Annotated in this window: 108 protein-coding genes, 1 tRNA gene, 2 pseudogenes and 2 riboswitches (1 of these 113 cut by a window edge); of the genes and pseudogenes, 59 read left to right on the top strand and 52 right to left on the bottom strand. The window is 64.9% G+C overall.

The window, feature by feature from the left end:
• On the top strand, positions 1–39 hold the final stretch of the coding sequence (locus CO675_RS41515; protein WP_097674195.1) for a GDCCVxC domain-containing (seleno)protein. The gene continues 180 nt to the left of window position 1, outside the view; only the last 39 of its 219 coding nucleotides appear in the window; the start codon falls outside the window, past its left edge; it ends in the stop codon at positions 37–39.
• A 185-nt stretch (positions 40–224) separates the two neighbouring features.
• A complete protein-coding gene (locus tag CO675_RS23365) occupies positions 225–1,604 on the top strand; it encodes a M20/M25/M40 family metallo-hydrolase (RefSeq protein WP_097674194.1) in 1,380 nt (459 codons plus the stop codon).
• Positions 1,605–1,895: 291 nt separating this feature from the next.
• Here CO675_RS23365 and CO675_RS23360 read toward each other — a convergent pair whose 3' ends face one another.
• The gene (locus CO675_RS23360) at positions 1,896–3,488 is read right to left on the bottom strand and encodes a S10 family peptidase (RefSeq protein WP_097674299.1); all 1,593 of its coding nucleotides are present in this window, start codon (positions 3,486–3,488) and stop codon (positions 1,896–1,898) included.
• A gap of 162 nt (positions 3,489–3,650) precedes the next feature.
• Here CO675_RS23360 and CO675_RS23355 point away from each other — a divergent pair, with 162 nt between their 5' ends.
• The 3 genes from CO675_RS23355 (at position 3,651) to CO675_RS23345 (ending at position 5,681) form a co-directional block, all read left to right on the top strand.
• Positions 3,651–4,430 (top strand): NAD kinase, encoded by a 780-nt coding sequence (locus CO675_RS23355; protein ID WP_097674193.1) that lies wholly within the window; start codon positions 3,651–3,653, stop codon positions 4,428–4,430.
• 109 nt (positions 4,431–4,539) lie between these two features.
• Positions 4,540–5,085: a response regulator gene (locus CO675_RS23350; RefSeq protein WP_050402868.1), complete on the top strand. Its 546-nt coding sequence runs from the start codon at positions 4,540–4,542 to the stop codon at positions 5,083–5,085.
• An 8-nt stretch (positions 5,086–5,093) separates the two neighbouring features.
• On the top strand, positions 5,094–5,681 hold the full coding sequence (locus CO675_RS23345; RefSeq protein WP_097674192.1) for an Hpt domain-containing protein: 588 nt from the start codon (positions 5,094–5,096) through the stop codon (positions 5,679–5,681).
• A gap of 60 nt (positions 5,682–5,741) precedes the next feature.
• Here the strand turns inward: CO675_RS23345 and CO675_RS23340 are convergent, their stop codons facing one another.
• The 4 genes from CO675_RS23340 to folE form a co-directional block, all read right to left on the bottom strand.
• Positions 5,742–6,923 (bottom strand): DUF2336 domain-containing protein, encoded by a 1,182-nt coding sequence (locus tag CO675_RS23340; protein ID WP_097674191.1) that lies wholly within the window; start codon positions 6,921–6,923, stop codon positions 5,742–5,744.
• 161 nt (positions 6,924–7,084) lie between these two features.
• A complete protein-coding gene (locus CO675_RS23335; RefSeq protein WP_097674190.1) occupies positions 7,085–8,089 on the bottom strand; it encodes a transglycosylase SLT domain-containing protein in 1,005 nt (334 codons plus the stop codon).
• A 108-nt stretch (positions 8,090–8,197) separates the two neighbouring features.
• Positions 8,198–8,626, bottom strand: coding sequence for a phosphoribosyl-AMP cyclohydrolase (gene hisI / locus CO675_RS23330; RefSeq protein WP_097674189.1), 429 nt, complete (start codon positions 8,624–8,626; stop codon positions 8,198–8,200).
• A gap of 28 nt (positions 8,627–8,654) precedes the next feature.
• Positions 8,655–9,335, bottom strand: coding sequence for a GTP cyclohydrolase I FolE (gene folE, locus CO675_RS23325; protein ID WP_097674188.1), 681 nt, complete (start codon positions 9,333–9,335; stop codon positions 8,655–8,657).
• A gap of 239 nt (positions 9,336–9,574) precedes the next feature.
• Between folE and CO675_RS23320 the strand changes: the two genes are divergently transcribed.
• The gene (locus CO675_RS23320) at positions 9,575–10,021 is read left to right on the top strand and encodes an iron-sulfur cluster assembly scaffold protein (protein ID WP_029080129.1); all 447 of its coding nucleotides are present in this window, start codon (positions 9,575–9,577) and stop codon (positions 10,019–10,021) included.
• Between the two features lie 20 nt (positions 10,022–10,041).
• On the opposite strand, the gene CO675_RS23315 is transcribed toward CO675_RS23320, so the two are convergent.
• The gene (locus tag CO675_RS23315) at positions 10,042–10,959 is read right to left on the bottom strand and encodes a COG3904 family protein (RefSeq protein WP_097674298.1); all 918 of its coding nucleotides are present in this window, start codon (positions 10,957–10,959) and stop codon (positions 10,042–10,044) included.
• A 240-nt stretch (positions 10,960–11,199) separates the two neighbouring features.
• Between CO675_RS23315 and yidD the strand changes: the two genes are divergently transcribed.
• The 3 genes from yidD to CO675_RS23305 all read left to right on the top strand — a co-directional run bounded on the left by yidD (position 11,200) and on the right by CO675_RS23305 (position 12,345).
• Entirely contained in the window at positions 11,200–11,553 is a 354-nt protein-coding gene (gene yidD, locus CO675_RS23310) for a membrane protein insertion efficiency factor YidD (protein WP_097674187.1), read from the top strand.
• A gap of 133 nt (positions 11,554–11,686) precedes the next feature.
• Positions 11,687–11,854, top strand: a complete 168-nt coding sequence (locus tag CO675_RS41080; protein ID WP_198964712.1) for a hypothetical protein — start codon at positions 11,687–11,689, stop codon at positions 11,852–11,854.
• A 164-nt stretch (positions 11,855–12,018) separates the two neighbouring features.
• Positions 12,019–12,345, top strand: a complete 327-nt coding sequence (locus tag CO675_RS23305; RefSeq protein WP_097674186.1) for a GrlR family regulatory protein — start codon at positions 12,019–12,021, stop codon at positions 12,343–12,345.
• A 1-nt stretch (position 12,346) separates the two neighbouring features.
• On the opposite strand, the gene CO675_RS23300 is transcribed toward CO675_RS23305, so the two are convergent.
• Positions 12,347–13,483 (bottom strand): MFS transporter, encoded by a 1,137-nt coding sequence (locus CO675_RS23300; protein ID WP_097674297.1) that lies wholly within the window; start codon positions 13,481–13,483, stop codon positions 12,347–12,349.
• A 106-nt stretch (positions 13,484–13,589) separates the two neighbouring features.
• A complete protein-coding gene (locus tag CO675_RS23295) occupies positions 13,590–14,879 on the bottom strand; it encodes a COG3904 family protein (RefSeq protein ID WP_097674185.1) in 1,290 nt (429 codons plus the stop codon).
• A gap of 229 nt (positions 14,880–15,108) precedes the next feature.
• On the opposite strand from CO675_RS23295, the gene thrS reads away from it, so the two are divergent.
• Together thrS and CO675_RS23285 are read left to right on the top strand one after the other, a co-directional pair.
• On the top strand, positions 15,109–17,154 hold the full coding sequence (thrS, locus tag CO675_RS23290) for a threonine--tRNA ligase (protein ID WP_097674184.1): 2,046 nt from the start codon (positions 15,109–15,111) through the stop codon (positions 17,152–17,154).
• Between the two features lie 84 nt (positions 17,155–17,238).
• Positions 17,239–17,802 (top strand): nitroreductase family protein, encoded by a 564-nt coding sequence (locus CO675_RS23285; protein ID WP_198964711.1) that lies wholly within the window; start codon positions 17,239–17,241, stop codon positions 17,800–17,802.
• Positions 17,803–17,910: 108 nt separating this feature from the next.
• On the opposite strand, the gene CO675_RS23280 is transcribed toward CO675_RS23285, so the two are convergent.
• Both CO675_RS23280 and CO675_RS23275 read right to left on the bottom strand, forming a co-directional pair.
• Entirely contained in the window at positions 17,911–20,394 is a 2,484-nt protein-coding gene (locus CO675_RS23280) for a putative bifunctional diguanylate cyclase/phosphodiesterase (protein WP_097674182.1), read from the bottom strand.
• A gap of 282 nt (positions 20,395–20,676) precedes the next feature.
• The gene (locus tag CO675_RS23275) at positions 20,677–21,747 is read right to left on the bottom strand and encodes an RgsD C-terminal domain-containing protein (protein ID WP_097674296.1); all 1,071 of its coding nucleotides are present in this window, start codon (positions 21,745–21,747) and stop codon (positions 20,677–20,679) included.
• A 272-nt stretch (positions 21,748–22,019) separates the two neighbouring features.
• Between CO675_RS23275 and CO675_RS23270 the strand changes: the two genes are divergently transcribed.
• The gene (locus tag CO675_RS23270) at positions 22,020–23,051 is read left to right on the top strand and encodes a patatin-like phospholipase family protein (protein ID WP_502693399.1); all 1,032 of its coding nucleotides are present in this window, start codon (positions 22,020–22,022) and stop codon (positions 23,049–23,051) included.
• A gap of 17 nt (positions 23,052–23,068) precedes the next feature.
• On the opposite strand, the gene CO675_RS23265 is transcribed toward CO675_RS23270, so the two are convergent.
• On the bottom strand, positions 23,069–23,497 hold the full coding sequence (locus tag CO675_RS23265) for a CBS domain-containing protein (protein ID WP_097674180.1): 429 nt from the start codon (positions 23,495–23,497) through the stop codon (positions 23,069–23,071).
• Between the two features lie 188 nt (positions 23,498–23,685).
• The gene (locus CO675_RS23260) at positions 23,686–24,483 is read right to left on the bottom strand and encodes a rhomboid family intramembrane serine protease (RefSeq protein ID WP_097674295.1); all 798 of its coding nucleotides are present in this window, start codon (positions 24,481–24,483) and stop codon (positions 23,686–23,688) included.
• Positions 24,484–24,976: 493 nt separating this feature from the next.
• Here CO675_RS23260 and CO675_RS23255 point away from each other — a divergent pair, with 493 nt between their 5' ends.
• The 4 genes from CO675_RS23255 to CO675_RS23240 all read left to right on the top strand — a co-directional run bounded on the left by CO675_RS23255 (position 24,977) and on the right by CO675_RS23240 (position 28,805).
• Positions 24,977–25,531: a PAS domain-containing protein gene (locus CO675_RS23255; RefSeq protein WP_097674179.1), complete on the top strand. Its 555-nt coding sequence runs from the start codon at positions 24,977–24,979 to the stop codon at positions 25,529–25,531.
• A 135-nt stretch (positions 25,532–25,666) separates the two neighbouring features.
• A complete protein-coding gene (locus tag CO675_RS23250; protein WP_097674178.1) occupies positions 25,667–27,400 on the top strand; it encodes an adenylate/guanylate cyclase domain-containing protein in 1,734 nt (577 codons plus the stop codon).
• 219 nt (positions 27,401–27,619) lie between these two features.
• Positions 27,620–28,234: a tetratricopeptide repeat protein gene (locus tag CO675_RS23245; RefSeq protein ID WP_097674177.1), complete on the top strand. Its 615-nt coding sequence runs from the start codon at positions 27,620–27,622 to the stop codon at positions 28,232–28,234.
• Between the two features lie 148 nt (positions 28,235–28,382).
• A complete protein-coding gene (locus CO675_RS23240; RefSeq protein ID WP_097674176.1) occupies positions 28,383–28,805 on the top strand; it encodes a cupin domain-containing protein in 423 nt (140 codons plus the stop codon).
• Here the strand turns inward: CO675_RS23240 and CO675_RS42010 are convergent.
• Positions 28,708–29,118, bottom strand: a complete 411-nt coding sequence (locus CO675_RS42010; protein WP_502693400.1) for an acyl-CoA dehydrogenase family protein — start codon at positions 29,116–29,118, stop codon at positions 28,708–28,710. The genes CO675_RS23240 and CO675_RS42010 overlap by 98 nt on opposite strands.
• A gap of 213 nt (positions 29,119–29,331) precedes the next feature.
• On the opposite strand from CO675_RS42010, the gene CO675_RS23230 reads away from it, so the two are divergent.
• Both CO675_RS23230 and CO675_RS23225 read left to right on the top strand, forming a co-directional pair.
• Positions 29,332–31,689 (top strand): Orn/Lys/Arg family decarboxylase, encoded by a 2,358-nt coding sequence (locus CO675_RS23230; protein WP_097674174.1) that lies wholly within the window; start codon positions 29,332–29,334, stop codon positions 31,687–31,689.
• 18 nt (positions 31,690–31,707) lie between these two features.
• A complete protein-coding gene (locus CO675_RS23225) occupies positions 31,708–32,268 on the top strand; it encodes a GNAT family N-acetyltransferase (protein ID WP_097674173.1) in 561 nt (186 codons plus the stop codon).
• Positions 32,269–32,518: 250 nt separating this feature from the next.
• Here the strand turns inward: CO675_RS23225 and CO675_RS23220 are convergent, their stop codons facing one another.
• Positions 32,519–32,740 (bottom strand): dodecin, encoded by a 222-nt coding sequence (locus tag CO675_RS23220; RefSeq protein ID WP_097674294.1) that lies wholly within the window; start codon positions 32,738–32,740, stop codon positions 32,519–32,521.
• A gap of 240 nt (positions 32,741–32,980) precedes the next feature.
• Between CO675_RS23220 and CO675_RS23215 the strand changes: the two genes are divergently transcribed.
• Both CO675_RS23215 and CO675_RS23210 read left to right on the top strand, forming a co-directional pair.
• Entirely contained in the window at positions 32,981–33,562 is a 582-nt protein-coding gene (locus CO675_RS23215) for an HdeD family acid-resistance protein (RefSeq protein WP_050625594.1), read from the top strand.
• A gap of 192 nt (positions 33,563–33,754) precedes the next feature.
• Positions 33,755–34,090 (top strand): hypothetical protein, encoded by a 336-nt coding sequence (locus CO675_RS23210; protein WP_245452872.1) that lies wholly within the window; start codon positions 33,755–33,757, stop codon positions 34,088–34,090.
• Positions 34,091–34,173: 83 nt separating this feature from the next.
• Here CO675_RS23210 and CO675_RS23205 read toward each other — a convergent pair whose 3' ends face one another.
• Positions 34,174–34,560, bottom strand: coding sequence for a COG4315 family predicted lipoprotein (locus tag CO675_RS23205; protein WP_198964710.1), 387 nt, complete (start codon positions 34,558–34,560; stop codon positions 34,174–34,176).
• A 145-nt stretch (positions 34,561–34,705) separates the two neighbouring features.
• Positions 34,706–35,446, bottom strand: coding sequence for a bestrophin-like domain (locus CO675_RS23200; protein WP_097674171.1), 741 nt, complete (start codon positions 35,444–35,446; stop codon positions 34,706–34,708).
• Positions 35,447–35,616: 170 nt separating this feature from the next.
• On the opposite strand from CO675_RS23200, the gene CO675_RS23195 reads away from it, so the two are divergent.
• Positions 35,617–36,561: an ornithine cyclodeaminase family protein gene (locus CO675_RS23195; protein ID WP_097674170.1), complete on the top strand. Its 945-nt coding sequence runs from the start codon at positions 35,617–35,619 to the stop codon at positions 36,559–36,561.
• A gap of 95 nt (positions 36,562–36,656) precedes the next feature.
• Here the strand turns inward: CO675_RS23195 and coaA are convergent, their stop codons facing one another.
• The 4 genes from coaA to CO675_RS23175 all read right to left on the bottom strand — a co-directional run bounded on the left by coaA (position 36,657) and on the right by CO675_RS23175 (position 41,332).
• Positions 36,657–37,589 (bottom strand): type I pantothenate kinase, encoded by a 933-nt coding sequence (gene coaA, locus CO675_RS23190; RefSeq protein WP_097674169.1) that lies wholly within the window; start codon positions 37,587–37,589, stop codon positions 36,657–36,659.
• A gap of 140 nt (positions 37,590–37,729) precedes the next feature.
• Positions 37,730–39,988 (bottom strand): xanthine dehydrogenase family protein molybdopterin-binding subunit, encoded by a 2,259-nt coding sequence (locus CO675_RS23185; protein ID WP_097674168.1) that lies wholly within the window; start codon positions 39,986–39,988, stop codon positions 37,730–37,732.
• Positions 39,985–40,467, bottom strand: coding sequence for a (2Fe-2S)-binding protein (locus CO675_RS23180; protein ID WP_097674167.1), 483 nt, complete (start codon positions 40,465–40,467; stop codon positions 39,985–39,987). The genes CO675_RS23185 and CO675_RS23180 overlap by 4 nt, the downstream gene beginning before the upstream one ends.
• Before the next feature lie 4 nt (positions 40,468–40,471).
• A complete protein-coding gene (locus CO675_RS23175; RefSeq protein WP_097674292.1) occupies positions 40,472–41,332 on the bottom strand; it encodes an FAD binding domain-containing protein in 861 nt (286 codons plus the stop codon).
• Positions 41,333–41,699: 367 nt separating this feature from the next.
• Between CO675_RS23175 and CO675_RS23170 the strand changes: the two genes are divergently transcribed.
• Entirely contained in the window at positions 41,700–43,310 is a 1,611-nt protein-coding gene (locus tag CO675_RS23170; RefSeq protein ID WP_097674166.1) for an ABC transporter substrate-binding protein, read from the top strand.
• A gap of 257 nt (positions 43,311–43,567) precedes the next feature.
• Here CO675_RS23170 and CO675_RS23165 read toward each other — a convergent pair whose 3' ends face one another.
• The 7 genes and pseudogenes from CO675_RS23165 to CO675_RS23140 all read right to left on the bottom strand — a co-directional run bounded on the left by CO675_RS23165 (position 43,568) and on the right by CO675_RS23140 (position 52,252).
• Complete coding sequence (locus CO675_RS23165) at positions 43,568–45,577, bottom strand: SPFH domain-containing protein (RefSeq protein ID WP_097674165.1); 2,010 nt, start codon at positions 45,575–45,577, stop codon at positions 43,568–43,570.
• A 342-nt stretch (positions 45,578–45,919) separates the two neighbouring features.
• The gene (locus CO675_RS41075; protein ID WP_198964709.1) at positions 45,920–46,075 is read right to left on the bottom strand and encodes a hypothetical protein; all 156 of its coding nucleotides are present in this window, start codon (positions 46,073–46,075) and stop codon (positions 45,920–45,922) included.
• A gap of 522 nt (positions 46,076–46,597) precedes the next feature.
• A pseudogene (locus tag CO675_RS23160) lies at positions 46,598–46,819 on the bottom strand (amidohydrolase/deacetylase family metallohydrolase); the annotation flags it as partial.
• Positions 46,820–46,851: 32 nt separating this feature from the next.
• A complete protein-coding gene (locus tag CO675_RS23155) occupies positions 46,852–47,706 on the bottom strand; it encodes an SDR family NAD(P)-dependent oxidoreductase (protein WP_245452871.1) in 855 nt (284 codons plus the stop codon).
• Positions 47,707–47,832: 126 nt separating this feature from the next.
• Positions 47,833–48,972, bottom strand: a complete 1,140-nt coding sequence (locus CO675_RS23150; RefSeq protein ID WP_097674290.1) for an amidohydrolase/deacetylase family metallohydrolase — start codon at positions 48,970–48,972, stop codon at positions 47,833–47,835.
• Between the two features lie 59 nt (positions 48,973–49,031).
• A complete protein-coding gene (locus CO675_RS23145; RefSeq protein WP_097674164.1) occupies positions 49,032–50,978 on the bottom strand; it encodes a cyclic nucleotide-binding and patatin-like phospholipase domain-containing protein in 1,947 nt (648 codons plus the stop codon).
• Between the two features lie 122 nt (positions 50,979–51,100).
• Positions 51,101–52,252 (bottom strand): zinc-binding dehydrogenase, encoded by a 1,152-nt coding sequence (locus tag CO675_RS23140; RefSeq protein WP_097674163.1) that lies wholly within the window; start codon positions 52,250–52,252, stop codon positions 51,101–51,103.
• Between the two features lie 223 nt (positions 52,253–52,475).
• On the opposite strand from CO675_RS23140, the gene CO675_RS23135 reads away from it, so the two are divergent.
• From CO675_RS23135 to CO675_RS23115, 5 genes are all read left to right on the top strand, one after another.
• Positions 52,476–53,003, top strand: a complete 528-nt coding sequence (locus CO675_RS23135) for a hypothetical protein (RefSeq protein WP_097674162.1) — start codon at positions 52,476–52,478, stop codon at positions 53,001–53,003.
• A 193-nt stretch (positions 53,004–53,196) separates the two neighbouring features.
• Positions 53,197–54,150, top strand: coding sequence for an acyl-CoA desaturase (locus CO675_RS23130; protein WP_097674161.1), 954 nt, complete (start codon positions 53,197–53,199; stop codon positions 54,148–54,150).
• 254 nt (positions 54,151–54,404) lie between these two features.
• A complete protein-coding gene (locus CO675_RS23125; protein ID WP_097674160.1) occupies positions 54,405–55,952 on the top strand; it encodes an FAD-dependent monooxygenase in 1,548 nt (515 codons plus the stop codon).
• Positions 55,953–56,105: 153 nt separating this feature from the next.
• Entirely contained in the window at positions 56,106–56,723 is a 618-nt protein-coding gene (locus CO675_RS23120; RefSeq protein WP_028336124.1) for a PilZ domain-containing protein, read from the top strand.
• Between the two features lie 333 nt (positions 56,724–57,056).
• On the top strand, positions 57,057–57,671 hold the full coding sequence (locus CO675_RS23115; RefSeq protein WP_097674159.1) for a transglutaminase-like cysteine peptidase: 615 nt from the start codon (positions 57,057–57,059) through the stop codon (positions 57,669–57,671).
• Between the two features lie 31 nt (positions 57,672–57,702).
• Here CO675_RS23115 and CO675_RS40085 read toward each other — a convergent pair whose 3' ends face one another.
• Positions 57,703–57,915 carry a hypothetical protein gene (locus CO675_RS40085; RefSeq protein WP_143279081.1) on the bottom strand — a complete coding sequence of 71 codons (213 nt, stop codon included), beginning with the start codon at positions 57,913–57,915 and terminating at the stop codon, positions 57,703–57,705.
• 145 nt (positions 57,916–58,060) lie between these two features.
• Between CO675_RS40085 and CO675_RS23110 the strand changes: the two genes are divergently transcribed.
• The 4 genes from CO675_RS23110 to CO675_RS23095 all read left to right on the top strand — a co-directional run bounded on the left by CO675_RS23110 (position 58,061) and on the right by CO675_RS23095 (position 62,168).
• Positions 58,061–60,052, top strand: a complete 1,992-nt coding sequence (locus tag CO675_RS23110) for an acyltransferase family protein (protein WP_097674158.1) — start codon at positions 58,061–58,063, stop codon at positions 60,050–60,052.
• Between the two features lie 223 nt (positions 60,053–60,275).
• On the top strand, positions 60,276–60,905 hold the full coding sequence (locus CO675_RS23105; protein ID WP_097674157.1) for a TetR/AcrR family transcriptional regulator: 630 nt from the start codon (positions 60,276–60,278) through the stop codon (positions 60,903–60,905).
• A gap of 24 nt (positions 60,906–60,929) precedes the next feature.
• Complete coding sequence (gene fabA / locus CO675_RS23100; RefSeq protein WP_502693398.1) at positions 60,930–61,469, top strand: bifunctional 3-hydroxydecanoyl-ACP dehydratase/trans-2-decenoyl-ACP isomerase; 540 nt, start codon at positions 60,930–60,932, stop codon at positions 61,467–61,469.
• A gap of 207 nt (positions 61,470–61,676) precedes the next feature.
• Complete coding sequence (locus CO675_RS23095) at positions 61,677–62,168, top strand: hypothetical protein (RefSeq protein ID WP_097674156.1); 492 nt, start codon at positions 61,677–61,679, stop codon at positions 62,166–62,168.
• 394 nt (positions 62,169–62,562) lie between these two features.
• On the opposite strand, the gene CO675_RS40645 is transcribed toward CO675_RS23095, so the two are convergent.
• The 3 genes from CO675_RS40645 to CO675_RS41510 all read right to left on the bottom strand — a co-directional run bounded on the left by CO675_RS40645 (position 62,563) and on the right by CO675_RS41510 (position 63,881).
• Positions 62,563–62,712 carry a hypothetical protein gene (locus CO675_RS40645; protein WP_158231295.1) on the bottom strand — a complete coding sequence of 50 codons (150 nt, stop codon included), beginning with the start codon at positions 62,710–62,712 and terminating at the stop codon, positions 62,563–62,565.
• 201 nt (positions 62,713–62,913) lie between these two features.
• The gene (locus CO675_RS40640) at positions 62,914–63,414 is read right to left on the bottom strand and encodes a hypothetical protein (RefSeq protein ID WP_158231294.1); all 501 of its coding nucleotides are present in this window, start codon (positions 63,412–63,414) and stop codon (positions 62,914–62,916) included.
• Positions 63,415–63,569: 155 nt separating this feature from the next.
• Positions 63,570–63,881, bottom strand: a complete 312-nt coding sequence (locus CO675_RS41510) for a hypothetical protein (protein WP_245452870.1) — start codon at positions 63,879–63,881, stop codon at positions 63,570–63,572.
• 87 nt (positions 63,882–63,968) lie between these two features.
• Between CO675_RS41510 and CO675_RS23080 the strand changes: the two genes are divergently transcribed.
• Positions 63,969–64,223 carry a hypothetical protein gene (locus tag CO675_RS23080; RefSeq protein WP_097674155.1) on the top strand — a complete coding sequence of 85 codons (255 nt, stop codon included), beginning with the start codon at positions 63,969–63,971 and terminating at the stop codon, positions 64,221–64,223.
• A 4-nt stretch (positions 64,224–64,227) separates the two neighbouring features.
• Here CO675_RS23080 and CO675_RS23075 read toward each other — a convergent pair whose 3' ends face one another.
• Entirely contained in the window at positions 64,228–64,758 is a 531-nt protein-coding gene (locus CO675_RS23075; RefSeq protein ID WP_092115174.1) for a gamma carbonic anhydrase family protein, read from the bottom strand.
• Between the two features lie 197 nt (positions 64,759–64,955).
• On the bottom strand, positions 64,956–65,285 hold the full coding sequence (locus CO675_RS23070) for a DUF6949 family protein (protein ID WP_092115175.1): 330 nt from the start codon (positions 65,283–65,285) through the stop codon (positions 64,956–64,958).
• Positions 65,286–65,504: 219 nt separating this feature from the next.
• Between CO675_RS23070 and CO675_RS23065 the strand changes: the two genes are divergently transcribed.
• A complete protein-coding gene (locus CO675_RS23065) occupies positions 65,505–66,215 on the top strand; it encodes a hypothetical protein (RefSeq protein ID WP_198964708.1) in 711 nt (236 codons plus the stop codon).
• 65 nt (positions 66,216–66,280) lie between these two features.
• Here CO675_RS23065 and CO675_RS23060 read toward each other — a convergent pair whose 3' ends face one another.
• Positions 66,281–66,499: a DUF3126 family protein gene (locus CO675_RS23060; RefSeq protein ID WP_050406403.1), complete on the bottom strand. Its 219-nt coding sequence runs from the start codon at positions 66,497–66,499 to the stop codon at positions 66,281–66,283.
• Between the two features lie 138 nt (positions 66,500–66,637).
• Positions 66,638–67,465 carry a serine O-acetyltransferase gene (cysE, locus tag CO675_RS23055; protein WP_097674153.1) on the bottom strand — a complete coding sequence of 276 codons (828 nt, stop codon included), beginning with the start codon at positions 67,463–67,465 and terminating at the stop codon, positions 66,638–66,640.
• 183 nt (positions 67,466–67,648) lie between these two features.
• On the opposite strand from cysE, the pseudogene CO675_RS23050 reads away from it, so the two are divergent.
• A pseudogene (locus CO675_RS23050) lies at positions 67,649–69,031 on the top strand (hypothetical protein); the annotation flags it as partial.
• 15 nt (positions 69,032–69,046) lie between these two features.
• Here CO675_RS23050 and CO675_RS23045 read toward each other — a convergent pair.
• Together CO675_RS23045 and CO675_RS23040 are read right to left on the bottom strand one after the other, a co-directional pair.
• A complete protein-coding gene (locus CO675_RS23045; RefSeq protein WP_097674287.1) occupies positions 69,047–69,799 on the bottom strand; it encodes an alpha/beta fold hydrolase in 753 nt (250 codons plus the stop codon).
• Positions 69,800–69,864: 65 nt separating this feature from the next.
• Positions 69,865–71,010 (bottom strand): hypothetical protein, encoded by a 1,146-nt coding sequence (locus tag CO675_RS23040; protein WP_097674152.1) that lies wholly within the window; start codon positions 71,008–71,010, stop codon positions 69,865–69,867.
• A 249-nt stretch (positions 71,011–71,259) separates the two neighbouring features.
• Between CO675_RS23040 and CO675_RS23035 the strand changes: the two genes are divergently transcribed.
• Entirely contained in the window at positions 71,260–71,505 is a 246-nt protein-coding gene (locus CO675_RS23035) for a zinc-finger domain-containing protein (protein ID WP_018272338.1), read from the top strand.
• A 7-nt stretch (positions 71,506–71,512) separates the two neighbouring features.
• The gene (locus CO675_RS23030) at positions 71,513–72,715 is read left to right on the top strand and encodes an FAD-dependent monooxygenase (RefSeq protein ID WP_097674151.1); all 1,203 of its coding nucleotides are present in this window, start codon (positions 71,513–71,515) and stop codon (positions 72,713–72,715) included.
• A gap of 148 nt (positions 72,716–72,863) precedes the next feature.
• Here CO675_RS23030 and CO675_RS23025 read toward each other — a convergent pair whose 3' ends face one another.
• Positions 72,864–73,298, bottom strand: coding sequence for a twin-arginine translocation pathway signal (locus CO675_RS23025; RefSeq protein ID WP_097674150.1), 435 nt, complete (start codon positions 73,296–73,298; stop codon positions 72,864–72,866).
• 224 nt (positions 73,299–73,522) lie between these two features.
• On the opposite strand from CO675_RS23025, the gene CO675_RS23020 reads away from it, so the two are divergent.
• Positions 73,523–73,609, top strand: a tRNA-Leu gene (locus CO675_RS23020).
• An 18-nt stretch (positions 73,610–73,627) separates the two neighbouring features.
• Here CO675_RS23020 and CO675_RS23015 read toward each other — a convergent pair.
• Complete coding sequence (locus CO675_RS23015) at positions 73,628–75,559, bottom strand: phospholipase D-like domain-containing protein (protein WP_097674149.1); 1,932 nt, start codon at positions 75,557–75,559, stop codon at positions 73,628–73,630.
• Positions 75,560–75,678: 119 nt separating this feature from the next.
• Complete coding sequence (locus tag CO675_RS23010) at positions 75,679–75,966, bottom strand: PilZ domain-containing protein (RefSeq protein ID WP_502693397.1); 288 nt, start codon at positions 75,964–75,966, stop codon at positions 75,679–75,681.
• 280 nt (positions 75,967–76,246) lie between these two features.
• On the opposite strand from CO675_RS23010, the gene CO675_RS23005 reads away from it, so the two are divergent.
• Positions 76,247–76,561, top strand: coding sequence for a hypothetical protein (locus CO675_RS23005; RefSeq protein WP_097674147.1), 315 nt, complete (start codon positions 76,247–76,249; stop codon positions 76,559–76,561).
• Between the two features lie 80 nt (positions 76,562–76,641).
• Here CO675_RS23005 and CO675_RS23000 read toward each other — a convergent pair whose 3' ends face one another.
• Positions 76,642–78,261: an ABC transporter substrate-binding protein gene (locus CO675_RS23000; RefSeq protein WP_097674146.1), complete on the bottom strand. Its 1,620-nt coding sequence runs from the start codon at positions 78,259–78,261 to the stop codon at positions 76,642–76,644.
• 269 nt (positions 78,262–78,530) lie between these two features.
• Between CO675_RS23000 and CO675_RS22995 the strand changes: the two genes are divergently transcribed.
• The 11 genes from CO675_RS22995 (at position 78,531) to CO675_RS22945 (ending at position 92,740) form a co-directional block, all read left to right on the top strand.
• Positions 78,531–79,661: a M20/M25/M40 family metallo-hydrolase gene (locus CO675_RS22995; protein WP_097674145.1), complete on the top strand. Its 1,131-nt coding sequence runs from the start codon at positions 78,531–78,533 to the stop codon at positions 79,659–79,661.
• A 92-nt stretch (positions 79,662–79,753) separates the two neighbouring features.
• A riboswitch (glycine riboswitch) is annotated at positions 79,754–79,859 on the top strand.
• Between the two features lie 3 nt (positions 79,860–79,862).
• Positions 79,863–79,977, top strand: a riboswitch (glycine riboswitch).
• A gap of 68 nt (positions 79,978–80,045) precedes the next feature.
• On the top strand, positions 80,046–81,353 hold the full coding sequence (locus CO675_RS22990) for a D-amino acid dehydrogenase (RefSeq protein WP_097674144.1): 1,308 nt from the start codon (positions 80,046–80,048) through the stop codon (positions 81,351–81,353).
• A gap of 126 nt (positions 81,354–81,479) precedes the next feature.
• Positions 81,480–82,796: an ArgE/DapE family deacylase gene (locus tag CO675_RS22985; RefSeq protein WP_097674143.1), complete on the top strand. Its 1,317-nt coding sequence runs from the start codon at positions 81,480–81,482 to the stop codon at positions 82,794–82,796.
• A gap of 263 nt (positions 82,797–83,059) precedes the next feature.
• Complete coding sequence (locus CO675_RS22980) at positions 83,060–84,001, top strand: ABC transporter permease (RefSeq protein WP_097674142.1); 942 nt, start codon at positions 83,060–83,062, stop codon at positions 83,999–84,001.
• 3 nt (positions 84,002–84,004) lie between these two features.
• Positions 84,005–84,892, top strand: a complete 888-nt coding sequence (locus CO675_RS22975; RefSeq protein WP_097674141.1) for an ABC transporter permease — start codon at positions 84,005–84,007, stop codon at positions 84,890–84,892.
• 147 nt (positions 84,893–85,039) lie between these two features.
• Entirely contained in the window at positions 85,040–86,689 is a 1,650-nt protein-coding gene (locus CO675_RS22970; protein ID WP_097674140.1) for an ABC transporter ATP-binding protein, read from the top strand.
• Positions 86,690–86,929: 240 nt separating this feature from the next.
• Positions 86,930–88,450, top strand: a complete 1,521-nt coding sequence (locus CO675_RS22965; RefSeq protein WP_097674139.1) for a M81 family metallopeptidase — start codon at positions 86,930–86,932, stop codon at positions 88,448–88,450.
• Positions 88,451–88,456: 6 nt separating this feature from the next.
• Positions 88,457–89,629, top strand: coding sequence for a M20 aminoacylase family protein (locus CO675_RS22960; RefSeq protein WP_097674138.1), 1,173 nt, complete (start codon positions 88,457–88,459; stop codon positions 89,627–89,629).
• Complete coding sequence (locus CO675_RS22955) at positions 89,622–91,040, top strand: amidase (RefSeq protein WP_097674137.1); 1,419 nt, start codon at positions 89,622–89,624, stop codon at positions 91,038–91,040. Before CO675_RS22960 ends, CO675_RS22955 begins: the two co-directional genes overlap by 8 nt.
• A 135-nt stretch (positions 91,041–91,175) precedes the next feature.
• Positions 91,176–92,066 (top strand): crotonase/enoyl-CoA hydratase family protein, encoded by an 891-nt coding sequence (locus CO675_RS22950; protein ID WP_097674136.1) that lies wholly within the window; start codon positions 91,176–91,178, stop codon positions 92,064–92,066.
• Positions 92,063–92,740 carry an esterase/lipase family protein gene (locus tag CO675_RS22945; protein WP_097674135.1) on the top strand — a complete coding sequence of 226 codons (678 nt, stop codon included), beginning with the start codon at positions 92,063–92,065 and terminating at the stop codon, positions 92,738–92,740. Before CO675_RS22950 ends, CO675_RS22945 begins: the two co-directional genes overlap by 4 nt.
• Here CO675_RS22945 and CO675_RS22940 read toward each other — a convergent pair whose 3' ends face one another.
• The 4 genes from CO675_RS22940 to CO675_RS22925 all read right to left on the bottom strand — a co-directional run bounded on the left by CO675_RS22940 (position 92,741) and on the right by CO675_RS22925 (position 97,288).
• On the bottom strand, positions 92,741–94,786 hold the full coding sequence (locus CO675_RS22940; RefSeq protein WP_097674134.1) for a methyl-accepting chemotaxis protein: 2,046 nt from the start codon (positions 94,784–94,786) through the stop codon (positions 92,741–92,743).
• Positions 94,787–94,898: 112 nt separating this feature from the next.
• A complete protein-coding gene (locus tag CO675_RS22935) occupies positions 94,899–95,873 on the bottom strand; it encodes an NADPH:quinone oxidoreductase family protein (RefSeq protein ID WP_097674133.1) in 975 nt (324 codons plus the stop codon).
• Positions 95,873–96,484 (bottom strand): 2-hydroxychromene-2-carboxylate isomerase, encoded by a 612-nt coding sequence (locus tag CO675_RS22930; protein WP_097674286.1) that lies wholly within the window; start codon positions 96,482–96,484, stop codon positions 95,873–95,875. Before CO675_RS22930 ends, CO675_RS22935 begins: the two co-directional genes overlap by 1 nt.
• 99 nt (positions 96,485–96,583) lie before the next feature.
• On the bottom strand, positions 96,584–97,288 hold the full coding sequence (locus CO675_RS22925; protein ID WP_097674132.1) for a glutathione binding-like protein: 705 nt from the start codon (positions 97,286–97,288) through the stop codon (positions 96,584–96,586).
• A gap of 99 nt (positions 97,289–97,387) precedes the next feature.
• Between CO675_RS22925 and CO675_RS22920 the strand changes: the two genes are divergently transcribed.
• The gene (locus CO675_RS22920) at positions 97,388–98,410 is read left to right on the top strand and encodes a methionine synthase (protein WP_097674131.1); all 1,023 of its coding nucleotides are present in this window, start codon (positions 97,388–97,390) and stop codon (positions 98,408–98,410) included.
• A 13-nt stretch (positions 98,411–98,423) separates the two neighbouring features.
• On the opposite strand, the gene CO675_RS22915 is transcribed toward CO675_RS22920, so the two are convergent.
• The 3 genes from CO675_RS22915 to CO675_RS22905 form a co-directional block, all read right to left on the bottom strand.
• Entirely contained in the window at positions 98,424–99,047 is a 624-nt protein-coding gene (locus CO675_RS22915) for a hypothetical protein (RefSeq protein WP_097674130.1), read from the bottom strand.
• 186 nt (positions 99,048–99,233) lie between these two features.
• Positions 99,234–99,761 carry a xanthine phosphoribosyltransferase gene (gene gpt, locus CO675_RS22910; protein ID WP_097674129.1) on the bottom strand — a complete coding sequence of 176 codons (528 nt, stop codon included), beginning with the start codon at positions 99,759–99,761 and terminating at the stop codon, positions 99,234–99,236.
• Positions 99,762–99,767: 6 nt separating this feature from the next.
• On the bottom strand, positions 99,768–100,520 hold the full coding sequence (locus CO675_RS22905; RefSeq protein ID WP_097674128.1) for a competence/damage-inducible protein A: 753 nt from the start codon (positions 100,518–100,520) through the stop codon (positions 99,768–99,770).
• A gap of 227 nt (positions 100,521–100,747) precedes the next feature.
• On the opposite strand from CO675_RS22905, the gene CO675_RS22900 reads away from it, so the two are divergent.
• The 4 genes from CO675_RS22900 to CO675_RS22885 all read left to right on the top strand — a co-directional run bounded on the left by CO675_RS22900 (position 100,748) and on the right by CO675_RS22885 (position 104,691).
• On the top strand, positions 100,748–102,166 hold the full coding sequence (locus tag CO675_RS22900) for a circularly permuted type 2 ATP-grasp protein (protein ID WP_097674127.1): 1,419 nt from the start codon (positions 100,748–100,750) through the stop codon (positions 102,164–102,166).
• An 8-nt stretch (positions 102,167–102,174) separates the two neighbouring features.
• Positions 102,175–103,119, top strand: coding sequence for an alpha-E domain-containing protein (locus CO675_RS22895; protein WP_097674126.1), 945 nt, complete (start codon positions 102,175–102,177; stop codon positions 103,117–103,119).
• A 152-nt stretch (positions 103,120–103,271) separates the two neighbouring features.
• Positions 103,272–104,114, top strand: a complete 843-nt coding sequence (locus CO675_RS22890; RefSeq protein ID WP_097674125.1) for a transglutaminase family protein — start codon at positions 103,272–103,274, stop codon at positions 104,112–104,114.
• Positions 104,115–104,265: 151 nt separating this feature from the next.
• Positions 104,266–104,691: a carboxymuconolactone decarboxylase family protein gene (locus CO675_RS22885; protein ID WP_097674124.1), complete on the top strand. Its 426-nt coding sequence runs from the start codon at positions 104,266–104,268 to the stop codon at positions 104,689–104,691.
• 26 nt (positions 104,692–104,717) lie between these two features.
• Here the strand turns inward: CO675_RS22885 and CO675_RS22880 are convergent, their stop codons facing one another.
• Positions 104,718–106,358 (bottom strand): ABC transporter substrate-binding protein, encoded by a 1,641-nt coding sequence (locus CO675_RS22880; RefSeq protein ID WP_097674123.1) that lies wholly within the window; start codon positions 106,356–106,358, stop codon positions 104,718–104,720.
• 284 nt (positions 106,359–106,642) lie between these two features.
• Between CO675_RS22880 and CO675_RS22875 the strand changes: the two genes are divergently transcribed.
• Both CO675_RS22875 and CO675_RS22870 read left to right on the top strand, forming a co-directional pair.
• A complete protein-coding gene (locus CO675_RS22875) occupies positions 106,643–107,404 on the top strand; it encodes a proteasome-type protease (protein ID WP_050406373.1) in 762 nt (253 codons plus the stop codon).
• A 12-nt stretch (positions 107,405–107,416) separates the two neighbouring features.
• Complete coding sequence (locus CO675_RS22870) at positions 107,417–108,178, top strand: SDR family oxidoreductase (RefSeq protein ID WP_021077765.1); 762 nt, start codon at positions 107,417–107,419, stop codon at positions 108,176–108,178.
• Positions 108,179–108,684: 506 nt separating this feature from the next.
• Here the strand turns inward: CO675_RS22870 and CO675_RS22865 are convergent.
• Positions 108,685–109,908 (bottom strand): MFS transporter, encoded by a 1,224-nt coding sequence (locus CO675_RS22865; protein ID WP_097674122.1) that lies wholly within the window; start codon positions 109,906–109,908, stop codon positions 108,685–108,687.
• 116 nt (positions 109,909–110,024) lie between these two features.
• Between CO675_RS22865 and CO675_RS22860 the strand changes: the two genes are divergently transcribed.
• Complete coding sequence (locus tag CO675_RS22860) at positions 110,025–111,275, top strand: NupC/NupG family nucleoside CNT transporter (RefSeq protein WP_097674121.1); 1,251 nt, start codon at positions 110,025–110,027, stop codon at positions 111,273–111,275.
• Positions 111,276–111,340: 65 nt separating this feature from the next.
• On the opposite strand, the gene CO675_RS22855 is transcribed toward CO675_RS22860, so the two are convergent.
• Positions 111,341–111,931 carry a cupin domain-containing protein gene (locus tag CO675_RS22855; protein ID WP_097674120.1) on the bottom strand — a complete coding sequence of 197 codons (591 nt, stop codon included), beginning with the start codon at positions 111,929–111,931 and terminating at the stop codon, positions 111,341–111,343.
• A 112-nt stretch (positions 111,932–112,043) separates the two neighbouring features.
• Positions 112,044–112,334, bottom strand: a complete 291-nt coding sequence (locus CO675_RS22850) for an usg protein (RefSeq protein WP_097674119.1) — start codon at positions 112,332–112,334, stop codon at positions 112,044–112,046.
• 383 nt (positions 112,335–112,717) lie between these two features.
• Here CO675_RS22850 and groES point away from each other — a divergent pair, with 383 nt between their 5' ends.
• Positions 112,718–113,032, top strand: a complete 315-nt coding sequence (groES, locus tag CO675_RS22845) for a co-chaperone GroES (RefSeq protein ID WP_097674118.1) — start codon at positions 112,718–112,720, stop codon at positions 113,030–113,032.
• A 43-nt stretch (positions 113,033–113,075) separates the two neighbouring features.
• The coding region (locus CO675_RS22840; RefSeq protein ID WP_283808120.1) for a TCP-1/cpn60 chaperonin family protein at positions 113,076–113,449 on the top strand (374 nt) is incomplete at its 3' end.

Genomic DNA, 113,449 nt, shown 5'->3' with positions numbered 1-113,449 from the left:
ACACGCGGCGAATGCTGTGGCGGGTCAGGGCCGGCCTGAGCACCCTGCAATTTGATTTGCCCAGACTGGCAAGCCGCGCATTCGTGCCGATCGCCGTCAACGATGGCGATTGACGTCCCGCCGTTGATTGTCTCTCTAGAGAGAGGTAAATCGCTCGCGCAATTCGACGCTGATCGCGCCGGCGTCTTTCGGTGCGACGTCCGCTCCGTTGTCAGGTGCTCATCATGGCTTCTTCCGACGCGTTGGCTGCCGTCTTCACCCATATCGAAGCCAACCGCGACAGCTTCCTGCAACGCCTGATCGCCTATCTGCGCCATCCGAGCATCAGTGCCGAGAACGTCGGCATCGCCGAGGTCGGCGCCCTGCTGGTCGAGATGCTCACAGGGATCGGCCTTGAAGCCGGCCTTGTCGCCACGGAGGGTTATCCGATGGTGGTCGCGCGGTGGGAAAAGGCACCGGGCAAGCCGACCGTCCTGCTCTACGGACACTATGACGTGCAGCCGGCCGACCCGCTCGAGAAATGGATATCGCCGCCCTTCGAGCCGACGATCCGGGACGGCCGGCTCTATGCACGCGGCGTCGGTGACAACAAGGGCCAGCACTTCGCCCAGATCCTGGCGATCGAATCCCATCTCAAGGTGCATGGCGAACTGCCCTGCAACGTCATCCTGCTGCTGGAGGGCGAGGAGGAGATCGGCAGCCCGCACATCGCCGGCTTCGTGCGCGCCAAGGCGCATCTGCTGAAGGCCGACCTCGCCGTCACCGCCGACGGTCCGCGCCATGCCAGCGGCTCGCCGACGATCAAGTTCGGCTCGCGCGGCGTCGTCTCCTTCGAGCTGCGCTGCCGCCTTGCCAGCCGCGACGTCCATTCCGGCAATTTTGGCGGCGTCGTGCCGAACCCGATCTGGACGCTGGTCCACCTTCTCGGCACGATGAAGAACGCGGCCGGGGAGATCACGATCGACGGACTGCACGATGCCATCGAGCCGCCGGCGCCCGAGGAACTGGCGGCGATCGAGCGCCTGCCGCTCGATATCGAGGCCGTCAAAGCGAGCCTTGCACTGAAGCGCCTCGACGCGCCCGCGGACCGCCCCTTCTACGACCGTCTCTGCTTCCAGCCGACGCTGACCATCAACGGCTTCCACGGCGGCTATGGCGGTCCCGGCACCAAGACGGTGCTGCCGAACGAGGCCTTCGTCAAATGCGACATCCGTCTCGTCGAGGCACAGGACGCCGAAGACATCCTGCGCAAGGTCCGCGCTCACGTCGCCAAACACGCGCCCGAGGTCGAGTTCGTCGCTGCGGACATGGGAATGCAGCCCTCGAAGACGCCGATCGCCTCGCCCTACACCGCGCCGCTGCGCCGCGCCTTCGTTGCCGCCCATGGCGAGGAGCCGTTGCTGATACCGGCCGGCTTCGGCAGTCTGCCCAACTACGTCTTCACCAAGCTCCTGGGCATCCCTGCCTTCGTCACGCCCTATGCCAATCCGGACGAAGCCAACCATGCGCCGAACGAGAACATGACACTGGACTGCTTCTACAGTGGCCTGCGAACCGGGGCTGCATTGTTGCACGAGCTCGGCCAGTTCCGGCGCGAGGGCTAGAGCGTTTTCGAGTGAAGTGGATACCGGTGCGCGAGCAGAGAACGCGTCAAGACAAGAACCGAGAGCTCCGGTTCTGATTCAATGCGCCGGTGATGACACCGAACTTGCCCGAGATCGCGCCACCTGCTCGGCGTCCTCCTGGCGAAAGCCAGGACCCATTACCCCAAACGGCAGTTGTTGCGCGATGCTGGGGCCGCAATCCCGTTCATCACCAAATTCGGTGGTTATGGGTCCTGGCTTTCGCCAGGACGACGACGACATTTGCGGCAGGCGATGCAATCCACGCCGCCATCACTTGATCAGCGCCTCGACCTCCTTGCGGAACGCCTGGCGCGAGCCGTCGCGGGAGTAGAACATGTGGCCGCCGGGATAGACCGCAAGCCTGGTGCGGCTCGGACCCGCGAAGGCCGGCAGCTGGTCGAGGATGATCTTCGAGGCGAAGTACGGCGTTGCGAGATCGAACAGGCCGTGACCGATCAGGAGCTTCAGCTTGGGGTCGAGCGCCAGCATCTGGCGCAGCTGCGTCACCGATTCCGGCGGGCTGATGCCGTGGCCGAACTCCCAGCCCTTGTTCACGCTTTCGCTGAGCAGATGATACGAACCATCCGGCCGCCAGTTCAGCCTGCGCGTCGTGAGATCGACGGCGGCGCTGGTCAGCGGCGCCATCAAGGGATCGCCAGACGGATCGTTGAAGCGGAAGGAGCTGGAGTCCGGATAGGGATCGAAGCCTTCGATCGAGGCATCATAGCGGCCGGTCACCTTGCCGTTCTTGCGATCGAACTCGCGGCGGAATTCGCCGATGTCGAAACGGCCGGCGAGCCTGCGGCTCACCGCCGGATCGATGCCGGTCAGGCTTGCGACCTTGTCGGCAAGCCGCACGGTGGCCTCGGTATCAGCCTGCCCCTTGACGAGATCGAGCAGGAAGTCGCCGCGCGCGTAGCTCTCGACGTCGGCAAGGTCCTCGCGCGTCACCGGCCCCTTCGCCTGGCGCGCGACCGCCGTCATGGTCGGCAGGCTCGCGACATATTGCAGGATGCTGGAGCCGGTATAGTCGCGAAAATCCAGCACCGGCGAGATCAGGATCAGGCCACGCACGCCGACCCCTTGCTGCATTTGCAGATTGCGCACCACCTTGGGTCCGCGAATGCCGCCATAGCTTTCGCCGGCGACATATTTCGGCGAGGTCAGGCGATCGTATTTCTCCAGCCAGCGGCGGATCACCAGCGCGACCGAATTCACGTCGCCATCGACGGTGAAGAAGCGCTTGCGCGCATCCTCGGACGTCGTGACGAAACGGCTGTAGCCGGTGCCGACCGGATCGATGAAAACGAGATCGGTGAAATCGAGCCAGGTGTCGCCATTCGGCTGCAGCTCCGGCGAGGCCGACGACACCGCGCCGTCGAATGGCAGTCGCCACGGCCCGACATTGCCGAATTGCAGCCAGGCCGACGCGGAGCCCGGCCCGCCGTTGAACAGGAACGTCACCGGGCGGTTCGCCTTCTCGGCGCCGTCGAGCTGATAGGAGGTGTAGGCGATGTCGGCGAGCGGCTCGCCCTTGTCGTCGAACACGCGGATCGAGCCCGCGGTCGCGGTGAAGGCGAGCGTGCGGCCGGGCAGCGCGACCGATTGCTTGGTCGTGGAATCCGGCGGCAGGCGGTGCTGCTCGGCGGCGGGCGTGTTGGCCGCGGCGCCGGAGCCGGTCTCGCCGCGCCCTGCCCGTCCCTTCTGGCCGTTTGGGTTCTGACCGCTTGGGTTCTGACCGCCTGGGGCCTGCGCGCTCGGCGACGGCGACGGCTGCGGCGCCTCGTCGTCGGCCCGCGCCGCGGTTGCGAGACAGGCCACCAGCAACGCCGCGGTGAGCCGTGTCGCAAAACTGTTAGCCATGCCGTTCACTCCCTGGGCCGACATTTACGCATTTCATTCGCAAACTGCGCTAGCTTGGCGGCACCCGCAAGGCACGCGGTCCGGTCCCGGACCATCTCGACAAGGCCGCCCGGGATGTATAGACGAGCGCGGCGTGTTCCGTGCCAAACGAGTTCGTGAGCGATGGCTAGCACCAAGCGGTATGACAAGATCGCCTTCGTCGCCAGCGCGAGCTCGGAAGCGCAGACGGCGCTCGAGCAGTTGACTGCGATGTACGGCAACCATTCGGCCGCCGATGCCGACGTCGTGGTTGCACTCGGCGGCGACGGATTGATGCTGCAGACGCTGCACGCCAACATGCGCAGCGGCAAGCCGATCTACGGCATGCATCGCGGCACCGTCGGCTTCCTGATGAACGAATATTCCACCCACGATCTGCGCACGCGGCTTGCGGCCTCGCGGGAGTCGCTGATCAATCCGCTCTTGATGCGCGCGACCGACATCCACGGCGCGGTGCATCTGCATCACGCCATCAACGAGGTCGCGCTGTTCCGGCAGACCTACCAGGTCGCCAAGCTGCGCATCCTGATCGACGAGCATGAGCGGATGCCCGAGCTGATGGCCGACGGCATCCTGGTGGCGACGCCGGCCGGATCGACCGCCTACAATCTCTCCGCCCAAGGGCCGATCCTGCCGATCAACGCCGCGCTCTTGGCGCTGACCCCGATCAGCGCGTTCCGGCCGCGGCGCTGGCGCGGCGCGCTGCTGCCGAATTCCGCCTTCGTGGTGATCGAGGTGATCGAGGACGAGAAGCGCCCGGTCGCCGCGGTCGCCGACCATGACGAGGTCCGCGACGTCCGCCGGGTCGAGGTGCTCTCCGACAAGACGATCGCGATGCGGATGCTGTTCGATCCCGGCCATTCGCTCGAAGAGCGCATCCTACGCGAGCAGTTCGGCTACTGACGGCGCGCCCTTGTCCCCTTGCCCGGCAACCAATCATTAACCCCGGGCGGGATATGGTTAACGCTGGGTAATACCGCATTGGCCCGGTATGCCCTATCGGGACCGGACCATGTATCGCATCGATTTCAACAAGCTGCGATTTTTGATTTGCGACGACAATCCGCACATGCGCCGCATCCTGCGGACGCTGCTGCATTCGTTCGGCGCGCGCGAGGTGTATGAGGCCGAGGACGGCGCCACCGCGCTCGAAATGTACACCCATTACGTGCCCGACATCGTGATCACCGACTGGTCGATGCCGATCTTCGACGGGCTCGAGCTCGCGCAGATGATCCGGCAGCCGGAGTCCAAGGGCAATCCCTACGCGCCGATCATCATGCTGACCGGGCATTCCGAGAAACGCCGCGTCACGGTGGCGCGCGATGCCGGCGTCACCGAATTCCTGGCCAAGCCGATTTCGGCCAAGGGCCTCTACCAGCGCATCATGAACGTGGTCGCCAATCCGCGCCCGTTCATCAAGACCAAGACCTATTTCGGCCCCGACCGCCGCCGCAACACCACCAACACCTATATCGGCCCCGAACGCCGCGGCAGCGGCGAGGTCGAAATCCTGCAGCAGCCGTCGCTGCTCGAGAAGGCGCGCTCCGCCATTTAGGAACCGTCATGGCCAAGGACACCAAGGACAAACCAGGCACCATCGAGGTCAAGAGCTTCGGCACGCACCATGTCATCACGCAGCCGAATCCGCTGCGCAAGGTGCTGCTGCGCGTCCCCGAGAGCGATCTCGACGATCCCGTGGGCCGCGCCGAAAAGGCGCTCGCCGGGCTGTCGGGCGAGTTCAAGGAATGGATGACGATCGAGGCCGACCGCCTCTCCGCCGCGCACGCCACCGTGCAGCGCGAGGGCTTCAACGACAAGACGCGCGAGGAGCTGTTCCGCGCCGCGCACGACATCAAAGGCGATGCCGCAACATTCGGTTATCCCTCGGCGGCGGCGGCGGCCGAAAGCCTGTGCCGCATCATCGAGCATGCGCCTGACCTCGCCACGGTGCCACAGCAGCTGATTGCCCACCACATCAATGCCGTGCAGGCGATCGTACGGAACCGCACCAAGCTCGACACCGCGGTCGTGGCCGGCGTGCTGAGCAAGCAACTGCGCGGCATCGCCGATGAATTCCTGACCCACGCCAACCGCGACCGCCCCGAGCATCTCGAGGCCATCCTCGCGCCGAGCATTGTGCCGGGCGAATAACAGCACGCCGCGGCGGCGGCCACGGCTTTCATCTATCGTCAACCTCGGGAAACGCGGCCTTCAGGCCGCGATCAGATCGTCGTCGTAAGGCAGCACCGCGATCGCGTCTTCCGCGGCGAGCTCCTCGCAGAACATGCGCGCATCCTCGCGCGCCGATTCCGTCGCGAAGCGGCGCAGCAGGATCAGCAGCGGCTCGGCGGCAGAATGATCGGTCTCGCAATGGGTCAGCACGCGCTCGACCATGCGGCGATGCAGCCGCGCCGCACCGTCGCCGCTGTCGACATAGCCGACCTCGTGGCTGGCCTCGAGTGCGACGCGGAACGCCGCGTAGGTGGATTCCGGCAGGCCGGCGCGCCGCAGCAGCGCCTGCAGGCCGTTGCCGCCGCGATCGTTCAACAGCGCGGAAACCCGGCCATAGGGCAGCCCGGACAATTCAGCGAGCGCCGCCCCGAACAGATCGAGATTGCCCGACAGCAGCGCGCGAAGGATCAGCCCGGCGGTGAGTTGCCCGGTGGCGCGCAGATGCGTGATCAAATTCTGCATGTCGTCACCGAAGGCACGCGCAGCGATGTTCACCGTGGAGCGCTCCTTCGCCTCGCCGGCGATGCGGTCGGCGCGGTCGGCGCCGAGCCAGTTTCGCGCGACGACGAACTGCGCCAGCGTGTCGGAGAGCTTTGCGACCAGCGCCAGCCGCGTCGCGGACGGCAGGTCCTCCAGCGCCAGCATCGATTCCCTGATCGCAGCGAGATGGCCGTGGCGCTCGACGATGCGGTCCCAGGAGAACGGCGCAAGCCCGGCGTAGGGATTCTCGATCAGCTCGAGCGCGGCCGCCGCCGAGCCGACTTCGGCAATCGCCGCTGCGACCGAGGCCGGCAGATTGACGCGGCGCGCGATCGCGCACTGCATCTCGTCGGAGCCGGTCGCGACGATGTCGACCAGGTCGGCATCGATCAAGAGCGGCGAATGCTCCAGCACCGGCAGCGCGATCGCCGGCTGGTCGGCCGACAGCGCCTGCACGATCGTGGCCGGCGCCTCCGCGCTGTATGCAAACACCTCGGCCATCGCCTGTCGCACCAGCGGCGACGGGTCGTCGAGCAGCATCAGCAGCGCACCCTCGGCTGCGATGCGGTCGTCCTCGGTGAGATCCGAAATGAGCCAGGCCCGGGCCAACGCCCGTGTCGCCTCTGCCCGCTCGCCTGCTGGAGCGGTCCTAATCCAACTAATGAACTGCCGAACGATCATGGTCCTGCCGGCTTACGCAACGAGACGGCATCGACATACGACGCCACTACAAGGAAAAATAAACCATGATGCTTAACAAAGGGTTCACCATAAACGTTTGGGATTATTGACGTTTCGTTAAGACGGCCACGGCGCAAGGCTCCGCGCGCAGCAAGACGGCGCTAGCCGTTGCTGTAGGTGCCGTTCGGGTCGCTGAACAGATCGAGCCGCCCGGGCGCGCGGACCTTTGGCGTCGCCGACGCGGTCAGCGAACCGGAATTCCCCCACAGCTCCTGCACCGCCGGCGAGATCGGCTCCGAACGGTCGCCGCCCTGGTAGAGCGAGCGGAAGGCCGGCGCCGGCTGCGCCGATGCGACGGTCGAGGTCGCACCGGCCGATGAGGCCGCGCGGACATTCGGGAAGGTCGAAAGATAGGACGCGGTGTCCATGGTCAGCGGTTGCGTCGGCGCAGCGCTTGCGATCGCATTCGGGCTCGTGGTGTCACCGCCCGCTGCGGCAAAGGCCGTGCGCGTGTCGTTCGAATTGGCAGCCGCGGCGTAGCGTGTGGTCAACACCGAATAGACCTGGCTGACGCTGCGCGCACTGCCCGATTTGTCGTAGAAGATCGACTGGTTGGCGGCCGCCGCCTTCGGAAACATCGCGGCCGCGTTGGCGCTCGGACTGTCCTCGGCGCTCGAGATCAATTTGCCGGCGCCGCCGACGCCCATGAAGTGGGCCATATAGAGCTCGGCATCGGTCGGACGACGGCCGAGCGTGCCGGTGAGCTTGAAGCTGTTGGATTGCGTCAGCACCGCCGCCATCGAGGATGCCGCATCGGGATCGTCGCGCAGCTTCATGACCGCGCTCCGCGCGGTGGGATCGCTGACCGAATAGCTGCCGTCGGAATTCTTGGTGATGGCGTCGGCATACTGGCCGTAGCCGAGCTGGCTTCCGGCCTCCTTGACGGTGCCGAGCCAGGTCTGGTCGATGAATTGATAAAGCCCGTGCGCCGACGAGGTCGTGGCGCCGGCCCGCGGATTGAAATTGGATTCCATCTTCGCGGTGGTGAGCAGATATTCGAAGCTCGTGCCGGTGGTCGCGGCGGCCTGCTTGATCGAACCGGCAACCTTCAGGCGCGAAGCATCGACACCTGCCGAAGCCGTCGCATTGAAGAGGTCGACCGCCATCTGTCGGGTGCCTTGCCGGGCGCCGGCAATCGGCACCCATGTCCCGTCAAACTGCCGCAATTATGGTTAACGACGCGTTAAGATCCAGACAGAGCCCAGCAGGAGCAGCTATTTGCGATAGACCTGCGCCGGATCGAACAGCCGCTCGCCGTCGACGAATGACAGGCTGACATTGCCGCCCTCGTCCTTCACGGTGCGATAGAAGCAGGAACGCCGTCCGGTGTGGCAGGCGGCGCCGATCTGCTCGACCTTGATCCACACCGCGTCCTGATCGCAATCCATCCGGATCTCGGTCACGCGCTGGGTCTGGCCCGAGCTCTCGCCCTTGCGCCACAGCGCATTGCGCGAGCGGCTGAAGTACCAGCCCTCGCCGGTCGCGATCGTCTTGCGCAGGGCTTCGTCGTTCATGTGCGCGACCATCAGCACGTCGCCGGTCACAGCATCGGTCGCGACGCAGGTCACAAGACCTGCCGCGTCGAATTTGGGCTGGAAGGCCAGCCCTTCTTCGCGGTCGTGATCGTGGGTCGATGCGGACACGGCAAACCTCGCTTGGGAAAATGCGAGGTTACCGGTTCGGTCCTCGCACCAGGGACAGGAAACGTTGCTGCTCCGCCGGATTGTCGCGGAACATGCCGGTGAAGCGGCTGGTGAAGGTCGAGGCGCCATGCTTGGCGACACCGCGCACCGACATGCAGGTATGCTCCGCCTCGATCAGCACCGCAACGCCGCGCGGCTTCAGCACCTCGTCGATCGCGGCTGCGACCTGCGCGGTGAGATGCTCCTGGGTCTGCAGGCGGCGGGCGAAGATATCGGTCAGCCGCGCCAGCTTGGAGAGGCCCACGACGCGCTCGACCGGCGTGTAGGCGATATGCGCCTTGCCGTAGAACGGCATCATGTGATGCTCGCACTGCGAGGTGAATTCGATGTCGCGGACCAGGACGAAATCGTCGTAGCCGGCGGTCTCGCCGAAGGTGCGGTTCAGCACTTCGGCCGGGCACTGATGATAGCCCTGATAGAGCTCGTCATAGGCCTCGACGACGCGACGCGGCGTGTCGAGCAGGCCCTCGCGGCCAGTGTTCTCGCCGATATAGGCGAGCAGCGTCTTCACGGCGTCCTCGGCCTCCGCCCGCGACGGGCGCAGCTGGTCGGCACGGACGGCCGCCGCCATGAATTCTGCAGGGTCGAGCTCGCTGGCCTTCGCATCGGCCGGCTTGTTGGGGCGAATCGGCTTGATCAAGGCGTCCATGTCTTCTCCGTTCGACCGGCCAGGCATTTGCCTTTGGGCCGGATGTGTCACCGGGCAGACGGGGCGGATCGTCGAACCGCCGGGCGCCTGAGTCCCATCTTTGTAGCACCGCCGCGGCGCATGTGGCCCGCGGTGGAAGCATAGCCGGGCTATGTTTCGGACGATGCCGCTCATATATAGGACGGTGAGACCCAGCCGCCAAGAGCGCCCGGCGCCGCCGGAACCAGGCACCTGCCCCCATGCTGAACGACATTTATAACAAGCGGATCATTGAGTTGGCCGGCAATATTCCGCGCCTCGGACGGCTCGCCGAGCCGGACGCCAGTGCCACCGCCCACTCCAAATTGTGCGGTTCGACCGTCAAGGTCGACCTCAAGATGGACGGCCCCGTGGTGACCGACTTCGCCCATGACGTGAAGGCCTGCGCGCTCGGCCAGGCCTCCTCCTCGATCATGGCGAGCCATGTGGTGGGATCGACCGCGGATGAGCTGCGCGAATTGCGCGAGACCGTCCGTAAGATGCTGAAGGAAAATGGCCAGCCTCCGCAAGGCGGCAAATGGGCCGACATCGCGCTGCTCGAGCCGGTGCGCGACTACAAGGCCCGCCACGCTTCCACCCTGCTGACCTTTGATGCCGTGGTCGATGCGATCGGCCAGATCGAGGCCAAGGCAAAACAGCCGGCGTAAGGCCGACCGCTACCTGAGCCTTACTGCGACGGCTGGACCGGCGCCGGCGCGGCAGTGCCGCCGGTCGGCACGACGGCCTCGGCGGTCTTGGTCGCCTTCGCGGCCTGCGGCAGCACTTCACCTTCCATCGCGCTACTGACGAAGCGATCGGCGTTCTTCGGCTTCGCTTCGGCGACCGGGATTGCGTTGTCCTGCCGCGGCAGCACGTCGGCAACCGCATCCGTGGTGACGAGATTGGTCAGCCGCAACTCAGCCGCCGACAATTCGTGTAAATCTTCCCACGGCGGCACGCTCAGTGCGAGCGACAACAGATCACCCGCGCCACCCATATCGAAGGTGTATTTGGCAAGACGGCCGATATCGCGCTCGACGATCATCAGATCCTGCGCGGTGTAGCTGGCGGCCTTGGCGTCGTCGGCGCGGTCGCCCATCCAGATTTGATGCACCCGGATGTGCGCGGCCGGTGGCACATAGCGCGTCTTGCCCGACAACAGCAGGAACACGCACATCGACTCGCAATAGGCATCCGGCAGCACGCTGGCGCGGTCGCCCTGCGCGGCCTGGTTGACGACGCTGGTGCCGACGGTTGTCAAAGCACCGAGACCGCGGAAGCGGCGACCGAGCGCGATCGCGTCGTTGACCGAGCCGCCGCTGGAGTCGAGCACGATGGTGGCGCCGGAGAGCTGGCGGCTGCGCGCGAACTCGTCGAATTCCTTGGGGCTGTCGGCCGTGATGATGCCGACCGCCGACACCCAGCCGCGGCAATTCGGCTGGCATGCGATCCAGCTGAACTTCATCGGCAGCTTGCGTTCTTCGAGGGTCGAGCTGGTCTGCGTGGAGTTACCCGCCCATGTGGCGGTGCCGGAAACCACGAAGCAAAGGGCAACGGCGCCGGTGAGCACCCAACTGCGCAACGAAAGCGAGTTCGCGAGCCTCAATTTGGTTCCTTCCCCCAAGCCCTTGGTGATGCGAGCGGTGGCAATGGCCCCATGGAAATGCGCCACGAATCTGTCATCGGCGCGTAATGGGAACGGTAGCGTTGCTGACCTGGACCGTCCATAGAGCCCTTGCTGCAGCGCCACCGGTGCTGTGCAATAGTGGCGAACTGTGGCGTAAATATCTGCAATTGAACAGTTCCTTCGCTTGGAACCCCCGCAAGATTACGTACATACTTGCGTATGCCACCGACCGATCATTCAACGACACACCATCCGCGTTGCACGGACTGTGCCAACACCATGCGCCGCATGCCGCGCAATTTCGGCCGCGCCTTGATCTGGATCTACCGGCACACGCTGTCGCCGCTGGTCGGCTACAACTGCCGGCATCTGCCGACCTGCTCGGTCTATGGCGATGAGGCGATCGAGCGCTTCGGACTCTGGGCCGGCGGGTGGATGACGCTGGCAAGATTGCTGCGCTGCCAGCCCTGGGGAACTTCCGGCATCGATAATGTCCCGCAGACGAGGCCGCCCGGGGCGCACTGGTATCTGCCCTGGCGCTACGGCCGCTGGCGCGGCGTCAACGAGGGTTGACGCGGCGTCAACGACGCTTGATCTGCTGCGGCGCTCCCAAACGCCACGCGCATAGCTGTTCCGGCGGAACTGTGGCGATAGTTGGCGCATTGTTTCATTGCCCGCATGGGATCCCCTCGGGGAGGAAACAACAATGCGCTGGAAACTCAGCCGCAACGGGCACGATCCCCGGCAGATCGATCTGCTGGCCGTGCTTGCCCTGCTCGTCGTGATCGTTGCCGCCTACGGTTACTTCACCCACAATCCGAACAAGCCGAGCACGTCGGCATTCATCGTACCCAGCCAGAGCGTGAAGTGGTGACGCGCAGCGCGAACAGCCGCAGCGCCGAGCCCCGGACCATGCGCCGACCTCACCCCCATGTGGTGTTGACGACCGAGCGATCCGCACCACGCGGCATTGTCTGCATCCCGTATGCACCATAGGCTGCAACCATTGGGACCAAATACTTTTCTCGGGGGTGGGCATTGCAGGAAGGCTTGTACAAGCTCGAATTTCACATCGTTCACGGCACCGGCACCGGTGTGCTCTACGCGACCGGCGGCAAGCTGCGCGGCGGCAACTCGGCCTTTGCCTTCGTCGGCAACTACACCGACCGCAGTGACGGCATTCATGTCAAAGTTTCGACCCAGCGGCATAATCCCGATCCCGCGTTCCGGCCGCTGTTCGGGACCGACATGATCACGTTGATGCTGAAGGGCACCGCGAACGGCGACATGGTCGATTTCGAGGGCGAGGCGCTGCAGCTGCCGGGCGTAAGCTTCAAGGCGTTCCTGACCCGGATCGCCGATTAACTCACTCGGCTGCGGCGGCGCGCGCGGCCGGCCGCGGTCGCGTCATTATCACGACCGCAAGGGCCGCCGCGACGAAGGCCGTGGCCACGTAGCCCGCGCTAAGCAGCCATTCGCGCGCGAACAGCAGTCCGCCGATCGCGGAGCCGATCGCCTGGCCGACATACAGCACCGAGGTGTTGAGCGAGACCGACGCCGACGCGAGCGTCGGCGCCGCGCCGACCAGGCGCACCTGCTGCATCGAATTGGTCGACGCAAAGCCGAGGCCCCAGACGGCAACCGAGGCGGCCATCAATGCGTAGGCACCGGCGCTCAGCGCCCAGCCGGCGACGCCCGCGAGCAGCAGCACGGTGAACAGCACCGACGTCTTCCAGGCGCCCCAGGAATCCACGATGCGGGTCGCGATCGCAATGCCGACGAACCCGAAGATGCCGTACAGCGCGAACACGATCCCGACGGCGTCCGCGTTGGCGCCGGTCAACTTGCCGAGCAGCGGCCCCATGAAAGTGAACACCACGAACTGGCCGGACATCTGCAATGTCGTGATCGACAGCAGCAGGATGACGGTCGGATTGCGGCCGAGATCGGCCCAGGTCCTCAAATCGACCGGCGCGCCATGCAACCCGCCGGGCAGCCGCCACCACAGCAGCAGGCAGCTCACGAGCCCGGTCAGCGCGATCGCGCCATAGGTCACGCGAAAACCGTAACGGCTTGCGATGAAGGTGATCAACGGCAGCCCGATCGCGGCGGCGAGCGACCAGCCGAGGAAGATATAGGCGATCGCGCTGCCGCGCTTCTCCACCGGCACGATCAGCGCCGCGGTGCCGGCCGCCTGTGGCGTGTAGAGGACACCGACCGCGAGCATCACCATGCGAATGATCAAGAGACTGTCGTAGTCCGGCGCGAAGGCCGATGCGGCGTTGGTCAGCGTCAGCACCAGCAGCGTCGCCGTCAGCAGCGCGCGCCGTTCGAACCGGCTGGTCAGCCACGCCGTCACCGGTGAGCCGACGCACAGCACGATGGCGCCGAAGGTGATCAACAGACCCGCGGTGTGGATCGTGACGCCGAGACCGTTGGACAATTCCGCCAGCATGCCGGCCGGCGCCAGTACCGAGCAGCCGGTGACGATATTGCCGAGCATCAATGCGGTGGGAGCGAAGCGTTTCACGCCGCGTTGATAGCAGACTCCGAAGTCAATGCAACTGCATCTAAATGCATAGCACGTGATCGGCCGGCGCCGCTTGCGCTCACGGCGACGGCGATGCGGCCGGCACCGCGTTGACGCTCGGCGACACCGCGGCCGGCAGCGGGCTCGCCGGCTTCGGTCCAGCGCTCGTCGCCGGGCACGACGCCAATAGCTGCGACCAGCCCTGCTCCAGCCCGGTCGTGTCGACATCGAATGTCGTGAAGCCGGGCTTAAGGTCGGACTTGAGATCGGACTTGCCGTCCGACGACGGCGTGCTTTCGCCGATCTGCAGATGCGGGACCGCCAGCATCGCCTTGACGATGTCCGAGGTCACCGGGTCGCTCCAGACCTCGTATTTGCCGAACCGCGCCGGCAACCTGCCGAACGCGACCGTCCTGGTGGCGCCGGCCATCATCACCACCGTGCTCTTGCCGGCAGCGCCCTCGTCGAACTCGCGCACGAACATCAGCCGCCCGCGATCCTTGTTCTCGCAGAACAGGCGCCACTCCATCATGCGGAACGAGCTGCCGTCGCCCTTCTTCTGCTGCGCGATCTTGCGGACATAGGGCCGGGTTTCCTTCTCCACCGCCCACAGCGTTTCCGGCAACGGCCGCGTATCGATTCCAAATCGATAGAGCTCCGGCCGCGTCAGCACGTGCAGGTTCTCGAACTTCACGGTCCGGATCAGCTCGCTGAGCTCATGGCTGATTCCCATTGCCGCGAGGAACAGATTGCGGTCGCGATCGGCGCTGACCATCTCGCGCCGCCTGAAATCGGCGACGACCTGCGGCGGCGGATGGCCGTGGACCACGAACATCAGCCTGGAGTTATGCACCGCGAGCACCGAGTCGGGCGCCACTTCACGGTTGGTCGCGCCCACGAATAGATAGGCGCAGGCCGAAACGCACATCGCGTTGCGCGTGGTGAGTTCGGCCTCGACCTCGCCTTTCCCAGCCTTGATCTTCTGGCAGGCGGCGTCGATCTGCGTGCCCGCGGAACACGCGCCCACGCTGGTGCGGCCGACCCGGGCAATCGCCTTGCGTGCACGCAGAAACCGCGCGATCGCATAGGACTGCTCGACGTTTCCGCCCGGCGAATGCAGGTAGATCGGAAGCTGTGGTTCCTTGACGGCAAGCAGGAAGCTGCGAATCCGCGCCGCGGCATCCCGATCGATCTCGCCTTCGATCGCGATCCAGCGGTCGCAACCGGCGCCGCAGGCATTCGCCGGTCCCTTGGCGAGGTAGATGGTCAGCCGTTTCGCAAACCCGGCCTTCTCGACCGGTGCTTCTTCCGCCCGCAAGAGGCCCGGGATCAGAAGCAACGCCACGAAAAGCAGGAGACGGGAAAACATGAACCTTGCGGATCGCGCGATGGCAGGAAAGTGGACATTCGACGTTAAACGATGATCGGCAGCGTCGCAACGCTTGGTGCCGTCAAGTGCAGGCGAGCTTCTCTCGAATCGGTGCGGCCGGAGGCCCATTTTCTTGATATTGCCGGATTGCAGGCGTCAAATCCCCTGCTATACCGCTGCTTTCCGCTTACCTGCGCTCGTTCGCAGGAGTGAGCTACAGGAGACATCGATGGCAGAAGCGCCCAAATCCGAGTCCGGATTCCAGTACAGCCTCTCTAACCTCAAACCCGCAGAACCCGTGAACAAAATCGCCCTCACCTTCCCTGATGGAGCGAGGCGCGATTTCCCGAAAGGGACGACCGGCCTCGACATCGCCAAAGGCATTTCGCCCTCGCTCGCCAAGCGCACCGTCGCGATGGCGCTCGACGGCACGCTCGCCGATCTCAACGATCCGATCGAAGCCGACGCCAAGATCGAGTTGATCAGCCGCGAAGACCCGCGCGCGCTGGAACTGATCCGGCATGATGCCGCGCACGTGCTCGCCGAAGCGGTGCAGTCGCTGTGGCCGGGCACCCAGGTCACCATCGGCCCGGTGATCGAGAACGGCTTCTATTACGACTTCTTCCGCAACGAGCCGTTCACCCCGGAAGATTTTGCCGCCATCGAGAAGCGGATGCGCGAAATCGTCGCGCGCGACAAGCCCTTTACGAAAGAGGTTTGGGATCGCGAAAAAACAAAACAGGTGTTCCGCGACAAGGGCGAGGCCTTCAAGGTCGAGCTGGTCGACGCGATTCCCGGCAACGAGCCGATCAAGATCTATTTCCAGGGTGACTGGTTCGATCTCTGCCGTGGCCCGCACATGACCTCGACCGGCAAGATCGGCAACGCCTTCAAGCTGATGAAGGTGGCCGGCGCCTATTGGCGCGGCGATTCCAACAATCCGATGCTGACCCGCATCTACGGCACCGCATTCGCCAAGCAGGAAGACCTCGACGCCTACCTCAGGCAGATCGAGGAAGCGGAGAAGCGCGACCACCGCAAGCTCGGCCGCGAGCTCGACCTGTTCCACTTCCAGGAGGAAGGTCCCGGCGTGGTGTTCTGGCACCCGAAGGGCTGGACCATCTTCCAGCAGCTGATCGCCTATATGCGGCGCCGGCTGCTCGGCGACTACAGTGAGGTCAACGCGCCGCAGATCCTCGACAAGGTGCTGTGGGAGACCTCGGGTCACTGGGACTGGTACCGCGAGAACATGTTCGCGGCACAGTCCGCCGGCGACGAGGCCGAGGACAAGCGCTGGTTCGCGCTGAAGCCGATGAACTGCCCGGGCCATGTGCAGATCTTCAAGCACGGGCTGAAGAGCTACCGCGACCTGCCGCTGCGACTCGCCGAATTCGGCGTCGTGCATCGCTACGAGCCGTCGGGCGCAATGCACGGCCTGATGCGGGTGCGTGGCTTCACCCAGGACGACGCCCATGTGTTCTGCACCGAACAGCAACTCGCCGATGAGTGTCTCAAGATCAACGAGCTGATCCTGTCGACCTATGCCGATTTCGGCTTCGACGGCGAGCTCACGGTCAAGCTCTCGACGCGGCCCGAAAAGCGGGTCGGCACCGACGAGATGTGGGATCACGCCGAGCGCGTGATGGCCACCGTGCTGTCGGAGATCAAGGCCAACGGCAGCAACCGGATCCGCACCGAGATCAACCCGGGCGAAGGCGCGTTCTACGGGCCGAAGTTCGAATATGTGTTGCGCGACGCCATCGGCCGCGACTGGCAGTGCGGCACGACCCAGGTCGACTTCAACCTGCCGGAGCGCTTCGGCGCGTTCTACATCGACCACGACGGCTCGAAGAAGGCGCCGGTGATGGTGCACCGTGCGATCTGCGGATCGATGGAGCGCTTCATCGGCATCCTGATCGAGCACTATGCCGGCAACTTCCCGCTCTGGCTGGCGCCGACCCAGCTCGTCGTCACGACCATCACCTCCGAAGGCGACGAGTACGCCAAGGTGGTGGCGGCGGCAGCGCGCCGTGCCGGCCTGCGCGTCGAGATCGACCTGCGCAACGAGAAGATCAACTACAAGGTCCGCGAGCACTCGCTGGCCAAGATTCCGGCCCTGCTGGTCGTCGGCAAGAAGGAAGCCGAGACGCATTCGGTCTCGGTCCGCCGCCTCGGCAGCGAGCGCCAGACCGTGATGCCGACCGACGAGGCGATCGCAGCGCTGGTGGACGAAGCGACACCGCCGGACGTGAAGCGGGCGCAATCCGTCGCCTGATCTTCACAATCGGTCTAAACTGGCTTTCGTCGGCCTGGTCGTGCCCCCATCTTGGGGGCACGACTCCACTTGAAGGACATTTCCGTGCCCGATGCCATTGAACTCCTGAAGACACGCCGCTCGATGAAACCGCGCGAGATGACCGGCCCCGGCCCGTCCGCGGCCGAGCTCGAGACCATCCTGACCATCGGCGCGCGCGTGCCCGACCACGGCAAGCTGGCGCCGTGGCGCTTCATCGTGTTCGAAGGCGAGGCGCGCGCCCGCGCCGGCGACGTGATCGCCAAGGTGTTTGCCCGCAAGAATCCCGGTGCGCCCGCCTCCGACATCGAGGTCGAGAAGAAGCGCCTGACCGATGCGCCGCTGGTGATCGGCGTGGTCTCCTTCACCAAGCCGCACCCGAAGGTGCCGCCGTGGGAGCAGGAATTGTCGGCCGGCGCCAGCGCGATGAACATCGTCACCGCGGCGACCGCGCTCGGCTACGGCGCCTGCTGGCTGACCGGCTGGTTTGCCTTCGACCGCGACGTGCTCGACGGTCTCGGCCTGAAGCCCGACGAGAAGCTCGCTGGGCTCATTCACATCGGGACCCCGACCAAGCCGAGCGAGGATCGCCCTCGTCCGTCGCTGTCGGATATCGTGACGCGGTTTTGATACCCTAGATCTGTCGTTGCCGGGTTAGACCCGGCAATCCATCCACCGAAAGACTCTTCCGAAGAATGATTGATGGCCGGATCAAGCCCGGCCATGGCGAGCGGAGAATTACGCCGCCTTCGACGCTCGCTCCGCAAAGCCGCGCAGCAACGCTGCGATCTCGTGCCCGGGCCGCGCCGCGCTGAACAGGAAACCCTGCACCTCGTTGCAGCCTTCGGCACGCAGCCAGTCGAGCTGGTCTGTTGTCTCGACCCCTTCCGCGGTCGTGGTGATCTTGAGGCTACGGCCGAGGCCGGAGATTGCGCGCACGATCGCCAGACAATCGGAGCGCCGGGCGAGGTCCTTCACGAACGAGCGGTCGATCTTGATCTTGTCGAACGGGAAGCTGCGCAGATAGCTCAGGCTGGAATAGCCGGTGCCGAAATCGTCCATCGAGATGCTGACGCCGAGCTCGCGCAGCTGATGCAGGAGCGCGAGATTGGCCTCGGTCTCGGCCAAAAACACCGACTCGGTGATCTCGAGCTCGAGCCGGCGCGCCGACAGGCCGGAATGCGCCAGTGCCGAGATCACGGCCTGGACCAGGTTGCGGCTGCGGAACTGCACCGGCGACAGATTGACCGCGACCTTGACGTCGGCGGGCCACTTCATCGCCTCGGCGCAGGCTTCGCGCAGCACCCATTCGCCGAGCGCGACGATCAGGCCGATGTCTTCCGCAACCGGAATGAACTCCGCCGGCGAGACCATGCCCTTCTGCGGGTGCTGCCACCGCAGCAGCGACTCGAAGCCACTGATGCGGTCGGCGGCGATATCGACCAGCGGCTGGTAGTGCAGCTCGAACTCGCCATTGCTGAAGGCCGCGCGCAGATCGCGCTCCATGTCGCGGCGCTTCTGCGCCTGCTGATCCATCTCGGGCTCGAAGAAATGATGCACGCCGCCGCCCTCGGACTTGGCGCGATACAGCGCCATGTCGGCGTTGCGCATCAATTCTTCCGACGTCGTGCCGTCACCGGGCGACAGCGCGATCCCGACGCTGGCGCCGACCACAACTTCGAGCCCGTCGATCTTGTAGGGCGCGCTCAGGGCATCGATCAGCCGCTCGGCAAAAGCGCTCGCTTCGTTCGGCGAGACATCCGCGGCAAGCACGACCGCGAACTCGTCGCCACCGAGACGGGCTGCGACATTGTCGTCGCGGACCACGTCGCGCAGCCGCTCCGCCACCAGCTTGAGCAGCCGGTCGCCCATCGGATGCCCGAAGGAATCGTTGACGTTCTTGAACAAATCGAGATCGATGCACATCACCGCGACGCGTCTGTTGCCGGAGTGGCTGCGCTCCAGCGCCTCGCGCAGTCGCTCCTGGTAGAAATCGCGGTTCGGCAGGTTGGTCAGACCGTCATGGTGCGCCATGTGCGCGATCCGCGCTTCGGCGGCACGGCGTTCGGTGATGTCGACCACCGCGACCAGATAGCCGTCGCGGCCCTCGAACGCCACCCTGCGTCCGAAGGTCAGCACGTGGATCTCGGTGCCGTCAGCCTTGATGTGCCGCCAGTCGCGGCTCGATTGATAGACGTCGCCGACCTCGCGCAAGGCGGCGCTGTGCATCGCCCACTCATCCTCCGGCCAGATCTGCCGCAGCGTCATGCCGAGAAATCTCTCCCGGCTGTACCCATAGTGCTGAACGGCGGCGTCGTTGACGCTGAGGAATTCCATCGTGCCGGCGTCGAATACCCACATCGGCATCGGGTTGTTCTCGAACAGCAGGCGGAACGACAGTTCGCGCTGCTTCAGCGCGGTGACGTCGGAGACGGTCAGCGACAGCATGTCGCCAAACGCCGTGACACCGAGCCGCAGGCAGCGATCGCCGCTGTCGATCTCGAATTGGCCGACAGGACCGCTTCCGACGAATTCGCGCAGGCGGTTCATCACCGCCGGTGCCGCAAGCGGATTGCCGCCGGCGCTGAGCCGGCGCCACAGCAATTCGGTCGCGGGCTGCATCAGGAGCTTTGCAGCGCCCTGGTTGAGATGCACGATCTGGAAGTCGGCCGCCTCGCCCCGCGCGTCGCGGATCGCGGCGAGCGACAGCACGCCCTCGTCCGTGGCCGAGAAGATCGTATCGAGAAGATTGTACTGCGCATTGCGTTCGTTGACGTAGACGCCGACCAGGATGCCGCCCCAGCGCGACCGCGTCGGCAGCGCCAGCACATCGAAGGTCCGCACCAGACCGTCACGCACGCAATGCGCCGACGCGAGATAGGGCCGGCAATTCTCGCGCGCATTCGCGGCGGCTTCGGTCAATGCCGTCGCGCAGTCCGGCGGCAGCGCGCTGAGCGGAATGTCCCAACGCTCGTCGTTCAGCCACGTCTGGACGTAGCGGCCGGCGTGCGAGACGCTGAGCACGCCGTCGACGTTTCGCAGCAGCACGATGTGATCGGCGAGCCGACCGAGACTGCCGAGCATCACGTCTTCATAATGCGGCAGCTTTTCACCGGGACGGACCGCCGCCTGCCACTTGCGTTGCAGAACCGGAACGTCGGCGAACATCTCGGAATTGAACTTGGCCGATGTCTTTGCTGATTTGTTGTTGGCCATGATCATGGCACGCCCCGTTCACGCAAACGCCAGAGCCCGATCCGGAAAAGTGCGAAGCGGCTTTCCGAAAGATCATGCTCGGGCAAAAAGCCAAGGCGCGATGACGACACGACGTGAACTCAGCGCGCTTTAGTCCCCGTGGCATCCAAGTCATGCCGCGGCTTAACGCCATGTAAAAATAGCGATGCGGTGCGTCGCCGCCAGCGATTATGACAGCTCAAACTCACGCGATGGTTAGTTCACGTTAGAGACTATGACAGCCGCATGAAATGCGGCGCGGCCGCACCGTCAGCGCGCCACGACCTCGACTTCGCCATCGACGCCGTTGACGACGTTGAAGGGACGCTCGAACACCTTGCCCTCGTTCTTGGCGATCGCACGATACTCGCCTTCGGAGAGCACGACGCGCGGGAACGCGCCGATCGATTCCTTGATGACGTCGCCGCCGGGCGTGATCACCGACCATGCGGTGTTGGCGAGCGCCTCGCCGCCCTTCTCGCTGACCAGCTTGAGAGTGATGACGGCCGCGCGATGCGTGACGGTGACGTCGGTCAGCTTGCCCGCCGCGACGCGAATGTCGGAGCGCACCACCGAGTTGGCGTCACCATAGTTGGAGACGATGTAATAGGTGCCCTCGGGCAGCAGTGCGACGTCGCCGGCGGACACGTTGGGCACCAGCGGGCCACGGTCCGAGCCGTCGAACTGGCTGCCCTTGTAGATCGCGAACGAGATCTGGTTGGCCGGGATCTTGCTGGTGCCGACCCGGCCTTCGATCCGCAGGCCCCCGGCCGGCAGCACGAAGGACTCGCGGTCGGTCTCCGACTTCAGGCTGACGGCACGGACCGCGCTGACGAGGCCGAGCGCGACATGGACGACATAGTTGCCGGGCGGCAGCACGACGTTGGGCGTCGCCCCGCGCTCCTCGCGGATCAGCTTGTAGGTGCCGTTGTCGTCCGGCTTGTCGGCGAACACCCGCCACACCAGCCCGGCATTGATCACCGGCAGGTCCTTGCCGTAACGCGCGGTCAGCGACAGCACCGCCTGCCCGGCGGTCGGCGAGCCGGCCGGTGGCGTCACCGGCGGCACGGTCGCGATCGACGGCTGGACGATGGTCGGCTGGGTCAGCGGACCGGGCAGCACGGGCCCCGAACCGGGCCCGGACGGCGGCGCCAAATTCAGCGCCGGGCCGGACGGTACGTCCGGAACCGAGGCAGGCGGGATCGGCGGCGGCCGGTCGCTGAAGAACTGCGCCGACACGGAAGTGGGGACCAGGGCGAGCAAAAATGCCGCAAGCGTCAATAGCGGAAGGAGCCGCATGCCCCGCCCGCATCCGCCGATGCCGTTGCCCCTCGAAGTCATCATCATGCTTTTCAACGAAAACGCGGCAAATTCAAGCCTTCTTCCAAGGCTTTGTCACAGTCCCGGAGGCGCCATCCCGGTTTGGAACCGCTCGATCAAGCCGATGTTAGACCTGTCGTCGCGGTCCAGTCACATTCCCTGCCTACCGCGGTCCACCAGGGGCATGAATCATGCCCTGAGGGGAATAACCATGAAACCGGACGACGCTGGCATAGCCGTGCCGCGCGGCCTAGTCTCGTGCTGGCAGGAGATTTGTCGTGTTGGATAGCTGGATGGGCCGAGGCCAAAAGAGCTCCGACGGCCCCGACAAGGTAGGACTGGGACCGGTTCGCCGTCCGGTGATCGGACTTGCGCTTGGCGGCGGCGCCGCGCGCGGCTTTGCCCATATCGGCATCATCAAGACCCTGCTCGCCCATGGCATCGTCCCCAACGTCGTGGTCGGCACCTCGATCGGCTCCGTGGTCGGCGGCGCCTATGCGGCGGGCCATATCGACAAGCTCGAGCAGTGGGCCCGCAGCCTGCAGCCGCGCAGTGTGCTCGGCTACCTCGACATCCGCCTCAACGGCTCCGGCCTGATCGGCGGCGCCAAGCTCGCCGCCGAGATCGAGGCGGCGCTGGGCCAGGTCATGATCGAGGACCTCGCGGTCAAGTTCGCCAGCGTCGCAACCGAAGTGCGCACCGGCCACGAAATCTGGCTGACCCAGGGCCGCGTGGTCGACGCCATGCGCGCCTCCTACGCCCTGCCCGGCATCTTCGCGCCGGTGCTGATCGGCGACCGCTGGCTGGTCGACGGCGCGCTGGTCAATCCGGTGCCGGTTTCGGCCGCCCGCGCCCTCGGCGCCGAGATCGTCATTGCGGCGAACCTCTCCAGCGACGTGTTCGCGCATTCGACCACGATCTACAATCACGGGCCGTCCGCCGCGCCCGAGGTGACGGTCGCGGTGACCGCCGAGGCAGAGATTGAGCCGGAGGCTCCGAAGCGGCGGTTCGGCCGCTTCTTCTCCGCCGAACGGACCGTGAAGCGGGAGTTTTTCGGCAGCGCCAGCCGGCCCGGGATCTCGAGCGTGATGGTCGACGCCTTCAACATCATGCAGGACCGCATCACCCGTGCGCGCCTCGCCGGCGATCCGCCCGACATGCTGATCTCGCCGCGCGTCGGTCAGATCGGCTGGTTCGACTTCCACCGCGCCGACGACCTGATCGCACACGGCATCCGCGCGGCCGAACGCGCCATCGGCGCGATCGAGGAAGCCATCGACATCCTGGTGCCGCCGTCCAACGGCGCGGGCACCACCGGGAAGTAGCGCTCAGGCGGTCTTGCTCAGGCGGTCTTGATATAGTCGCGCAGCGCTTCCTGCTCGTGCTCATATTCCTGCACGCGGCGCTTGACGACATCGCCGATCGAGATCAGCCCGACCACCTTGCCGTCCTCGACGACAGGGAGGTGGCGGAACTTGCCGGTGGTCATCATCTCCATCAGCCCGCTGACCGTGTCGGACTGGCGGCAGCTCACGACCTTCTTGGTCATCACCGCGCTCACCGGCTCGTCCAACACGCCGGCCCCGCGCTCCGAGAGCACGCGCACGATGTCTCGCTCCGACAGGATGCCTTCCATCCGGCCCTGCTCCATCACCAGCACGGCGCCGATCTTGCGCTCACCGAGCAGTTTGACCGCGGCCGAGAGCTTCGCGCCGGGCGCGACGCTCATGACCTGATGGCCCTTTGCATCGAGAATGGAACGTACCGTCATTGCCGCCTCCCTGAATCCGCTCGCGCCCGCTTCAGCGGGGTCGAGCCTGTTCGCCAGAGTCTTCAATCAACAGTTCCGCGCCGATTTCGGTTCCGGGGCGCGGTCGGTAGCTGGGCTCGATGTGTCGGCCCGCTTTGTTCTGTGCCGCAAAGATGATGGAGGAATTCGAACCGAGCCGCAAGCGGCGATCAGACGCGGCCTGACTGGTCCACCGACGACGCATCCGCAGCATCGTCTCGCGCGCGCGGAATCGGATCGAACAGCGAGAACAGCAACAGCCCGGCGAGGAAGCCGCCGATATGCGCCTGCCAGGCGACGCTCGCATCCTCGGCACCAAGCGACAGCGAGGTGGCGCCGAACAGGATATTGACGCCGAACCAGATCGCCAGGAAGGCGAGCACCCGTCCGTTGCACAGCGCCTGCCACAGCGACAGCGCCGGCACCTTGGCGGCCGCATCGGCATCGCCCCGGCTGAACGACAGGAAGCTGCCCTTCACAAAGGCGAAGCGCATCGCCGCCGCCATCGTCCCCGAGACCGAGGCCGACGCACCGATCATCGGCGCAATGGCGTGCTCGTGCGTCAACAGATGCGCGAGCGCGCCGGCGGCCGCCGTCACCGCCATGAAGACAAAGAAGCGCACCGCGCCGAACCGCCGCGCCAGTGCGCTGCCGAACGGCAGCAGCCACAGCACATTGAAGCCGATATGCGTGAGGTTGGCATGCAGCAGCGAATAGGTGACGAAGGTCCAGACCTTGGCGCCGTCTCCGCCCGGGAAGGTGATGTCGAGCAGCGTCGAATCGTAGCGCTTCGGGATGAAGCCGAACACGTCGATGGTCCAGTTCTCCATCTCCGGCGGCAGCAGCACCCGCAGATGGATCACCGCGATCAGGAGCACATAGGCGGTGAGCGCAGCCGGCAAGGTCAGGATCGGCTCGCGCGGCGCCTCCGGCGGCGGTTCGAGCGGGGATTCGGGATGGGAGTCCAAGGGGTCGGCGACCTCGCACGCGGCTGTGCATCCCAGATAGGCGGCTTTCATGCTGCGGTGCAAGTGCACAATCCCGAAATCGGACACCGGGTGCGTGCGGCACCGAAAGCGATCGGAACAAAAGATAAAGGGAGGGCGCTGAGAACGCCCTCCCTGATCTGCTGGTCTTCTCGTGCCCCAGGAGGATCAGGAGAACATCCCCACCCCTCCCCGCACGGTGACCAAACTGTTCGATGCCACCTGTGTACCAACTACGCCGGCGCTTGGGGCAGCCGGCGAACGGGAACGCGCGGACCCTACGCGCAGGTTCCGCAGCCGCCAAGGACATAGTTAAATTTACGTTAACAACACAAAGCTGCCGATAAGCCGCCCAAACCGCGGCCACGGCATGGACGCTGCACAGCCTTCCCTGCACAACAGAGAAGGGAAGGCCCCTGCGCAAAACCGGGACAGATGTGTCCCGCCGAGCCAGGTGCCGGGCAAGGTTCTTTAGATGAAACACAGCTCGAGCCGCGAATTCTTCGCCTATTGGAATGCGAAGCGCGGCACTGCGCGTGCACCCGACCGGAGTGAGTTCGAACCGTCCGCGGTGCGCGAGCTGCTGTCCGACATCTTCGTGCTGTCCTATGACGGCGAGACCCGCTTTCCGTTCCGGGTCGCCGGCACCCGCACCTCAGCCCTGCTCGGCTGCGACCTCAAGAACCGCAGCTTTTCTGCCCTTTTTACCGACGAGAGCCGCGGCGAGATCGAAGACATCATCACCTGTGTCGTCGAAGAGACCCTGCCGGCCATCGCCGGCGTCACCGCCACGACCGAAACCGGCTCCAAGGCGCATCTCGAACTGCTGCTGCTGCCCTTCACCGCCCGCGTCCATATGCCGGCAAGCCTGACCGGCCTGCTCGCCCCGTTCGAGGATGACGTCGCCCGGCTGCACGACCTCGTGCTGACCTCGTGGCGCTACCTGCATCCCCAGGAGCGGCTGGTGCCACGGACCCTGCGCAAGCTCGCCATCGCCCGCGGCCTGATGGTCTACGAAGGGCTGCGCTAGCCCCCGACGCCTGCCCCGAACCGGCGGCCAGACCAACCACGCCGGTCGCTTGCACCGCGGGCCGCGGAACTCTATTAGCTGGTTCGCCGCCATGGCGGGGATGATCCGCTTATTGCAGCTGCGGCCGGGCTGGGCATGTTTCGCAATTCGATCAGGCAGAAGATCGTCGGCATTGCCGCGGGACTCATCGTCCTCGCGGTGATCACCTCGCTGCTGTCGATGGTGATGGCGGGCCAGGTCGGCCATCTCCTGGATGAGCTCACCAACCGCTACATCCCCGCCTATGGTCATCTCGCCCGCGTCAACATCCGCTCGCTGGAACGGTCCCTGGCGATGCGCCGGATGATGATGGCGAAGATGCAGGCGCCAGGGGAAGCCAGCGGCTACGACGCGGCGCGCAAGACGTTCGACGAGATCGAGCCGACGATCAAGCGCGAGGCCGATGCGGCGCGCGGGCTGATCGATTCGATCATCGCCGATCCCTCGACCCCGTCCGACAATGCCGCCCTCGGGCGCCTCGATGACCGCATCGACAATGCCGTCAACGATCTCTTGACGCGCCTGAACGCCGAGAACAAGACGCTGCTCGATCAGCTCGACGCCCAGGACTTTGCGGCAGCGAAAGCGACCACGCTGCGCGCCGACGTGCTGCGCGACGACTTCAACAACAAGATCGAAGGCATTCGTACCGACATGCTGGCGCAGGTCGCTTCGGCGGCGGCGAAGGTGATGAGTGCCCAGCAGCGGGCGATCATCATCTCCGGTGTCGTGACCGCGATTGCCGCGATCCTCGGCTTCGTGTTCGCGATGCTGGTCGGCAGCGGCATCACGCGCCCGGTGATGCGGCTGCTGGAGGGCACCCGCGAAGTCGAAGCGGGCCGCCTCGACGGCACCATCGCGATCACGACCCAGGACGAGATCGGCCAGCTCTCCGCCGCCTTCAACCGCATGATCGAGACGCTGCGTCACAACCAGCGCATCCGCGAGACCTTCGGCCGCTACATCAATCCGCGGATCGCCGAGGGCCTGCTCGATCAGCCGGCGATCGCCGCCACCGAAGGACAGCGCCGCATCATGACGGTGATGTTCTGCGACATGAAGGGCTTCACCAGCCTGAGCGAAGGCGTGACGCCGCGCGGCCTCGTCAAGATCATGAACCTCTATCTGTCGACGATGTCGGCGCCGGTCCATGCGCATCGCGGCATCATCGACAAATATATCGGCGACGCCATCATGGCCTATTGGGGCGCCCCGTTCGTCGAGGAAGCCGAGCAGACCCATCTGGCCGCGCTTGCCGCCATCGACATGATCGGCCAGGTCAACCAGCTGCGCAAGGATCTGCCCGAGCTGCTCGGCGTGCGCGCCATCCCGGCCGATTGCGACATTCGCATCGGCATCGCTACCGGTGAAGCGCTGGTCGGCAGCATCGGCTCCGAATTCATGATGAGCTACACCGTGCTCGGCGACACCGTGAACCTCGCCTCGCGGCTGGAAGGCGCCAACAAGTTCTACGGCAGCCGCAGCCTGATCTCGGAATCCACCGCGAGCGCCTGCGCTGCGACCATTGAGCTGCGCGAGATCGACCGCCTCGTCGCCGTCGGTCAGACCCAGCCGGTCGCGGTGTTCGAGATCATCGGCAAGAAGAACGAGCTGACGCCGGCGCAGACCGAGTTGCGGCAGCGCTACGCAGATGGTCTTGCCGCATATCGCGACCGCCGCTGGGACGACGCCGAGCAGGCTTTCGCGGCGGCACTGGCTGCCGCGCCGGGCGACGGCCCGTCGATCGCAATGAAGGCGCGCGCCGCAGCGTTCAGGCAAAATCCGCCGGCGGCGGACTGGGACGGCGCCTGGCATCTGGAGCAGAAGTAGCGGCGCTGAAGATCGCCTGCGATTCTAACACCGATGTTAGTTTCGGCTCCCGTCGTTCGATGGCGCGAACAAGACAGCACGCACGCGCAAGTACAACGTCGGAAGCGACAGTGCGATTGCCGCATCGGAAAACAATTTTCAGGACGCGCGGAATGTCTCCCGCGATCGGGAGTTAATGCTTCAGACCAACGACTGTTCACGTCTAATCGGGAGGTGCGCATGATCAAGTCATCGATGAAGCTCGCAATGCTTGCGGCGTTTCTGACAGCGCCGATCATCCTGTTCCCACAGCAGACCACCCTGGCTGCCGGCGGCGGCGGTGGTGGTGGCGGAGGAGCAGGAGGCGGAGAGCTCTACGGCTCGAGCTACAGCACGCCTGCGCCGACCTATCCCCAACAGAGGGACAGAAAGACCACGCACCGGGTCAAGAAGCCGATCAAGCAATCCGGCTTCGACGACCCGGCATTCCGCGACGGCTATCGTGCGGCCTATGCGACGATCTACGAACGCAACGACTACGCCGCCGCGATCGATCAGCTGCATGCGCTCGGCCGCGACGATCATCCAAACGTTGCGAACCTGATCGGCTACTCCTATCGCAAGCTCGGCGACTACAAGCAGTCGCAGGTCTGGTACGAGCGCGCGCTGAAGGCCGATCCGAACCACGTGCTGACGTGGAACTACTACGGCCTGTGGCAGATCGAACAGGGCAACCGCGACCAGGCCCAGTATCATCTGCAGCGGATCGCCGAGATCTGCGGCACCGACTGCGAGGAGTATCGGACGCTGGCTGCGGCGCTGGAGAAGCCGCCGGGTACGAACCTCGTCTATTGAGCGCGCCGGCGCGGAGCCGGCATGAGCGGAATGCGGGATCACTAGACCCAAGCCCGGATATCGCTTCGCGCGTTCGGGCTGCACGCGCCGTTGGCTTCCTTCGGCGCAGTCCGCTATTGTGGGCTCACAAACCATTTGCGAGTCCGTCATGCCCGACCTGATCGATTTCGGTACGCTGCAGCTCAAATTCCTGCAGAGCAAGGAGACCACCGGCGGCAGCGTCGATCTGTTCGAGATGACGCTGCAACCGAACGCCCGGATGCCGATTCCGCACTATCATGAGAGCTGGGACGAGACGATCTACGGACTATCGGGCGTCTCGACCTGGCGGGTCGACGGCAAGGAGATCGACATCGGGCCCGGCGAATCGGTGTTCATCAAGCGTGGTGTGGTGCACGGCTTCACCAACCGCTCGAACGGTCCGGCGACTTGCCTCTGCCTCCTCAGCCCCGGCGCGCTCGGACCGCAATATTTCAAGGACATGGCGGCCCTGATGGCGGGGGGTGCCCCCGATCCAGCCAGGATGAAAGAGACGATGCTGCGCTACGGCCTGGTGCCGGTCGCCCCCTGACCGCGCGTCGAGAGAGGCTTGCACCGCCGGCGGCCCTGCTCAAAACCGCGTCGTGCCGAGCGGCAGGCCGAGTTTTCCGCGGCCAACCAGCCCGTAGCTGATCGGGGTCATCACGACAACCGACCAGCCAGCCGACCGAACCGTCGAGCGCGGCGGCTGCCTCGACGATCGTCATGAAGTCGAGCGGCCAGATATCCGACCCGCCCAGCGCCTTCGACAAATTCAGCCGTAACATTCCGGCCCCGGCCAGGGCGCGGACCACGGCGTCGGGACGCCGGCGCTCGCGGTCGAAATCCGCCCGGTGCTCGGCAATCAGCGGGCAAGCCGCTCGAGCGCGGCCAAATGGTCGGCGACAATGGGGCTAGCAGGCTGGGGCATGACGCCGCCCTCTCCGAAAGCAGGCAATATCGGGAGTTTCAGCGCGGAGACGCGGATTTGGCCATGGCGCCCGGCGTCGCAGCGGGACTGTCATCTCTTTGTCATGAATTGTGCAGACAGGTTCAGCGGACCAGCTTCGGGGACATGCATGGACTATTTCAAACGCTTCAACTTCCTGTTCGCAGCGCCGGTTTTCGAGGCCGACGACCTCGAAGGCATCCGCTTCAACCAGATCATCAGCGAGATCGAGCGCTCCGGCTTCGAGGTGGTCCGCGCCCGCAAGCTGGAAGATGCCGAAATCGCGGTGCAGACCGATGCGGCGATCGGATGCATGGTGGTCGACTGGGGCAAGAAGGGTCTCGAGGGCAAGACCGCGGCGCTGATCAACCTGATGCGCCGCCGCGGCCTCGACTTCCCGATCCTTCTGCTGATCCGCCGCAAGCGGTTCGAGGACCTACCGGTCGAGGTGCTCGATTTCATCGACGGCTATGTGTTCCTCTCCGAAGAGACTCCGTCCTTCATCGCCAAGAACCTGATCTCCAGGCTGAAGCAATATGCCGAGAACCTGAAGACGCCGTTCTTCGGCGCGCTGGTCGACTATGCCGAGGAAGGCAACCAGCTCTGGACCTGCCCGGGCCACAATGGCGGCGTGTTCTACAGCCGCAGCCCGATCGGCCGGGTGTTCGTCGAGCATCTCGGCGAAGCCGTGTTCCGCGACGACCTCGACAATTCCGTGCTCGATCTCGGCGACCTCCTCACCCATGAGGGGCCGGCGCTGCGGGCGCAAAAGGAAGCCGCCAAGATCTTCGGCGCTGAGAAGACCTATTTCGTGCTCAACGGCACCTCGACCTCCAACAAGGTCGCGCTCGGCTCGCTGGTCACCGACGGCGACCTCGTGCTGTTCGACCGCAACAACCACAAGGCGGCCCATCACGGCGCGCTGCTGATCGGCGGCGGCATCCCGGTCTATGTGCCGACCGTGCGCAACGCCTGGGGCCTGATCGGCCCGATGCGCTGGGACCTGCTCGATGAGGGAAGCTTGCGCGACCAGATCCGCAAGCACCCGCTGGTCAAGGACGAGAACGCCTGGAAGAAGGAGCGTCCGTTTCGCGTCGCGGTGGTCGAGCAGTGCACCTATGACGGCACCATCCACTCCGCCGAGACGATCCTGAAGCGGATCGGCCATCTCTGCGACTACATCCTGTTCGACGAGGCCTGGGCCGGCTTCATGAAGTTCCACCCGATCTATTCCGGCCGCTTCGCGATGGGGCTTGCCAATCTCGGCCCCGACGCGCCCGGCATCATCGCCACCCAATCGACCCACAAGCAGCTCGCGAGCTTCTCGCAGGCCTCGCAGATCCACATCCGCGACCGCCACATCAAGGGCCAGAAGCGCCGGGTCGAGCATCGCCGCTTCAACGAAAGCTTCATGCAGCACGCCTCGACCTCGCCGTTCTACCCGATCTTCGCCTCGCTCGACGTCGGCGCGCAGATGATGAAGGGCCGCTCCGGCGAAGTGTTGTGGGACGATACGATCCGGCTCGGCATCGAGCTGCGCAAGAAGATCCGCGCGGTGAAGCGCGAGTTCGAGGAGAAGGAGGCGCGCACCGAGCGGCGCTGGTTCTTCGAGCCGTTCGTGCCGGACCGCGTGATGATCCCCGACGTTGCGCGCGAGAACGGCGTGCACAATGTCGCCTGGGAGACGATCTCGACCGATCAGCTCGCGACCAATCCGTCCTACTGGCAGCTCAGTCCCGGCCAAGCCTGGCACGGCTTTCCCGAACTGACGGAAGGCTTTGCCATGACCGACCCGAACAAGCTCACATTGCTGACGCCGGGCTTCGATCACGCCACTGGCGCCTATGCCGATCACGGCATTCCCGCCCCTGTGGTGGCGCAATATCTGCGCGAGAACCAGATCGTCGCCGAGAAGAACGACCTCAACTCCCTGCTGTTCCTGCTGACACCCGGCGTCGAGGCCAGCAAGGCCGGCACGCTGGTGTCGGGGCTCGTCGCCTTCAAGAAGCTGCATGACGACAACGCGCTGGTCGAGGACGTCATTCCCGAATTCTTCCGCCGCCGTCCGCAACGCTACACCGGCGTGCGGCTACGCGATCTCTGCGGCGACATGCACCGCTTCTTCCGTGACGGCGGCGTCAGCACGCTGCAGGCCAAGCAGTTCCTGCCCGAACATCTGCCCGAAATCGCGATGTCGCCGCGCCAGGCGGCGCAATATCTGATCCGCAACGACGTCGACTATCTGCCGATCGACCAAATCTTCGGCCGCATCGCCGCGACACCGTTCGTGGTCTACCCGCCCGGCATCGCCACCATCGTGCCCGGCGAGCGGCTGTCGGAGCGCAGCAAGCCGATGATCGACTACCTCAAGATGTTCGAGGCGAGCTTCAATGCATTCCCGGGCTTCGAGGTCGAGGTCCAGGGCATCTACAAGGAGATCGACGACGCGGGCCGCGTCCGCTTCTACACCTATGTCGTGTCCGAATAGGCCAGCGGACGCAACGCAATGGAGAATGATCACAAGATCACCGTCCGCTCCTCGCGCGACAGCGACGTCGATGCGATGCTGTCGATCTACCGCTATCACATCCGCCACGGCATCGAGGAGAGCGTCGACGACAGCGGCACGCCGGAGCCTGACGACCTGCGCGACCGCCGCAAGAATCTGCGCAACACCCGCCTGCCGCATCTGGTCGCGCTGTGCGACGGCGAGGTGGTCGGCTACGCCTATGTGGTCCAGTTCCGCAAGCGCCCGGCCTATCGCTACACGGTGAAGCATTCGATCTATATTCACCACCGCTTCACCGGCAAGGGCGTCGGCGGCCGGCTGTTGCAGGAACTGGTCGACACCTGCGCCGCGTCCGGCTTCCGCCAGATGATTGGCTACATCGACAGCGACAATGCCGCGTCGCTGGCGCTGCACGAACGGTTCGGCTTCAAACGCGTCGGCCATTTGCCTGGCGTCGCCTATCGCTACGGCCGCTGGTCCGACACCGTGATGGTGCAACGCTCGCTCGCCGCCGGCTCGACCGCCCCACCGCCGCCCGCGCCGCTGTCGCGGCGGTGATGGGGGGATGGGGAGCTACGCGGCTCCCTCCATTCGTCGTCCTGGCGAAAGCCAGGACCCATAACCACCGCATTCGGTGATGAACGGGACAGCGGCCCCAGCGCCGCACAACAACTGAGATCTGGGGTAATGGGTCCTGGCTTTCGCCAGGACGACATCGAAGATGAAGCGCGATCTCGAGCAAATTCGGTGTCATCGCCCGGTCGAGCCGGGCGACGACAGTTGCAGTGGGTGACGATGTGAGGCCGCCCTACTCCAGCGTAAACCCGACCCGCAGCGCCACCTGGTAGTGGCGAACCTTGCCGTCTTCGATATGGCCCCGGGTCTGCACCACCTCGAACCATTTCATTTCCCGGATCGTCTTCGACGCGCGGCTGACGGCGTTCTCGATCGCCGCCTCGATGCTCTTGTCCGATGATCCGACCAGTTCGAGGATCTTGTAGACGTGGTCCTTGTCGTGCGTGGTGGGCATGTCGACCTCCTGGGATGGATGCGCGATCCGGACATTTTGCACTCCGATCCGGACAGTCCGTCGTCCGGTACGGGCTGTCGTCAAACGACGAATGCTGCGCGGCAACACACCGGTTGACTTGAATCAACGTGTTGCGGCGCCTTTGGTGCCAGCATGCACTTGGTGCCAGCCGGGCGCCTGCCCTTGTCCGCGCCATGACCTATGGTAGCATGGTTTGACCAAGTATTCGGGAGCGATACGATGTCGACAGCGTCCAGCTCACCCGCCACACCTCCTCACAGCCTCGGATCCGGGCTTGCCAACCTTCGCGCGAAGTGGGGCTGGATCGTCGCCCTTGGCGTGATCTACCTGATCGCAGGCGTGCTCGCCTTCGGCAGCGTGTTCTTCGCCACCGTCGTCAGCGTGCTGTTCGTCGGCGCCATGATGATCGTCGCCGGCGTTGCCGAGATCATCAATGCATTCCAGTTCAAGACGTGGGGCAAGTTCCTGTTCTGGCTGCTGCTCGGCGCGCTCTATGTCGTCGCGGGCTTCATCACCTTCGAGAACCCTCTGCTCGCCGCTGCAACGCTGACGCTGTTCCTCGGCATTGCCCTCGTGGTCTCCGGCATCGTCCGCATCTTCCTGGCGTTCGGCATGAACTCGGCGGCGCCGTGGGGAATGGTCGCGATCTCCGGGCTGATCACGCTGGTGCTCGGGGCCATGATCCTAGCGCGCTGGCCGGTGTCTAGCCTCTATGTGCTCGGCATCTTCCTCAGCGTCGACCTGATCTGCGCCGGCGTCAGCTGGATCAGCATGGGCATGGCGCTGAAGCAGCGCACTTGAGCGCGCCAGGCGCAGGCGAACCTGTCGGCGAAGGCTGAGCCTCCCGCGGAAGGCGCGCCCCCTTGCGCCTTCACGTTGTCGTGTCCACATCGCCAAATCGCGGCTTCCCGCTCGAACCCACTTCCATCAGGCCCCGTCCAATTTGGCGAGCGGGCCATTCCGGTTTCGCCGAACCGAAGGATGGAATTTCCTATGTCGATGCGATCGAGATTATCGTCTGCGACGTTGTTTACCGTCGCGAGCACCACCGCGTTGGCGGCAGCCGCCGTGCTGGCCACCACCGTCGCCACGACGGCGCTGACGACCACGGCAGCCCATGCATTTCAGCCGCGTGTCGTTCCGCCCTGCAGTTTCTTCCTCCTCACGGAGGGATGCGGGCAGTCTGGTCCCCAAGCCGATCCAGGTCGCGCGCGCAACCGCGACATCTCCCCGGCCTACATGAAACAGTCCGATCCGCGCTACAATCAAAGCCTGCTGAGCGCAGGCGGAGGTGATGGCGGAGGAGGCGGTGGTGGCGGCGGCCGCTAGCATGATCCGCCGAAAACCTCGTGCGCGGAGAGATGGCGGGTTAGGCTTGCGCCAACCCGCCCTGCTCTGCTCCTTGCAACACCTCAGGGCTGCGCGAGGTGCCAGGCGCCATTGAGAAAGCCGTCACCGGTGATGTCGCCGGCCTTCTGGTCCTTGGCGAAGGTATAAAGCGGCTTGCCTTTGTAGGCCCACTGCTTCGAGCCGTCGTCGCGCGAGATGATGGTGTAGCCGCCTTCGGCCTTGTCGCCGACGTCCGCCTTCAGCACCGGCCAGTTGGTCGCACAGGGGCCGTTGCAGGCCGACTTGCCGTCGGTGTCCTTGTCGAACGTGTAGAGCGTCATGCCCTTGGCATCGGTCAGGACGGAACCCTTCGCCGTGGTGCCGGTCTTGGTCGGCGGCGCGGCAAAGGCGGCAGACGCGAGTGCGAACGAAGCGGCGGTGGCGAGCGTGAGTGCGAGCTTTGTCTTCATGATGTCTCCCTTTCGAATGCAAACGACTTGCATGCGTAAGGACGCGCGAAGGCCTGCACTATTCCGCCGGCGATGCGGAAACAATTTCCGGCCGAGCGGCTGATGTGAGGGGAATAAAGCCGAGAGCGCGTGCCGATACCGGCAGCTACCGCCTGATCTCCTCGGCCGCGCGCACCAGCGGGCGGTCGGAAAGCTGGATCGGGCCGGAGAACGGCGTGCTCATTTCGAGGATCAGATAGATCGCGGCCGCGATCAACGCCGCCGCGGCGATGTAGGTCGAGACCACCACCGCATTGCGCGGCGCGCGAAAGCCGAGCGTCGCGAACATCAGCGTCAGCCAGCCGACCAGGATGCAGATCAGCGGTGACGGGAACGAACCGTCGGACTGCTCGACAAAGGTCCAGCGCTGCTGCACCGCTTGCCGATAGACCGAGCGGGCGTCGTTCCACAGCGCGATCTTCTGCTCGTCGTTGAACTTGAGCTCGCGGAGACTGTTGCCGACCTCGTCGAGCAAATGTTCGGACACCTCGTTCGCGCGCGAGATCGGGGCATCCTTGAGCGCCTGCTCGACATAGGCGAGCAGCCGCTTGCGCGGCTCGTCGGCGCTGGGGCCGAGCGGCCGCAGGCTGCGGTCGAGCAGGATGAGGTCGGTCGCGAAGACGTGCAGGTTGCGGTCGACCGCCGCATAGGTGTTGGCCGAATTGTTCATCATCAGGCCGAGCAGCAGCGACGGCATGGTGACGAACAGGGTCGCAACCAGGCGTACCGAGGTATTGGTCTCGTCGCTGCGGTGATGCTCCCCCAGCCGGCCATGGATCGCCATGGTCGCAAGCGCGGCGCCGCCGAGCAGCATGAAGATCAGGATGGCGACGACGACTGCAACCACGGCTTGCAAGGACCTGCGAGAGAATCAGGTGCGCAGGATAGCAAGTGCCGCGCGGCGGCGCATGCCCGGTTGACTGGCCCTCCCCACGCGCTATCCAGTCCGGAGCGGCCTTGGCACGCGCCGGGAGGCGCTCAAGGGCGCCATGCAAGGGGGCCTTGGGAGAGCAACACGTGCATATTGTCGACGACCACGAGGTCAACCGCGTCCTGACCTTTCCGATCCTGATCGAGGCGATCGAGGCGGCGCACCGGCGTCCGAAGATCGCGGTGCACGACAGCTATCTCGGCGACGACAGGGGCCAGCAGCTGGTGACGCGCAGCGCGGTCGATGCCGGCCGCTTCATGATGACCAAGCTGTACACCAGCTTCCCGGGCAACCTCGCGCACGGCAAGCTGCCGGCCGTACAGGCGGTCTGCGTGCTGTTCGACGGCAATGACGGGCGGCCGCTGGCGGTGATGGACGCCGCCGAAATCACCCATTGGAAGACCGCCGCGGACTCCGCGCTCGGCGCCAAGCATCTGGCGCGGCCGGATGCCGAGACGCTGCTGGTGGTCGGCGCCGGCGAGATGGCGCACTGGCTGGTGCGCGGCCACCGCACGGTGCGGCCGTCTCTGAAGCGGGTGCGGATCTGGAACCGGACGGTCGAGCGCGCGCAGGAGCTCGCGACGCTGCTGGAGGGCGACGGCATCGCTGCCGATGTCGTCAACGATCTCGATGCCGCGACGCGCGAGGCCGACATCATCACCACCTGCACCCGCTCGCGTGAGCCGTTGGTCAAGGGCGCCAACCTGAAGCCCGGCACCCATCTCGACCTGGTCGGCGGCTTCACCCCCGAGACCCGCGAGTCCGACGACGAGGCGGCGCGGCGCGCGCGCATCTTCGTCGATCGCCGCGAATCCGCCTTCGACGGCGTCGGCGACATCCTGGCCCCGATCGCGAGCGGCGCGATCAAGGAGAGCGATGTGCTCGGCGATCACTACGACCTCGCCGGCGGCAAGGTGAAGGGCCGCTTGTCGGATAGCGACATCACCTTCTTCAAGAACGCCGGCGGCGGGCATCTGGATCTGATGACCTGCGAGACGGTGCTTGCGCAGCTGGGGAAGGAGCTAGGGTGAGGTCCGTAGGGCGGGTTAGCGAAGCGTAATCCGCCGCGGCGCAGCGCATGGAGAGACGGCGGGTTACGCCTTCGGCTAATCCGCCCTACATTTTTCTACGTCTCCCGCAGCCAGACCTCGCCGATCGAATGGTCGGAGCGCTTGCGCAGCACGACGTCAGCCCGCGTCCGCGTCGGCAGGATGTTCTCCCGGAGGTTGGCGCGATGATGCTCGCGCCACAGCCGCTCCGCGACCTCGCGCGCGTCGCCGGGTGGCAGGTCCCTGTAATGGTGGAAATAGGAGGCAGGATTCCGGAACGCGGTCGGCTGCAGCCTGAGGAAGCGCTCGACATACCAGGACTGGATGTCGGCCTCATCGGCATCGAGGTAGATCGAGAAGTCGAAGAAATCCGAGACCACCACGGGCGCGGTGCCGCGTGCCAGCAGCACGTTGAGGCCCTCGAACACCAGGATGTCCGGCTGCTGGATGACCTGCCGTTCCGACGGCACGATATCGCCGATCAGGTGCGAATAGACCGGCAGATCGAGCTCACCTTCACCTGCCTTTGCGGCCGCAAGAAACCGCAGCATCCGCGGCAGATCGTAGCTCTCGGGAAAGCCCTTGCGGCGCATCAGGCCGCGCTCTTCAAGAACGCCGTTGGCATGAAGGAAGCCGTCGGTCGTCACCAGCTCGACGCGCAGGTGATCGGCCCAGCCGGCCAGCAGCGCACACAGCACACGGGCAAAGGTGCTCTTGCCGACGCCGACGCTCCCGGCCAACGCGACAATATAGGGCGAAGGGCGGGCCGGCCGGCCGAGAAACTCCGCCTTGACCTGCATCAGATTGCGCGCCGCCGAGAAATGCAGGTTCAACAGGCGCGTCAGCGGCAGATACACGTCGCTGACTTCGGCAGACGTGATCGGCCCGTTCAAGCCGCGAAGCGCCGCGAGATCGGCATCCGACAGCGTCAGCGACGTGCTGGAGCGCAATGCCGCCCAGTCGTCGCGGCCGAACATCATGTAGGCGGACAGCTCGTCGGGGTGGGTCATTCTCCGATCTTGCCGAGGCGGTGACTGCCACTTCAATGGTACAGAAACCGTAGGGCGGGTTAGCGAAGCGTAACCCGCCGCAGCCCGATACGAGGAAGCGATGGCGGGTTACGGCTTACGCCTAACCCGCCGACGACTCCCTACTCCGCGGCCTGCTGCGTTGGCGCATCGAGCGCCGCCGAGACCTTCGGTGGCGACATCGGCAGGCTGTAGAAGCGTTTGCCGAGCGCGTTGTTCACGGCGTTGGCGACTGCGGCCATGACAGGCACCAGCGGCACCTCGCCGACGCCCTTGACGCCCTGCGGATGCTTCGGGTTCGGCACCTCGACCAGCGCGCAGTCAAGCATCGGCAGGTCGGAGCAAACCGGCATCCGGTAATCGAGGAAACCCGGATTATCGACCTTGCCATCCTTGTTGTAGATGTACTCCTCGTTCAGCGCCCAGCCGATACCCTGCGCGACGCCGCCCTGCAGCTGACCCTCGACATAGCTCGGATGCACGGCGCGGCCGACATCCTGCACGGCGGTGTAGCGGATCACGCGCACGATGCCGAGATCGACATCGACCTCGACGTCGCAGATGTGCGTACCGAAACCGCCCTCGGCACCTTGGGTGTTGAGCTGCACGCTGGCGCCGATCGGGCCACCCTGCGACGGCGCCTTCTCGGCCAGGTCCGCGAGCGTCAAGGGTTCGAACTGACCGGCGTTCGGACTGACGGGATGCGCGGCGCCGTTCTCCCACTTCACCGCTTCAGGGTCGATCTCCCAGATCTTCGCGGCGCGCTCGCGCAAGGTGGCGATCACCTTGTCGGCCGCCTGTGTCACCACCATCGAGGAGGCGAACAGCACGCGGCTGCCGCCGGTGAGGTTGGAGAAGCCGACGGTCTGGGTGTCGCCGATGATCACGGAGATACGCTTGTAGTCGATGCCAAGCAGCTCGGCGCAGATGTTGGCGATGCCGGCGCGCGAGCCGCCGATATCAGGGTGCCCCGTCGTGACGACGACATTGCCGTCCTCGGTGATGTTGACCTGCGCGGAGGATTCACCGCCGGCGTTGAACCAGAAGCCGGAGGCGACACCCCTGCCCTGATGTTTGCCGAGCGGCGCGGCATAGTGCGGGTGGTTCTTGGCGGCCTCCAGCGTCTCGATATAACCGATGCGCGGAAACACCGGTCCGTGCGCGGCCTTGGTGCCTTCCTTGGCCGCGTTCTTCAACCGCAGCGCGAGCGGATCGATCTTCAGCGCTTCGGCCAATTCATCGAGCACGCATTCCACCGCATAGGCGCCGATCGGCGCGCCAGGCGCGCGATAGGCCGCGACCTTGGAGCGGTTGGAGCAGACGTCAAAGCCTTCCGACAGCACATGCGGAATGTCGTAGGGCGCAAAACTGCATCCGACCGCGCCGCGGATCGGCGAACCCGGGAAGGCGCCGGCCTGCAGATAGAAGCTGCCGTGGGCAGCAACGATGGTGCCGTCCTTCTTGGCGCCGATTTTCACCGTGCTCTTGGAGCCCGAGGTCGGCCCGGTGGCGCGCATTACCTCCTCGCGGGTCATCACCATCTTGACCGGGCGACCGGATTTCTTGGCAAGCAAGGTCGCAAGCGGTTCCAGATAGACGATGGTCTTGCCGCCGAAACCGCCGCCGATCTCGGCGGGGATGGCGCGGATGTCGCTCTGCGGGATGCCCGTCAGCATCGAGGTCATCGCGCGCACCATGAACTGGCCCTGGCTCGACGACCAGATCGTGGTCTTGCCGTCGGCCGCGACCGAGATCAGGCAGGCGTGCGGCTCGATATAGCCCTGGTGCACCGGGCGCGTGGTGAAGGAGCGCTCGATCACGACATCGGCGGCCTTGAAGCCTTGCGCGATATCGCCCTTCTTGGATTCGATACGGCCCATGATGTTCGAGGGCTTGCCGTCGAATTTGTTGAACTCGTGCAGGATCGGCGCGTCGGGCTTGAGCGCATCGTCGATCTCGATCGCCCAGGGCAGCACCTCGTAGTCCACCTCGATCAGCTTGCAGGCTTCCGCGGCGATCGCCTCCGTGGTCGCGGCGACGGCGGCGACGGGGTGGCCGGGGAACAGCGCCTTGTCGCGCGCCATCACGTTGCGGCACATCCAGCGCATGTCCTGGATGCCGAGCATCACCGCGCCCTTCTCTACTCTGAAGTCGACGATGTCACGCGAGGTCACCACCGCCTTCACGCCGGGCAGCGCCTCGGCCCTCGCGGTGTTGATCGACTTGATGCGGGCATGCGGATGCGGGCTGCGCAGCACCTTGCCCCAGATCATGCCGGGCATCGTGGTGTCGGCCGCGAACGCCGCGCGGCCGGTCACCTTGTCGACGCCATCGGGCCTGATGGTGCGCTGGCCGATCCATTTGTTGTTGACGACGTTCATGGCCGCATCTCCCGCATTTCAGCCGCGGTCTCCATCACCGCACGGACGATCTTGTCGTAACCGGTGCACCGGCAGAGATTGCCGGCGAGCCAAAAGCGGACTTCCTCTTCGGTGGGATTTGAGTTCTTCGCGAGCAGCGCCTCGGACGCCACCAGCATGCCCGAGGTGCAGATGCCGCACTGGAGCGCGGCATGCTCGAGGAATTTCTGCTGCAAGGGATGCAGCTCGCCGCCCTTGGCCATGCCCTCGATGGTGCGGATCTCATGGCCCTCGGCCTCCGCCGCGAGCATCAGGCAGGAGCAGACCAGCCGGCCGTCGAGCGTGATCGAGCAGGCGCCGCAATCGCCGGAGGCGCAGCCTTCCTTGGAGCCGGTGAGTCCCAACTGTCCGCGCAAGGCGTCGAGCATGGTCTCATACGGCTCGCACAGGAATTCGACCGGCTCGCCGTTGACGGAGGTGGTGACGTGCAGTTTCGCCATGGTGCTAGTGTCCTCCCGCGCGCTGGGCGGCGATCGCGGCGGTGCGCTTGAGCAACACGCCGGCGGTTTTTATCCTGTAGGCAATGGTGCCGCGCTTGTCGTCGATCGGACGGCAGGCGGCACGGCATGCCGCAGCCGCCGCCCCGAGCGCGGCCTCGTCGAGCTTCGAGCCGATCAACGCCTGCGCAGCCGGCGCGACCAGCAACGCGGTCGGCGCCACCGCGCCGAGGCCGACGCGGGCCGCGGTACAGACGCCGTCCTTCAACGTCAGACTGACGCCGATGCCGACCACCGCGATGTCCATCTCGGTGCGCGGGATCATCCGCAAGTAAGCATCGCCTGAGCCCTTGGGCCGCGGCGGGAGCGCAAAACTGACGAGAATCTCGCCCGGCTTGAGGTTGGTACGGCCCGGTCCGGCCGGCACATCCTCGACCTTGAGCTCGCGGCGTCCGTTCGGGCCCTGCACGGTGACGATAGCGCCGGCCGCGATCATCGCCGGCACGCTGTCGCCGGCCGGCGAGCCATTGCAGAGATTGCCGCCGGCGGAGGCACGGCCCTGCACCTGCTTGGAGCCGATCAGGTTCACGGCCTCGAGCACGCCGGGCCACACCCTGCCGAAGCGCGGGTGGTCGGCAAGCTCCATGCCGGAGACGGCGGCGCCGACGCGGAAACCGCCATCGGCGGCCTCGGTAATCTCAGTCATCTCGCCGATCTTCTTGATGTCGACGATCAGTCCCGGCCGCACCAGGCCGGAGCGCATTTGCACCAATAAGTCGGTACCCCCTGCCATAATGCGGGCGGCACTCCCGGCGGCAGCAAATGCGCCAATCGCTTCATCAAGCGTGCGCGGTGCTACGTATCGGATATCGGTCATGACGGTTCTTCTGGTCTCCCTCGGCTGCTTGTTCGCGCTGCTTGTTCCCTTGGGCGATATGGCCTTATTGCCGGCCGGCAGACCACAAGCCTACACGGCGGATCGGGGTCCGAACAGCCTGCGAGATGCGGCAGGAAGCGCAGGCTCCCATGCAGGATGCGCGCTTGCGTGGTGCCTGCCGCGGCGCGCGGCGTGGTTGCGGTGATCGAACATTCACGTCGCCGGTCCACGCGAAGCCCCCCACCGATATTCCGAGATTGGCGGCACGGCCCTTGCTTGCTTTGCGTCACGGATTGGTGAAGCATGCGGCTCGCTGCGGCCTACGTGCCGGCGCAACGACAAAATCGGGGGACGGCGAATGGTCGATGTTTCGCGCAGAATGCTCCTCAAGCTCGCGGCCAGCCTGCCGCCGGCGATCGCAGCCCCGGCTATCCTCTCATCGCGCGCCATCGCCGCCGGCAAGGGCAAGACCATATCGGCGGTGATGCATTCGGACCTGCGCATCATCGATCCCGGTTTCACCACCGCCTACATCACCCGCGACCATGGCTACATGGTCTACGACACGCTGCTCGGCATCGATTCAAGCTTCAAGGTCCGGCCGCAGATGGCGGACTGGACGATCTCGGACGACAAGCTCACCTACACCTTCACGCTGCGCGACGGCCTGAAATGGCATGACGGCGCGCCGGTCACGGCGGAGGATTGCATCGCCTCGCTGAAGCGCTGGACCGTCGTCGACGGCATGGCGCAGAAGCTGGCAGAATTTACCGCCTCGCTCGAAGCCGGCGGACCGAAGACGATCGTGCTCAAGCTCAAGGAGCCGTACGGCCTGGTGCTGGAGTCGCTGGCAAAGCCCTCCTCCTATGTCGCCTTCATGATGCCGAAGCGGCTCGCGGAGACGCCGCCGGGCAAACAGATCGCCGAGCAGATCGGCAGCGGGCCGTTCAAATTCGTCGCCGCAGAATTCCAGCCGGGCGTGAAGGCGGTCTATGAGCGCAACGCCGACTACGTGCCGCGCAAGGAAAAGCCGGATTGGCTGTCCGGCGGCAAGGTCGCGAAGGTCGATCGCGTCGAATGGATCACGATGCCCGACGCGCAGACCGCGATCAACGCGCTGCAATCCGGCGATATCGATTTCCTGGAACAGCCCTCGATCGACCTGGTGCCGGTGCTCGAAGCCAATTCCGATCTCACCGTGGGCGTGCTGAACAAGTTCGGCTTCCAGATCGAGGGCCGGATGAACTTCCTGCACCCGCCGTTCGACAATCCCAAGATCCGCCGCGCCGCATTCCTGGCGATGAACCAGAAGGACGTGCTCGACGCCACCGTCGGCAACTCAAAGTACTACGAGATCTGCGGCTCCTACTTCGCCTGCGACACGCCGCTCGCCAGCGACGCCGGCGCGGAGACGCTGATCAAGGGCAACGGCATGGCCGAGGCGAAGAAGGCGCTGGCCGCCTCGGGCTATGACGGCACGCCGGTCGTGATCATGATCCCCGGCGACGTGCAGACGCTGAAGGGACCGCCGACCGTCGCGGCGCAGCTGTTGCGCGCGGCCGGCTTCAACGTCGATGCACAGGTGACCGACTGGCAGACCGTGGTGAGCCGCCGCGCCAGCCAGAAGCCGCCCAAGGAAGGCGGCTGGAACCTGTTCTTCACCTTCACCGGTGCGACCGAGGTGATGAACCCGATCGTCAACAACCAGATCGCCGCCAACGGCAAGCGGGCCTGGTTCGGCTGGCCCGAGGACGCCAAGCTCGAGCAGATGCGCGACGCCTACGCGCGCGCCACCTCCCCTGAGGACCAGAAGAAGCTCGCGGTGGAGATCCAGAAGCAAGCCTACGAGCAGGTGATCTATGTCCCGCTCGGCCAGTTCCGCCTGCCGAGCGCCTGGCGCAAGTCACTCACCGGCGTGCTGGAGGGCCCGGCGCCGCCGGTGTTCTGGAACGTCGACAAGACGGAATAGGATCGGCGACGCGATCTTTGCGCCGCAGGTCATCGTTTGGTTGGCCGCAGCACGCCCGCTGCGCGCTGCCAAAATATCGAAAACAACCCCATGCAAAGTAGCCGACGGCCGCCGCCGTACCGCCAGGCATCTTGACACGTCGGGCAAATCACCAATACACTTCTAATATTCCGAATTCGCGCAAATGCCTCCCTCCCCGCAAGCGGGAGAGGGAGCGCACTTCCCTGCCATTCGACTTCGCCTTAAGTATCGCCGCCTCACTGGCCGTTGGTCCGGCGCGCGGCCTTTGGTGCCTCGTCCTTCAGCTTCTCCAATGCGCCGGGCATCATCTGCCCGAACATCGAGCTCAGCATCGCGGTCGGGATCAGGCCCGCGCTGTTGCCCGCCTGCCCTTGCCCGCCCGACATCAGGAATTGCGGCACCAGCGGCTGGTTGATCCGCGTCAGCGCATCGGCGAATTTGGCGAAGTTCTGCTCGGCAAGCCGGTATTCCGGCCCGCCATAGGCATCGACCGACAGCTTGGTCGCCTGCGCGTTGGCGGTACCGACCGCCAGCACCCGGTCGGCCTCGCCCTGGCCTTCCAGCCGCGACTGCTCGCCGACCGCGGCTGCGGTCACTTTCCTCGTCTCGGCATCCTTCTGCGCGCGGGCCAGCGCAGCCGCGCCCTCGTTCTCGTTGACCTTGACCTGGATCAGCGACTGCGTCAGCGCCGACTGTGCCGCCGCCGTCGCCTTGGCTTCGTTCAGCGCGCGCTCCTGCACCGCGGCCTTCTCCTGCTCCTGATAGGTCTCGATCTGCTCGCGCGCGATCTGGCGCGAGCGGAGCTGGATCAGGATGTTCTCGATGGTGTGGTCGTTCACGGCCGCGCGCGGCGTGCCGATCAACACCTCCTGGAGGTCGAGCGAATAGCCCTCGAACTTCGCCTTCATCACGCGTGCCGATTCCTCCTGGATCGCGGCGCGGTTCTGCAACAGCTCGATCAGCGTCATCTTCTGCGCGATGTTCTTGAAGAACGCGCTGACCATCGGGTCGAGCGTCTGCTCGACCAGCTTCTTCACGTCGCCGAAGCGCTGGATGATCATCGGCGCCTTCTTGTAGTCGATATGCATCACCACCGAGAGCGGCAGCGTCGGCTCGAACGCGTCCTTGGTGATCAGCGAGATCTCCGACAGGTTCTCGTCGAGCTTCATCGAACCGACCTCGCCGCGCATCCATTTCAGGATGAAGTTGACGGTCGGGATCACCTCGATCTTGCCGGCATAGGTGTTGAAGGCGTACTTGCCGGGCAACAGCGGGTCCTTCCAGACGCCGCGGCCGCCGTTGAGCACCAGTTCGCCATGGCGATACTGCTCGCCCGAGACGTCATCGGTGCGCGGGCCGGTGTAGAAGATGACGACGCCGACATTGCCGACCGGGATCACCGTCTTCGGCACCGCCTCGACGGTCGCGAACAGGCGGTTGATGTACCAGGTGCCCTCGACGATGACCTGGAGCTGGCGGCCGCGATAGCCGCCGGCATGCAGGAATTTCTCGGGCTCCTGGAAGTTGTTGTGGAAGGTCGCCGCGTCGCGCAGCTCGATGCCGACTTCGGGCGCGATGATCTCGCCCGGAGGCAGCGACGGGCCGTCATGCACGGTGACGATGCCGACCAGATCGTGATCGGCCGCCAGCACGACCGGTGCAAAGCCCCAGCGCTCGGTGATGGTGAGCTGCATGCTCTCGAGCACGCCGCGCTCGCGCTCGCTCAGCGCGTGCCCGTAGACGCGCTCGTCGGTGATGACGGCGAACTGCGTGGTGTTGATCGCATAGGTGCCTTCGCGCAGGATCTTGCGCTGCGGCCCCTTCTGGCCGCCGCCGAGCAGGAAGCGGCGTGCGTCCTGGAAGTCCGACTTGTCTTCGGTGTCGTTGGCGCCGAGCACCTGCGAAGCCTCCAGCGCCGCACCGTCGCGCGCGAACACATAGGCGATCTTGCCCTGGCCGACGGTCACGAGGTCCGAGCGGTGGATGCGGTACATGAAGGGAAACATCACGTGCAGGCCGCCGCGCAGCACCTCAGGCTCATAGCCGGCTTCGCCATTCAGCGCGATGAAGCCGCCGTCGATCGAACCCTTGATCGCCCACAGCTTCTCGACGATGCCGACCTGATTGTTGGGAATGTAGCGAAATACGTTCGATATGCGCAGCAGGATCACGCATGCGACCGCTGCAGCGATCCAAATGGCAGGCTGGGTTAAACCTGAACCATTAAGAAAACCGAGGAAGTCCATAGCCCATCTCCACAATTCGCAACTGGGCGGTTTGGGAGCCCAAACCTCACCCAAGAATTGCGGTGCGGAGATGTGGTGCGGCCTTGGCGGCGCAAGGCGTGAACATTATTCGCGCTGCCGATCTTTTTTTGATGACAGCATGAACCGGCGAACCGGTCGCGCGACATCGACCGACGCGAGCAATTTGCTGCGACTGCGCATCATTCGCAGCAGGCAGATCTTACACGATGGTTGAACGCGAACCACACGACATCTGTCCTCTTGGTGATCAGGTTCGGTCTTATCACCGGTTGGTGCACATGCGAGATCGCAACGGCGCGAGCTGTGGCGTAGCGGTTGGAGTCAGTCGCGTTCAAAAATCTTGGCGCCGGGGTAGACTCGTCGGGCGTACGCGACGACGCGCGCTCGCTCCTGAGTCTCCAGGAACGGAGTTTGGATTTTGCACGACCCGACGATGAGATGCCAAAGGCCATTAAGCTTCTGAATGTTGATGATCATGTCGGTGTTCCTCGAAGAACCCGCGATCCCTGGACGTCCGGCGGTGCAGTAGGCGTGCGCTGCTTGAGCCGGGACGACCGCTGGCATCGCGTCCATATTGGTCCATCTGCGCTTGGTCTGCTTCCTCTAGCGTTTCCCTTCTGCCCGGCTTTTGTCGGGAACGCTATTCCGGTCGACTACGTTCGGGGAAAGTACGTAAGGCAGCTGCACCCATACAGGTTCAAGGCCAGCATCGATCCACCGGTTCGCGTGGTTACAATTCGATGCAGTTGATAGGAAAAGCAAAAACCCGGCGGCCTCTAAGCGGCCGCCGGGTGGGCTTAAGTAATGTCTTGGAGATGAAATGTGTCTGCCTTTTGCCTGGTTTTGGTCGGGCGCGCTATCCGGGCGACTACGTTCGGGGAAAGTACGTGGGCTGGCGAAGCGGCGGCACGACAACTGATGATCTGGATCACGTCGCGAGGGTGGCAATCCGCGCGGTAGATCATCATGCCGCGCACTCCGGATGCGTGAGTAGCCGCCCTATCTCGGATGCCACCAGCGTCCGCCGATCACGACGCCTTCGGACGCGATCTTGCGATCGCCGGTCAGGTGCTCGCCGACCACGTCAACATAATCGAACTGCCCTTCCCTGATCGAAATCAGCGTGGCGTCGCCGACGCTGCCCGGCTTGAGGCTGCCGAGTTCCGGCCGGCGCAACGCCATCGCGGCATTGACAGTGGACGCGGCGATCACGTCGGGTAGTGACACCACCTTCTTCACCGTACCCTGCGCACTCAACGTTTCGGGTTGCGCCCGCGGATGTGGTCGAAGCCTTGCTTGATTGCGGCGAAGCGTGCGTCGACCATCGGCTCAAATTCGAGGTCGGTGAAGATGTATGGCCAGTCGTTTTCGACGCCTTCGCGGACGAGTTCACCGACATACATCGGATCGATGCCCTGAGAGACGCGTTCGCGCACCAGGTTGATCCGCTCGGCAATCGGGCCCGAAGTCGGCATGGCACGGACCGCCCCCTCGAAGCGCTTGGGCAAGTTGCGCCCCGAATTCACGATTTGAGTGCGGATGAACCCGGGACACAGCACCGATACGCCAATCCCGCGCGGCGCGAGTTCAGGCCGCAGGCCTTCAGACAGCGCGACCACGCCATACTTTGAAACGTTGTATGCAGTGCTCCCTCCTGAAATAAGGCCCGCGAGCGAGGCTGTGGAGACGATGTGTCCACCCTCGCCATGCTGCTCGATCAACGGCCCGAAAATCTCGATCCCCCAAATGGTCGCCATCAGATTGACGCCCAGGGTCCAATTCCACGACGCGTCGGTCCAGGTACCATAGGGCCCACCGCCGCCGACGCCCGCGTTGTTGACGAGGATATGGACCTTGCCGTAGCGGGCCGTCGTGGCTTCGGCGGCCGCCGCGAGTTCGGCCTTGAGCGAGACGTCGGCTTTCACGCCGTCGACATCGACGTTGGTGCGCCTCAGTTGCTCGAGCGCCGCGGACAGCGCCGCGTCTTCGATATCGCACAGCATGACTTTCACCCCCGCCTGGGCGAGAGCGGTCGCGATGCCCAATCCAATGCCCGACGCCGCACCGGTCACGAACGCGGTCTTTCCAGCGAGTTCCTTCACGCGCATTCTCCTCGTGCAAGCCGACACCCTCGCCCCAAGGCGCCAGGTGTCAAACCTCCAATGTCAAAGATCCAAGCGTCTCCGGACGCCATATCACCGCACTTTCAAGCGATTGGGAAGTGTGCGGGATGTCTATCTCGGATGCCACCAGCGCCCGCCGATCACGACGCCTTCGGATGCGATCTTGCGATCGCCGGTCAGGTGTTCGCCGACCACGTCGACATAGTCGAACTGCCCTTCCCTGATCGTGAGCAGCGTGGCGTCGCCGACGCTGCCCGGCTTGAGGCTGCCGAGCTCTGGCCGACGCAGCGCCATCGCGGCGTTGACGGTGGACGCGGCGATCACGTCCGGCAGCGACATCCCCATGCAGAGGAATTTCGACATCGTCGTCACCTGGTCGAACGCGGGGCCCTCGATGCAGAGCTGATGGATGTCGGAGGAGATGGTATCGGGATAGAAGCCGTTGGCGAGCATCGCGCGCGCAGTCTTGAAGGCGAACGAGCCCTTGCCATGGCCGATGTCGAACAGCACGCCGCGCTCGCGCGCCTCCAGCACCACCTTCTTCACCGTGCCCTGCGCGGTCGCGGGCGTGTTGGGGAACGGACGGAACGCATGGGTCAGCACATCGCCCGGGCGCAAACGCGCCAGCACCTCCTCGTAGCTCGGCGGCGGATGGTCGATATGCGCCATCAGGGGCATGCCGACCTGCTCGGCAACCTCGAGCGCGATCTCGAGCGGCACCAGTCCCGAGGTGCCCGAGGCGAACAGGCCGACCCGCACCTTGATGCCGACGATAAGGTCGCGGTTCTCGTCCGCAACGCGCGCGGCATCGACCGGATTCATCAGCCGCAGTTCCTCGCTCTCGCCGACCATCACGCGGTCGGAGAAGCCGAAGATGCCGGCGTGCGAGACATGTAGATAGGCGAGGATGCGGACCTGGCTCGGCTCGATCACATGCTTGCGGAACCCCGCGAAGTTGCCAGGGCCGGCGCTGCCGGTGTCGACCGAGGTGGTGACGCCGGACGTCCGGCAGAATTCCTCCGCGTCGATGCCGAGCGAGGTGCCGCCCCAATAGACATGGGTGTGCAGGTCGATGATCCCCGGCGAGACGATCAGCCCCGAGACGTCGCGGACCTCCGTTGCCGGGTCGGCCTTCAGCTCCCGGCCGACCGCCGCGACCTTGCCGCTGGCAAAGGCGACATCGGTCACCGCATCGAGTTTTTGCGACGGGTCGATCACCCGTCCGCCGCGCAGAATCAAATCGAAAGGCATCGTCATCTCCGGATTTTCGGCCGGCACGATGATCGAGTTCGGCGCCGCCTGCAAGACGTTCAGCCGACGCGGGCCTGATGGGAAATGGGTGCGGTCACCGCCGTCGTCTGATCCGCGCTGTTGTTCGCGGCCAACTCCGCACCCGTGTCCGTCGCCTTGGCCGACGCGACGATCGCTGCAACGGCCGGATGATGCGCCACCTCCGAGGCGGCAATGGTCTCTTGCGCCCAGCGGTACGAGGATTCGAAGATTTCCTGATGACGGTCGAAATCGGTCACGTCGACGCCGTCAGGCGTCGGCGGGCGCATCACGAAGTCGAGCGGCGTGGTCGGCAGCGTATCGTAGCGCTGATGCGCGACCAGGCTTCGCCACAACACGTTGACGGCGCTCGGCGCGGCCGGTAGCGCTTTCCGCCGGAACGGCATCAGCAGCGACGCGAGCAGCTCGAACCTTCCCGGCAGCGCGGCATAGTCGACGTCGAACATCTCGGTCGCCGGCTCGCCGAAATGCACCACCAGGTTCGGCCCGCTCTTCATCTGGTGCATCTGCGCCAGCGGAACGTTGTCGACGAGGCATCCGTCGACCAGCATCGAGCCGTCTTTGGTGTAGAACGGCGGCAGCAGGCCGGGGATCGCGCTGGATGCCCGCACCGCCTGCCAGAGCAGACCGGTCCTGATCAATTCGAGACTGTGCGTCGACAGGTTGGTCGCGACCGCCGCGAACGGCCGCCAGCAATCCTCGATCCGGCAGGTGTGGCCGTATTGATCGGCAAGCGCCCGATCGAACGCCTTGTGGTCGAGCAGCGCGTAACGCGGCCAGGTCGGGCGGCGGAAGCTGCGGCTGGAGACGAAGATCTCATGGGTGCCGCGCTCGAGATGCTCGGCGTCGTAATTCTTGGCAAAGCCGGCCGCCATCGCCGAACCGACGCTGGTGCCGACAAAGATGTCGAACATCGCGCCGCGCTCGCGAAACGCCTTGTAGACGCCGACATGCGCGGTGCCGAGGCTGCCGCCGCCGCCCGCGACGAACCCGACCGCGCGGCCGCACAGGAAGCGCACCAGGCTCTCGATATCGATCTGGTCCTCGAGCGCGACCTGGTGATGCATGAAGCAAGGCAGCCGCGCCAGCCACGCCGCGGTGCCGCTGACCTCGTGTTGCCTGATATCGTGAACACGCACCAGGCGCCGCGCCGACGCCGGATGCACGGCGCAGGCGAAGCTCTCGATCTCGGTAAGAACCGGCGGCGGAGCATCACCGCGGCAGGCGAACACCACGAGATCGGCCTGGCGAATGGTCTTGCGCGCCCATTCCGATGCTTCAGCGCCACCGAAATAGGCCACCAGCGGCGCGTCATATTCGATTCGGTTGAGCCAGTCGGCGACCTCGGATGAATCCAGCGCGCGGCCGGGAAACATCGCTTGCAGGCGCGCGAGATCGACGATCTCGGCGCCTGCTGCGGCAAGGCCTTCGCGCAGCCTCCGTTCAAAGGCAGGCGGCACCGGCTCCCGTCCGCCCGAAATCAGCGCGACGGTGCGCGCCTTCGGTGACGCCCGGGACGGCAACAGCCGCGCGGTCTGGATGGCAAAGCGCTGTGCGAGCGCGGCAAGCAGCGCCTCGACGATGCCGGGCGCTTCCTGCACAAGCCGCGCATAGGCCGCCCGCGTCAGCACCAGCACGCTGGAATCGCGGATCGCGATCACGTTGGCCGTGCGCGGGATGTTGGCGAAGAAGCCGATCTCACCGACCAGCTCGCCGGCGCGAAGCTCCGCAATCGGCTCGGGATGATCGATCCGCTGCACGGCGAGCGCGCCATGCAGCACCAGGAACAATGCGTCCGAGGCGCCGCCCTGCTCAACCAGCAGTTCGCCACGCACCAGGTCGCGCCGGGTCATCGCACCAAAGGCGATCAGCCGCTGCTCGGCGCTGAGCGTACGGAACAGCGCGAAGTCCTCGGACAGGTTTCCCCACGCAAACGTTGCGCTCGGCGGCACACGGTTCGATTGCATGGGCGGATGTTAGCGCCGCACCGCGGTCCCGGCGAGCGATATCACGGCCATCCCCGGCGGCGCCCCGGGCGGCATTGCTTGGGAGCACTGCAACAGGAATAGCCCTGCTTCCATTTCCTGCATCACCCGACCAGCTCCGGCCACGGCACGATGGTCGACTTCACCGTCTTCATCGCCATCGCGTCCGCGACCGCCTGCGCGACGCCGTCCTCGGTAAACGGATAGATCGTCTGCATGTCGAGCCAGGGATATTTGTTGCGCGTGCGGTAGAGCATGTCGACGCCGAGCGGCAAATCGTTGCCGGTGAAGCCCCAGGAGCCGAGCACGTTGAGGTCCTTGGTGCAGATGCGGTGCCACGACGTATCGATCGAGCCGGCGTCGGTGAACTGCCCCATCTCGACATAGGTGCCGCCGTCGCGCAGCATCTCGATGCCCTCGGGGCCGGCGGTCGGATGGCCCGAGCAATCCATCACGAGGTCGGCACCGAAGCCGCCGACGATGTCGCGCACCGCCTTGATGCGCTGCTCCGGCGTCTTGAGCTGCTCGATATCGACGGTCGCCTCGGCGCCGAACTTGCGCGCCAGCGCCAGCCGCGGCACCTCCGGCGCGCCGACGCAGATCACGCGCCCTGCTCCCATCTCCTGCGCGGCCGCGACCGCGAGGATGCCGATCGGCCCGGAGCCCTGGATCACCACCGTGTCACCCCAGCTGAAGCCGCCAGCGCGGGCGGCGCGGTTGAAGGCGCGAATGCAGGAGGTCAACGGCTCCGAGAGCGCGCCGAGCCGCAGCGACATGTCGTCAGGCAATTTGTAGATCTTGGTGCCGGGCAGCATGTCGAGATCGACATAGACATATTCGGCCCAGCCGCCCCACATGTGCGGCGCCTTGTCGAAGCCGAGATAGCGGCCGTAATACACCGGCGTCAGGCACTTGTTGGCGCTCTCGGGATAATGGATGCAGTAATAGCAGCGGCCGCACGGCATCAAGGGCGGGATCATCACCTTCGATCCGACCTGCAGCGGCTTGCTCATGAAGTCTTCGGTGAACGCCTCGCCGCATTGGACGATCACGCCGCCGAGCTCGTGGCCGAGCGTGAACGGCCATGGCAGCGGCTTCGGCCAGTGTCCTTTCAGGATGTGCAGATCGGTTCCGCAAACGCCGCAGGCGCCGACCTTGATCAAGGCCGCCTTTTTGCCGACTTCCGGCCATGGCACCGTCCGGATTACAGGCTTGGCTCCAGGTCCGTCATGCGTGCATACGCGGATCTGCTCCATCGGTTCGCTCTCCCTGTCCTTGTCATTGGGCCGGGTCCGGCCGCACCGACTTTAGGTCAGGACGATCGAGATGTCATGAACGCCTGTCATGTAGGTCTTCGAGACCGGTCTTGGCGGGACGAGGCGCTCCAAGTCTTGACGGGAGTATTTTTCCGCAAGGAAGCATCGATTTGTGAACGCTACTGAGGGCAAACAGGATCGTAGCATTGCGGGGAGCGACACCATGAATCCTGGGATCGAAGGTATCGTCGGCATGTACGTCAAGCTGGGCGAGCTGGACACACTGCAACGAATGAAAGAGCATCGGCAGAACCTGCTCGACCAATGCGTCGATACCGCGCATTTCAGCTTCGATGTGACGCGGTCGATCTACAAGAGCGACCTTGAGGTGATCGAAGCCGGCATCGAGAGCCTTTCAGGCGAGGTCACCGGCCATGTCGACGTTTTCAGCGAGAACAGGATCGCCGGCTGGGCGTTGTACGAGCAGCATCCCGACAAGCGGGTCACGATCGATATCTATTTCAACGGCGACCATGTCGCCGAAGTCGTCGCCGATCAGTTCCGCAAGGATCTTCTCAAGCTCAACAAGGGCGACGGCCACCACGCCTTCATGTTCGAGCCGCCGGCCGGGTCCTATCAGCCGCCATTGCAGCTCGAGATCCGCGCGGCGAAGCGCAAGGTGCTCAAGGCCGTGACAGTTGAACCACCGGCGGCGACGGCCGAACCGGCCACGGAGGCCGAAGCGGAGTAGCCCGCCGCGCCGCGTCCGCACGGAGATCGTCACTTCATCGCGGTGCCGTCGGGCGCCAAGCCCTCGACCTTGTCCGAGATCACGAACGACATCAGGTCGTGCCCGATCGGCTGCGACATGACGGATCTGCGCGGCGGATTGACAGCAAGGGCCGCGCCATCCCAATTTGCGGCGCGCAACTTCAGGCAATGGAATGACGCTGCAACCCGGGTCCGAACGCATCTTCGCGGACGACAGCACCGACCCGCTGGACGGGCGCGTGCGTTGGGCGCCGGCGAAGTCGCTGTGGCTCGGCGGCATGACTGCGGTTGCGATCGTGTTCGGGCCGCTGCTGTTCTCCTGGAGCGCATTCGCGCTGTTCATCGCAACAAGCGCGATCACGCTGTGCTTCGGCCATTCGGTCGGCATGCATCGCCGCCTGATCCATGCGAGTTTCGACTGCCCGCTGTGGCTCGAGCGCTTCTGCGTCTATCTCGGCACGCTGGTCGGGATGGCCGGCCCCTACGGCATGGTGCGGCTGCACGATTTCCGCGACTGGGCGCAACGCCAGGCGGCGTGCCACCCCTACTCCCGCCACGCCGCCGGCTTCTGGCGCGATGCATGGTGGCAGCTGCACTGCACCCTCGTGCTGAAGCGCCCGCCGATCTTCCGCCTCGAACCGCGGCTCGCCGATGACCGCTTCTATGCCTTCGTCGAGCGAAGCTGGATGTGGCAGCAATTGCCCTGGGCGATCCTGTTTTTTGCCATCGGCTCGTGGAGTTGGCTGGTCTGGGGCATCTGCGTCCGGGTCGCCGTCTGCGTCACCGGGCACTGGTTGATCGGTCACTACTCACACCGCAAGGGCGGACAGACCTGGGTCATCGAAGGCGTTGCAGCCCAGGGCTACAATATCGGCGTCGCCGGGCTGATCAGCATGGGCGAGAGCTGGCACAACAATCACCACGCCTATCCCGGCTCCGCCAAGCTCGGGCTGTTGCCGGGTCAGATCGATCTCGGCTGGTGGCTGATCAAGGCGTTCGAGGCTGCCGGCCTCGCGAGCAACATCAAGACGCCGGACAATCTTGCGCCGCGCCCGGGCTCGCGCCGCGTCGGCGGTCCCGATAATGCCGACGCAGTCGCGCGTCGCGGCCGTGCGTTGTTCCCATAACCGGCACGCACAGACCGCCATTGCGGAGCTGTCGCGATGCCGCTATATCGCCCCTGTCGGAAAAGGCAGACTTGGTTTGGTAAGCCCAAGTCCTTCGAAATCGAAGTCCTTTCGAGAACGAAAGCTCTGATCTCCTGCCGCGTGCATGAGATCCCCACGACGAACACCGGACGCGATCGAAGCGTCCATTGTTCGTCCGTGTGGTTCTCAACCCGACGAACCGCTCCGGTCGAACACCGACAGAGGAGTAGTTCATGCAACACCACCCCCTTCCCCATGATGTCGTGATTGCCGGTGCAGGCCCCGTCGGCCTGCTGCTTGCCTGCGAGCTGCGGCTCGCCGGGCGCTCGGTGCTGGTGCTGGAGCAGGCCGCCGACCCGCGCTCTCCGTTGAAGCGGCTGCCGTTCGGCATGCGCGGCCTTTCGGCCCCCACCATCGAGGCCCTCTATCGTCGCGGGATGCTCGACGACATCGCAGCGCTGCAGCGTGCGAAGGATGACGCGTCGAACGGCGCGCATTGGATGCAGCAGCCGCGCCGCCCGGCCGGGCATTTTGCCGGCATCCAGTTCTTTCACGACGATATCGACGCGTCGAAATGGCCGTATCGCCTGCCGGGTCCGGCCGGTACCAGCATGGCGGTCGACATGGAGCAGCTTGAAGCTGCGCTCGCCGCGCGCGCAATCGCGCTGGGCGTCGAGATCAGGCGCGGCGCTGGCGTCGAGGCGTTCGATCAATCGGATGACGGCGTCACCGTTCACACCGGCGGCGAGACGGTCCACGGGCACTGGCTGGTCGGTTGTGACGGCGGCCGCAGCATCGTGCGCAAGGCCGGCGGCTTTGAGTTTGTCGGCACCGATCCCGAGTTCACCGGCTATTCGGTCGAGGTCGAGCTCGCCGATCCGGACAAGCTCCGCCCCGGCCGCCACTACACGCCGACGGGCATGTACACATATGCGCGTCCCGGCACCATCGCGATGGTCGATTTCGACGGCGGCGCTTTCCACCGCACCCAAGAGATCACGCGCGAGCATGTGCAGGCGGTGCTGCGCCGCGTCTCCGGCACCGACGTCACGGTGACGGCGCTGCAGCTTGTCACCACCTGGACGGATCGCGCCTGTCAGGCGACGGCGTACCGGAACGGACGCGTGCTGCTCGCCGGCGATGCCGCGCACATCCATTCTCCGCTCGGCGGCCAAGGGCTCAACCTCGGGCTTGGCGATGCGATGAATCTCGGCTGGAAGCTCGCGGCCACAATCCGGGGCGACGCGCAGGTGGATCTGCTCGACAGCTATTGCAGCGAACGGCATCCGGTGGGCGCACGGATTCTCGACTGGTCGCGCGCCCAGGTCGCGCTGATGCGGCCGAGCCGGAGTTCGCGCGCGCTCGAAGCCGTCATCCGCGATCTGATCGCGACATCAGACGGCGCGACATATTTTGCCGAGCGCGTGTGGGGCGTTTCGCTGCGCTACGATCTTGGCGGCTTCCACCCGCTGGTGGGCCGCAGCGCGCCCGACTTCGAGCTCGCCTGTGGGACGCGGCTCGGCGAACTGCTCGGAGATGGGCGCGGCCTGCTGCTCGACTTCGCGCCGCGCTCGCCCCTGCGCACGCTGGCTGATCGCTGGCGCGGGCGGATCAGCTATCTCGCAAGCGACGCCAGCGATCGGCTGGGCTTGAACGCGGTGCTGGTGCGTCCTGATGGGTTTGTGGCTTGGGCCACAGACATCGAACCGGATCTGGAGCAGACTATCCAAGCCGCAGCGCGATGGTTCGGAGAACCTGACGCGGCATCTGCACGGGCCTGACGCCCGGGGTACGGCGCATCTGAACTTCGCTTGTCTCTCTTGCATCTCTCTTGCGCCGTGCACGAGTTCCACGCCTCAACCGTAACGCCCTGTTAACCCTATCAGCCTTACCGTCGTCGGGGCTCCGAATGGACGGTGGCCAGGTTTGTTGTGATGTCGTTTGCACAAAAGAAAACTACCGTCGTCCCCGTAGCCGAGGAGCGGCGCCGCTTCCAGCGCGTCAAGGTGCACCTGCTCGGCCGCTACATGCTGCCTGACCGGCGCGAGTTTCCCTGCCAGATTATCAACATGTCCCCGGGCGGCCTCGCGCTGCTGGCGCCCGGCATCGGCAATGTCGGCGACCGCGTGATCGCCTATCTGGATCATATCGGCCGGGTCGAGGGCCGCATCACCCGCATCATCGACAACGGCTTTGCGATGACGATCGGCGCCACCGCGCGCAAGCGCGACAAGCTCGCCGCCCAGCTCACCTGGCTCGCCAACCGCGACATCCTCAATCTGCCCGAGGATCGCCGCCACGACCGTATCGTGCCGCGCAACCCGATCGCGCTGCTCACCCAGGAAGACGGCACGCGGATGACCTGCCGCATCATCGACCTTTCCCTGTCCGGTGCCGCGATTGCCGCCGAGAACCGCCCGCCGCTGAAGTCGCTGGTGATGCTCGGCCGGGTGCAGGCCCGCGTGGTGCGAAATCTCGAGGAAGGCTTCGCGCTCGAGTTCGTCCACGAACAGTCCGCGGAAACGCTCGAAGAGAGCGTTACCGCGAGGTAAAGCGAAAAACCGCTCAAGACCCCCGTTTTCAGCCCGCGAAGGCGGCCTCCGGTGCACCGGTGGCCGCCTTCGGCGCGTTTGGCGCAGTGAAATCGGCGGTTAACGACTGGAGCTTTTGACGCAACAAACCGCGCTGGCGCAACGCCAGCCGCGTTAATGCATAAAATTTGAATCAATTACAGTTGTTTCAAATTTTACGCGAATTCGATTCAAGTAAAGATCGAATTAGCCGCAGCTTTTACCAGTATTCGCGTCAAATCTACTTTGCGTACTTAGCGGCGGCGCAAAAGCTTTATGCGAAACGTGGTCCCAACAAGAAGAACGGGGGCCACGATGTTTGGGTTCAGGGGAGAGGGGAAAGGTTTGGCGGTTGCCGCCATTCTGTTTGCGACGTGCGTGTCGGCCAAGGCCGGCGACGTGGTCTACGCCAGCCTCGGTGACGTTGCGCGTTCGCCGATCGGCTGGGTCGAATTCTGCGCCGACAATCCCGCCGAGTGCCGCGGCGGCAAGACGCAACCACGCGACATCGTGTTGTCGCAGACCGCCTGGCGCGACCTCGTGCGGGTCAACAAGTGGGTCAACGAGACCATCAAGCCGATGACCGACATGGATCATTGGGGCGTGATCGAGAAATGGTCGTTGCCGACCGACGGTTACGGCGACTGCGAGGACTACGTGCTCCTGAAGCGCAAGATGCTGATGGATGCCGGCTGGCCGCGTGAGGCGCTGTTGATCACGGTGGTGCGCGACAAGAAGGGCGAAGGCCACGCGGTGCTGACGGTGAAGACCGACAAGGGCGAATTCGTGCTCGACAATCAGAACGAGAGCATCGTCGCCTGGACGGAGACCGGCTACCGCTTCGTCAAGCGGCAATCGCAAAGCGATCCCAATGTGTGGGTCTCGCTCGGCGACAACCGCCCCGCAGTTTCAACCGCAAGCTCGCGCTGAGCGGCAACGAGGAATCGAGTTCGCGACCCGGTCACATCCCCACCCCTCCCCGTCCCAGACCGGTTCGCGCGCGGCCAGCCTTCCCCCAAAGGCTGGCCGCAACTTTTTTCAAGGGACATGAATTCCCTGAGAACCAGGACTTCAGCGGTGCGTTGGCGTAACGGCCGTCGGTATCGCGCGCGGCGGCAGGCAGCACCTGCGAGATGGCGATGAGCGCCGCGATGCCGATCGCAAAGCGCGACACGGATCGTCCTTTCGTTGAACTGGAGCCCATAAGCGTCGGGAATTCGGACTGTTTGGGCTGTGCGCAACCAAGCGATGGGGCGTCTTCCGGTTGATTTCAGACCCGGGTTGAGCCAGCTTCCGCAGGTTTTTTAGGGGTTGGCGATTTGAACTTTGCAATACAGGGCGGGGCGCCAACTGAGCGCGCCGGGTTTCGCGGCGACATCAATGCCTTGCGCGCGCTCGCAGTGCTGGCCGTCCTTGGCTATCATTTGAGGGTTCCAGGCTTTGCCGGCGGCTTTGTGGGCGTCGACGCGTTCTTCGTCATCACCGGCTACCTGATGACCGGCAAGGTGATCGCCGATCTCGCCAAGGACCGCTTCTCCTATGGCGACTTCGCCCTGATGCGGCTCCGACGCATCTATCCGGCACTTCTCGTGGTTGTCGCAACTACCGCGGCGGTCGGATGGTTCATGACCCTGCCGGGCGAATACTTCCGCCACATCCGCCAAGCCTGCTACGCGCTCTTCTTTCTGTCGAACTTCGCTTTCGACAACGACAACGGCTATTTCGCGATGGCCGCGCAGACCAAGCCGCTTCTGCACACCTGGTCGCTCGCGGTGGAGTGGCAGTTCTACATCTGGATGCCGCTTTTGGTGCGCTTCGTGTGGTCGCGATCGGCGAGATCGAAGGCTCCAGCTGCGACAATGGCCGCGCTATTTGCCGTCGCCGTTGCGTCCTTGACCTGGTGCCTTTGGCAAAACCAGCACGATGCGATGGGTTCGGCGTTCTTCTCGCTCCGCGGGCGGGCATGGGAGCCGTTGGCCGGCGGTATGATCGCGGTCGCCGAAGTCTGGCGCCGGGCGAACGCTCGCCCGCCCCGTTCCACGGCCTCCAGCACCACAGCCGCCGCAATCGGCTGGATCCTGTCGGCGTTCTGCGTCGCCTATCCGCTGCCCGAAGCCCGTTGGCCGGGCGCCTGGACCATCCTGCCCATCATCGGCGCGGCCCTTGTCGTCGCGGGCGGATTCACGACCTCGAGACTCATTCGCTCGCCGGTCGTGCAACGCATCGGTGACTGGTCTTACTCGATCTACCTCTGGCACTGGCCGATTTGGGTTCTGGCCGGCGGATGGCTCACGGCGCGCGGCTATGAGGTCGGCGCCATCTCGAAAGCTGCGATGGCCGCGGCTTCGATCGCGGTCGGCGCCGTCTCCTACGCCTTGGTTGAACAGCCGTTCCGTTTGCGGCGCGACGTCTGGACGCCGCAGCGGCTGTTGGCCTGTACAGGCGCCGCGGCAGCGTGCTTCGTTGCCTTTACGGTCGGCTCATTGGTGACGACCGGCTACCCGGGGCGGCTGCCGGCTTATCTGCTGCCCGCCGAGATGGCCCGCAAGACCGACACGCCACGCGATGAATGTTTCCGCAATCCCAACTCGATGAAGGCCGCAAGCGAGAGGTATTGCACCTTCGGCACCGGCAACGCCGATCAAGCTACCGTCATGCTGTGGGGCGATTCCTTTGCAAACCAGTATCTTGAGCCGATGACAACGGCCGTAACCCGGCTCGGCCTCACCGGTCTTATTGCGACACAGAGCGCCTGCCGACCCTTTGCCGACGATCCCGATCGCAATGCCGCCGACAGCCAGCCGTGCCGCCAGTTCAACACCGAGACGCTGCAATATCTGGGCGACCGCGCCGAGCCGAGCATCATCGTTCTCGCCGGCAACTGGAGCAGCGCCACCGAGATCGCGCCACTGGTCGACACGCTGCTCTCAAGCGGCAAGACCGTCATTATGGTGATGCCGCTGCTCAATATCGGCTTCGACGTGCCGCAGAAGTGGATCGAAAGCCAGATCAGGGCAGGAAAGGCCATCACCGAGTGGAGGGTCGCGGCCGACCCGATCCTGACGATGCGCGATCTGCGCCAGCAGATCGACCGGACCGTACTCTCCCCCCGTAACGGCAATCCGTGGCTGATCCCGATCGACCCGCAAACGGAAGTCTGCGACGACAGTTCGTGCTACCTGGTTCGATCAGGTCAAGCAAACTTCCGGGACACGGCTCACATCTCGAACGTCAACGCGCAGCAATACGAACACCTCTTTGAGGCTGCGCTCAGCTCGGCCCTAAACGCTGGCGCGCACGCCGAGCGCTAAGCGAAAAAGCTCGCGGCGCCGGATCGGCACGCGGGCCCGGCCAACGAGACATCGCGACGGCCGGCGGATCACGCGCCAGCGCGCGAACTTAATTGCTACCCGTTCCGGCGGCTGTCACTGAAGCGTTTGAGCGGCGAGCGTCTGCGCGGCGATCCGGCGCCCCAGGCTTGACATCCTGGCATCCGCCCGATTGAATTGAATTCAATTCAACGACGGACCAACGATGGGCGCGACGAGCCTCGGCACACGCGAGCGGCTGCTCTCGGCGGCCCAAGAGGAACTGATCGAGGGGCTCGGCCACCTCGAGATGCAGGCGGTCGCGCGGCGGGCGCAGGTCTCGGTCGGGCTCGCCTATCACCACTTCGGATCGAAGGCCGGCCTGATAGCCGCCGTCGTCGAAGACTTCTATGAGCGGCTGGATGAGGCGGCATTCGGCGGCGCCAAGCTGTCCGCCAGGAGCTGGGCGGACCGGGAGAAGGCGCGGATCGGCGCCTATGTCGCCTTTCACTATGAGCACCCGTTTGCGCCGCTGGTGATCGGACCGCTGAGCCGGGCGCCCGAGGTGCTTGATGTCGAGACCGCCTTCACCACAAGGCAGCTGGCAGCTGGGGCGCGCATGGTCGAGGCTGCGCAGCGCGACGGGATCGTGCCCGGCGACCTCGACCCTCACCTCACCATTGCGCTGATGATCGGCGGCATCCGCCAAGCGCTGATCGGCGCGCTCACCGCCGACCGGCGGCCGGATCCGGCAAGGCTGACCGGCGACATCTGGGCCTTCATGGCCGCGGCGCTGCGCCTGACCGCCAAGTCCCCGCCGGCGAAGCCAAAAGCCCCCCGGCGCAGCCGCGTCTAACGTTCCACTATAACCCCAAGATCGGTGGCCATCTTGTTCAACCCGCATGATTTTCACACGCCGCAATCGTCTTACAGCAAGCCGGATCTGCTGCGCTCGAGCGCGGGCGGCTATTTCGGCCCCGGCAATGCGCAGCTGCCGGCACCACCGATGCTGATGATGGATCGCATCACCGACATCGGGATCGACGGCGGCGCCTTCGGCAAGGGCCGCATCGCCGCCGAACTGGACGTTGCACCTAGCCATTGGTTCTTCGCCTGCCACTTTGCCGGCGACCCCGTGATGCCCGGCTGTCTCGGTCTTGATGCGATGTGGCAGATCATCGGCTTCTGGCTCGGCTGGTCGGGCTCGCCGGGCAAGGGCCGCGCCCTCGGGGTCGGCGAGGTCAAGTTCAGGGGCCACATCACGCCGGACGTCAGGCTGGTGCGCTACGAGGTCGACATGCGCCAAGTCCGGCGCGGCCGGCTGGTGCTGGGCATCGCCGACGGCCGTGTGCTGGCCGACGGCGCTTGCGTCTATCTGGCAAAGGACATGAGGGTCGGCCTGATCGCGCCGACGAGCTGAGGCGCGGCGCGTTGGACCATCCAGCTTCGGGGGCAGAAGCCCTTTTTGGGGCAGAAGCCTCTTGGGGCGGAAGCCTCTTGGGGCGGAAGCCTTGGAATTTGCGGCGAATTTTACAGACCGGGTGCCGCCTTGCCCGAATCGGCGGGTTTTGCCCGCGCCGCGGTTGTGCTATTCGGAACCTTTCAATTGATGTCCGGTTCTGGTCGCATGGTCGAACTTGCCCCCCGGAATGCACAAGCCAGCAGCCTGATCGGCGTGCAGCCGATTGCGATCGGCGCCGTGGCGCTGGTGCTCGTGCTGTTCGGGATCGGCTCGATCGCGCTGTGGCGCAGCTTCAGCGGCAACGTGCCGGAAACCGACCGGATGGTCGCCGCCCGGCAGTTGCAGGCGCGGACCGCACAGGTCTCCGAGGCCCTGGTGGAAAAGACCAAGGGCATGGAGGCGACCCAGCAGGAATCCATCGACCAGTTACAGGAAGTACAGGACCAACTGCTGGCTATGCGCAAGCAGTTCGCCGCGCAGCAGGCCGACGCCAAGAAGCTCTCCGACCAGGTCGCCGCACTGACCGAACAGGTCGAGGGCCTTCGCCAGTCGCTCGCGAGCGCGCAGGCCAATGAGCCGGCCGCCGAGCCCGAGCCGCGCAAGCGCTCGAAGGCCGCCCGGAGCGCCAACCGGAAACGCCGCGGATCGCGCGGTTGACGACCATGGCGGCCGAGCGGCAAAGGCCGGCCCGGCCATCAAAAAGCGCCAAATCCCGAACAACATCAGGACCTAAGGTGGAACTTCCGGCTCCAGGCCTGCCAGCTGCAGCCTCGCATGAGTGCCCGTTACCGTGAATTAATCCGGACTTTGTGAACTGGTTCACATATCCGACTTCGAATCCGAGTCATCCTTAATCACCGGATGGCGTGAGCCGATTTCAATATCCGGGGCTGGCAAGGTCGTTGACGGTATACTACGTCGACGGCCTTGTTTTTTTGGCGGCCGTCAATCCCGACCTCTGCAACTGCCCATCCCAAGAACGCGGCGTGGCGAGCTGACAGCTCTGCGCGCGCGCTGCTGCGGCTGAAGCCGCAGCAATCCGCGTTGCCGCCTACCTGATGCGGTCGCGCAGGACGCGCTCGCCCCGCTGCCGCAGCCGTGCAAGCTTCGGCTCGAGCTCGTGGAGCATGTAGACGAATGCGATGGCGAGGCCCGAAACAACAACCATGAACAGCAATGTCAGATCAGGAATGGTCAGCATCTCTGATATCCTCTGAGGCCCGGCTCAATCGTAGCCGGACCATTTGCTTTCGCGACGCGTTCACGCGCGGACTACTGCAATCCGCTGCAAGCGGCGTACCAATGCGCGACGGCCCCGGCATCAAGACACCGAGGCCGCAGCGATGATTCCAACACCATCAGCATGGCGATCCAATGGACCGGCCATGCGTCAGCAGATGCCTCAGTTGCAAACCTGCACGGGCCGGACCTGCCAGCCATACGGCGTCAGCATGCGACGGCGCACGACGTAACAGCCGCCGTCACCGTAACCATAGCCGTAGCCATACCCGTCGTCGTAGCCGTAACCGGCGTAGTACGGGTTGCCGTAGTAGCCGTCATAGTAGTCGTAGGCACCGTAGCCGAGGCCGAAGCCGATCGCGGCGGCCGCGAACGGATAGCCCCAGCCACGCCGGTGCCAGCCACCGCCGTGCCAGCCTCCGCCATGCCAGCCGCCGCCGTGCCAACCGCCGCCGATCGCAGCCGACCGGAAGCCACCGCCAGCGCCCATGGCGCGGAAAGCGCCGCCGCCACCGCGGAAGCCGCCAAAGCCGCCACCACCGTGGAAGCCACCACCGCCGTGAAAGCCGCCGCCACCGAAACCACCTCGAGCCGACGCGGCATCGACCGTGAACAGGCCGACTGTGGCCGTCGCCAGCAAGGCAATCATCGTTTTACGCAACATCACCCGTTACTCCTCTTTCCAAGGCTCTTCTTTTCAAGCCTCCTCCGCCGCGTCCCGCGCATGCTAACTCAATGTAGGACCGCAGCTTCGACCGCGCGCTCATGTCACGCTCACTTCTGCGCGACCCGCGTTCATCAAGGCGCGGCCGTCAAACGTCAGCAGCCGCGGCAGATGCCGTTGACCCGGCGGTCGACCGTCCTGTTCTCGTCGGCGATCGCCTTGTCGAAGCTTTCGCTCGACGCCGAGCCGGTGGTGACGCCCTCACCGGTATTCAGTCGGCCGGTGGATTGCGCCGTGCCGGCGCTGTTGGTGCCAGACGGCGGTGACGCGACTTGCGGTGATGTCGGGATGGCTGACGAGGGGCTGCCGCTCCCAGTACCGCTCCCTATGCCTTGGGCGACGGTAACCGTGGGCGCCAGCAGAATGGCGATTGTCGCGACTGCGGCGGTGACGGATAATTTGCGCATGGCAATTCTCCCTTGCGGACATCAACGGGTCCGCAAAACGCCGGTTCCCACAGGCGTTGGGGCAATACAGTTTGGGAGCAATGCAATTTGCGCAAGCTGATCGAGTTTGACGACGATACTGCCGACAAGCTGAAGCAGCTTGGGCGCGACCGGATGGCGACGTTACAGGAGCTCGCGGACGAGGCCTTCGCCGACCTCCTCAAGAAGCACGGTATTCCGATCGACCTGAAGGATGCGCTGCGCAAGAGCGCACGACTTCACGACGCAGCGGGACCGCGGGAGGCGGCCAAGCAAGCCCCCGCGACAGCGAAGGGCGCACGCAACCAGGGCCGCAAGCGCTGAGGTTTCAACCGATCTTCTTCAATCCGGCTTTGTACTGCGGGCCCCTGATCGCGTAGGACTTCGCCGGCCGCGACAACGCCTCCGCCTGCGCGGCGTCCAGCGTGCGCACCACGCGCGCGGGCGCGCCGATGATCAGGGAATTTTCCGGAAACTCCTTGCCCTCGGTGATGACGGAGCCGGCGCCGACGACACTGCCGCGCCTGATGCGCGCACCGTTCATCACGATCGATCCCATCCCGATCAGCACGCCGTCCTCCAGCGTGCAGCCGTGCACGATCGCGTTGTGGCCGATGGTGACGTTGTTGCCGATGGTCAGGGGAAAGCCGGGATCGACATGCAGGGTCGAATTGTCCTGGACGTTGGAGCCTTCGCCGATCTCGATCCACTCGTTGTCGCCGCGCAGCACGGCGCCGAACCAGACGCTCGCCGCGGATTTGAGGCGCACCTTCCCGATCACAACCGCATTGTCGGCGATGAAGTAGCTGCCGTCGGCGGGAAGATCGGGCCCCTGCCCGTCGAGTTCGTAGATCGCCATAGTGGTCTCCCTGGAGCGTTTTCGAGCGAAGTGGACACCGGTTCGCGTGAAGAAAACGCGTCGAAACGAAAATCCAGAGCTTCGGTTCTGATTCAATCAGAACCAAAGCTCTGATCAAGGAGACCTTGGCACAGCGGACGACTTGGTTTCAAGCAAGTGCAGTCACGATCCGGACACGGATCAGGATCCGGCGAGGATCACCCGATCACGCCGGCTGCACGCAGCGTCATCACGAAGAAGGTGCCCGACATCAGGCTCCAGAAGCCGGAGATGACGGTTGCCATCATCACGAACTCGAACCGGCGGCGCTCGATGCGCGCACCGCGCAGCGTGTTGCGCATGATGATGAACGGTGCGGCGAAGACGAGAAACGGGACCGCGGCGAAGGTCCTCGGCGCTACGCCCTCCTGCAGCAGGCCGAAGCCGGCCGGACGCTCCGCCATCGCCTGATAACCGCTGGCCAATGCGCCGGCGAGCGCGAAGCCAATGAAGAGCGAGAACAGGGAATTCAAGGTATCAGGCGACATCGGGACTTCCGCTACGCAACAGGCCACTCACCGTGCTTCGCAGAATTGGCGGCCAGCCGCCACATCATCCTTAAGGAAAGGTTAACCGGCGGCGCCCGGCGCGGCGTTTGCGCATGACCATTCGCTCCGGGATTCCATTGCAATCGTACGGAAATTCCGCGTCACGTGGCATATTCGACAGGTGATTCGGCCACTCCCGACCTGCTCTTTGCCTCACTCATGACGCTACTCTCGACTGCCCAGCATCTCGCCCGCGACACCCGCCGCAATCCGCGCGCGCATCTCGTTCCGATCATCGCCTCCGCGATCATCGCGGCCGGTGCGATTGCCCTCGTTGCCTATCTGTTGTGGCCGACCTACACGACCGTCCCGCCCAGCGATCCGTCGCGGCTGCCGGTGAGCGTCGGCGGCACGCTGTTCAACGTGCCGACCATGGCGGTGCGCATGAAGATCCAGCGCCACTCCGGGCCGCAGGAGCGCGTCGATCTGAGCTTCCTCTATCCGTCGCTGGAGGCGCCTGCCGCGCCGAAGCACTACAGCGCCGAGACGGTCGAGGACAAGGTGCAACCGATCGACAGGATCTTCGTATCGATCGCGGCACACCACGATTCACTCGCGCCGGAGATGCGGCTGCGCACCATCTATCCGCGCTATCTCGACGAGCGCGCGAATACCGATGACGGCTTGACGGCACGCGCATTCCGCGACGGCACGCCGTATGGCGGCGAGGACCTGTTCACCGCGACCGAGCCGCAATTGATCGCGCGTTGCACGCGCGATACGTCGACGCCCGGCATGTGCCTGAGTGAGCAGCGCATCGAAGGCGCCGACCTGACCTTCCGTTTTCCGCGCAGCTGGCTGGCGCAATGGCGCGACATCGGCACCGCGATGAACCGCCTCTCCGCGCAGATGCACAGCGCGAAGGGGTAACGCCGTCATTGCGCCGGAGCGACGCCCGCTCCGCGGGTTCCTCGCAATGACGGCCTTAAGGCCGCTCAGCCCTGCTCGCCCAGATCTTCTTCCAGGATGGCCATCTGGAACTGGAACGAGCGATCATCGTCCTCGTCGTCGACGAACAGCACGCCGATGAACTCCTCGCCGATATAGACCTCGGCCGAGTCGTCCTTCTTGGGCCGCGGCACCACGCGGATCTTGGGATTGCTGAACACGCGTTTGAGATACGCGTCGAGCTTCCTGACTTCCTGTACGTCCACAGCCGTCTCCAATCGGGTCGATGATTTTCGGGGGAGTTTTAGGACGAGACGGCAAAGATCGCCAGAGCCTTTTCAGGCTTTGGCGACGTGATATTGCGCACACGCAAAAGCGCGTGGCCGATCAGAAAGCGAGTGAAATCAAAGCCCGATCGCGTTGAGCATCTGGTCCATGGTGCGCGACGGCTCGGCACAGCCGGCCTCGCCGACGATTTTCGCCGGCACGCCCGCGACCGTGACGTTGTGCGGCACGGGCTTGACCACGACGGAGCCCGCCGCGATGCGCGCGCAATGACCGATCTCGATATTGCCGAGGATCTTGGCGCCGGCGCCGATCAGCACGCCGTGGCGGATCTTCGGATGGCGATCCTCGTTCTCCTTGCCGGTGCCGCCGAGCGTGACGCCATGCAGGATCGAGACATCGTCGTCGATGACGGCGGTCTCGCCGCAGACGAATCCGGTGGCGTGATCGAGGAAGATGCCGCGGCCGATCCTGGCCGCCGGATTGATGTCGGTCTGGAACACCGCCGACGAGCGGCTCTGCAGGTAGAAGGCAAAATCCTTGCGGCCCTTCTGGTAGAGCCAGTGCGCGAGACGATGGGTCTGCAGCGCATGGAAGCCCTTGAAGTAGAGCAAGGGATCGATGAAGCGCGAGGTCGCCGGATCGCGGTCATAGACGGCGACGAGATCGGCGCGGAAGGCGTTGCCGATATCGGGCTCATCGCGCAATGCCTCGCCGAAGGTCTGGCGGATCAGGTCACCCGACAGCGCGGCGTGGTCGAGCCGCTCGGCAATGCGATGGACCACGGAATCTTCCAGGCGCTCATGATGCAGCACGGTCGCATAGATGAAGGATGCGAGCTCCGGCTCGCGCCGCAGGATGTCTTCCGCCTCGCCGCGGATTCGATCCCAGATCGGATCGAGTGCCGCCAGCTTGCTCCCCTGCGGATTGACCTGATGAACTGCCATCGCTGCTCTCGCAATTCGGTTGTTCTGATGTGCGTTATAGCACGGTGAACCCAGCGCGTCCCGGGAAGGCTCGGTACGGTAAACCCCAGCCGAACGCCCCTCGGGCCGACGTCTAGGGGAGTTGGTCGGGATTTTGCCGAAATCAAGCCGTGCTTCTGCAACTATTGGCGGATTTCGTCCCGAGTGTGGTTTTGGGCATGGTCGGCCCCAATAAAAGGGGGAAATACCATCAACACCCGGACGTTACGTGGGCGCCTGGCCGATGCACGGTCGGTCTGGATCGCCACCATTGCCATTCCCCTCCTCCTGCTCGCGCCTGCCTTCTGGAACGGCTATCCGCTGCTCCAATGGGATACCGGCGGCTATCTGGCGCGCTGGTACGAGGGCTATCTGGTGCCGAGCCGGTCCACGGTTTACGGCATCTACCTGCATGCCGGTGAGACGTCGGGCTTCTGGCTCAACCTCGGCATCCAGACCCTGGCGACGCTGTGGATCCTGCAACTGACCCTGCGCATGCTCGAGCTCGCCCGGCCGCTCCGGCTGATCGCGATCAGCCTCGCGCTGATCGCAACCACCGCCCTGCCCTGGCTCGCCAGCATGCTGCTGACCGACATCTTTGCCGGCCTTGCGGTGCTCGCGCTCTACGTCCTCGTCCTGCACGGCGACAGGATCTCGACGCTGGAGAAGGCGGTGCTGTTCGGGTTTGTCGCGTTCTCCGCGGCCACACACAGCGCGACGCTCGCGGTGCTGCTTGGCCTGTGCTGCGTCGGCTGGATGCTGCGTCCGTGGCTCGGCCGCCGCGTCCCGGTCGCGGGGCTGGTGCAGGGCAGCCTGACCATCGTCACCGGCGCCGTGATGCTGCTGGCGGCGAACTTCGCACTGTCGGGACAGCTTGCCTGGACCCCCGGCGGCTATGGCGTCGCCTTCGGCCGCATGCTGCAGGATGGCATCGTCGCGCAATATCTGCGCGATCATTGCGCCAAGGAGAACCTGAAGCTCTGCCCCTATCGCGACGCGTTGCCGCCGACCGCCGACGACTTCCTGTGGGGCCACAGCATGTTCAACACGCTTGGCCGCTTTCAGGGACTGAATGACGAGATGGGCCACATCGTGGTGCGCTCGCTGGCCGAATATCCGACATGGCAGGCCAAGGCGGCGCTGAAAGCAACCGCCGACCAGCTGATGGATGTCGCGACCGGAGAAGGCTCCTCGGGCTGGATCCCGCACACCTACGGCATCATCGAGCGCTATATTCCCAAGCAGGTCGCGCCGATGCGCGCCGCGCGGCAACAACGATGGCGCCTCGACTTCACTGCGATCAACCGCATCCACGTGCCGGTCGCGCTGGCTTCGATGCTCGTGGTCGTGATCCTGTTCGGCCGCGGACTGTGGCAGCGGCGGCTCGACGATTTGACGCTGCTGGCGGGCACGGTGACGCTCGCTCTGCTCGGCAATGCGGCCGTCTGCGGCGTGATCTCGGGGCCGCACGACCGCTACGGCGCGCGCATGGTGTGGGTTGCGACCTTCGTGGTGCTGATCGCGGCGGCGCGCGCCTTCGCCAGAGACGATGCCGAGGACGAGCTATTTTCGCCGCGACAGGAAGTCGATGACGCCGGTCTTGTAGACCTTGTCACCGACCGCCCGCATGTGGTCGCGGTTCGGAATGTCGAGCACCTGCGATCCCGGAATGATCCGGCCGAGCGCTGCCGCCGATCCCGCGATCTCGTCGTTGCTGCCGACCGCGATCAGAACCGGCACGCGGATCCCGGCGGCTTCCTCGCGCGTCATCAGGCGGCGCGAACCACGCAGGCAGGCGGCGAGCGCGCGGCGGTCGGAGCGGGTCTGGTCGGCGAACGCGCGGAAGGTGCGGCCGACCGGATCGGTGACATCGTCGAGCGACGGCGCCTCCAGCGCCAGCGCGACGGCCTCGCCGGGACCGCCGCCCTCGATCAGTCCGAGGCCGATGCCGCCGAGGATCGCCGAACGCACCCGATCGGGATTTTCACGCGCCAGGATCGCCGTCATCCGCGAGCCCAGCGAATAGCCCATGATGTCGGCGCGCGCGATTCCGAGATGATCCATCAGCGCGATCACGTCGCTTGCCATGATCGCGATCTCGTATTGCGCGGCGTCGTAGAGCTTGGCGGATTCGCCGTGGCCGCGATTGTCGAGCGCGATCACGCGCCGGCCGGCCTTGACGAGCTCCGATACCCAGGTCGGATAGATCCAGTTGACGTTCTTGCTCGAGGCAAAGCCGTGCACCAGCACGATCGGCTCGCCCGCGCCTTCGTCGATATAGGCAATCTCAACATCGCCGTGGTGGAAACTCGGCATCTTCGATTCCGTCTTTTTCTTGGGACTTAGGATTTGGGATTTGCGATCGACCGGCGGCCGCAAGCCTAGCGTGAAATTGAGCCTTGGGCGGGCATACTAGCCAGCGCGGCCTGCGCGGTCATCTGCCGCTTCAGGCGCAGCGCCTTGCTGCGTCTGAGCCACCACGCCGTGGCTCGCTCGGTGGTGGCCTTGATCGACGACAGGAAGCCGAACAGCGCAAGCAGCGCGCCGAACAGCCACATGGTGAGATTGAATGTGCCGGCTGCCAGCAGCAGCGCGCCGCGGCCGAGCAGCTTGATGATCGCGCGGGTCTGGCCGCCCTTCGTCTCCGCGATGCGCGCCGCGCGCGCGATCTCCTGCGGGTTCTCGGCGACCTTCAACGTGTCGCGCGCGGCACGAACGCCGGCCGCCTCGCCGATGCGCCCGACGTCCTTGGCGACGCGCACCAGCGCGCCGGCCTTCTCGGCGCGGAATGCCGCGCGGATCGCGGTTGCAGTTTCCGCCGGACGCAGCACCGAGCCGGACGCGACCGCCTCACGGAGCGCCGGCTGATCGACCACCTCGCGGGTCGAGCGCCCGGCCCATTCGATCATCCCCTCGCTCAGCCGTCCGGCCTTGCGCGTATCCTTGACCAGCGTCAATCCAGCGCGTAGCGGCGCGGCGCCGCCGACCGATACATAGGTGGCCGCAGTCACGGCGAGCCCGGCGGCCGCAAGGCCGAGCACCAGCTGATCGGTATCTTCGCCCATCACGAGATGCTTGCCCTCGCGCACGACGTCCCTGACGTCACCGAACACGAACAGATCGCCCGCGACCGTGCCGGACAGGCTTGCGACATCGTCGGCATTGCCGGTCACGAGGCCGGTGGCAAATCCCTTGGCGAAATGCGTGGTGGACGACTGTTCGGTGCGCGCGTCGTCGACACGCTTTGTGAGTTCAGCATTGAGCGCGATGTTCTGCTCGCTTGCGAGCGCGACGAAGCTGGTCGCAAGATCGGCATCTCCGGAAGCGAGAGCGGCCTCGATATTGTCCGATATCAACGCCGGGTTGTTGCGCAGGACGGAATTGAGCCTGAGGTCGGCGAGCGCAGCCGGATCGTTCCGCGCTGACAGCACCATGCCGGCGTCCCGGGCGTGTGGCCAAATGGCCGCGCCCACGGCAGCGCTCGCGGCCAAACCGGCCACCGCAAGACTGAGGCGCATCCCGTTCATTCCGCTGGAAACCTCAAGTTTAATTCGCCTTGTCCAGTTGGTCTTGGAAATAGTGTGCCGTTTTTGCGACACAACGGCTCCGACCAAAGAAGGGCTTCTCTGGGACGACAAGATTGTGTCGAATTTGCATGAGCAAATGAGCCATCGGGGCTCTAGGAATCAACTGTTCCCGCCAGTATGGTGCGCGGCATTTCGCGATGCCGCATGCAGTTGATTGCGTCTGCCCATCGTTGCTACCAAGGTGAGAATATGTCCGACCACGTCGTCCCGCACTTCCATAACGATGCCGGTGTCTCGGTGATCGAGATCGGGTCGCAGGAGTTCATGTGCGTGGGCGCCAACCCTCCGTTCGACCATCCGCACGTGTTCCTCGACCTTGGCAACGACAACGAGATCATCTGCCCGTACTGCTCGACGCTCTATCGCTTCGCGTCCGACCTCGCCGCCGGCGAAGCCCGGCCGCCGGAATGCGTGCTGAAAGACAAGGTCGCCTGACCGTTCCGTGGCGCTGACGCGAACCGTCATCGTTGCCGGCGCCGGGATCGGAGGACTGACGGCATCGCTGACCCTGGCGGCACAGGGCTTTCGCGTCGTCGTGCTGGAGAAGGCCGAGCGGCTCGAGGAAGCCGGCGCCGGCATCCAGCTCTCTCCCAATGCCAGCCGGATCCTGGTCGAGCTCGGGCTCAAGGAACCGCTCGCGCGCCGCGCGGTCACGCCGGACTCCGTCAACATCATGAGCGCGCGGGCCGGCGGCGAGATCGCGCGGATGCCGCTCGGCCACGCCGCCGAGTTCCGCGCCGGCGCCCCCTATTGGGTGATCCACCGCGCCGATCTGCAGGCTGCGTTGCAGGCCGCCGTCAACGAGCATCCCGATATCGACCTGCGGCTCGGCTGCCAGTTTGAGGACGTGACCAAGCACGCCAAGGGCCTGACGGTGGTGCAGCGCCGCGGCAACGCACGGCAGGAGGAATTGGCGGTTGCGCTGATCGGCGCCGACGGCATCTGGTCGACGGTCCGCGGACATTTGTTTCCGGATGTACAGCCGCAATTCTCTGGCCTGATCGCCTGGCGCGGCACGCTCGACGCGACCGCCCTGCCGCGCGAATACACCGCACCGCGCGTGCAGCTGTGGATGGGGCCGGACGCGCACCTCGTGGCCTATCCGATCTCGGCCGGACGCCAGGTCAACGTGGTCGCGATCGTGTCAGGCACCTGGAACCGGCCGGGTTGGAGCGCACCCGGCGATGCCAACGAGATTAAGGGCGCGTTCGCCACCGCGCGCTGGCCCGCCACGGCGCGGATGCTGATCGGCGCGGTCGATGGCTGGCGCAAATGGGCGCTGTTCACCCTGCCCGACATCGGCCGCTGGAGCGAAGGCGCGGTGACGCTGCTCGGCGACGCCGCGCATGCGATGCTGCCGTTTGCCGCGCAAGGCGCCGGCATGGCGATCGAGGATGCGGCCGTGCTCGCCAAGGCGTTGGCCGACTGCACCGGCGAAAACACCGCAGGCATTCCCGCCGCGTTGAAGCGCTACGCCGAGATGCGGCGCGGCCGCGTGCTGAAGGTGCAGCGCATGGCGCGACAGCAGGGCCGCATCTATCATTTGAGCGGCCCCCTGGCGATCGCGCGCGATCTTGCGATCCGCGCCATCGGTCCGCAGCGCATGCTGGTGCGGCAGGACTGGATCTACGACTGGCGCGCCTAGAGCGTTTTCGAGCGAAGTGGACACCGGTTCGCTTGAAGAAAACGCGTCAAAACAAGAATCTAGAACTTCGGTTCTGAATCAATCAGAACCGAAGCTCTAGCCCCGCGCGCCTGCGCGCACAGCAACCGGTTCTTCCGGAAACGTCGACTTAGTGAACGAGGCCTCGCGGCGCGCGCGGACCCTTTATCCCCGGAGCAGGCGCCGCAGGTGCGGCCACCACAGGCGTGTCCGGCGGGCTCTCATGGCACTTGTTGGCGCGCCAGGCCTGATCCGCCAGCCTCTGCTGGGAATGGATTGAGATCAGCTCGTTGCGATAAACCATTTCCGAGACCACGGTACCGCCGACGCCGGTCTCCGCCTTGGCCATCAACTTTTCCTGGTCCGTCGCGCGAGACGCGAGATTCTTGCGCTCGGTCTCGAGCTGCTTGCAATCATACAGATCGTACTTTGCGGGATCGGCGAATGCCGACGGCACGCTGTCGCCGATCTGCGCGCAGCCGGAAACGCCCGCAGCCGAGGCGAGCAGCGCAACGATGACTGCCGCGCGCGACAGATTTGGGCGGCGTGGGAAACGAAAAGACATTCAGCTTTCTTAGTCCGACAGTGTTGAGATTGCCTAAAGCAGCCGCCGGTGTCCGGATTGAGGCTCAATCGCGGCAGCGCGCTGCTTATCCCAATGCTCGGCCGCCGAAGCAAATGGAATTGCAGGCCGCGCCTTAAGCCTTTGAAACCGCACCTGTTAGCAGCGGATAATGACAATTCCACTCCGCCGGCAAACGCGCTAGTAATCGGCGCGCCTGGCGCAATGCGGACGTGGCGGAATTGGTAGACGCAAGGGACTTAAAATCCCTCGACGGCAACGTCATGTGGGTTCGAGTCCCACCGCCCGCACCAGCCTGCTGCGCGCTGCTGCTACTTCTTGGCCTTCTTCGTCGTCCTGGCCTTGGCTTTCTTTGCCTTTGCGGCCTTTGCCGGCTTCTTGGCCTTCGCCTTCTTCGCCGATGTCTTGGATGATTTCTTGGCTGACTTCTTGGCGGCTTTCTTGGGCGATTTCTTCGCAGCTTTCTTCGCAGCTTTCTTGGGCGCCTTCTTGGCGGCTTGCTTCTTCGAAGCCGCACCAGCCGCGCTGGCCTGTTGCGCCGCGCCGCCACCGCCTCCGCTGCCCGTCGGGCGTGGCGGCACCGGCTCCTCCATCCAGAAATCCAGCTCCTGCTCCTTGCCGCCGCCCGGCTTCCAGCCGTCGAGCGAATAGATCTGATCCGGATTGCCGCCGCTGCCGAGATAGCCGCGCCAGGAATAGTGGTCGTAGACGCCGTTGATGTGCAGCGCATAGGCCTGGGCGAGCTGCTTGTTGCCGCGGATGATCACGAGGTTCTCGTCGTTCTTCTCGGAGGCCGCGACCGAGAAATTGTGCGATCCGGTGATGACGGCGCAATTGTCAGAGAACGGATCGACCACGATGGTCTTGGAGTGAACGATCGCGATCATCCCCGCGTTGCGGATCTGCTGGACGCTGAACTCGACGTCGGCCCATGAGGGTTCGTTGGTCGCGCTCACGCCATGCGGCAGCTGGACGTCGTCATGAAAGGATTGCTGCGGCGCGCCCGACTTGACGACCTGCCCGCCGACCGAAACGATGTTGCCGTTCTTGCTGGGCATCATGGTCGACACCACGCCGCGGACATAGATGTCGTTCTGCTGTGCGCGGTCCAACAGCGCATCCAGCAGCGGCGATTGACCCGGCATGAACATCAGAAACAGCGCGCCGTCCTTGGCGTTCTTGATCAGGTCCAGCACCGGCTTGAACTCTGCCGCGCCGTTGGTGGCGGCGAAGTAGACCGAAATGTTGCTGTCGCTGGTCGGAGTGGAATTCGACGTCTTCAGCGCGGGCGGCATGGCGTTGCCCGCGGCGACCAGCTTGCCCCACTGATCGAGATAGCGCTTGGCGATCACCGCATTCTCGATGATCAGCACGTTGTTGAGCTGCGTGCACAGCCCGGTGGTGGTCCAGTTGGTGCTGCCGGTCAGCACGCGGATGGCGTTGCCATGCGCGTCGCTCTCGACCACGAACTTGTTGTGGACGCTGGGCGACGACCTGCCCGCATTCGACAGATCTCGATGCTTGACCGTCAGGCCGGCGCCGCTGAGCTCGCCCGCGATGTTCGGCTTGGTCGCACTGCCGTTGCCGAGCAGGACGTTGCCGCGGCTGCCGAACGGCTTCAACGCGGCGACCAGCTCCTCGTCATTCATCTCGTAGATCGCGGCATGGACCTGGCTGCCGCGGAGATCGGCATCGTGCAGGAAGGCCAGGATCTCGTGCAGGGCGTCGCCTGAAAGGTAGCGCCGCGCCTGGTTGGTCGGGTCGGACAGGCCCTTGACGAAATTGCGCAGCGCGTCGTCGGACGTATCGCCTTTCACGAAACGGCTGACGATCTGGGACATCAGGGTGCCGCGGTTGAAATAGGCCGACAGGCCGCCGCCCGCATCGCCCGAAGCGACCGCCGGCGTCGTCCAGGCCGACACCGAGGCGGCATCGGGCGTGAACGTCCCGTTCGCGCCGCTCTTCATCGCGGTGACGCGATACGAGACGTTGTCGGTATCGACGACGCTGTGATCGGTCCAGATGCAGCGCCGGAACGGCGATTGCGTCGAGGAGATGCCGGCGTCCGCGACCGGCTTCTCGCCGGGCTTCGGCGGAATGCGGTTGGACAGCACGATCGTCTGCTGCGTGATGTTGTTGCGCCGCTCGAGCTGGAATCCAACCCAGTCGTTGGACCAGGTGTCCGGCTGCCAGGCGATCAGGATATCGTCGGCGTTCGCGTAGGCCTTGACGTTGATGGTCATCACAATTTCCCCGAGGCTGGGTATCGGCCCGCAGGACAATACGCCGCTAACCCTGGGTAGTTTGTGAAATGGACGACAACTGTCTGTGCAAATCGGCACGGCGTGCCGGGCATCAAGCCTTACTCGAACGCCAGTCCCAGCCGCTTCTGCTTCTTCCATGCGATGCGGCATGGCCAACGCTGGCCGTCGACGGCGAGAGTGAAGCGGTCGGGAAACCACAGCGGCGAGTTGACTTCGATGCAGGCGCCCTGAGGCGAGAGATTGCGAACCGTGCACGCAATCGCTTCATTGCCGAATTCGATCGCTCCCGACTTGAGGACGCGGCGGCGGGTGCCGGCACGGCGGTGCTCGGTCGGCATTGGCTGTTGCGCGCTGGCCGGTGCGGGCCTGCTATGGTCGTCGGCCATGGGCCCATCGCGGGTGGTACACAGACTGGCCGTCAGGTTACGACGCAATACTGACGGGAACCTTAAGACGGCCTCCAGCCGATTGGCATGCCAGGGAGTCCCGGCCGGCTGGGCCGGTACCCGCGCCATCACGAGCTCGCATCACCTGATCGTGTCTTCCGGCTGTGGCGCGGTTCACACGCCGCGATCGGCGCGCGTGGTAATCCTGACCCGTTGGAAAAAATCCGGCCGCACATTTCGCGGCCTTCACATTTCGAACTCAATGAGTTGGAGATAGGCGATGACGATTGCGAACAGCAATCGGATTGCCGGTCGCAATCCGATTGTCGGCGCGCCTGATCATGACGCTTCTGTCCCCGAGCACGGCGACGACGCGGCTCACTGCAGCAACGGGCTCAATGCGCAGAGATTCCGCGATGCGACGCCCGACGAGCGCGCGGTCTACCGGCGATGGATTCGCAGCGCCATCGTAGCGTGCGGATTGCTGGCGTTCGCGGCGGGCGCGATGGTCTGGATCAACGGCGCCGGTGTCGGACAGACCCAGCTCTCGAGCCTTTCGAGCACGAGCAACGCGAAATCGGGCCGCGGCAATTAGCGAACGCCGTCGCGCAGACGGCGCCAAACGAAAATGGCCGGGACGGGTCCCGGCCATTCGTATTACGTCAAGCTGCAAACTTACTCGGACTTGTCGATATTCCAGAAGATCGGCGTCGCCGGACCGTCCAGCACGCCGGACAGCGACTTCCGCCAGGCGCTCGGACCCTGATACTGACCGAGAGGAATGTAGATGACCTGCTCGTAGGCTTCCTTCTGGATATCGGCCGCGATCTTCTTCTGCTCGTCGAGCGACGGCGCGCGAACGAAGGCGTCCTTCAGCTTTTCGATCTTCGGATCGTCGGCCCAGCCGAACCATCCGCCATTCTTGCCCTGGCCGCCAATCGAGAGGTTGGAGATCGGGTTGGAGACGTCGGCACTGACCCAGTTGGTGAAGAACATGTTCCAGCCGCCATCCTTCGGCGCTTTCTGGCTGGCGCGGCGGGTCACCACGGTCTGCCAGTCGGTAGCCTGCAGGTCGACCTTGAAGCCGGCATCGCGCAATTGCTGGGCGACAACGACCGGCTGCGCCTTGAGCGTCGTGACGTCGCCGGGCGCCATGATGACGACGGGCGTGCCGTCATAACCCGACTCGGCAAGCGCCTTCTTGGCCGCCGCCATGTCGCCGCCCTTCAACAACGTCTCGCCGCCGACCTCGGATGCGAACGGCGTATCGCAGATGAAGAAGGCGACGCAGGTCTTGTAATACTTGGGATTGCCGACCAGCGCGTCGAGCACCTGCTTCTGGTTGATGGCCATCAGCGCCGCCTGGCGAACCTTGATGTTGTCGAACGGCGGATAGAGGAAGTTCATGCGGCCCAGCGTCTGGAAGCCGAACTTGTTCAGCGTCTCGACCTTGAGGTCCTTGTCGCTCTCCAGGATCGACAGCGTGTCGAACGACGGGTTCTCCAGGAAATCGATGTCGCCGGACTGCAGTGCGTTCATCGCCGTCTGCGCGTCGGCCATCGTGACCCACTCGACGCGGTCAACCTTCACGACCTTGCCGCCCGCGGTCCAGCTCGCCGGCTCCTTGCGCGGCACGTAGTCCGTGTTCTTGACATAGACCGCCTTCACGCCAGGCTGGAATTCGGCCTGAACGAATTTGAACGGGCCCGAACCGATCTGCTCCGGGATCGGCTTGTCCGGCGGGGTTTCGGCCAGCCGCTTCGGCATCATGAAGGCAACGCGCGACGACGGCTTGCCGATCGAATCCAGCACCAGGCCGTAGGGCTCCTTCAGCTTCAGCGTGATGGTCTTCGCATCGGTAGCCTCCAGGCTCGCCGTGAAGTCCATCAGCTTCTGGCCCATGCCGTCGACCTTGGCCCAGCGCTTCAGCGAGGCGACGCAGTCTTCGGCAGTCACCGGCGTTCCATCGTGCCACTTCAGGCCGTCGCGCAGCGTGAACGTGTAAGTGAGCTTGTCGTCGGATATCTTCCAGTCGGCCATCTGCGGCTGGATCTTGAAGTTGGAGTCGGTCGCCACCAGCGTGTCGAAAACCATGTAGCCATGGTCTCGCGTGATGTACGCCGTGGTCAGGATCGGATCGATGACGCGCAGATCCGAATGCATCACCGCGGTGATGGTCTTGCCCGCGGCCATGGCCTGCGGTGCAAACGACAATTCCTGCGGCGCGAACGACAACGCGAGCGCCGTCAACGCAGCCGCTAGCGTGCGGTGCTTCCAACGCGAGATAGGCAACATGCAATTTCTCCTGACGTGTAACTGGTCAAAGCCGGCTTATTCGTTATGCATGCGGTTCGTTATTTAGGCGAACTAACATGCTGTATGGCTTGTGAAATCGAGACTTGCATCAAGCGCAATGCGCGTCAATCGGTTTCCGGCAGGATCAAACGTATACGAACGAATGAGCGGCGGGTGCAGCGCATTTGACTTTACAAACGCGCCTTCCGAGCTTTTCGTACGGCCCGCGAACGCGTATCGGCGCGAACAAACAACAAGAGAGAAAAGACATGAACCCCGCCAATCTTCCTTTTGATTCCGAAGCGATGCTGCAGGGGCTGCGCAGCTGGGTGGAATGCGAGAGCCCGACATGGGATGCGGCCGCGGTCGAGCGCATGCTCGACCTCGCCGCGCGCGAGATGGCGGTGATGGGTGCGACGATCGAACGCATCGCCGGACGCCAGGGCTTTGCCGGCTGCGTCCGCGCCCGTTTTCCCCATCCGAAACAAGGTCAGCCCGGCATCCTGATCGCCGGCCATCTGGACACCGTGCACCCGGTTGGCACCATCGAAAAGCTGGCGTGGCGGCGCGAAGGCAACAAGTGCTTCGGGCCCGGCATCTTCGACATGAAGGGCGGCAACTATCTGTCGATCGAGGCGATCCGGCAGTTGGCGCGCGCGTCCTTTACCACGCCGCTGCCGATCACGGTGCTGTTCACGCCCGATGAAGAGGTCGGCACGCCGTCGACGCGCGACATCATCGAGGCGGAAGCCGCACGCAACAAATACGTGCTGGTGCCGGAGCCCGGCCGGCCGAACAACGGCGTCGTCACCGGCCGCTACGCCATCGCGCGCTTCAATCTGGAAGCTGTCGGCAAGCCGAGCCATGCCGGCGCGACGCTGTCCTCCGGCCGTTCCGCGATCCGCGAAATGGCCCGGCAAATCATAGCCATCGACGGCATGACCACCGAGGACTGCACCTTCTCGGTCGGCATCGTGCATGGCGGCCAATGGGTCAATTGCGTCGCAACGACCTGCACCGGCGAAGCGCTCAGCATGGCCAAGCGCCAGGCCGATCTCGACCGCGGCGTCGAGCGCATGCTGGCGCTGTCGGGCACGGCAAATGACGTGACATTCAAGGTGACGCGCGGCGTCACGCGCCCGGTGTGGGAGCCGGATGCGGGCACCATGGCGCTCTATGAAAAGGCAAAGCGCCTCGCCGCCGATATGGGTCTTGATTTGCCGCACGGCAGCGCCGGCGGCGGCTCTGACGGCAACTTCACCGGCGCGATGGGTATCCCCACCCTCGATGGCCTCGGCGTACGGGGCGCCGACGCGCACACCTTGAACGAACATATCGAAGTCGACAGCCTCGCCGAGCGCGGCCGCCTGATGGCGGCACTGCTGGCGACGCTCGATTAAGGTCGATTTGCACTGCACAACACGTTGGCACTGCCGGACCGAAATTTAGCCTTGTCCAATTTTTTGGCTTCGCCTACGGTCCGGCCGTCCAACGCGACGATGCGGGAGAGATCGAAGCGACAACATTCGTGTTGTTGCTTCGGCGCCGACGGAGCAACCGCCCCGGAAACTCTCAGGCAAAAGGACTGTATCGTCAGGACGATCTGGAGAGAGACGGCATGGCCAAATGGAAACGGCCATGACGTCCACCGAAGGGGATAGTCTGCTATCGGGCCGAGGCCCGATGCGGATCAAGCTCTCAGGTACCGTGACAGATGGGGCGTCGAAACTGCCGGATTCACCGGTGGTTCGGCGACTCTAACCCACGGGAGCCTGAAGACCACCATGCCTCACATCGCAATCATTGGCGCCGGCATCACCGGCGTGACGACGGCCTATGCCTTGCTCGAACGCGGCTACCGGGTGACTGTCCTCGACAGGCATCGCTACGCCGCGATGGAAACCTCATTCGCCAACGGCGGACAGCTTTCGGCCAGCAACGCGGAGGTGTGGAACAGCGCCGCGACCATCCTCAAGGGGCTGCGCTGGATGCTTCGAAGCGACGCGCCGCTGCTGATGAATCCGAAGCCGAGCTGGCACAAATATTCCTGGATCGGCGAGTTCGTCGGCAACATCGGCCGCTATCGCAGCAACACCATCGAGACCACGCGGCTCGCAATCGAAGCGCGCAAGCATCTGTTCTCGATCGCCCAGCGCGAGAACATCGCCTTCGATCTCGAACGCCGCGGCATCCTGCACGTCTATCACGACAAGGCCGGCTTCGAGGCGGGCCTGCGCGTCAACACGCTGCTGCAGCAAGGCGGGCTCGACCGCCGGCCGGTGACGGCGGACGAAATCCGCAGCATCGAACCCGCGCTGCAGACGACCTGCTATGGCGGCTTCTTCACGCCGTCGGACGCGACCGGCGACATCCACAAGTTCACACGCGGGCTGGCCGACGCCTGTAGCCGCCGCGGCGCGAGCTTCGTCCACGAAGCCGATGTCGATGCGATCGCGCGCGACGGCGACGGCTTCCGCATCGGTTGGACCGATGCCGCTTCGCACGATGCTGTGGTCGCAACGCGACACGAGTTGCAGGCCGACGGCATCGTGATCTGCGCCGGTGTGGCGAGCCGCCACTTCGCCGGCCTGCTCAACGATCGCGTCAACGTCTATCCGGTGAAGGGCTATTCGATCACCGTGCAGCTCGAAGCACAGCAGAGCCGGGACGCTGCGCCGACCGTCAGCCTGCTCGATGAAGCCGCGAAGATCGTCACCAGCCGGCTTGGCGCCGACCGCTTCCGCGTCGCCGGCACGGCCGAGTTCAACGGCTTCAACCTCGACATTCGCGCCGACCGCATCCAGCCGCTGGTGGATTGGGTGCGGCAGCACTTCCCCGGCGTCGACACCTCGAAGGTCGTGCCGTGGGCGGGCCTGCGGCCGATGATGCCGAACATGATGCCGGTGGTTCGCGCCGGCCGGATTCCAGGCGTGTTCTACAACACCGGCCACGGTCATCTCGGCTGGACGCTGTCGGCTGCGACGGCGCAGATGGTGGCAGGCGCGATCGATGACTGGCGCGATCTCGACACGCCCTCAATGGTGCCGTCGCAGGTTGATGCGACCGAGACCGCCCGCGCAGCTTTCCCCTAATTATCCGGTCGACGAGGAAGATTATGAGCGTATTTGCGTGTGGCCAAGTCGGAATTCGCAGAGAAACACCGCATGACAACGACTAGCGTCACAATGGGGAAAAGCGCTTCAGCGCGGGAGGGGACAATGCAAATTGGGGTGGCGGGCACGCGCGCGACGTTGACCAAGCCGGATCAGATTGCCGCAGAACTGTGCGCGGCCGTCGATCGAAACTTCGACGATCAGATCGCGTTCCTGTCGCGCATGGTGCAGTTCCGCAGCCTGCGCGGACAGGAAGCGCCGCAACAACGTTGGCTCGCCGAGCAATTCGCAAAGCGCCGCTACGACGTCGATACGTTCAGCCTTGCCGACGTCAATCTGATGAGTCATCCGAAGGCTGCACCGATGGACGGCATCGATCTTGCCGGATCGCAGCAGGTTGTTGCGACGCTGAACAGCAAAGGCAGCGGACGCAGCCTGATCCTGCAAGGTCATATCGACGTGGTGCCGGAGGGGCCCGCCGACCTTTGGGAGCAGCCGCCGTTCTCGGGCGCCGTGCACGACGGCTGGATGTTCGGGCGTGGCGCGCAGGACATGAAGGCCGGCGTCTCGGCCATGATCTTCGCGCTCGATGCTATCAGAGACGCCGGCTATGCCCCGGGCGGGCGCGTCCATCTGCAGACCGTGACTGAGGAAGAGAGCACCGGAAACGGCGCGCTGTCGACCTTGATGCGCGGCTATCGCGCCGACGCCTGCCTGATTCCGGAGCCGACCGGACACACACTGACGCGCGCCCAGGTCGGCGCCGTCTGGTTTCGCCTGCGCGTTCGCGGCACGCCGGTGCATGTCGCCTATTCCGAGGCCGGTACCAGCGCCATCCTGTCGGCGATGCACCTGGTGCGCGCGTTCCAGGATTACACCAAGGCGCTCAATGCCAGGGCGCTCGACAACAGCTGGTTCCGCGGCGTGAAGAACCCGATCAAGTTCAACGTCGGGATCATCAAGGGCGGCGATTGGGCGAGTTCGACCGCGGCGTGGTGCGAGCTGGATTGCCGGCTCGGTCTCCTGCCGGGCGAAACACCGCAGCAGGCGATGCGTGGCATCGAGGAATGCCTGACCGAAGCGCACAAGGCCGACGACTTCCTCTCCGACAATCCGGCCGAGCTGGTATGGAGTGGTTTTCAGGCGGACGCCGCGGTGTGCGAACCCGGCAGCGAAGCGGAAGCAGCTTTGTCGGCCGCCCATCATTCCATCTTCCAGGCGCCAATGCAGGAGCGCCTGTCGACGGCCGTCAACGACACCCGCTATTATTGCGTCGATTACGGCATCCCTGCCCTTTGCTATGGTCCGTACGGTATCGGCCCGCATGCGTTCAACGAACGTGTCGAGCTCGACAGCCTTCGCAAGACAACGCAGAGCATCGCACTGTTCGTCGCCAATTGGTGCGGCGTGGTGAAAGCGTGAATGGACTTGTCGTTTCAGGTCGGTGGCGCATGGCGACATGTGCAATTCGAAATAGCAACTTCAGACCAAAGGAGGCCGCCGACGGCCTGAACTGCGCCTTGATATGACGTCGCCATTGGCACAGTATTTGCCTGCAAATTCATCACGTTCGCGCTAGCCTTGAGACAAGACGCAGAAGCGCATGAGACACATCACGGGGACACCATGAGTATGATGCGGCCCAGCCTTCGCTTCTCACCATTTGACGGCAGGAGATAGCAGCGATGATCGGCTATCTCCTCCGCCGTATCCTCGCCGCCGTTCCCGTGATGGGCGTGGTGGCACTGTTCGTGTTTCTGTTGCTGCGGCTGACGCCGGGTGACCCGGCCGCAATTCTTGCCGGCGACAATGCGACACCGGAACAGCTCGACCGGATCCGCACCTCGCTCGGTCTCAACGAGCCGATCTACATCCAGTTCTATACCTGGGTCGCCAAACTGCTGCACGGCGACCTCGGCGTCTCCCTGATCTCGAACAAGCCGATCCTCGAGATGATCGGTCCGCGCCTCGAGCCTTCGATTTCGGTCGCGCTCGCCACCATCATCCTTTCGATCCTGGTGGCGGTGCCGCTCGGCGTGATCGCGGCGTGGAAACACGGCACCTGGATCGATCGCTTCGTGATGGGGCTGTCGGTACTCGGCTTCTCGGTGCCGGTGTTCGTGATCGGCTATGTGCTGATCCAGGTGTTTGCGATCGATCTGCGCTGGGTGCCGGTGCAGGGCTTCAAGAGCATCTCGGCCGGTTTCGGTCCGTTCTTCGAACGCATCATCCTGCCGACCTGCACCCTCTCCTTCATCTACGTCGCGTTGATCGCGCGCATGACACGGGCCTCGATGCTCGACGTGCTGGGTGAGGACTACGTGCGCACCGCGCGCGCCAAGGGCATCGGCGAGAGCGGCGTACTGCTACGCCATGCGCTGCGCAACGCCGCGGTTCCGGTCATCACCGTGATCGGCTCCGGCTTCGCGCTGCTGATCTCGGGCGTCGTCGTCACCGAGAGCGTGTTCAACCTGCCCGGCATCGGCCGCCTCACGGTCGATGCGGTGCTGGCACGCGATTATCCGGTGATCCAGGCCATGATCCTCCTGACATCGGGTATCTATGTCGCGGTCAATCTCTTGATCGACCTCGCCTACACCCTGCTCGATCCTCGCATCCGGTACTGAGCAATGGCGATCGAAACCCTTCCCGAATCCTCCATCCCCGTCACCCGGCCGTTCCGCGTCAAGTTCGGCTTCCTGGCGTCGACGCCGATCATCGCGATTGCGACGATCTGCCTCGTCCTGATCATCCTGATGGCGATCTTCGCGCCGCTCCTTGCGCCTCATGATCCACTCTTGCTGACGCCGTCGCAGCGGCTGAAGCCGTCGAGCGCGCAATATCTGCTCGGCACCGACGCTTACGGACGCGACCTGCTGTCACGCGTCATCTATGGCGCACGGATCTCGCTCTTGATCGGCCTCGGCGCTGCCGTGTGCTCGATCGCCATCGGGCTGCTGATCGGCCTCGTTGCCGGCTTCTTCCGCTGGGTCGACGCGGTGATGATGCGCGTGATGGACGGCTTGATGGCGATCCCCGCCATCCTGCTCGCGATCGCCGTGGTGTCGCTGTCGGGCGCCAGCATCTGGACCGTGATGATCGCAATCACGATTCCCGAGATCCCGCGCGTGGCGCGGCTGGTGCGCTCGGTGGTGCTGACCGCGCGCGAGGAGCCCTATGTCGAGGCCGCGATCTCGCTCGGCTCGAGCCTGCCGAAGATCATGTGGCGGCATTTGATGCCGAACACGATCGCGCCGTTGATCGTGCAAGGCACTTACGTCTGCGCATCCGCGATCCTGACCGAGGCGATCCTGTCGTTCCTCGGCGCCGGCATCTCGCCGGAGACGCCGACCTGGGGCAACATCATGGCCGAGGGCCGTGCCTATTTCCAGGTCAAGCCGTCGCTGATCTTCTGGCCGGGGCTGCTGCTCTCGATCGCCATTCTCAGCGTCAACCTGATCGGCGACGCCGCGCGCGACGCGCTCGATCCCCGCATGAAACAGCGTGAGGGCAAGTGATGGCTTCAATGCCAATTGAAGCCATCATCCCGGGGCGGTGCGAAGCACCGAACCCGGGATCTCGAGATTCCGGGTCTGGTGCCTGCACACCATCCCGGAATGACGGTGACGGACCCATCGTGCCCCCTCGCAATACGAGACCCTGACATGACCAACGTCGTCCTCGACATCAACAATCTCGTCGTCGGCCTCGGCCGCAAGACGGACGCGCACCGCATCATCGACGACCTCTCGTTGCAGGTGCGCGAGGGCGAGACGCTCTGCCTGGTCGGCGAAAGCGGCTCGGGCAAGTCGGTGACCTCGCTCACCGTGATGGGATTGCTGCAGAAGGGCACGCTGGTGCCATCGGGCGGCAGCGTCAAACTGGTCGGCGAGGAACTGCTCACCGCGACCGATCGGCGGCTGCGGCAATTGCGCGCGACACGGATGGCGATGATCTTCCAGGAGCCGATGACCGCCCTCAATCCGGTGGTGCCGGTCGGCCGTCAGATCGACGAGGTGCTGCGCGCCCATACCGATCTCGACTCCCGCGCACGGCGTCAGAAGATCCTGGCGATGATGGAGCATGTGCGGCTGCCCGATGTGGAGCGCATCTTTTCCTCCTATCCGCACCGCCTCTCCGGCGGACAGCGCCAGCGCATCATGATCGCGATGGCGTTGGTGCTGGAACCGAAGCTCCTGATTGCGGACGAGCCGACCACCGCGCTCGACGTCACCACCCAGAAGCAGATCCTCACCCTGATCCGCGACCTGCAGCGCGATCACGGCACCGCTGTCCTGTTCATTACCCACGACATGGGCGTGGTGGCCGAGATCGCCGACCGCGTCGCGGTGATGCGGCACGGCCGGCTGGTCGAGACCGGCCCGCTGCAAGATGTGCTGCGCAACCCGACGATGGAGTACACCCGCAACCTGCTGTCCGCGGTGCCGAGCCTCGTGCCGCGCGCGCCGCGCCCGGACACCACCGAGCCCGTGGTGCTGGAAGCCAACGAGCTCAGCAAGATCTACCGGGAGCGGTCGCTGTACGGCAAGGCCCGCGAGGTCGCCGCCGCCAGTAACGTCACGCTTACGCTGCGCAAGGGCCGCACGCTCGGCATCGTCGGCGAAAGCGGCTCCGGCAAGTCGACGGTCGCACGCTGCATCGTCCGCTTGATCGATCCGACCTCGGGCGGAGTGCGGCTCGCCGGCCGCGAAATCTCCGACCTGTCGCGCCGGCTGCTGCAGCCGCATCGGCAGAAGATCCAGATCATTTTCCAGGACCCCTATCGCTCGCTCAATCCGCGCGTCACCGTCGGCGAGAGCATCGCGGAAGGCCCGATCAACTACGGCATGCCGCGCAAGGATGCGCTGGCGCGGGCCCGCGAGCTGCTCGAACTCGTGCACCTGCCGCCCGACGCGATCTCGCGCTATCCGCACCAGTTCTCCGGCGGTCAGCGCCAGCGCATTGCGATCGCGCGCGCGCTGGCGCTCGATCCCGACGTGCTGGTGGCAGATGAGGCAGTGTCCGCGCTCGACGTCTCGGTGCAGGCGCAGGTTCTCAACCTGCTTGACGAAATCCAGCGGCGGCTCGGCATCGCGCTGTTGTTCATCACGCACGATTTGCGCGTCGCCGCACAAATCTGCGACGACGTCGCCGTGATGCAGCATGGCCGCGTCGTGGAACAGGGGCCGGCGGCCGAGGTGCTGACCAATCCGCAACAGGCCTATACCCGTGCGCTGCTCGAAGCAGCACCCGGGCGCGGCTGGGATTTTGCGAATTTCCGCCCGGTTTCGGAAGGCCTCGTGGCAACGGCCTAGGTCTTTAGACTTAACCTCGCGACGTACCCTTGGGCCTTTCAATACGCCCATAGGGCATGCAAATCCGGAGGTGCTCCCCGGCTTGCGCTTGGCGCGACGACACGCTTAACGTCGCGCGCTAGGGCATGGCCTGGAAGGTGGACGCCGGTCTTCCCGAAAGAACACGCTCAAACCAACGAGATCGTGGCGCGAACCGTTCCGATCGCATCACGACCGAAGAAAAGTATCGAGACCAACTTGATGACCCGCATTGCCGTTGGCGGCTTCCTGCACGAGACCAACACCTTCGCACCGACGAAGGCAACCTATGACGACTTCGTGCACGGCGGCGGCTGGCCGTCGATGACGCACGGCAGCGACGTGCTCAGGGTGATGCGCAAGATCAATGCCGGCCTCGCCGGCTTTGTCGAGGCGGCGGAAGCCAACGGCTGGGAGCTCGCTCCGACGGTCGCGGCCGGCGCGACTCCGTCAGCCCATGTCACGAAAGATGCCTTCGAGCGCATCGTGACGGAGATGGTCGACGGCATTGCCGCGGCCCGTCCGGTCGACGGCGTCTATCTCGATCTGCACGGCGCGATGGTGACCGAGCACCTCGACGACGGCGAAGGCGAAATCCTTGCCCGCGTCCGCAAGGCGATCGGTCCGGACGTGCCGCTGGTCGCGAGCCTCGACCTCCACGCGAACGTCTCGCCCGAAATGATCGCGCATGCCGATGCGCTGATCGCCTACCGCACCTACCCGCATGTCGACATGGCCGACACCGGCCGGGCCTGCGCCAGGCATCTGGCCTTGCTGCTCAAGTCCGGTGAACGACTGGCAAAGGCGTTCCGGCAGCTGCCGTTCCTGATCCCGATCAGCTGGCAATGCACCAACGACCAGCCGGCGAAGAACATCTATCAGCAGCTTGCGTCGCTTGAGAGCGACGCGGTACCGACGCTGTCGTTTGCGTTCGGCTTCCCGGCTGCCGACTTCAGGGACTGCGGCCCGAGCGTGTTTACCTATGCCCGGACGCAGGCCGATGCCGACGCGGCCGCCGACCGGCTCGTCGCATTGGTCGAGGGCCATGAAAACGATTTCGACGGCCGTATCTATTCGCCCGACGACGGCGTGCGGTTGGCGATGGAACTGGCAGCGTCGGCGACAAGGCCGATCGTGATCGCCGACACCCAGGACAATCCCGGCGCTGGCGGCACGTCCGACACCACAGGCATGCTGCGGGCGCTGGTGCGCAACAAGGCCAGCGCCGCGACCGGCGTGATCTTCGACCCGCAGTCGGCGAAGGCAGCGCACGAAGCCGGTGTCGGCGCTACCGTCACGCTCGATCTCGGCGGCAAATCCGGCATCGCCGGCGACGCGCCGTACCGCGAGACCTTCGTCGTCGAAAAACTCTCGGACGGCAGGTTTGTCGCGCCTGGGCCATTCTACGGCGGCCGCGACATGGACATGGGGCCCTCGGCCTGCCTGCGGGTCGGCGACGTCCGCGTCGTCGTCGGCTCCTACAAGGCCCAGCTTGCCGACCAGTCGATGTACCGCTATGTCGGCATCGAGCCGACCGCGCAGAAGATCCTGGTCAACAAGAGTTCGGTGCATTTCCGCGCCGATTTCGAGCCGATTGCGGAGAAACTGCTGATCTGCGCCGCGCCCGGCGCAATGCCGGCCGACACCGCCACACTGCCGTGGAAACATTTGCGTCCCGGCATTCGTATCAAGCCTAACGGCCCCACTTTCACCCCCTCCTCCCCATCACGCACAAACGGATAGAGAGCCATGCCGACCATTGAGCGCATCGACAGTTTTGCCGACGAACTCACCGCCATCAGACGGGATCTGCATGCGCATCCCGAGATCGGCTTCGAGGAGGTCCGCACGTCAGGCATCGTGGCCGACAAGCTCACGAGCTGGGGCATCGAGGTGCATCGCGGCCTCGGCGGCACCGGCGTGGTCGGCGTGCTCAAGGGCAAAGGCAACGGCAGCAAGAAGATCGGCCTGCGCGCCGACATGGACGCGCTGCCGATGGAAGAGAACACCAATCTGAAGTGGCGCTCCACCATCCCCGGCCGCTTCCATGGCTGCGGACATGACGGCCACACCACGATGCTGCTCGGCACGGCGCGCTATCTCGCCGAGACCCGCAATTTCGACGGCACCGTGCATTTCATCTTCCAGCCGGCCGAGGAAGGTCTCGGCGGCGCGCGCGCCATGATCAAGGACGGCCTGTTCAAGCAGTTCCCCTGCGACGAGGTCTACGGCCTGCACAATGCGCCCGACCTCAACCATGGCGAGATCGCGATCCTGCCGGGCCCGGCAATGGCGGCAGCCGACTTCTTCGACATCAAGATCCAAGGCTACGGCGCGCATGGCGCGATGCCGGAGCGCTCCAAGGACGCGGTCGTGATCGCAATGACGCTCGGACAAGCGTTGCAGTCGATCGTCAGCCGCAACGTCGATCCGCTGCAGGCTGCGGTGCTGTCGATCACGCAGATCCATTCCGGGTCGGCGTACAACGTCATTCCCGGCGAAGCCTGGATGTGCGGCACGGTGCGCTGCTTCTCCGACGAGATCCGTGAGCTGATCCGCAAGCGCATGCGCGAAATCGCCGCCGGCTTTGCTGTAGCCTATGGCGCCGAAATCTCGGTCGAGATCCGCGACGGCTTCAGCGTGCTGGTAAATCAGGAAGAGCAGTCCCGCGTGGTCGAGGAAGTCGCGCGCACTGTGGTCGATCCGGCCAAGGTGATCACCCGCTCGACGCCCAAGATGGGCAGCGAGGATTTCGCCGACATGATGCAGGCCATTCCCGGTGCGTATTTCTGGGTCGGCCATGACGGTTCGGTGCCCGTACACAATCCTGGTTACGTTCTCGACGACAAGATCCTGCCGATCGGCGCCAGCATGTTCGCCCGCATCATCGAGAAACGTATGCCGGCAGGTGCGCATGCATAAGCCGAAAGGGGACGCCATCACGTCGCTGCACGATCTCTCGGCCGTCGACCTGCTCGCCGGCTACCGTGCAAAGCAGTTCTCGCCTTCAGAGGTGCTCGAGGAAATCATCTCCCAGGTCGCGAGCTGGGAGCCGCACATCAAGGCGCTGTATCTGTATGACCCCGAAGGCGCGCGGAAGGTCGCGAAGGCCGCGACCGAGCGTTGGCAGCAGAGCGAGCCGGTCGGCACGCTCGACGGCGTTCCCGTCACCATCAAGGACAACGTCGCGACCAAGGGCCAGCCAGTGCCGCTGGGTGCGGCGAGCGTCAAGCTTGCGCCCGCCGAGAAGGATGCACCGCCCGCTGCGCGGCTGCGCGAAGCCGGCTGCGTGATCTTCTCCAAGACCACGATGCCGGATTACGGCATGCTGTCGTCGGGGCTGTCGTCATTCCACCCCCTCACCCGCAATCCCTGGGATGTCAGCAAGAACCCCGGCGGCTCGAGCGCAGGCGCAGGCGCGGCCGGTGCTGCCGGTTATGGCCCGCTGCATCTCGGCACCGACATCGGCGGCTCGGTGCGGCTGCCGGCCTCCTGGTGCGGCCTCGTCGCCCTGAAGCCGAGCCTCGGCCGCGTGCCGATCGACCCGCCCTATGTCGGCCGCGTCGCCGGTCCGATGACCCGCACAGTCGACGACGCTGCGCTGATGATGAGCGTATTGTCGCGCCCTGATCGCCGCGACGGCATGAGCCTGCCGGCACTCGAGGTGAACTGGAGGGCGCTGGAGAAGTCACCGCGCAAGCTGCGCATCGGGCTGATGCTCGATGCCGGATCCGGCCAGAAGGTCGAGAAGGACGTCCGCGAGGTCGTCGTCAAGGCGGCGAAGGCGTTCGAATCCGCCGGCGCCGTCATCACCGAGATCGACGGCATCCTGACGCCCGAGATGCTCGAGGGGCTCGACAATTTCTGGCGTGCACGGACCTGGGATGAACTGTCGAAGCTGTCGCAGGCCGACCGCAGCAAGACCCTGCCCTACATCCTCAACTGGGCCGAGGCCGGCGCAAAGCTCTCCGGCGTCGATGTGGTGCGCGGCTTCAACCAGACGATGGCGATCCGCGCGGCCGCCGCAAAGCTGTTCTGCGAGGTCGACTACGTGATCTCGCCGGTGTCGCCGGTCGTGAACTTCCCGGCGGAGTTCGCCGCACCGCTCAACGACCCCGCAAAACCGTTCGAGCACGTCTGCTTTACCGTGCCGTGGAATATGTCGGAGAACCCCGCGCTGTCGATCAACGGCGGCTACGACAAGAAGAGCTTTCCGATCGGCGTCCAGATCATCGGCCGCCGCTTCGACGACATCGGTGTGCTCGGCATGGGCAAGGCGTTCGAAGGCCTGCGCGGCGCGCAGAAGCCGTGGCCTGCGCCTCCGAAGACTTAGCGCCTCAACGCAAGTCAGGATGCGCGGAACCACGCCGCGCATCCCTCTTCTTCACAAGGGATGATTGCCGGGTTAACTGAATGGCGACGCGCGCCAGCGCCGTTCATTCAAGAAAACCGAGAGGAAATCATCCCCATGGCGTATGAGACGATCAAGTACGAGGTCGCCGAGCAGATCCTGACCATCACGCTGAACCGGCCCGACAAGCTCAACGCCTTCAACGCCACGATGCAGCAGGAGCTGATCGACGCGTTCGACAAAGCCGACAAGGACGATGACGTCAGGGCCATCATCGTGACCGGCGAAGGCCGCGGCTTCTGCGCCGGCGCCGACCTCTCCTCCGGCGCCAACACCTTCGACCGCGATGCGCGGCGCGGTCCGGTCAAGCGCAATGCCGACGGCAGCGTCGACTACAGCGATCCGCAGGTGCGCGACGGCGGCGGCCAGGTGACGCTGCGAATCTTCAAGTGCCTGAAGCCTGTGATCGCCGCGGTGAACGGCCCGGCGGTCGGCATCGGCGTCACCATGCAGCTTGCGATGGACATCCGCATCGCCTCCGAAGCCGCACGCTTCGGCTTCGTGTTCTCCCAGCGCGGCATCGTGCCGGAGGCCGCCTCGAGCTGGTTCCTGCCGCGTATCGTCGGCATCTCGCAGGCGCTGGAATGGTGCTACTCGGGCCGCGTCTTCCCGGCGCAGGAAGCGCTCGCCGGCCGGCTCGTCAGCAAGGTGGTGCCGCCCGCCGATCTGCTGCCGACCGCCCGCGCGCTCGCCAAGGAATTCGCGGCCAAGACCGCGCCGGTCTCGGTGGCTCTGATCCGCCAGATGATGTGGCGCATGATGGGCGCCGACGATCCGATGGAAGCGCACAAGGTCGACAGCCGCGGCATCTATTCCCGCGGCCGCTCCGAGGACGTCAAGGAAGGCGTGGTGTCGTTCCTGGAAAAGCGTCCCGCGCAGTTCAAAAACAAGGTGTCGTCGGACATGCCCGACTATTTCCCGTGGTGGCAAGAGCGCGACTATAAGTGAGCGAACGGCGTCCCGCCGCGTCCACGCCCGACGGCGTCGTCCTGCTGCATGGCATCAGCAGGACGGCGCGCTCGTTTCGCAGGATGGAGCTGGCGCTCAGGGATGCCGGTTTTGCCACCCTCAATCTCGACTATGACAGCCGGCGCAAGGGGCTCGACGCGCTGGCGGAGGACATCCACCCCTCACTCGATCGCTTCGCGCAGGGCCTCGACGGCTCCGTGCACTTCGTCTGCCATTCGATGGGCGGTCTCCTGGCTCGCGTCTACCTCGCACGACATCGCCCCGCGCGGCTCGGCCGCGTCGTGATGCTGGGCACGCCGAACGGCGGCAGCGAGATCGCCGACCGCCTGAAACACCTCGCCGCCTATCGCGCCTTCTTCGGCCCGGCCGGCCAGCAGCTCGTCACCCGCCGCGATGCCGCGACCAGCGCATTGCTGCCGGCGATCGATTATGAGGCCGGCATCATCGCCGGCAACCGCTCGGTCTATCCGATTACGTCGATGGGACTGCCGCGGCCGCATGACGGCCGGGTGTCGGTCGCCAACACAAGGCTCGACGGCATGGCCGATCACATCGTGATCCGCACCTCGCATCCCTGGCTGGTGCGCAACCGCGAGGCGATCGCGCAGACCATCACGTTCCTGCGGGATGGACGGTTCGCAAGGCTGCGTTGATCAGGCGGCCTTGATGCTGCCGATGAAGCTTTCGACCTGGCTGCGCATGCGCTCCGACTGGCGCGACAGCTCTTCAGAAGCGCCGAGCACCTCGCTGGCCGCGGCGCCGGATTCCTCCGCCGCGCCGGTGACCGCCCCGATGTTGGCCGAGATATCGCCGGTTCCCTTCGCCGCGTGCTGAACGTTGCGCGCGATCTCCTGGGTCGCCGCGCCCTGCTGCTCGACGGCGCTGGCGATCGACGAGGCGATCTCGTTGATCTCGTCGATCGTGACGGTCATGCCGCGGATCGCAATCACGACATCGCCCGACGTCGCCTGGATGGCGCCGATCTGCGTCCGGATATCGTCGGTCGCCTTGGCGGTCTGTTCGGCGAGCGTCTTCACCTCGGCGGCGACCACGGCAAAGCCACGGCCCGCGTCGCCGGCGCGCGCCGCCTCGATCGTGGCATTGAGCGCCAGCAGATTGGTCTGGCTCGCGATCTCACTGATCAGTTTGACGACATCGCCGATCTTCTCCGCGGCGGCGGAGAGCCCTTGCACCGTCTCATTGGTGCGCCGCCCGTCGGCCGCCGCCCGCCGCGCGATTTGCGCCGACTGCGTCACCTGGCGTCCGATCTCGCCGACCGAGCCCGATAATTCCTCGGTCGCGGCGGCCACCGTCTGCATGTTGCTCGACGCCGCGCGCGTCGCTTCGGCGACGTTGGCAGCCTGCTCGCTGGTCTTGCCGGCACTCCCGCTCATCAGCGCAGCCGTCGCTTCGAGCTGTGCCGAGGCCGATATCACGGCCCCGATGACCGCGCCGATGTCGTCGTGGAACCGGTTGGTGAGGTCGCCGACGCGCGCAACGCGGGCCGCCCGCTGGTTGACGGCCTCGCTATCCTTAGCGGCGAGTTCGGCCGAGCGGAGCATGCTTTCCTTGAAGAACTGCACCGTCCGCGCCATCACGCCGATCTCGTCGCCACGATCGGTGGCGCCGACCTCGAGACCGAGATGCCCCTCCGCCAGCCCGGTCATGTTCGAGACCAGGGTGTTGATCGGCATCGTGATGCTGCGCGCCATCGCCAGCACCGCAAGCGTCCCCGCGAGCAACGCCAGCAGCATGATGCCGGCGACGATACCGAGACTCACGGTCGCCTCCGCCTTCTTGTCGGCCATCAGGCGCGACAATTCAGCGGCAAGGCCGTCCTCAACCGTCTTGAGCATGTCGATCCGGACAGTTGCGGCGTCGAACCAGGACTTGCTGTCGAGCGACTTGAAGTCGCCGGCGAGCCCGCCCTGCTCCACCGTCTTGCGCATGGCGTTGAAGGTATCGATAGCGCCACCCGAGATCGCGCGGGCGAACAGCTCACGCGCCTCGCGCGATGCCGCTGAACGGAACGCGCTGAAGAAGCTCTCCTGGGCCGCTGCAAGGCCCACCGCGCGCACATAGAGCTGTGGGTCGAAGCGGCCCGTTGCGATGCCACCGGCGACGGCGGCACGCTCCTGCCCGGCGCGCTCCTTGCCCTCGATCAAATTGGCGTAGGCGGCAATGGATTTCGAAATCTCGTCGTCGCTGCTGAGCTTCGCAATGCCGGTGATGACCGTAATCAGCCGGCCGATCGTATCGGTGAGATAGCCGACGGCTGCCGGCGGCGCGATCGCAAGCCCATCGATGTCGGCGCGGCGCTGGTCGAGCTGACCGAGACCGTCCTGGGCAGCTTGCGCGGTGGCGGCGAGTTCCGCGGCTCCCGACTGCTTCAGGTCCGCGAGCACCGACATGGCGACCGACCGTTCTGCTTCGGTGCGCTTGCGCTGCTCGCCGAGCTCGCTTCGCATCTGCGCGCCCTTGCTGCCGAGATAGGCCGACGACAGGCCGCGCTCGCGCTGCAGTTCATGCACCAGCCGGCTGAGCTTGCCGACGCCCTCGGCAATCGGCTGCATGCGGGCGATGTCAGAGCGAACCGACCATTTCGCCGAGATGTCGTAGATTGCCAGCGCTGCGAACGCGATCAGCGGCAGCAAGGCGGAAAAGGCAATGCGATAAAGTATCCTGGTGTTCTTCAGCATGACTCAACCCCGGGTTGGATCATGCCTACATTCGATTGGTAAAAAAGCCCTGCGGCAGCGCCGCCGAAGTTTTGGGCAGGCGCTGCGCAGAACAGGTGCAAAGAGCGTAGTTCTACCGAGTGATCAACGCCACACGCCCGATCGCCTTGCGCTCGATCAGGAGCCGCATGGCCTTCGCGTAGTCTTCCAGCGGCAGCCGGTGTGAGATGTTTGGCCGCACCCGGCCCGCCTCGGCCCATTCGCTCAACGCCTTGAACCTGACCTCGCCGAGCGCCGGATCCTTCCGCACCGCCTCGCCGGCGCGAACGCCGAGCACGCTGGCGCCCTTGATCATCAACAGGTTGGTGCGCGCAAGGCCGATACCCCCGGTGAAGCCGACGACGAGAATGCGCGCGCCCCAGTTGATACAGCGCATCGAGTTCTCGAACACCTCGCCGCCGACGGGATCGAACACGACGTCGGCGCCGCGGCCGTCGGTGAGGCGCTTCACGGCGTCACGGAACGGCTCGCGCGCGTAGAGCACGAGATGATCCGCGCCACGTTGTTTGGCAATCGCAAGCTTCTCCTCGCTCGAGGCCGCCGCGATCACGGTGGCGCCGAGCAGCTTGCCGATCTCGACCGCTGCAAGCCCGACGCCGCCGCCGGCGCCATGTACCAGCAGCACCTCGCCCGGCTTGATCTGCCCGCGGTCGATCAGCGCGTGATACGCCGTGCCGTGCGCGGCAAGGAAGGTCGCGCCTTCCGCATAGTCGAAGGTCGACGGCACCGGCACGAGTTGCGACGGTGTCGCGACCGTCTCGTCGCAATAGGCGCCGAAGCGCATCTTGACGATCACCCTGTTGCCAACGGCGACCCCGGCCGCGTCATTGACCTCGACGACATCGCCGGCGGCTTCCGAGCCCGGCGTGAACGGCAGCGGCGGCTTGAGCTGGTACTCGCCCGCCGCCATCAGGATGTCGGGGAAATTGATCCCGGCAGCGCGGATCGCGACGCGCACCTGGCCCGGCTTCAAAGCCACCGAGGCAAAATTCTCGAGCTGAAGGCGCTCGGGCGGGCCGAGCTCGCGGCAGACGACGGCTTTCGGCATCAGGCGGCTCGCGCCTTGAGGCGGGCCAGCGCCTCGCGGATCAGCGGCAGCCGGTCGTTACCGAAATACATATCGGTCTTGTCGAGATAGATCGTGGGCGAGCCGAAGCCGCCGCGCGCCATCACCTCCTCGGTGTTGGCCTTGAGCTGATCCTTGATCGCCTGGTCGCCGATGCCGGCCAGGAACTGCGCCGGATCGATCCCGAGCTTGGTGCAGATTTCGGTCAGCACCGCATCCTGCGAGATGTCCTTGTCGTCACCCCAATAGGCCTCGAACACCGCACGCGCGAACGGCACCATCTTCTCGTTGCCGAGAAGGATGCAGCCGCGCATCGCCTTGACGCTGTTCACCGGGAACACGGTCGGCGGCATCTTGATCGCAAGCCCAGCCGAGCGCGCCCAGTCGCCGAGATCCTTTTTCATGTAGCGCGCCTTCAGCGGCACCGGCGTCTCGCGCTGCGCGTAGACCGACGGATTGACGGTGTTGAAGATGCCGCCGACCAGGATCGGCCGCCAGGTGATCGGCGCGTCGAACTCCTTCGCCAGCGGCTGGATGTTGTGCCAGGCGAGATAGGTCCACGGGCTGGAACAGTCGAAGAAGAATTCGATCATGGCGTTTCCCTTTGTCTTTTCCATATTCATTGTCGTCATTCCGGGATACGCCGCAAGGCGCAGGGCCCACGCCTGTGTCACGCCACGGAATAACGAGCGTCATTTCTTCTCGACCAGCTCCTTCGCACGCTGGCCGAACATGTTCTTGCGTGATTCCTCGTCGAACGGCTCCTTGACGAACTTTCCGATCGCAAGGCCCGCCTGCACCTGCGGCCGGGCGCGCACTGTGGCGTACCAGCGCTTGATGTTCGGGTAGTCGTCGAGGGTGAAGCCCTGCGCCTTGTGGGTCACGGTCCAGGGGAAGCAGGCGATGTCGGCGATCGAATAATCGTCACCGCCGATATAGGCGCCGGTCTTGCCGAGCTGGCGGTCGAGCACGCCGTAGAGCCGCGCCGTCTCGTCGCGGTAGCGCTCGATCGCGTAAGGAATCTTCTCGGCCGCATAGAGCGCGAAATGGCCGTGCTGGCCGAGCATCGGCCCAAGGCCGCCCATCTGCCACATCACCCATTGGATGACGTTCGACCGCGCACGCAGCTCCCGGGACAGGAAACGGCCGGTCTTGTCGGCGAGATAGATCAGGATCGCGCCGGTCTCGAACACCGAGAACGGGCCGCCGCCGTCAGCCGGCGTATGGTCGACGATCGCGGGGATGCGGTTGTTCGGGCTGATCGCCAGGAATTCCGGCTGGAACTGCTCGCCGGCGCGGATGTTCACCGGGATCACCTGATAGGGCAGCCCCAGCTCCTCCAGCATGATCGAGATCTTCCAGCCGTTCGGCGTCGGCGCGTAGTGCAGGTCGATCATCGGCGTCCACTTCCCCATCACAAAGACTTTTGTTGTTCTGTACGTCCACTCTAGGACATGGCACACAGGCGCTCAATCAGAACCCACCGGGAGGCACCCATGCTGTTTCCAACCACGATCGCAGGCTCGCTGCCGAAGCCGGAATGGCTCGCCGAGCCGAATATGCTGTGGGCGCCCTGGAAATCGGAAGGCGCCGAGCTCGCCCGCGCCAAGCGCGATGCCACGGTGCTTGCGGTCAAGCTGCAGGAGGACGCCGGCGTCGACATCGTCACCGAGGGCGAGCAGGCGCGCCAGCACTTCGTGCACGGTTTTCTGGAGCGGGTAGAAGGCATCGATTTCGCCCACAAGGTCGAGATGGGCATCCGCAAGGACCGCTATAAGGCCATGGTCCCGCAGGTGGTCGCGCCGTTGCAGCTCAAGGGCCGCGTCCATGAAAGCGAGGCGCGCGCAGCGCGCGCCCACACCAAAAACAGGCTGAAGTTCACCCTGCCCGGCCCGATGACGATCATCGACACCATCGCCGACCAATATTATGGCGACCGCGTCAAGATGGCGTTTGCCTTCGCAGAGCTGTTGAACCAGGAGGCCAAGGCGTTGCAGGCCGACGGCGTCGACATGATCCAGTTCGACGAGCCTGCGTTCAACGTCTACATGGACGAGGTGCGCGACTGGGGCATCAAGGCGCTGGAGCGCGCCGCCGAAGGCCTCACCTGCGCCACCGCCGTTCACATCTGCTATGGCTACGGCATCAAGGCCAACACCGACTGGAAGCAGACGCTCGGCGGCGAATGGCGGCAATATGAAGAGACCTTCCCGGTCATCGACAAGAGCACGATCCAGCAGGTCGCGATCGAATGCCGCAATTCGAAGGTGCCGATCGAGCTGCTGGCGGCGCTCCCCGGCAAGATCGTACAGGCCGGCGTGATCGACGTCGCCAGCGACGAGGTCGAGACTGCGGAAGACGTCGTCAAGGTGATCGAGGCGGTCGCGAAACACGTGCCGAAGGGCAACATCATCGCGACCACCAATTGCGGCATGGCGCCGATGCGGCGCGATATCGCCGAAGCCAAGCTGATCGCGCTTGGCGCCGGCGCCAAGCTGGCGAGGCAGCGGCTGGCGTAAGGAAGCCAACGGCTCAGCCGAGCGCAATCGCCGCGCTCGGGTGCAGCACCGGCCGGTAGCCGGCTTGAAACGCACGGACGGTTGACGGCGGTGTCAGCAGCATCGCGGGAGCGGTAACATTGGCCCGCTCGTAGCCTGCGAACGACCAGCGCGTGGTTTTGCCACCGGCAACGAGATAGCTTTCCCCGTTCGCCTGCACCATCGCGCCATCAGGTAACTCGGCGAGCGGCATCGGCAGCGGATGCAGCCGCTTCTTGCCACGGTCGAGCCGTTCGGCGTGCAGCAGCGCATCCATCGCCTTGGCGCTGAGATCGCTGACGCCGTTACCTTGCTCCCACGCGGCACGAAACCGTTTGGCGTCGTCGCGGCGGCAGTAGAAGCAGGGCCGATGCCCCGCCGCGAAGGCGGTGGCTTCATCGAGGAAGAACAGCTCGGTCCAGCTCTGCCGGCTCATCACCTTGCGCCGCCGTCCCCTGAACTCGCAGACGCAGGTGAGCCAGGCCGGGCTCGACCAGCGCTTGTTCAACAGCGTCCGCGTCGCCGGATCGTGGATGATGCCGCGATTGCCGGTGAAGGTGCCGCGATGTTCGGTCGCGACGATGTCGCCGGTGGGCGTGACGCGGTTTTGCAGGGGCATGTTGCTTACTTCCCCCTCGCCCCGCTCTTGCGGGGTCGAGATGAGCGGAGCCCCTCTTAGAGGGTCAAGGTGAGGGGCCATATCCGCAAAGATAGTGAGAGATGAACCCGGGCTGAGCCCCCCTCACCCGGATCGCATCTAACGATGCGACCCGACCTCTCCCCGCACGCCGGGCGAGGTGACTCGCTACGCCGCACCGTCGCGGATCGGCGGCTGGAACGACAGCGCGGTGTCCCAGGGAAAGAAGATCCAGGTGTCCTGCGACACCTCGGTGATGTAGGTGTCGACCAGCGGGCGGCCCTTCGGCTTGGCATAGACCGTTGCGAAATGCGCGTCCGGGAGCATCTCGCGCACCAGCTTGCCAGTCTTGCCGGTATCGACGAGGTCGTCGACGATCAAGAGCCCCTTGCCGGTGCCGCCGCCGAGCTGGGCGGTCTGCTCCGAAATGCCCTTGAGCACTTTCAAGTCGCCCTGCTTGTCATGGTCGTAGCTGGCGACGCAGACGGTATCGATCACCCGCAGGCCGAGTTCGCGCGCCACGATCGCCGCCGGCACCAGCCCGCCGCGGGTGATCGCGATCACCGCATGGAACGGGCCAACCTCATTGAGCCGCCAGGTCAGCGCCCGGCAATCCCGATGGAATTGATCCCACGAGACCGGGAACGGCCTGCCGGCCCGATCCTGCGCATTCGATTCAGAATTTCGTTCGACCATGTCGCCTCAACCCGCCGACTTCTTCTGCGCGGCCTGCACCTGCTTCAACATCTCCTTCACCGCGGCCATCGCGGTGGCGAGCTTCTCGGGATCGCGCGAGCGGACCACCAGATTGGTGTTCGGCTTCTGGTTCTCGTCCTGGAACGGATAGCTGCCGATGATGGTGTCGGGATTGGCTTCCGCGATCGCCCGCAGCGGGCCGCCGATGTCGCCTTCCCGCGCGTCGGCGCGGACCGAGTCCGACAACATCCGCACCCCGGATTTCAGGGTCGGCGCCACGATGTCCATCATCGCCTGCATGATGGTGGGGATGCCGGCCATCACGATGACGTTGCCGAGCTTGAAGCCAGGCGCCAGGATGGTCGCGCTCTGGATCAGCTCGGCGCCATCGGGCACCCGGGCCATCCGCAGCCGCGCCTCGTTGAGGTCCTGCTCGGTCCAGCGCTCCCTGAACCGCGCCACCACGTCGGGATGATGGTGGATCTCGACCCCGAACGCCTTCGCCACGCTGTCGGCGGTGATGTCGTCATGGGTCGGCCCGATGCCGCCGGTGGTGAACACGTAGGTGTACCTGTGCCGCAGCGCATCAAGGGCGGACACGATGTCGGCCTCGTCGTCGGCGACGACGCGGACCTCTTTCAGGTCGATGCCGATATTGGTCAGGTATTCGGCGATGAAGCCGATGTTCTTGTCCTTGGTCCGGCCGGACAGGATCTCGTCGCCGATCACCAATATCCCCGCCGTGACGATCTCGCTCATGATCTCATTTCCCTAAACTTGATCCCCTGACATTGCCGATCCAATGCCTTGATGTCACGGGGTTTTGCCGCCGAATTAAGCAGACCTCAGCCGGTTTTTCGGGCAGGCCTTCCGCCCAACCCTTAGCAAATGCCATAAGCCAATGCATATCGCGCTGGCCCGCCCCTTGCTACCATCCCATCAAGTCATGCACTGTGTCACATGGCTTGGGAGGGCAGTCGGGATATATGGCAGTCGCGTTCGATGAGATGAACGGCCTCGGCGAGGATCTCCGCCCGGCCTACCAGGAGCTCTCCCGCTGGCTCAAAGAGACGCCGCCGGATGCGCTCGAATATCGGCGCCAGGAAGCGGAGCTCCTGTTCCGCCGGATCGGCATCACCTTCGCGGTCTACGGGGATTCCGAGGCCCAGGAACGGCTGATCCCGTTCGACGTCATTCCGCGCATCATGTCCGCGACCGAGTGGACGCTGCTGGAGAAGGGCCTGAAGCAGCGCGTGCTCGCGCTCAACATGTTCCTCAAGGACATCTACCACGGCCGCGACATCCTGCGCGCCAACATCATCCCCGAAGACCTGATCTTCCAGAACCCGGTGTTCCGGCCGGAGATGAACGGCCAGGACGTGCCTCACGACATCTACGTCCACATCGCCGGCATCGACATCATCCGCACCGATCCGGACAACTTCATCGTGCTGGAGGACAATGCGCGCACGCCGTCCGGCGTGTCCTACATGCTGGAAAACCGCGAGATCATGATGCGGCTGTTTCCGGACCTGTTCGCGCGGCACCGCGTCGCGCCGGTCGAGCGCTATCCGGACGAGTTGCTGTCGGCGCTGCGGTCGGTGGCGCCGCACAGCGCCTCTGCCGAGCCGACGGTCGCGCTGATGACGCCCGGCGTCTACAACTCGGCCTATTACGAGCACTCCTTCCTGGCCGACAAGCTCGGCATCGAGCTGGTCGAGGGGCGCGACCTCATCGTCAAGAACGACGAGGTGTTCATGCGCACCACCGAGGGGCTGAAGCGGGTCGACGTGATCTACCGCCGCGTCGACGACGACTTCCTCGATCCCCTCACCTTCCGCCCGGATTCCGCACTCGGCGTCCCAGGCCTGATGTCGGCCTACGCGGCCGGCAACATCACGCTCGCCAACGCGGTCGGCACCGGCATCGCCGACGACAAGGCGATCTATTCCTACATGCCCGACATCGTGAAGTTCTACCTCAGCGAGGAGCCGATCCTGAAGAACGTGCAGACCTGGCGCTGCCGCGAGGCGCAGGATCTGTCCTACGTGCTCGACAACCTCGCCGACCTCGTCGTCAAGGAAGTCCACGGCTCGGGCGGCTACGGCATGCTGATCGGTCCGGCCGCCACCAAGGCCACTATCGAGGCGTTCCGCGACAAGCTCAAGCGCGAGCCGGAGGGTTTCATCGCGCAGCCGACGCTGGCGCTGTCGACCTGCCCGACCTGCACCGACAAGGGCCTCGCGCCGCGCCATGTCGACCTCCGCCCGTTCGTGCTGACCGGCTCCAACCACACCACCATCGTGCCCGGCGGGCTGACGCGGGTGGCGCTGAAGGAAGGCTCGCTCGTGGTCAATTCGAGCCAGGGCGGCGGCACCAAAGACACCTGGATACTGAGCGAGTAGTTGAAAGCATGCTGTCGCGCACCGCCGAAAACCTGTTCTGGCTGGCCCGTTACGTCGAACGCGCCGAGTATCTCGCGCGCACGATCGACGCCACGCTGCGCGTCACCGCGCTGCCCGCGGCCTATGTCGGCAAGACCAATGAGTGGGACTCTGCACTGCTCACCGCCGGTGTTGGCCCGGCCTTCTACGACCATTACGAAGAAGCCAACGAGCGAAACGTCGTCGAGTATCTGTCCTTTTCGGCGGAGAATCCCTCCTCGATCAAGAACTGCATCGAGGCCGCGCGGCTCAATTCCCGCTCGGTGCGCACCGCGCTGACGTCGGAGATGTGGGACACCATCAATTCGTCGTGGATCGAGCTGCAGGCGGTCTGGAACAAGGGTCCCGCCAACCGCGAGGAGCTGGCCAAATTCCTGCGCTTCGTGCAGGAGACCTCGCTGCGCTTCGACGGTTCGGCCTACCGCACCATGCTGCGCAACGACGCCTACTGGTTCTCGCGGCTCGGCGTGCATCTCGAGCGCGCCGACAACACCGCCCGCATTCTCGACGTCAAGTATCACATGCTGCTGCCCGAGGAGGAGCATGTCGGCGGCCCGCTGGATTACTACCAGTGGACCTCGATCCTGCGCTCGGTGTCGGCGACGACCGCCTATCACTGGGTGTACCGGGAAACCCTGAAGCCCTGGCTGATCGCCGACCTGTTGATCCTCAACGACACGCTGCCGCGCTCGCTCGCCAGCTGCTACAGCAACCTGGTGCGCAATCTGGACCAGATCGGCGTCGCCTATGGCCGCCAGGGCGCCGCCCAGCGCCACGCCCGCGGCATCAGGAACCGGCTCGAGCACAGCCATATGGACGATATCTTCCAGCACGGCGTGCACGAGTTCATCCAGGAGTTCATCGCGGACAATTCGCGGCTGGGCGAGATCATCACCAAGCAATATTTGATCTGACCCCAGCGGCGGGAAAAGTGCTCAAAATGTCGTCATGACCGGGTCGATCCCAGTCACCGACGTCTTGCTTTCGCGGCCGATTAGGAAGAAAGACGTGGGTGCCCGGGCCTGACGTTCCGGCCCCAGAAAACCGACTGAACTCCGGTTGAGCCATGCGCCTGCGGATAGCCCACACCACCACCTATCGCTACGAGCCAGCGGCCTCGGGCGTGATCCAGATCCTGCGGATGACGCCGGGCAGCCATGACGGCCAGTATGTGGCCGACTGGCAGATCGACGTCTCGACCGATTCCCGGCTCGACATCCATGAGGACGCGTTCGGCAACGTCACCCATGTGCTGACGCATGGCTCGATCACCGACCTCACGATCCATTGCGAGGGCCTGGTCGAGACCCAGGACACCGGCGGCGTGCTGAAAGGCAGCGACGAGCGGTTTCCGCCGAGCCTGTTCCTGCGCCCAACGCCGCTGACCGACCTCAACCCGGCGATGACGAGCTTCGTGCGCGAGCTGCGCGCGGAAGCAGGTAGCGACGTGCTCGGCTTCCTGCACGCGCTGATGGTGCAGATCTACGAGCACATGGCCTTCGACGAGGACCCGACCAACAGCGCCACCTCGGCCTCCGAGGCGTTCGCGCTGAAGCGCGGGGTCTGCCAGGACTACGCGCACATCCTGATCGCCTGCGCCCGCGCCGGCGGCGTTCCGGCGCGGTTCGTTTCCGGCCACTTCCTGCGCTCCGACGGCATGGTCAACCAGCAGGCCGGCCACGCCTGGGCCGAGGCCTTCGTGCCCGACCTCGGCTGGATCGGCTTCGACGCCGCCAACGGCATCTGCACCACCGACGCCCATGCCCGCGTCGCGATCGGCCTCGACTATCTCGGCGCCGCCCCAGTCCGCGGCACCCGCTATGGCGGCGGCAACGAGACGCTGACCGTCGCGGTCAAGGTCGACCAGGCCGGCCGCCCCGGGCAGTGGCAGAGCCAGTCGCAGTCGTAAGGCCGATCCCGTTTCGCATCCGTCATTGCGAGCGCAGCGAAGCAATCCATCTGACCGCTTGCGGAGGCATGGATTGCTTCGTCGCTTCGCTCCTCGCAATGACGGCAGTGGTGCTATGATCGCTGCTTCAACAAGACCAGCGAGACAACTCATGGCAACTGTGAAACTGCTCTCCGACGACGAACTCTCGGCCGACGCGCGCGCCGTCTTCGACGACATCCGCAAGACGCGGAACTCGGACTTCATCAACAATTTCTGGCGCGCGCTCGCACATGATCCGAAGACGCTGCGGCGGACCTGGGAGAGCATCAAGGAGGTGATGGCGCCGGGCGCGCTCGACCCGAAGGTCAAGGAAATGCTCTACGTTGCGGTCTCCGTGGCCCATGGCTGCAGCTACTGCATCCATTCGCACACCGCGAGCGCTCGCGCCAAGGGCATGACCGAGGCCGAGTATCAGGAAATGCTGGCGATCGTCGGCATGGCCGCCGAGACTAACCGGCTGGTCACCGCGCTCGGCGTGCCGGTGGACGAGGCGTTCCTCGTCGGCACACCGGCGGGACGAAGCCAGGAGCCGTAATCGCCTGCACTCGCCCGTCCGTGACGTTACTTGTCCAGCCAGACGTCCTCAAAACGCAAATTGTTGTACTGGCTGTTGTCGTGCGGGTGAAAGTTCCTCACGTAGGGCTGCCAGCAATTGCCGGCCGATGAGTGCAGGATGACCGGCCGCGCCGCGTCGTCGACCAGCAGGCGCTCGATGTCGAACACGATGTTTCGGCGCTTGTCCTTGTCGACCTCGCGCGACTGCGCAGCCAGCAGCCTGTCGACCTCGGCATTGCAATACTGGGTGTAATTGCGCTCCGAGTTGCAGGAATAGTTCTCGACCAGATTGCCGTCGGGATCGTCGACGCTGACGCCGGTGACATTGAGGCCGATCGTGTAATCCTTGCGTTGCAGCCGCGAGTACCAGCGCGGCGTGTCGAGAATATCGAGCTCGGCGACGATGTAGATCTTCTTGAGCTGGTCGGCGAGGATCACGGCCGGGTCGCGATAGGTCGGCAGATTGCGGGTCTGGATCTTGATCGACAGCGGCTTGGCGTCGCTGTAGCCGAGCTTCTGCATGATCGCCTGCGCGTCCGCGAGATTCTTGTCAGAATTGGAGCCGTAGCCCATCAGCGTCGACAGGATCTCCGGCGGCATACCCCACTCGCCTTCCGGCTTGGCCTGCATCGCGCCGCCGAGCCGCCCGGTGCCTTCGAACAGGATGCTGTTGAAGGCCTGGCGATCGAGCGCCAGCGACATCGCCTTGCGGATCTCCGGATTGTCGAACGGCGGATTGACGCGGTTGACCAGCAGGTTGATCTGCAGATTGGTCGAGGTCATCTCGCAGATCGCGCTCGGCGCCCGCGCCTTGACGTCCTTCATCAGGGGAATGCTCACATCGGACGGAAAGGTGATGTCATAGTCGCCGGTCGCGAACGCCAGCATGCGCGTGGCGCGGCTGTCGATCGAGCGCACCGTGATCTCGTCGAGATACGGCCGGTCCTTCTTGAAGTAGTCGGGGTTACGGACGAGACGGATTGAATCCCCGCGCCTGAACTCGACGAATTTGAACGGCCCGGTGCCGATTGGCTTGGTGCGCATCACCTGTTGCGGCACGTGGCAGGGATAGACCACCGAGAAGGCGCTGGCGAGCAGCGCCAGCAGGCCGGGTTGCGGCTCGGTCAGCTCGAAAGTCGCTTCATCGTCGCCATTGATGCTGATGTCCTTGAGCTTCGAATACCAGACCTTGCGCGGATTGCGCTTGAAGTCCTGGGCTTTGGAGTCCTGGGTTTTGGAGTCCTGGGTTTTGGAATCTTGGGTCTCGCTCTTGCCGATCAGCATCCGCCAGGTGCATTGCACGTCCCTGGCCGTGAACGGCTGGCCGTCATGCCACTTCACGCCGCGATGCAGCTTGAAGGTGAGCTTCGTGTTGGTGGAATCCCATGACCAGCTCTCGGCAAGATCAGGGATCACGGTGTCGATGCTTTCATGCACCTTGGCCGGATCGAACACCACGAGGTTGTTGAAGACCGCCGCGAACGGCATCACCGAGGCGATGGTGGATTCCTCGAGCAGTGAGGTCGAGGGCGGATTGTCGTTGTGATAGAGCCGCAAGGTGCCGCCCTTCTTCTGCGCCGATGCAGGGCTCGCAGCCATCACGGCTGCGCCCAAAGCCATGATGCAAATGGCCAGTTTGAACGACATTCTCGCCTCCCGGAATTCTTGTTGTTCTTGTCGATTGCAGGCAGTCGACCACAACGACGGGTGCCTCGCAATGACACGGGAACGCAGATCGTTGCCGGCTGCGTGCAACGCAGAACGAGGCCTTGGCACGGACCGGGATTCTCAGGCGGCCAGCGGTGGAACGGGTCGCCGCCCCCTCATGACCTGCCATCGCATCTCCCGTCACGGGGAATTAGGGTTGGATGCGACCTCGAAATTGGCTACACGTTTGGCGCCGAGAAACTCGGATCGTTTGAGGGCCGGAAATGACCTATTGCTGCGGAATTCTGGTGCGCGACGGCCTCGTCATGATCGCCGATACCCGCACCAATGCCGGCCTCGACAACGTCTCGACCTTCCGCAAGCTGCACATCTTCGAAAAGCCCGGCGACCGCATCATGGCGATCGCCAGCGCCGGCAATCTCGCGATCAGCCAGTCGGTGCTGTCGACCCTGACCGAGGGCATGGAAGATCCGCACACCGGCGAGCTCGAGACGCTGATGAATGCGCCGACCATGTTCCAGGCGGCGCAGCGGATCGGCCGCGCCATCCGCTCGGTACATGCCACCGAGGGCGATGCGCTGCGTTCCGAAGATATCTCGTTCGACGTCTCGTTCCTGTTCGGCGGCCAGATCAAGGGCTCGCGGATGCGCCTGTTCATGGTCTACACCGCCGGCAACTTCATCGAATGCACCACCGACACGCCGTATTTGCAGATCGGCGAGCACAAATACGGCAAGCCGGTGCTCGACCGCGCCATGCATTACGACGTCGAACTCTATGAGGCGCTCAAAACGGGCCTGATCTCGATGGATTCGACGATGCGCTCCAATCTCGGCGTCGGCCTGCCGATCGACGTGCTGGTGGTGCGCACTGATGCCTGCGAAGCCGACCTCAACCACCGCATCGAGGCCGGCGAGCCCTATTTCCACGATCTGCGCTCGCGCTGGTCGGCGGCGCTGCGCGCGGCGCACCAGAACATTCCACGCCCACCCTACAAGAACGAAACCGAAGCAAAAACCAAGTAAGAGGAAACTCGGATGACCGAAGCAACCAGCAAGATCGCACTCGTCACCGGCGCCGGCACCGGCGTCGGCCGTGCAGCATCGCTCGCGTTGATGGACAAGGGCTACACCGTGGTGCTCGCCGGACGCCGCATCGAGATGCTGGAAGAGACCGCCAAGCTCGGCCCCGCCGGCAAGAGCCTGTGCGTCTCGGCCGACATGGCCAACCCGGCCGCGATCGCAGCGCTGTTCGACAAGGTGAAGGCGACCTACGGCCGGCTCGACGTTCTCTTCAACAATGCCGGCATGGGCGCGCCGCCGGTGAACTTCGAGGATCTGCCGCTCGAGCAGTGGCAGGCCGTGGTCAACACCAACCTCACCGCGCCGTTCCTGTGCACCCAGCACGCCTTCCGCATCATGAAGGACCAGACGCCGCGCGGCGGCCGCATCATCAACAACGGCTCGATCTCGGCGCATGCGCCGCGGCCGTTCTCGGCCGCCTACACCTCCACCAAGCACGCCATCACCGGCCTCACCAAGGCCTCCAACCTCGACGGCCGCATGTATGACATCGCGGTCGGCCAGGTCGACATCGGCAATGCCGCGACCCCGATGACCGATCGCATGGTCAACGGCCCCGGCGTGCTGCAGCCGGACGGCACCACCAAGCACGAGCCGCGCATGGACGCCAAGGCGGTCGGCGACGCCGTCGCCTACATGGCCGGCCTGCCGCTCGACGCCAACGTGCTGTTCATGACGGTCATGGCGACCAAGATGCCGTTCGTCGGCCGCGGCTGATCGTCGCCTTCTGCCTGCCTACGGCAGGACGATCGTTATGGCCGGGCGTAGCCGTCCGAAGGACGGCGTCGCTTCCGCTCCGCCTATGTCCCGGCCACGCCTTCGCAGGCCGCACGGCCAAAATATCGAAAACAACCCCATGCACAGTAGCCGGCGGCCTAGCGGCGTTCGACACGGGAACTTGACACGTCGGGCAAATCAGCGATATTTTTCCATTATTCCGAAATCGTGAGACGACCTCGCCGGGACTGATCTTCCCCTTCTCCCCGCTTGCGGGGAGAAGGTCGGGATGAGGGGGAGTCTCCGCAAGGACGGCAAGAGACGCATTCGCGGAGAGTCCACCTCACCCGCCGCTGCGCGGCGACCTCTCCCCGCAAGCGGGGCGAGGTGGAGATCCGGAGCTCTGGCCACCGGTGCCGTCATTGCGAGCGAAGCGAAGCAATCCATGCCTCTGCTCGTAGCATGATGGATTGCTTCGCTTCGTTCGCAATGACAGGCGAAAAAGCCTACTCCAGCTTCTCGACATCCCGCAGCGTCGGGAACAGCTTCATCCAGAGCAGCGCGACCGCGATCGTGGCGACGCCGCCGAGCACGGCTGACGGCACGGTGCCGAGCAGCGCGGCGGTGACGCCGCTCTCGAACTGGCCGAGCTGGTTCGAGGCGTTGATGAACAGGAAATTGACCGCGCCGACGCGGCCGCGCATTTCGTCCGGCGTCGCCAGCTGCACCAGCGAGAAGCGGATCACGACGCTGATCGTGTCGGCGGCGCCGAGCACCGCGAGCGCGAGCGCCGACAGCCACATCCAGTGCGACAGCGCGAACACCACCGTCGCCACGCCGAACACGATCACCGCCTGGAACATGCGCATGCCGACGCGGCGGTTGATGGTGTGCCGCGCCAGCACCATCGTCATCAAGAGCGCGCCGACCGCAGGCGCGGCCCGCAGGATGCCGAGGCCGAGCGGGCCGGTTTGCAGGATATCGCGCGCGTAGATCGGCAGCAGCGCGGTGACGCCGCCGAACAGCACCGCGAACAGATCGAGCGAGATGGTGCCGAGGATCGCCGGATTGCTGCGAACGAAGGTGACGCCGGCATACAGATCGTCCGACACCTCGCCGTTCTTCGCTGCCGCCTGCTGCAGCCGGCCGATGCCGCCGGTCAGCAGCGCGCCGAACAGCCAGAACACCATCATGATGCCATAGGGCGCGCTCGGCATCAGCGCATAGGCGAAGCCGCCCAGCGCAGGTCCGGTGATGGTCGCGACCTGCGCCGCGCCGCTCGAGATCGCGGTCGCCCGCTGCAGCGCGCCTTGCGGCGCGATCAGCGGCAACAGCGCGGCAGTCGCCGGGCTCTCGAACGCGCCGGCTATGCCGAGCACGAAGGTTGCAGCGAAGATCTGGATCTCGGAGATGGTGCCGGCGAATGTGCTTCCGGCGAGAAACAATGCGGTCAGCGCCTCTGCGACCTGGCAGGCCTGCACCACGCGCTTGCGCTCGAAGCGGTCGGCGGCGTGGCCTGCGACGAACACCAGCAGCGCCGTCGGCAGGAACTGCACCAAGCCGACCATGCCGAGGTCGAACGCGCTGCCGGTCAGATCATAGATCTGCCAGCCGATCGCGACCGCGCCGATCTGGCTGGAGAAGCGCGACAGGCTGCGCGAGGACAGAAAGAACAGGAAGGGTCTGTGGCCGAGCAGATCGCGGGCGCCGGCCTGTGTAGCGGAGGACATGCATGATTGCGTGGCTGAGCCCCTGCAACTTGTCAATGGTGACAGGATCAACGCGCAACAGCATTGCGCTGCGCGGGGCCCCTGCTCATAATCGCGTGAGGGTTCTTGGGGGCGTGATGCTGCAGTTGCAATCGGCGTTCGGCGTGGTGGCGTTGCTGGTGATCGCCTGGGCGTTGAGCGAGAATCGCTTGAAGGTGTCGCTTCGGCAGGCCGCAATCGGGCTCGCCGTCACGATCATCACCGCGCTGGTGCTGATCAAGGTGCCGCTGGTGACGCAGGCCTTCGGCGCGATCAACGATGCCGTCGGCAGCATCGCGGCGGCGACGCGCGCCGGCACGGCCTTCGTGTTCGGTTATGTCGGCGGCGGTCCGGCGCCGTTCGATCCCAAGGCGCCGGGCTCGGATTTCATCCTCGCCTTCCAGGCACTGCCGATCGTGCTTGTCATGAGCGTGCTGACGACACTGTTGTTCTATTGGCGCGTGCTGCCGCCTGTCGTGCGCGGCATGGCCTGGCTGCTGGAGCGCACGCTCGGCGTCGGCGGCGCGGTCGGGCTCTCGACCGCGGCCAACATCTTCCTCGGCATGGTGGAAGCCCCGCTCTTCATCCGCCCCTATCTGGCGCAGCTCACCCGCAGCGAATTGTTTCTGGTGATGACCGGCGGCATGGCGGGGATCGCCGGCACCGTGCTGGTGCTGTACGCGACGCTGCTCGCGCCCCTGATCCCGGATGCCGCCGCGCATTTCGTCATCGCCTCGGTGCTCGGTGCGCCGGCCGCGATTCTGGTCAGCCTGATCATGGTGCCGGAGACATCCGACAAGCGCACCGGCGGGTCGCTCGACGATCCCGATGTTCAGGTGTCGTCGACGATGGACGCCATCGTGAAGGGCACCGCTGCGGGTCTCGAGCTGCTGATGAACATCATCGCCATGCTGCTGGTGCTGGTTGCGCTGGTGTATCTGGCGAACAAGATCATCGGCCTGCTGCCGGAGATCGGTGGCGCCAAGATTTCGCTGCAACGGCTGCTGGGTTACGTGATGGCACCAGTGTGCTGGTTGATGGGCCTGCCGTGGCCACAGGCGATCACGGCGGGAAGCCTGATGGGCACCAAGACCGTGCTGAACGAGCTGATCGCCTATGTCGACCTATCGAAGCTCGGTCCCGACGCGCTCGATCCGCGCTCGCGCCTGATCATGCTCTACGCGATGTGCGGCTTTGCCAACTTCGCGAGCCTCGGCATCATGATCGGCGGCCTCGGCATCATGGCGCCCGAACGGCGCGACGAGATCAACGCGCTCGGGCTGAAGTCGGTCGTATCAGGGACGCTGACGACCTGCCTGATGGGCGCGATCGTGGGGATGATGACGTGACCTCACCACGTCATTCCGGGCGCGCGTAGCGCGAGCCCGGAATGACGGCGGAGGGTGATGGCGTCCTACGCCTTCAATTCCACCGTCTTGAACTCGGCCGGCAGGATCACCTCCAGCAGTTCGACGTCGTCCGAATAGTCCAGGATCATGTGCCGGATGCGCGGCGGCTGGGTCCAGGCGCTGCCCTCTCGCATCAGCGTCTCGCCCTCGCCTTCCATGTAGGTCTTCACCCAGCCCTTGAGCACGTAGACCATCTGGAATTCGACGTCGTGGAAGTGGAGCTTCGACACTTCGTCCGGATTGCACGGTCCCTGCAGCCGGATGACATGCGCCTGCGCCAGGCCATGGGAGGCTGCTGATATGCCGAGGTCGCGATACTTGGCATAGGTGCGCAGCCCGTCGGCCTTGAAATCCTCTTCGCGGTGATGGCTGATGGCGACGCGCTGCTTCGGCCGCGCCTTGCTTGCCGCTTTCGGCGTGCTCTTCTTGGCCGCGGTGACGCGGCCCTTGGACTTGATGGTCTTGCGCGCGGACGACTTCGCCGACGATTTCACTGACGCTTTCACTGACGCTTTCCTGGCGCCGGCGCCGAGCCCCGACCATTTCTTCTTCACCGCGGTCTTGGCTGCGGATCTTGATGTCGTCTTCCTGGCCATTGTTCGCCTCCCGTCTTTTTGTGACGGGCGGAAGCTAACACAAGTCGCGCCGCGCAAGGTGGGCAAAGGCGCGCACCGCGCCTCGCCGCCTTGCCCTGCGTCCCTCTGCGGATCAATGCAGCCGGAACACGCCGTCGACGGCCCGCAGTTCGGCCGGCTTGACCAGCTTGGAATGCGCCACCGTCACCGAGAACAGCGGGCCCTCGAGCTTCTGCTGCCAGAAGCTGAGGAAATCCTGCAGCGCCGGAAATTTCGGAAACAGATCGTAGTTCTGCCAGACATAGGTTTGCAGCAACGAGGGGTGATCGGGCATCCGATAGAGGATTTGCGCCGTCGTCAGCCCGTACCCCAGCAACTGCTTCCGGAAATCGTCGGAAACAACCCCACCAACTCGCGAGACCATGCCAACCTCCTGTGAAGGAGCGCATTCACGTGGTGGCCGACCTTCCCCGCCGGACCACCGGCAATGGATGCGCTCACATGAGAGAAATGTGACGCACGCGACTAACCCATCTCAAGCCTAAATGTTTAATAGGTTGTTGAAATTTCTTGCGTTAGCAGCAGCTTACCGCATCTGCTAATAGCCCTGGCGAGCCCCGACGAGGGCATTAAGGATGCCGAAATGAAGCTGGCAGCCGTCATTCGCGAGTGCCAATTTTTCTGCTAGAGCCACTTGCCCGCCGCCAAGGCTTGGCCTATCTCCTGCCCAACCAGTCTGGCACTCGCCGGATTGGACTGCTAAAACTCCAAAAATCTACAGCATCCGCAAATGTTTAGGAGGACTGCATGAAATTCCGTCCGCTTCACGACCGCGTCGTGGTCAAGCGTATCGACGCCGAAGAGAAGACTGCTGGCGGCATCATCATTCCGGACAGCGCCAAGGAAAAGCCCTCGCAGGGCGAAGTCATCGCCGTCGGCCCGGGCGGCCGCGACGAAGCCGGCAAGCTGATCCCCATCGACATCAAGGTCGGCGACCGCGTCCTGTTCGGCAAGTGGTCCGGCACCGAGGTCAAGATCGACGGTGAAGACCTGCTGATCATGAAGGAAAGCGACATCATGGGCGTGCTCGACGTCCCCGCTTCCAAGAAGAAGGCGGCCTAAGCGCCTCTTCCCTCCCAGGTAAACCTCTCAAGGAAAAATTCAGATGGCAGCTAAAGAAGTCAAATTCTCCGTCGATGCGCGCGACAAGATGCTGCGCGGCGTCGACATCCTCGCCAATGCGGTGAAGGTCACCCTCGGCCCGAAGGGCCGCAACGTCGTGCTCGAGAAGTCGTTCGGCGCTCCCCGCATCACCAAGGACGGCGTCACCGTCGCCAAGGAGATCGAGCTCGAGGACAAGTTCGAGAACATGGGCGCCCAGATGGTGCGCGAAGTCGCCTCCAAGTCCGCTGACGCGGCCGGCGACGGCACCACCACCGCCACCGTGCTCGCCCAGGCGATCGTGCGTGAAGGCGCCAAGTCGGTTGCCGCCGGCATGAACCCGATGGACCTGAAGCGCGGTATCGACCTCGCGGTCGA

Source organism: Bradyrhizobium sp. C9 (genome assembly GCF_002532045.1).
GTDB lineage: Bacteria > Pseudomonadota > Alphaproteobacteria > Rhizobiales > Xanthobacteraceae > Bradyrhizobium.
This window is presented reverse-complemented; position numbering and strand designations above follow the sequence as displayed.

Bases quoted from the DNA above. Each gene is read 5' to 3' on its own strand.
- CO675_RS23365 (WP_097674194.1), top strand. From the start codon at position 225: ATGGCTTCTTCCGACGCGTTGGCTGCCGTCTTCACCCATATCGAAGCC.
- CO675_RS23360 (WP_097674299.1), bottom strand. From the start codon at position 3,488: ATGGCTAACAGTTTTGCGACACGGCTCACCGCGGCGTTGCTGGTGGCC.
- CO675_RS23355 (WP_097674193.1), top strand. From the start codon at position 3,651: ATGGCTAGCACCAAGCGGTATGACAAGATCGCCTTCGTCGCCAGCGCG.
- CO675_RS23350 (WP_050402868.1), top strand. From the start codon at position 4,540: ATGTATCGCATCGATTTCAACAAGCTGCGATTTTTGATTTGCGACGAC.
- CO675_RS23345 (WP_097674192.1), top strand. From the start codon at position 5,094: ATGGCCAAGGACACCAAGGACAAACCAGGCACCATCGAGGTCAAGAGC.
- CO675_RS23340 (WP_097674191.1), bottom strand. From the start codon at position 6,923: ATGATCGTTCGGCAGTTCATTAGTTGGATTAGGACCGCTCCAGCAGGC.
- CO675_RS23335 (WP_097674190.1), bottom strand. From the start codon at position 8,089: ATGGCGGTCGACCTCTTCAATGCGACGGCTTCGGCAGGTGTCGATGCT.
- folE (WP_097674188.1), bottom strand. From the start codon at position 9,335: ATGGACGCCTTGATCAAGCCGATTCGCCCCAACAAGCCGGCCGATGCG.
- CO675_RS23320 (WP_029080129.1), top strand. From the start codon at position 9,575: ATGCTGAACGACATTTATAACAAGCGGATCATTGAGTTGGCCGGCAAT.
- yidD (WP_097674187.1), top strand. From the start codon at position 11,200: ATGCCACCGACCGATCATTCAACGACACACCATCCGCGTTGCACGGAC.
- CO675_RS41080 (WP_198964712.1), top strand. From the start codon at position 11,687: ATGCGCTGGAAACTCAGCCGCAACGGGCACGATCCCCGGCAGATCGAT.
- CO675_RS23300 (WP_097674297.1), bottom strand. From the start codon at position 13,483: ATGCTCGGCAATATCGTCACCGGCTGCTCGGTACTGGCGCCGGCCGGC.
- CO675_RS23295 (WP_097674185.1), bottom strand. From the start codon at position 14,879: ATGTTTTCCCGTCTCCTGCTTTTCGTGGCGTTGCTTCTGATCCCGGGC.
- thrS (WP_097674184.1), top strand. From the start codon at position 15,109: ATGGCAGAAGCGCCCAAATCCGAGTCCGGATTCCAGTACAGCCTCTCT.
- CO675_RS23280 (WP_097674182.1), bottom strand. From the start codon at position 20,394: ATGATCATGGCCAACAACAAATCAGCAAAGACATCGGCCAAGTTCAAT.
- CO675_RS23275 (WP_097674296.1), bottom strand. From the start codon at position 21,747: ATGACTTCGAGGGGCAACGGCATCGGCGGATGCGGGCGGGGCATGCGG.
- CO675_RS23270 (WP_502693399.1), top strand. From the start codon at position 22,020: ATGGGCCGAGGCCAAAAGAGCTCCGACGGCCCCGACAAGGTAGGACTG.
- CO675_RS23265 (WP_097674180.1), bottom strand. From the start codon at position 23,497: ATGACGGTACGTTCCATTCTCGATGCAAAGGGCCATCAGGTCATGAGC.
- CO675_RS23255 (WP_097674179.1), top strand. From the start codon at position 24,977: ATGAAACACAGCTCGAGCCGCGAATTCTTCGCCTATTGGAATGCGAAG.
- CO675_RS23250 (WP_097674178.1), top strand. From the start codon at position 25,667: ATGTTTCGCAATTCGATCAGGCAGAAGATCGTCGGCATTGCCGCGGGA.
- CO675_RS23245 (WP_097674177.1), top strand. From the start codon at position 27,620: ATGATCAAGTCATCGATGAAGCTCGCAATGCTTGCGGCGTTTCTGACA.
- CO675_RS23240 (WP_097674176.1), top strand. From the start codon at position 28,383: ATGCCCGACCTGATCGATTTCGGTACGCTGCAGCTCAAATTCCTGCAG.
- CO675_RS23230 (WP_097674174.1), top strand. From the start codon at position 29,332: ATGGACTATTTCAAACGCTTCAACTTCCTGTTCGCAGCGCCGGTTTTC.
- CO675_RS23225 (WP_097674173.1), top strand. From the start codon at position 31,708: ATGGAGAATGATCACAAGATCACCGTCCGCTCCTCGCGCGACAGCGAC.
- CO675_RS23220 (WP_097674294.1), bottom strand. From the start codon at position 32,740: ATGCCCACCACGCACGACAAGGACCACGTCTACAAGATCCTCGAACTG.
- CO675_RS23215 (WP_050625594.1), top strand. From the start codon at position 32,981: ATGTCGACAGCGTCCAGCTCACCCGCCACACCTCCTCACAGCCTCGGA.
- CO675_RS23210 (WP_245452872.1), top strand. From the start codon at position 33,755: ATGTCGATGCGATCGAGATTATCGTCTGCGACGTTGTTTACCGTCGCG.
- CO675_RS23205 (WP_198964710.1), bottom strand. From the start codon at position 34,560: ATGAAGACAAAGCTCGCACTCACGCTCGCCACCGCCGCTTCGTTCGCA.
- coaA (WP_097674169.1), bottom strand. From the start codon at position 37,589: ATGACCCACCCCGACGAGCTGTCCGCCTACATGATGTTCGGCCGCGAC.
- CO675_RS23185 (WP_097674168.1), bottom strand. From the start codon at position 39,988: ATGAACGTCGTCAACAACAAATGGATCGGCCAGCGCACCATCAGGCCC.
- CO675_RS23180 (WP_097674167.1), bottom strand. From the start codon at position 40,467: ATGGCGAAACTGCACGTCACCACCTCCGTCAACGGCGAGCCGGTCGAA.
- CO675_RS23170 (WP_097674166.1), top strand. From the start codon at position 41,700: ATGGTCGATGTTTCGCGCAGAATGCTCCTCAAGCTCGCGGCCAGCCTG.
- CO675_RS23165 (WP_097674165.1), bottom strand. From the start codon at position 45,577: ATGGACTTCCTCGGTTTTCTTAATGGTTCAGGTTTAACCCAGCCTGCC.
- CO675_RS41075 (WP_198964709.1), bottom strand. From the start codon at position 46,075: ATGATCATCAACATTCAGAAGCTTAATGGCCTTTGGCATCTCATCGTC.
- CO675_RS23155 (WP_245452871.1), bottom strand. From the start codon at position 47,706: ATGCGCGTGAAGGAACTCGCTGGAAAGACCGCGTTCGTGACCGGTGCG.
- CO675_RS23150 (WP_097674290.1), bottom strand. From the start codon at position 48,972: ATGCCTTTCGATTTGATTCTGCGCGGCGGACGGGTGATCGACCCGTCG.
- CO675_RS23145 (WP_097674164.1), bottom strand. From the start codon at position 50,978: ATGCAATCGAACCGTGTGCCGCCGAGCGCAACGTTTGCGTGGGGAAAC.
- CO675_RS23140 (WP_097674163.1), bottom strand. From the start codon at position 52,252: ATGGAGCAGATCCGCGTATGCACGCATGACGGACCTGGAGCCAAGCCT.
- CO675_RS23135 (WP_097674162.1), top strand. From the start codon at position 52,476: ATGAATCCTGGGATCGAAGGTATCGTCGGCATGTACGTCAAGCTGGGC.
- CO675_RS23130 (WP_097674161.1), top strand. From the start codon at position 53,197: ATGACGCTGCAACCCGGGTCCGAACGCATCTTCGCGGACGACAGCACC.
- CO675_RS23125 (WP_097674160.1), top strand. From the start codon at position 54,405: ATGCAACACCACCCCCTTCCCCATGATGTCGTGATTGCCGGTGCAGGC.
- CO675_RS23120 (WP_028336124.1), top strand. From the start codon at position 56,106: ATGTCGTTTGCACAAAAGAAAACTACCGTCGTCCCCGTAGCCGAGGAG.
- CO675_RS23115 (WP_097674159.1), top strand. From the start codon at position 57,057: ATGTTTGGGTTCAGGGGAGAGGGGAAAGGTTTGGCGGTTGCCGCCATT.
- CO675_RS23105 (WP_097674157.1), top strand. From the start codon at position 60,276: ATGGGCGCGACGAGCCTCGGCACACGCGAGCGGCTGCTCTCGGCGGCC.
- CO675_RS23095 (WP_097674156.1), top strand. From the start codon at position 61,677: ATGGTCGAACTTGCCCCCCGGAATGCACAAGCCAGCAGCCTGATCGGC.
- CO675_RS40645 (WP_158231295.1), bottom strand. From the start codon at position 62,712: ATGCTGACCATTCCTGATCTGACATTGCTGTTCATGGTTGTTGTTTCG.
- CO675_RS40640 (WP_158231294.1), bottom strand. From the start codon at position 63,414: ATGTTGCGTAAAACGATGATTGCCTTGCTGGCGACGGCCACAGTCGGC.
- CO675_RS41510 (WP_245452870.1), bottom strand. From the start codon at position 63,881: ATGCGCAAATTATCCGTCACCGCCGCAGTCGCGACAATCGCCATTCTG.
- CO675_RS23075 (WP_092115174.1), bottom strand. From the start codon at position 64,758: ATGGCGATCTACGAACTCGACGGGCAGGGGCCCGATCTTCCCGCCGAC.
- CO675_RS23070 (WP_092115175.1), bottom strand. From the start codon at position 65,285: ATGTCGCCTGATACCTTGAATTCCCTGTTCTCGCTCTTCATTGGCTTC.
- CO675_RS23065 (WP_198964708.1), top strand. From the start codon at position 65,505: ATGACGCTACTCTCGACTGCCCAGCATCTCGCCCGCGACACCCGCCGC.
- cysE (WP_097674153.1), bottom strand. From the start codon at position 67,465: ATGGCAGTTCATCAGGTCAATCCGCAGGGGAGCAAGCTGGCGGCACTC.
- CO675_RS23045 (WP_097674287.1), bottom strand. From the start codon at position 69,799: ATGCCGAGTTTCCACCACGGCGATGTTGAGATTGCCTATATCGACGAA.
- CO675_RS23040 (WP_097674152.1), bottom strand. From the start codon at position 71,010: ATGAACGGGATGCGCCTCAGTCTTGCGGTGGCCGGTTTGGCCGCGAGC.
- CO675_RS23035 (WP_018272338.1), top strand. From the start codon at position 71,260: ATGTCCGACCACGTCGTCCCGCACTTCCATAACGATGCCGGTGTCTCG.
- CO675_RS23025 (WP_097674150.1), bottom strand. From the start codon at position 73,298: ATGTCTTTTCGTTTCCCACGCCGCCCAAATCTGTCGCGCGCGGCAGTC.
- CO675_RS23015 (WP_097674149.1), bottom strand. From the start codon at position 75,559: ATGACCATCAACGTCAAGGCCTACGCGAACGCCGACGATATCCTGATC.
- CO675_RS23010 (WP_502693397.1), bottom strand. From the start codon at position 75,966: ATGGCCGACGACCATAGCAGGCCCGCACCGGCCAGCGCGCAACAGCCA.
- CO675_RS23005 (WP_097674147.1), top strand. From the start codon at position 76,247: ATGACGATTGCGAACAGCAATCGGATTGCCGGTCGCAATCCGATTGTC.
- CO675_RS23000 (WP_097674146.1), bottom strand. From the start codon at position 78,261: ATGTTGCCTATCTCGCGTTGGAAGCACCGCACGCTAGCGGCTGCGTTG.
- CO675_RS22995 (WP_097674145.1), top strand. From the start codon at position 78,531: ATGAACCCCGCCAATCTTCCTTTTGATTCCGAAGCGATGCTGCAGGGG.
- CO675_RS22990 (WP_097674144.1), top strand. From the start codon at position 80,046: ATGCCTCACATCGCAATCATTGGCGCCGGCATCACCGGCGTGACGACG.
- CO675_RS22985 (WP_097674143.1), top strand. From the start codon at position 81,480: ATGCAAATTGGGGTGGCGGGCACGCGCGCGACGTTGACCAAGCCGGAT.
- CO675_RS22980 (WP_097674142.1), top strand. From the start codon at position 83,060: ATGATCGGCTATCTCCTCCGCCGTATCCTCGCCGCCGTTCCCGTGATG.
- CO675_RS22975 (WP_097674141.1), top strand. From the start codon at position 84,005: ATGGCGATCGAAACCCTTCCCGAATCCTCCATCCCCGTCACCCGGCCG.
- CO675_RS22970 (WP_097674140.1), top strand. From the start codon at position 85,040: ATGACCAACGTCGTCCTCGACATCAACAATCTCGTCGTCGGCCTCGGC.
- CO675_RS22965 (WP_097674139.1), top strand. From the start codon at position 86,930: ATGACCCGCATTGCCGTTGGCGGCTTCCTGCACGAGACCAACACCTTC.
- CO675_RS22960 (WP_097674138.1), top strand. From the start codon at position 88,457: ATGCCGACCATTGAGCGCATCGACAGTTTTGCCGACGAACTCACCGCC.
- CO675_RS22955 (WP_097674137.1), top strand. From the start codon at position 89,622: ATGCATAAGCCGAAAGGGGACGCCATCACGTCGCTGCACGATCTCTCG.
- CO675_RS22950 (WP_097674136.1), top strand. From the start codon at position 91,176: ATGGCGTATGAGACGATCAAGTACGAGGTCGCCGAGCAGATCCTGACC.
- CO675_RS22940 (WP_097674134.1), bottom strand. From the start codon at position 94,786: ATGCTGAAGAACACCAGGATACTTTATCGCATTGCCTTTTCCGCCTTG.
- CO675_RS22935 (WP_097674133.1), bottom strand. From the start codon at position 95,873: ATGCCGAAAGCCGTCGTCTGCCGCGAGCTCGGCCCGCCCGAGCGCCTT.
- CO675_RS22930 (WP_097674286.1), bottom strand. From the start codon at position 96,484: ATGATCGAATTCTTCTTCGACTGTTCCAGCCCGTGGACCTATCTCGCC.
- CO675_RS22925 (WP_097674132.1), bottom strand. From the start codon at position 97,288: ATGATCGACCTGCACTACGCGCCGACGCCGAACGGCTGGAAGATCTCG.
- CO675_RS22920 (WP_097674131.1), top strand. From the start codon at position 97,388: ATGCTGTTTCCAACCACGATCGCAGGCTCGCTGCCGAAGCCGGAATGG.
- CO675_RS22915 (WP_097674130.1), bottom strand. From the start codon at position 99,047: ATGCCCCTGCAAAACCGCGTCACGCCCACCGGCGACATCGTCGCGACC.
- gpt (WP_097674129.1), bottom strand. From the start codon at position 99,761: ATGGTCGAACGAAATTCTGAATCGAATGCGCAGGATCGGGCCGGCAGG.
- CO675_RS22905 (WP_097674128.1), bottom strand. From the start codon at position 100,520: ATGAGCGAGATCGTCACGGCGGGGATATTGGTGATCGGCGACGAGATC.
- CO675_RS22900 (WP_097674127.1), top strand. From the start codon at position 100,748: ATGGCAGTCGCGTTCGATGAGATGAACGGCCTCGGCGAGGATCTCCGC.
- CO675_RS22895 (WP_097674126.1), top strand. From the start codon at position 102,175: ATGCTGTCGCGCACCGCCGAAAACCTGTTCTGGCTGGCCCGTTACGTC.
- CO675_RS22890 (WP_097674125.1), top strand. From the start codon at position 103,272: ATGCGCCTGCGGATAGCCCACACCACCACCTATCGCTACGAGCCAGCG.
- CO675_RS22885 (WP_097674124.1), top strand. From the start codon at position 104,266: ATGGCAACTGTGAAACTGCTCTCCGACGACGAACTCTCGGCCGACGCG.
- CO675_RS22880 (WP_097674123.1), bottom strand. From the start codon at position 106,358: ATGTCGTTCAAACTGGCCATTTGCATCATGGCTTTGGGCGCAGCCGTG.
- CO675_RS22875 (WP_050406373.1), top strand. From the start codon at position 106,643: ATGACCTATTGCTGCGGAATTCTGGTGCGCGACGGCCTCGTCATGATC.
- CO675_RS22870 (WP_021077765.1), top strand. From the start codon at position 107,417: ATGACCGAAGCAACCAGCAAGATCGCACTCGTCACCGGCGCCGGCACC.
- CO675_RS22865 (WP_097674122.1), bottom strand. From the start codon at position 109,908: ATGTCCTCCGCTACACAGGCCGGCGCCCGCGATCTGCTCGGCCACAGA.
- CO675_RS22860 (WP_097674121.1), top strand. From the start codon at position 110,025: ATGCTGCAGTTGCAATCGGCGTTCGGCGTGGTGGCGTTGCTGGTGATC.
- CO675_RS22855 (WP_097674120.1), bottom strand. From the start codon at position 111,931: ATGGCCAGGAAGACGACATCAAGATCCGCAGCCAAGACCGCGGTGAAG.
- CO675_RS22850 (WP_097674119.1), bottom strand. From the start codon at position 112,334: ATGGTCTCGCGAGTTGGTGGGGTTGTTTCCGACGATTTCCGGAAGCAG.
- groES (WP_097674118.1), top strand. From the start codon at position 112,718: ATGAAATTCCGTCCGCTTCACGACCGCGTCGTGGTCAAGCGTATCGAC.